Raw genomic sequence first — 81,646 nt, 5'->3', positions numbered from 1 at the left:
ATGGCTCCACGTCCATCTCCAGCACCGTCCGCTATGTGTGCAAAGTCCGTGTCGCGCCGCTACGTGCGATCGAACTTGGTGAGATCACCTCACTGGACCTGAGGGGTCGAGCAGTTCAAGCATCTGTGACCGATGATGCGAAAGCCGAGAAATGAAGTTCTTCCGTCGCCTCCCGGTAAGTCCCGATGCCTCCACGAGCAAGTCCCGTAGCAGGGTCTTCGGGTCCGCAAGCCTTTCTGCCTGCTTCCATGTCGGGATGTCCAGAGGCATCTTCCCGTTGGGATTTCCGGCCGCGGATCGAATGAGAGTCTCGTCCAGCACCAGCCATGCTTCTGTCATTCGAACCGGAATTGCTCCCGCCCATGACGTTCCGGGCATGACTTGGTCGATCGCGTCGGAAATCTCATTGAATCTCGGTCCCCTGCCTGCCCCGTCGGCATCCCTGTGCACGACAACGAGATCGTAGGGCGCGCCGAGCTTCTTGATGGACATGAGCTTGCCGGCAACAGTACGGTCAGGCGACGGAAGCGTTTCCATCACCGGAGCGGTAATGAGAACCGAGTGTCCGCACTGCTCTGCGATCCGCGAAATGTGGGGAAGTATGCCTCTGTCACTCGGTCCTGCGCACAGGAACAGCACTCGAAACATTATGCGGCGTCCACGTCAAGTGTCAGCTGTGCGCCGGGGGGTGCCGTCAGGTACGGAAGGATATCGGCCATGGTGACGGCCTCGCGGGAAATCTTGTTTCCCGTACGCCAGGTGTTTACCAGGGGTCGCAGCATCATGGATCTCGACATCGTGCCATCCGGCGACGGCTTCCGTACCGAACTGGCGAACAACAGATCATTTGGGTTGACCAGCTGCACCACTGCTGGTGAATGAGTATTGATGATGACCTGACGGAATGGATTATCGGTGCCGGGGGTGTCGAACACGTCCACTGCCAGATCTTGAACCAGGCTTACCATCGACGGCAGATTTGCTGGGTGGATGCCGTTCTCGGGCTCCTCCGTACAGAAAAGTCCAGTCATGGCCGAGTCTTCCAGCAGAACGCAAAGTGCCAAGAAGCGGAGACTGCCTTCAGACAAACTGCGAGCGGGTAGCCGCAGCCCAGAGGCTTCCGTAAGATAGACAGTCAGCAGTTCTCGAACATCGTCCGAGACTACTTCAATCCTGCCGACCGAAACTCCTGTCAGCTCGGCCAGCCGATTGGAGACGCGAGAGTACACCCGAATCGGGTCGCCGTGACCTTCCACGGCGGCGATACGGTAGAGCGTTCCAGCCAGGTGCCGCCCGTCAGTGTCCATCAGTCGCGGATCGACGTATCGATCGGACGTCCGCAATGCCGACGGCTCAAGAGCAAGTCTGCGCCAGCTCTGCATCTCCCTCTTGGCGGCCAAGATGGTCTGGTCGTCGGTGCCGGTAACAGTGCTGACGACCGTTGCCGGAGCGCGAGATGCCGCAGCTGGTCGGGGCATGCCGCGGCTTCCACCGTCCTGATGGATGCTGATGACCGGTTCGCCGCTATCCGTGGAGGTGGAGATGAATGCCACTCCGCTGCGCCGGCCGCGCACCACTTGCGATCGAAAGTTCTTGACATGATGCGGGAAGCGCATATGATTTGCGGCTTCACCTTGATTGATGTGTGTCAGCGACTCTCGCAACAGCCGAAGGCGGCCGATCTTTTCGACACCCGATGGTGGGGAATAGCCGATCTCCACCACATACCGCAGGAAGGTGATTGTTGGATTAGCAACTCGTCCGAAGTCATCCTCGATATCCCAGGGAACGATCATTTCCGCAGCAAACGACATGCGCCGCTCAGTCGCTTCGTAGCCGTTCCAGAACAGGTCGCGGGGATCGCCGATACGCTCGCCATGAACGCCGCGAACATGCTGCGCCGCATCCATCATTGGCATCCCAGCGAGGAGGCTGAGAAACTGGACGGCGTCGAACACGTTGGACTTTCCTGCACCGTTTTCACCCGCAATGCAGGTGAAAGCGCCAAATTCGACTTGCAGGTCCAACAGGTTCTTGAAGCCATCCACCTCCAGACGGGTGAGCATGCCGCCTCCAAACGCTTCGTTGTCACACCGACTGGATGACCTTAGTGGAGCCGCTGACGCGGCAGTGCAGACGCCACCGAAACGCGCCGACCGTCGTACCCACCGTGATCCACTGGTACGGGGAGGTGCTGCCCGCACCCGGCGCACGGGAGGCAGCACGCCCGCACCGAGCCGTCTCACGCCAGGCACCACTCGCCCGTGCGCCTCGGTGTGCCGTGGGCGGCCTGGCGGAGGTCGACGTCGTGGATGAGATGTGCAGGCGGCGAACCAGTACGGGGATCGTGGTGCCCTGGATGAGCAGGGTGCCGAGGGCGACCAGCAGGGCGATGGTCTGGATCTCGTCGCGGCGCCGGATGGTGGGGATATCGCGCATGCCGGTCCAGCCGACGATCACGACGTCGAATACGGCGGATTCGCCAAGCACGTTGCGATGGCCGAGACCGTGATTTCGCCGAAGATGACCACGAGTAGCCGTACGCCGTCTACGGAGATTGAAGTCTGACACATCACGCTTGACGGAGTGAGTGCTCACTCCGCAAACTCGGAGGATGACCGAACCGAAGAAGCGGGCATCGCCCATGAGTCCCGACGAGCGGCGCGCGATGATCGTCGCGGCCGCGTTGCCGCTGGTCGTCGAGCACGGCACCACCGTCACCACGGCCCAGGTCGCGCGCGCCGCGGGGATCGGCGAGGGCACCGTCTTCCGCGCGTTCGCGGACAAGGACGCGCTGCTCGCCGCGTGCATGGCCGAGGCGCTGCGCCGCGACGACACCCTCGCGCACGTGCGCGCGATCGACCTGGACCAGCCCCTCGCGGACCGGCTCGTCGAGGCGGTCGAGACGCTCCGCGCGTACATGACCCGGATGACCGCCGTGATGGGCGCGGTCCGCACGACCGCGCCGCGCCGTGACGCGCCCGACCCCGACCGGCGCCGGGACTCGATGACCGAGACGGTCGACGCGCTCGCCGGGCTGTTCGAGCCCGAGCAGGACCGGCTGCGCCGCGACCCCGAATACCTCGCCAGGGTCTTCCACCACCTCGTCATGGCCGGTGGGGAACCCGCCGACCTCGTCGACGTGTTCCTCAACGGCGCGGTAACCGGTGGACAAGCCGCACCTTCCGCGGCAAAGGTGCAGTATGGACATCCTTCGCCAGCATGAGATCGCCGAGGCCGGTCTCCGGATCCTCAACCCGTTCGACGACGACAAGCTGATGCTGCTCGGCGAGGTGTGCCGGCTCGGCCCGGGGCAGCGGCACCTCGACCTGGCGTGCGGCAAGGGCGAGATGCTGACCAGGTGGTCCGACATGTACGGCACCGTCGGCGAGGGCGTCGACATCAGCGAGGTGTTCCTCGCCGCCGCGCATGAACGGGCCCGCGCGCTCGGCGTCAGCGACCGGGTCACGTTCCGGCACGGCGACGCCGCCAAGGACGTCCCCGACGACGCGTCCTACGACATCGTGTCCTGCATCGGCGCGACCTGGATCGGCGGCGGGCTCGCCGGCACCGTCGAGCTGATGCGGCACGCCCTGCGCCCCGGCGGCCTGATTCTCATCGGCGAGCCGTACTGGACCGCGACCCCGCCGGACGGGATCCCGGCGAGGTTCGCCGAGTTCACGTCGCTCGTCGGCACCCTCGACCGGCTGGAGGCCGCCGGGCTGAGCCTCGTCGAGATGGTCCTCGCCGACCGCGGCTCCTGGGACCGGTACGCGGCGGCGCAATGGTGGACGGTCGACGAATGGCTGCGCGAGCACCCCGCACACCCCGACGCCGGCGGGATGCGCCGCTACCTCGACGAGTCGCGGCGGTCGCATCTGACGTACCAGCGAGAATTTCTCGGCTGGGGCGTCTTCGTGTGTCGAGACGGGCGACCCGGCTCCGAGGTATCAGGCGACAACACCTGACACCTGCAAGGGAGCACACGATGTCCGACTCATCGAACGACGAACTGCGGCGCCTCGGCCGGCTGGCCGGCACCTGGAAGGTCACCGGCGGCGCGACCGGCACCACCACCTACGAATGGCTCGACGGCGGATACTTCCTCATCCAGCGCGGCGTCCTGGACCACGACGGGCACCGCGTCTCGATGACCGAGATCATCGGCCGCGAGCACCTGTTCGGTGAGGAGCCCGGCGTCGAGATCAAGGCCCGCGCGTACGACGCGGACGGCAACACCCTCGACTACGTGTACGAGCTCGACGGCGACACGCTCACCATCTGGGGCGGGTTCAAGGGCTCACCCGGCTACTTCCGCGGCGAGTTCGACGGCCCCGCCGATCAGGTCGGCGACCGGCTCGTCGGAGACTGGGTGTACCCCGGTGGCGGCTACCACGCAGAGATGGAGCGGATCGCGTGAAATACCTGCTGCTCGCCTACACGAGCCTCACCGAATGGGACACCGTCGACGTCACGTCGGAGGAGTTCCAGGCGTCGTGCAGGTTCTACGAGGACCTGACGAAGGAGCTGACCGGCTCCGGTGAGCTGCTGAGCACGGAAGGCCTCGGCCACCCGGCCCTGTCCCACACCGTGCGCCGCGGCTCGCTGGTCACCCCGGAGGCGACCGTCGCGCAGCGGATCAGCCGCGCGAAGGCGAAGATCCGGGAATCGGGTGCGACGTTCCGCCTTCCCGACCACTTCGACGCCCGGCTGGATGTCGTCCTGGCGGTGCTGTACCTCACTTCACCGAGGGCTACGTCGGCACGTCCGGTGACACGCTCGACCGGGCGGAACTCGCCGCCGAGGCGATCCGCCTGACCCGGATGCTGCACGCCCGCCTGCCGTCGCGCGGTGACGCCGCCGGGCTGCTCGCCCTGATGCTGCTCACGCATGCCCGCCGCGCCGCCCGCACCGACGGCGGCGACCTCGTGCCGCTCGAGTCGCAGGATCGTTCGTTGTGGGACCGGCCCCTGGTCGAGGAGGGTAGCGAACTCGCCGCGGCGGCGTTGCGGGCCGGACCGCCGGGCTCGTATCAGCTGCAGGCGGCGATCGCCGCGGTCCACGCGACGGCGCCGACGGACCGGCGGCAGATTCTCGGCCTGTACCGGCTGCTGTCGCTCGTCGACGACAGCCCGGTCGTGACGCTGAACCGGGCGGTGGCCGAGGCGATGGTCCACGGGCCGGCGGCCGGGCTCGCCGTCCTGGACACCGTCGCGGATGACCCGCGGCTGGCGCGCAGCCACCGCCCGGCGGCCGTCCGCGCGCACCTACTGGCGATGTCCGGCTCCCCGTCGGCCGCCGGCTGGTACCGGACCGCCGCGCGGCTCACCACGAACCGGGTCGAGCAGCGGTACCTGCTGGCGCGTGCTTCCCGCCCGCTCCACCAGCAGGAACAGCGCGACGACGCTGATCAGCGCCCCGGCGACGCAGGTGAGGAAGGTGGCGGTCGCGTACCCGGCGAACGTCTGCCCCTGCGCCGTCCACCGCTCCCCGGCCAGGATCGTCGGCATGCTCAGGACCCCACCGGCGACCATCCCACCGGCCCCGAGCCAGGTCGCGACGAGCGGCACCGCGAACCGCCGGCGCGGCCCCCACCGGTGCACCATGACGAGCAGCCCGATCGCCGCGCACAGGAACTGCGCGGCCGTCACGGTGTCCTGCAGCCGCAGCCACGCGTCGCGTCCGCTGCCGCGTTGGAGCCCGGCGGTCCCGCCGACGACCCACGACAACCGCAGCAGCGCCAGGCCCGCCGCGATGACCGCCGCCACCCACGCGAGGGGCACCTGCCCCACGATCCCGCCGACCCCGGGCCTGCACCTGTCCCGCGCGTGCAGCACCAGCGCGGCGCCGAGGACGACGAAACTGCCGTACACGACGACGAACGTCCACGGCGCGAGCGCCGGATCGCCTTGCGGGGGCGGCGTCGGGTCCCACCACCCGGCGGCCTGCAGCGCCGCACCCGCCGGCATCAGCACCACGAACGGCGCGAGCAGCCCGGCCCCGACCCACATCGGCACCGCCACCAGCCACACCGGGACCCGCATCCCCCACGGCCGGATCGCGGCCAGCGCGATGCCGATCCCGACGACCGCGAGCCCACCCGTCACAAGATTGTCGAACGCCCACGCACCGCGGGTGACGTCCCCGAGGTCGTCGACGCCGAACGTGCCCCCGGCGACCCAGCTGCCTTTGAGCGCGACGTACACCGCCGCCGCCCCCACCGCCGTCCACCCCGCTACCGAGCGTCCCCGTCCCATACCGACAGCTCACCATCGGCCACTGTGACTTCCCTGAGCCGACCTGAGCCCCCTCTCAGCCGCACCGCATCGGGCGGTCGGCGTGTCGTGACGCCGCGCGGACGGGGCAAGATACGAGCCATGAGTGGACCTTTGCGGGGCGTGCGGGTGGTGGAGCTGGCCGGGATCGGGCCGGGGCCGTTCGCGGGGATGATGCTGGCGGACCTCGGCGCCGACGTGGTGCGGGTGGACCGGGTCGGGCCGGGGTCGCCGATCGCGCCGCCGGCCGCCACCGACCTGCTCAACCGGGGCAAGCGGTCCGTCGCCGTCGACCTGAAGGACCCGGCCGGCGTCACCACGGTCCTGAGGCTCGCGGAACGCGCGCACGTGCTGGTCGAAGGCTGGCGGCCCGGGGTCGCGGAGCGGCTCGGCGTCGGGCCCGAGCAGGTGCACGCCGTCAACCCGGCGCTCGTGTACGGCCGGATGACCGGCTGGGGCCAGGACGGGCCGAGGGCGAGCACCGCCGGGCACGACATCACGTATCTCGCACTGTCGGGGGCGCTGCACGCGGTCGGCCGGGCCGGCGGGCCGCCGCAGGTGCCGGTGAACCTGCTCGGCGACTTCGGCGCGGGCGCCATGTATCTCGTCGTCGGCGTCCTCGCCGCGCTGCGCGAGGCGGAGCGGACCGGGCAGGGTCAGGTCGTCGACGCGGCCATCGTCGACGGCGCCGCCCACATCACCACGATGCTGCACAGCATGCTCGCCGTCGGCCTGTGGCAGGACGAGCGCGGCGTCAACATGATCGACACCGGGGCGCCGTTCTACGACGTGTACGAGACCGCCGACGGCCGGCATGTCGCGGTCGGCGCGTTCGAGCCGCAGTTCTACGCGACCTTCGTCAGGACCCTGGGCCTGACCGACCTGCCGGACCAGCTCGACGTGAGCCGGTGGCCGGTCCTGCGGGAACGCTTCGCCGCGGCGTTCCTGACGAAGACCCGCGACGAGTGGTCCGCGCTGTTCCACGACGGCGACGGCTGCGTCACCCCCGTGCTGTCGCTGCACGAGGCACCGCAGGACCCGCACCTGCGGGCACGGGGCACGTTCGCCGACCACCTGGGCGTCGTGCAGCCGGTGCCGGCCCCGAGGTTCTCCACGACGCCGGCGACCCTGACCGGCCCGCCGCCCCTGCCGGGCCGGCACACCGCCGAGGTCCTCGCCGAGTGGGGCGTTCAGCCGGAGTAGAGGGAGGCGACGCCGGCGCCCCGGAGCAGGATGACAGCGGTCCGGCGGGACATGTGGACATTCTCGCAGGGCGATGCGAGGCGGCGGGGTACCGCGGCCGCCAGCAGCAAGTTACTCTCGGGTAGGTGAGCACTGAGGCTTTCGTTTACGACGCCGTCCGCACCCCGCGCGGCCGCGGCAAGCAGAACGGCTCCCTGCACGGGGTGAAGCCCGTGACGCTGGTCGTCGGGCTGATCGACGAGCTGCGCCGCCGCTATCCCGGGCTCGACCCGGCCGACATCGACGACGTGGTCCTGGGCGTCGTCTCCCCGATCGGCGACCAGGGCTCCGACATCGCCAAGACCGCCGCGATCGCCGCCGGGCTGCCGGACACGGTCGCCGGTGTGCAGCTCAACCGGTTCTGCGCGTCGGGGCTCGAAGCGGTCAACGTCGCCGCGCAGAAGGTCCGCGCCGGGTGGGAGGACCTCGTCCTCGCCGGGGGCGTCGAGTCGATGTCGCGGGTGCCGATGGGGTCCGACGGCGGCGCCTGGGCCATGGACCCGGAGACGAACTACGAGACGCGGTTCGTGCCGCAGGGCATCGGCGCCGACCTGATCGCGACGATCGAGGGCTTCAGCCGCGAAGACGTCGACACGTACGCGCTGGAGTCACAGACCCGGGCGGCGAAAGCGTGGGCGGGCGGCTACTTCAACCGGTCCGTCGTGCCGGTGCGGGACCGCAACGGCCTGGTCGTCCTCGACCGGGACGAGCACCTGCGGGCCTCCACCCTCGAAGGGCTCGGGACGCTGCCGGCGTCGTTCGCGACGATCGGTGAGATGGGCGGCTTCGACGCCGTCGCGCTGCAGCGGTACCACTGGGTCGAGCGGATCGAGCACGTGCACACCGCCGGCAACTCCTCCGGCATCGTCGACGGCGCGTCGCTCGTCATGGTCGGCAGCGAGGCGGCCGGCGTCAGAGCCGGGCTCACGCCGCGGGCCAGGATCGTCGCCGCCGCCGTGAGCGGCGCCGACCCGACGATCATGCTGACCGGGCCGGCGCCCGCGACCCGCAAGGCCCTCGCCAAGGCGGGCCTGACCGCGGGCGACATCGACCTGGTGGAGATGAACGAGGCGTTCGCCGCCGTCGTGCTCCGCTTCGCCAAGGACCTCGACTTCGACCTGGAGCAGGTCAACGTCAACGGTGGCGCCATCGCGATGGGTCACCCGCTCGGCGCGACCGGCGGCATGCTGCTGGGCACCCTCGTCGACGAGCTCGAACGCCGCGGCCTGCGGTACGGCCTGGCCACGCTGTGCATCGGCGGCGGTATGGGCATCGCCACCATCGTCGAGCGAATCTGAAGGGCGTGCAGACAATGACCGACACGATCCGCTGGGACCGTGGCGACGACGGCGTCGTGGTCCTCACCCTCGACGACCCGGCGCACTCCGCCAACACGATGAGCGAGGCCTTCACCGCCGACCTCACCACCACCGTGGACCGGCTCACCGCCGAGCGGGACGGGATCACCGGCGTCATCGTCACCTCGGCGAAGAAGACGTTCTTCGCCGGCGGCGACCTGCAACGGCTCGGCAGCCTCGGCCCCGAGCACGCCGCCGAGATCTACGCGTCCTCGATGCACCTCAAGGGGCTGCTGCGCCGCCTCGAAACGCTCGGCCGGCCGGTCGTCGCCGCGATCAACGGCTCCGCGCTCGGCGGCGGCCTGGAGATCGCGCTCGCCTGCCACCACCGCATCGTCGCCGACGACGCCCGCATCGAGATCGGCTTCCCCGAGGTGACGCTCGGGCTGCTGCCCGGCGCCGGCGGCGTCGTGCGGACCGTGCGGCTGCTCGGCATCGCGCAGGCGCTGCTCACCGTCCTGCTCCGCGGCCAGCGGCACCGCCCCGCGAAGGCCCTCGAAGCCGGCCTCGTCCACGAGGTCGCGCCCCGCGAGGAGCTCCTCGACCGGGCGAAGGCGTGGATCGCGGCCAACCCGGACGCCGTGCAGCCCTACGACGTGAAGGGCTACCGCATCCCCGGCGGCACCCCCGCGCAGGCGTCGTTCGCGGCGAACCTGCCCGCGTTCCCGGCCACGCTGCGCAAGGAGCTCAAGGGCGCCCCCTACCCGGCGCCGCGCAACATCCTCGCCGCCGCCGTCGAAGGCGCCCAGGTCGACCTCGCCACCGCGTTCACGATCGAGGCCCGGTACTTCACCGAACTCGCCACCGGGCAGATCGCCAAGAACATGATCAAGGCGTTCTTCTTCGACCTGCAGCGGGCGAACTCCCGCGGCACGTCAGCGAAGAAGTTCGAGAAGGTCGCCGTCCTCGGCGCCGGCATGATGGGCGCGGCCATCGCGTACGTGTGCGCGAAGGCCGGCATGCGGGTCCTGCTGAAGGACGTCACCGTCGAGGCCGCCGAACGCGGCAAGCAGTACTCGGCGAAGATCCTCGCGAAGAAGACGTTCCTGCCCGGCGAGGAGATCCTCGCCAGGATCACGCCGACCGCGGACCCCGCCGACCTGGCCGGCTGCGACCTCGTCATCGAGGCCGTGTTCGAGGACCCGGGCCTCAAGCACAAGGTGTTCGCCGAGGTCCAGGACGTCGTCGCGCCGGACGCGCTGCTGTGCTCCAACACCTCGACGCTGCCGATCTCGGCCCTCGCCGAGGGCGTCACCCGCCGGCAGGACTTCGTCGGCCTGCACTTCTTCTCACCCGTGGACAAGATGCCGCTCGTCGAGGTCATCAAGGGTGCCGAGACGTCCGACGCCGCCCTGGACCGCGCCCTGGGCGTCGTGCGGCAGCTGAAGAAGACGCCGATCGTCGTCAACGACAGCCGCGGGTTCTTCACCAGCCGGGTCATCGGCACGTTCACCGGCGAGGGGCTGCTCATGCTCGCCGAGGGCGTCGCCGCGCCGTCGATCGAGCAGGCGAGCCTGCAGGCCGGCTACCCGGCGGCGGTCCTCGCGCTGATGGACGAGCTCACGCTGACGCTGCCACGGAAGATCCGGCTCGCGTACGGCGACGCGTGGACCCCGACCCCGGCCGACGCGCTCATCGACCGGATGATCGACGAGTTCGGCCGGCCGGGGCGCTCCGGCGGCGCCGGCTTCTACGAGTACGCCGACGGCAAGCGGTCCCGGTTGTGGCCGGGCCTCAAGGAGCACTTCGCCAAGGCGGACGCGGACGTGCCGTTCGTGGACATGCAGGAGCGGATGCTCTTCGCCGAGGCCCTCGAGTCGGTGAAGTGCCTCGACGAGGGCGTCCTCACCAGCGTGGCGGACGCCAACGTCGGCTCGATCCTCGGCATCGGGTTCCCCGGCTGGACCGGCGGCGTCCTGCAGTACATCAACCAGTACGACGGCGGCCTGAACGGCTTCATCGCCCGCAGTCGCGAGCTCGCCGCCCGCTACGGCTCCCGTTTCGACCCGCCGGCGCTGCTGCTGCGCAAGGCCGAACAGGGAGAACAGTTCGTCTGAGGCGACTAGCCTTTGATGATGGGGACCGGGCACATCGACGTCGCCGGCGGGCAGCTCTACTACGAGGCCGCCGGCGACGGGCCCGCCGTGGTGCTGCTGCACGGCGGGCTGCTCGACTGCCGGATGTGGGACGACCAGTTCGAGGTCCTCGCCGCGCGGCACCGGGTGATCCGGGTCGATGCCCGCTCCCACGGCCGGTCCAGCACCGCCACCGGCGACTTCCGCCACGACGACGACCTCGAAGCCGTCCTCGGCACGCTCGGGATCGAGCGGGCCGCGCTCGTCGGGCTGTCACTGGGTGCCAGGGTCGCGTTCGACTTCGCCGTGTCCCGGCCGGAGCGGGTGTGGGCGCTGTGCGCGCTGTCGCCGGGGATCAGCGGGATGACGTTCACCGACCCGTACATCGCGGCCCGCAACGAGGAACAGGCGAACGCCGAGGACGACGCCACGTTCGTGGAGGCGTTCCTGCGGGCGTGGGTCGACGGGCCTCGGCGCGCCCCGCGGGACGTGCCGGCGTCGGTGCGGGTGCGGTGCGCGGACATGGCCGCCGGCAACCTGCGCCTGCACGCCGCCGGGCAGGGCCGGATGCTGGAACGCGACGCGATCGGGCGGCTCGCCGGGATCACCGCGCCGGCGCTGGTGATGGTGGGCGGGCACGACTCCGCCGACATCAAGGACGCCGCCGCGCGGGTGACGCGAGCGGCCCTGGTCGACGTCCCCGCCGCCGGGCACATGCTGAACCTGGAGCAGCCCGACGCCGTCCACCGCGCCCTGCTGCCGTTCCTTCAGGAGCAGTCCCCCTGATTTCAGGTAGCCGCATAGTCACTCCACGTTACGGTCTCCGATTGCGACCGGAGACGGACGGGGGAGACCGCGATGGCGGCGTTCGGCAGGCTGATCAGACGAAGACCGGTGCGGACGCTTGTGTTCCGTTTCCTGTACCGCCCCCGGCACGCCTGCTGACCAGCCCGCACCGGCGGGCGGTGGCGTCGCGGACGGTTTGCTGACAGATCATCCGCTGCCCGCCGCATTGGATACGCTCGTACGCATGACCGCTCCGACGCGGGTCGAGCCCGACCTCTCGTTTCTGCTCGACCACACCAGTCATGTCCTGCGGACGCAGATGGCCGCCGCGCTCGCCGAGATCGGGCTGACGCCGCGGATGCACTGCGTGCTCGTGCATGCCCTCGGCACGGAACGCACCCAGATCCAGCTCGCCGAGATCGGCGGCATGGACAAGACGACGATGGTGGTGACCGTCGACGCCCTGGAGAAGGCCGGCTACGCGGAGCGCCGCCCGTCGAGCACGGACCGGCGGGCCCGGATCATCGCGGTGACCCCTGCGGGTGCGCAGGTCGCGGCCCGCTCCCAGCAGATCGCCGACGCCGTGCACGCCGCGGCGCTGGACTCGTTGCCGGTCGACGAGCGGGACGTCCTCGTCAGGGCGCTGGGCCGGCTGACGGGCGGGCATCTCGCGACGCCGTCGGAGGCGTCCGGCGTCCGCCGCGCCCGCCAGTAGCCCGCCGGTTAGGTCACTTGCATATGGTCCCGTAGCAGACGATCTGTTACGGTCGGGTCATGACCTCGAACCGTGGGGCGGCGCTCGCCGTCCTCGCCACCGGCATGCTCATGACCGTCCTCGACGGCAGCATCGTCACCGTCGCGATGCCCGTCATGCAGGCCGACCTCGGCTTCACCCCGTCCGGGCTGACCTGGGTCGTCAACGCATACCTCATCGCGTTCGGCAGCCTCCTGCTGCTGTCCGGCCGGCTCGGCGACCTGCTCGGCCGGCGCCGCGTCCTCATCGCCGGCACCGTCGTCTTCGTCGCCGCGTCCGTCCTCGCCGGGCTCGCCGCCGGCCCGCAGATGCTCGTCGCGGCCCGCTTCCTGCAGGGTGCCGGCAGCGCCATGGCCGGCGCGGTCAGCCTCGGGATCGTCGTCACGCTGTACCCGGAGCCCGCCGGGCGCGCGAAGGCGTTCGGGGTGTTCGCGTTCACCGGCGCGGCGGGCGCCTCCATCGGCCAGGTCCTCGGTGGCGTCCTCACCGACCTGCTCAGCTGGCACTGGATCTTCCTGATCAACGTGCCGATCGGCGTCGCCGCGCTGGCCGGTATGCGGTTCGTCCCGGCGGACCGTGGCCTCGGGGCGCGGGCCGGCGCGGACGTGCTCGGCGCGTTCCTCGTCACCGCCGGGCTGATGGCGGGCATCGCCGCGGTGGTGCAGCCCGCCTGGCGCCCGGCCACCGCGGCCGCCGCCGTGCTGCTGCTCGCTGGGTTCGCCGCCCGGCAGGCCACCGCGCGGACCCCGCTGATGCCGCTGCGCATCCTGCGGTCCCGGCAGGTCGCCGGCGCCAACATCCTGCAGGTCCTGATGATCGGCGCGATGTTCTCCTTCCAGATCCTGGTCGCCCTGTACATGCAGCGGGTCCTGCACTACACGGCGCTGCAGACCGGCCTGGCGATGCTGCCGGCGGCGCTGTCGATCGCGGTCGTGTCACTGGTCGTGTCGGCGCGGGTCATCGCCCGGGTCGGTGAGCGGGTCACCCTCATCATCGGGTTGGCGCTGCTGGTCCTGGCGCTGGGCTGGCTGACCCGGCTGCCGGTCGACGCGCGGTTCGTGCCGGACCTGCTGCCGGTGATGCTGCTCATCGCGGGTGGTGGCCTGGCGCTGCCGGCGATCACGGGCCTGGGCATGTCCGGCGCCCGTCCCGACGACGCGGGCCTGGCCTCGGGGCTGTTCAACACGACGCAGCAGGTCGGGATGGCGCTCGGCGTCGCGGCGCTGTCCACCGTGGCGGCGTCCAGGACGGCGGCGCGGCTCGCGTCGGGCGCGTCGGAGGCCGCGGCGCTGACGGCCGGATACCGGCTGGCGTTCACGGTCGGCGCGGCGCTGCTGCTGCTGTCGATCGCGGTCGCGGCTCTGGTGCTGCGCTCACCCGCACCCCGGCCCGCTCCCGCGAGCGCCGGTGCGCCGCCCGCGGGGGGTCAGGTGCGGATCTCGACGTTGGCGAACGACACGGAGTACGGCGGCGGCTCCGTCGTCTGACTCTCCTGGAGGATGCCGAGCACGACCCGGCCGCGCAGGAACCGCGCCTCGGTCCAGGTCCCGGCGGCCCGGCCGTCGCGGGTGAACGTCAGGCTCTTGCCCTTGGCGGTGATGCCGATCCTGGTCACGGTGTCCAGCGGGAGCGCGGTGGGCGGGAACGTGGTCACCGGCGTGACCGTCGCCGACCCTTCGACGCCGTGGGTCGCCAGGGAGTGCCCGCCGGCGCAGATCCGCAGGACGTAGCCGGTGCTGACGAACCGGAACCAGATCCCGGCGCAGCTGCCCGCCGTCCGCAGCCGCACGTCGACGGTCATGGCGAAGTCGGTCACCTCGTCCTGGACGCCCGGGCAGCGGTACGAGCCGCCGCTCTGCCGGGTGACGACGAGCGCGTTGTCGAACAGGCAGGTGGCCCTGTTCTCCTTGTCGTCGCGGACCTGCCATACGCCCGGGGCGGCGAGCGCGTCGGCGACGAGCACCCTGCCGCTCGGGTCCGGGCCGGCGGGGGCGGTCGGGCCGGCGGCACCGGTGGACGCCGTGGAGGGCTCGGAGGGCTCGGCGCGGGTCGGCAGCGGGATGACGCCGGACACGAGGCCGGCGACGGTGAGCGACGTGACGATCGCGGCGATCGCCACGAGGACGACCGCGACCCTACCGCCCCGGCCGCGCCCCGATCCGGCCGCAGGCGGGGAGACGGCAGCACCGGGGGGAACGACGGCTGCCTCGGGCCGGGCGTTCTCCGCGAACCTGGTCGTGGCGTCCGCGTCGCCCGAGAACGCATGCCGTTGCGTCGCGTCCCCGGCGCCGGGTGCTGCGGCGCCGGGTGCTGCGGCGCCGTGCCGGTCCGTTGCCTGGACGGCCTCCTCGGCGGCGACCTGCAGGGCCGGCTGCCGGGCGAACGCGGCCGCCACGGCGGAGGGCTGCGAGGGTCCGGCGACCAGCAGCCGGTCGAGCAGGGCGCGTGCGGTCGGCCGGTCGGCGGGGTCCTTGGCGAGGGCCTCCTCGACCAGGTCGCGCAGGAGCCCGGACAGCCCGGTCAGGTCCGGCGGCTGGGTGAGGATCCGGGTGGCGATGACCGGCGCCGCGTCGGACCCGAACGGGTTGCGGCCGGTGGCGGCGTATGCGATGACGGCACCCCACGAGAAGATGTCGACCGCCGGGGTGACGGGTGGCCCGTCGATCGGGCCGAACCGTTCCGGCGCCATGTACGCGACGGTGCCGACCATCTGGTCGGTGCGGGTGTGCCCGGTCGTCGCCGTCGGGGAGTGCGCGATCCCGAAGTCGATGACCTTCGGGCTGCCTGCGGCGAGCAGGACATTGTTGGGTTTCAGGTCGCGGTGGACGACGCCTGCGCCGTGGATGGCGGTGAGGGCGGTCGCGACCCCGATGGCGAGTCCGTGCAGGTTCGACTGCGTCAGCGGGCCTCGCTGCCGGACCACGTCCGACAGGCTCGGCCCGTCGACGAACTCGACGACGAGGTGCGGCATCTCGTGGTCGGGGTCGGCGTCGAGGACCTCGGCGGTGCAGAACGGCGGGACCTGCCGGGCGCGGTTGACCTCGCTGCGGAACCGCCGCCGGAACTGGTCGTCGTGGGCGAGGTCGCCGCGGATCACCTTGACCGCGACGGGCACGCCGTCCGGGGTCTGTGCCAGGTAGACGGTGCCCATGCCGCCCTCGCCGAGGCGGCTGATCATCGTGTACCGGCCGAGCCGCCGCGGGTCCCCGGCGCGCAGCGGCGATCCGTGTGGCGGCTCGTTGCCCATCATCGATTCGTCTCCTGCGCGTGCGTCCGTCGGCCGGAAGGATTGTCCATCATGCCGGGGCCATCGCGGGTACCGCCGCCGCCCGCACGACGAGATGCGCGTCGGGCGCCTCGGCGGTGCCGACGACCAGAGCCGCCGACGACACGGCGCCGGAACCGGCGAGGACGGCGCCGCCCAGCGAACGGATGGCGGCGAGGTCCTGCCGGGTCGGGAGGCTCCCGGTGTCGACGACCAGCGAAGCGCCGCGCGTGGCGGCGATGCCGGCGCCGATCCGCAGTGCCGCGTCGCCGTCGTCGCCGAGCGCCCGGACCAGGACCGTGTCCCAGTCGGCCGGCGGCGCCGCGGCCACGGTCGCCAGGTCTGCCCCCGGGTCCGCGCGCAGCGCCGCGAGGCCGTCCTGGTCGGCGGCGACGACGATGACGTCGGAGCAGGTCGTGGCCGCCTGGGCGAGGATGTCGGCGGCGGGGTCGGTGCTGAACCGGGCGAACACCGCCACCGACAGCCCCTGCCGGCGGACGGGCTCGGCGAGGTCCGCGAGGTCCTGCATGGCCGCGGTCATGGCGAGGAGGTCGCCGGAGAGCCCGGCGCCGATCTCGACGCGGGCGGCCGGGTACGGCACGATCCGGCTCAGCACCACCTCGGCCGGGTCGTGCCGTACCGCGACGGCGGTCGCCAGGTCCACCATCGGCCGCGCCGCGGCCCCGGCGGGGACGACGACGAGGACCCGGTAGGCGTCCGGTGCGCCGAGCGCGGCCCGTTCCAGCTCGGCGACGTCGCGTTCGACGAGGGACCTCGGATAGATGACGGACAGCAGCGGGCCGGCCATGACGGTGGTGACGAGCGCCATCACGACCATCATCGAGAACAGGGTGTCGTCGAGGATGCCGAGCTGGACGCCGACGGTGAGGATGACGATCTCGGTGAGGCCCCGGGTGTTCATCAGCGAAGCCAGGGCACCCGCCCGGCGTGGCGGGATCCGGTTGAGCCGGGCCGCGAGGTACGCGCCGGCGAACTTCCCGGTGATCGCGACGACCAGGATCAGGGCGAGGTCGAGCAGCCCGCGGCGGTCCAGTGTGGACAGGTCGACGCGGAGGCCGGCGATGACGAAGAAGACCGGGAGCAGGAGCAGGACGCTGACCTGTTCGAGGCGTTCCATGGTCTCGTGCCGCAGCTGTTCGCCGCCGACGCGGGGCATGACGGCTCCGAACACGAACGCGCCGAAGATGGCGTGCACGCCGATCGCCTCGGTGCACCAGCACGACAGCAGCAGCCCGACGAGCATGACGGCGAGGATGCCGGGGGTGAGTCGTCCCGCCCGGGTCCGGGCCTGCACGAGCCGGCGCAGCTGTGGCCGTACGACGAGGAACATGACGAGCGCGTAGGGCACGGCGAGCAGTGTCTGCCATGGCACGTCGCCGCCGCCGGCGCCGAGCGCGACGACCCCGGCGAGCAGTGTCCAGGCGACGACGTCGTCGACGGCGCCGCTGGCGAGGGCGAGCCCGCCGACCTCGGTGCGCAGCATGCCCCGGTCGGTGAGGATGCGGGCCAGCACGGGGAACGCGGTGACGGACATCGCCGCGCCGATGAACAACGCGAACGGCGCGACGTCCTGCACCGGGTGGTGGCGGGCGAGCCAGAGTGCGAGGAGGACGCCGAGGCCGAGGGGCAGCAGCACCGACCCGACGGAGATCGAGACCGCTGCCTTCCTGCGGCCTTTGACCGCGTCGAAGTCCAGTTCGTAGCCGACGATGAACATGAACAGGACGAGGCCGACGTTGGCGAGCCCGGCGAGGGCGGTGCGGATGTCGACGGGGAACAGGTGGTCGCTGAGCGCCGTGCCGAACAGGGTCGGCCCGACCAGGACCCCGGCGAGGATCTCGCCGATGACGGGCGGCTGGCCGAGTCTGCGGGCCGCCGCGCCGAGCAGCCGGGCGAGCGTGATCACACAGGCGAGCGCGAGCAGGAGCTGACCGAGCTGATGTGCCGTCATGTCGATCCCCGTCTGTCTGATGCGCTCATGTCGCGTTCATGTCAGGACGTCGGCGCGGGCCGCGAAGGTTGCCGCCGTGGGGCGGCCGCCGGCTGGGCCGAGGCAGTCCCGGATCAGGTCCGCGACGGGGTCCGGCAGCGACGGGTCGAGCCGCGGCGCCGAGGACAGCACCCGCCGCAGCGCGAGGAGCCCGTCGCCGGCGGGTAGGTCGCCGTGGACGCCGGCGCCGGTCACGACCCGGTGCAGGGTGACGCCGAGGGACCACACGTCGGCGGCCGGGACGAACCGGCCGCCGGTCAGCACCGCGGGGTCGACGTATTCGACGGAGTCCAGCGGCCCCATCCCGGTGATCGTGACGCCCTCGGTGAACACCTGCGCGAGCCCGAGATCCGACAGTCTGCCGCCGGCCGGGTGGAGCAGGACGTTGCCGGGTTTGATGTCGCGGTGCACGAGGCCGGCCTCGTGCAGGACGGCCGCGGCGCGGGCCGCGTCGGCGACCGCGCGGACAGCGTCGGCGGGTGCCGGTGGGGTCGCCGGGTTCGCCAGGGACCCGGCCGGGTGGTACTCCATCGAGTAGTAGAACCGGCCGTCCTGCTGCCCGGCGTCGTAGGGGGAGACGAGGTACGGCGACCGGACGGCGCTGAACGCGGTCAGCTCCCGCACGGCGCGGCGGAACGCGTCGTCGGTCGACTCGGCGGACAGCACCTTGACGGCCACGTGCTCGACGTCGACCGGCAGCCGGGGCGGGCGGCGGGCGAGGAAGTACTGCCCGTGGTTGCCCGATCCGAGCGGCCTGACGAACGTGTAGTCGGCGATCCCCTGCACGTGGCTCCTTTACGGGTTGCGGTGCGACTCGTACCGCAGCCAGCGGCGGCCGAAGATGACTTTGGATCCGGGCCGGACCGTGACCGGCTGCCCCGCCGGGACCGGTGGTGCTTCCTGCGCGCCGGGCTCCTGGACGAAGGTGCCGTTGGCGGAGCCGAGGTCGAGCACCTGCACGGTCCAGCCGGACAGCCGGATCCGCAGGTGCCGCCGGGAGATGCCGCCGTGCGAGTCGGCGATCCGCAGCGGTCTGGCCCGCCCGGCGGCGACGTCGGGGTCACGGTCCGGTTCGCGGCCGACGACGTAGTCGGCGTCGGCGCGCAGGGTCATGCCGTTGTCGAGGAGCAGGACGCCGAGCGGTGGCCGCGGCCCGAGCCGGGTCACGTGCGTGACCTGCAGCATCGCGATGCCGCACTGCTGGCAGTACCGGACCGCCGGGTCGTTGAAGTGCCCGTTCTTGCAGTCCACGCCTTCGACGAGGGGCTGGGTGGCGGCGGCCGGCTCGGCGGGCGGCGGCTGCGGGGCCGGGGCGTGCCCGGGCAGCAGCAGCACCGACTGGAACGGCTCGTGCGATGCCGGTGCCGGTGCTTGCGGGGTTTCGGGGTAGTGGACGGTCAGTCCGGCGGCGGCGACGACACCGGCGTCGAGACGAGCCAGGGGGTGCGGTGTCCCTGCCCCCGGCAGCGCCAGCCGCATCGTGCCGACCCGGCCGGCGACGACGCGCCGCATCGGCTCCGGGCCGGTCAGCCGGACCCAGTCGTCCACCTCGGCGACGCCGAGCCCGCAGACGAACACCGCGACACCGCCCCCCGCCACCGGCCCGCCCACCGCACAGCTGAGCTCACCGCCGGGCAGCAGCCCGGCCGCGTGCCGGGTCAGGTCCTCGCCGTCGCCGCCGTCCGCGGCGACCCGCGCGACGAGCGCCAGCAGCTCGCCGGACCCGGCCGCCTCGCACGCCGCGAACAACCGGCCGGCCCGCACGACGAGCCCCGCGCCGGGCAGCGGCTGGACGACGGGTCCGTTCATGTCAGCCTCCCGCCGCGGAACCGCCAGCGCAGGAACGGCACCCGCATCGGCCCGTTCGCCGCCAGCCACACGGCCACCCAGACGGCCGTGAACTGCAGCGCGAACGCCGCCACCGGCGGGGCCGCCGCAATGCCCGGGACGGCGCCGGCGCGCAGCAGCAGCCAGAGCGCGACGGCCTCCGGTACACCGGTGAGCAGACCGAACAGCGACGGCCAGTCCTTCTCCCAGCGGAACTGCATCAGCAGGTGATAGAGCAGCTCCCAGGCGACGCCGAGAACGGCGACGGCGGCCAGGACGATGAACGCGGTGCGGTACCGGTCGGCGAGCGGGGCGCCGCCGGCCGGGAGCACGGGAGTGATCAGGGCGGTGACCGCCGACCCGACCACGGCGAGCAGGAAGATCCGGGTCTGGATGCGACCCAGCAGCACGGGCACCATCGGTGGCTCCTGGCTCTCTAGACGGGGCGGCCGAGGGCCCAGCGGACCCATTGCGTCGTGGACCGGATCGGGCCGATCTTGCGGCACCAGCCGCGTCTGGCGAGGTCGTCGGCGATCTCCTGGGCGGCGATCTGCAGGCCGAGGAACGTGTCGACGCCGGGGAAGTAGCCGCCGAGGGTGGTCGCGCCGGACGCGTAGAGGGCGCCGTCGCCGCTGGCGGTGCCCTTGACCTCGAAGTGCCGTTCGACCTCGAGCCGGCCGAGCGGGTTGCGGCCGGCTCCGCCGTGCTGCAGCAGGTCGGCGAGGACGCGGTGCTCGGCGATGTCGGCCTCCAGCCCGGTGCAGTCGATGATGTAGTCGGCGCGGACCTCGACGGTGCCGGTGTCGCCGTTGATGAGGCTGACCAGCGTGCCGTCGGTGTCGGGCCAGACCTTCTCGGCGACGCCCTGCACGGCGCGGTACCAGCCGCCGTGCCGGCCCTGGCGCAGCTGCCGTTGCCAGCGCCGCCGCTTCGGGGTGTTGGTGCCGCCCATCTCGGCGTACTGCTTGGCGCGGTCCTGTCCGTCCAGGCGGCGCATCCTGGCCTTGAGCTGCCCGCCCCAGACCGACTTCGGGTAGTTGAAGCCCTGGTACGCGAAGCCGTCGCCGCCCTTGCGCCGGGCCCACCAGTGCGGGCCGTGCGCGCCGGTGACGAAGGTGCGGAACACGTGCACGATCTGGGTCTGCAGCCCGAGGCGTTCCCGGTCGTCGATCAGGCGTTGCAGGACGCGGGACGAGACGATCCCGCCGCCGCGGACGAGCACCGTGCCGGGTCTGGTCTTGAGGAACTCGTAGACGTGTTCGTGCGGCTCGTACGCGTTGACCACGTGTTCGTAGTCGCCGTGCCGCTCCCGGAACGCCTGCAGGTCGGGCAGGAACCGCAGCCCTGGGTAGCCGACGGCGAGGTGGACGAAGCGGGACCGGTACACCACCCGCTTCGTGGCGGACGTGCCGGCCGGTGGGGTCAGGACGGTGAAGTAGCCGCCCGCGGCCCGTCGGCGCACCATGCGCACGACGCCGTTGACGAGCATCGCGTCGTAGCCGATGCGGGCCGACTCGCGGCGCAGGCTCGCGAAGACCGTGCCGGCCTGCGGGGTCCAGTAGTCGGCGAAGATCGGCTCGCCGAGGACGTGGACGAGGGGTCGCAGGGTCCGGTCCCGCCACGCCTCGCTCAGCGCGTAGGACGGGAAGCCCCAGATGTTGTCCGGCCGGGACGACGAGTCCGACCGGATCCGCTCCGGTTCCGGGATCTGCGAGACGCGGGTCAGGTACTGGTACGTCTGCCAGGGATGCCCGATGTTGGACAGCACCCGGATGTCGGATGCCGGCACCCCGGCGATCCGCAGGTAGTCGGCGGTGACGAACGATCCGATCCCGCCGCCGACGGTCACGAACGGCACGTCGTGCACGGGGATCCCGGCGTCGGTCAGCATCGTGTCGGTCCAGACGGCCGTGTCCAGCAACGCGGGCGTGAGGTCACCGCTATTCATCCGCATCCCCCGATTCGTGTGCCATACGGGTAGCACACCGGCGCAACACCTGGCGACCCGTGCGTGCCTGATCAGGGGGTTCGCCACTCGGACCGAAACTCTCTACACTGTATAACGTGATTGTTGCGCGGGACATCCGCAAGCAGTACGGCGGGAAGGCGGCCCTCGCCGGCCTCGACCTGACCGTCGAGGCCGGCACCGTCCACGGGCTCCTCGGCCCCAACGGCGCCGGCAAGACCACCCTCGTCCGCATCCTCGCCACCCTGGCCCGCCTCGACAGCGGCACCGCGACCGTCGCCGGGCACGACGTCACCCGGCACCCGCACCGGGTCCGGGCCGCGATCGGGCTCGTCGGCCAGCACGCCGCCGTCGACGAGCTGCTCAGCGCCCGGCAGAACCTGGAGATGTTCGGCCGGCTCAGCCACCTCGGCCGACCCGCTTCGCGACGCCGCGCGGACGAGCTCCTCGAACAGTTCGGGCTCACCGACACGGGGGAGAAGCCCGCGAAGCAGTTCTCCGGCGGGATGCGCCGCCGCCTGGACCTCGCCGCCGGGATGATCCTCACCCCGAAGGTGCTGTTCCTCGACGAGCCGACCACCGGCCTCGACCCGCACGGCCGCGCCGAGGTGTGGGCCGCCGTCCGCCGGCTCGTCGCGGCCGGCACCACGGTCCTGCTCACCACCCAGTACCTCGACGAGGCCGACCAGCTCGCCGACCGGATCACCGTCGTCGAGCACGGCCGGGTCATCGCCGACGGCACCCCCGCCTCGCTCAAGGGCGCCGACCGTCTCGAGGTGCTGACCACCGGCGACCCGGGTGATGTCGCGACCCGCCTCGCCGCGCTCGGCCCGGTCCTCGTCGACGGCAACCGGGTCAGCGTGCCCGTCGGCGACCGTCTCGCCGCGCTCACCCTCGCCGCTTCGCTGCGCGGCGTCGAGGACATCACGATGCGCCGCCCCACCCTCGACGAGGCCTTCCTGAAACTGGTGACCGCATGAACCGGGCCGTGAAATGGGCACTGCACGACGGATGGGTGATGACGCAGCGGGAGCTCGCACATCTGGCCCGCCAGCCCTGGCAGATCGTCGTCACGCTGCTGTTCCCGGTGCTGCTGGTCCTGATGTTCGGCTTCGTCCTCGGCGGCGGGATGAGCGTCGCAGGCGGCGGCGACTACCGCGAATACCTGCTGCCGGGCATGTTCGCGATGACGATGCTCTTCGGGGTCGAGTCGACGTTCGCCGCGATCGCCACCGACACCGGCCGCGGCGTCACCGACCGCTTCCGGTCCCTGCCGATGGCACCGTCGGCGCAGGTCACCGGCCGCGCCGTCGCCGACCTGCTCACCTCCGCGCTCGGGCTGCTGGTCATGCTCGGCTGCGGCCTCGCCGTCGGGTGGCGCTTCCACGACGGGTTCGCCGCGGCGCTCACCGCCGTCGGGCTGCTGCTGTGGCTACGGTTCGCGGTCCTGTGGCTCGGCATCTACCTCGGGCTGCTCAGCGGCAACCCGCAGCTGCTCGTCGCCGTGCAGATCCTCGTCTGGCCGGTCGCGTTCCTCTCCAGCGCGCTCGCCTCACCCCAGGACATGCCCGGCTGGCTCGGCGCACTGTCACACTGGAACCCGTTGTCCGCGACCGCGGACGCGACCCGCGCCCTCTTCGGCAACCCCGGCGGCGGCGACCTGTGGCCGGCGCTGCTGTGGCCGGCGGCGCTCACGGCCGTGTTCGTGCCACTGTCGATCCGGCAGTACCGCCGGCTGTCCCGATAGGCGGTACAGTAGAGCGTTCGGGCATCAAAAAAGGCGCCCTCAGGCGCCTGACTGATCCAAATGTTAGCCGACTGGAGACGGGTTGTCAAACGCATCCGACGCATCCGACGCATCCGAGCTCGCAACTGAGCAAGCGCATCTCACGATGCTGTACGGGCACCTCGACACGCTGCGGGAGGACGCCTCCGGGCAACTGCGACGAGCGCTGCTGCAGACGGGCGGGACCCCGGCGGACCGGTCCCACCGCGACTCCGCGACCGCGCTGTACACCGAACGGCTCGGCCAGTACAGCGCCGTGGAGAACGGCCTGTGCTTCGGCCGGCTCGACTTCGAAGACGGCGACGAGACCCGGTACATCGGCCGGATCGGGATCTTCGACGAGGACAACGACTACGAGCCGCTGCTCATCGACTGGCGGGCACCGGCATCGCGACCCTTCTACCTGGCCACCGCCGCCGCACCCGAGGGGGTGCGGCGCCGCCGCCACATCCGCACCGAACGACGCACCGTCACCGGCGTCGACGACGAGGTCCTCAACCTCGACGAGGCCCACCACACCGGCCGCGGCGCCCACGACGGCGTCGCCGGGGAAGCGGCCCTGCTCTCGGCGCTGAACGCGTCACGTACCGGCCGGATGAAAGACATCGTCGAGACCATCCAGGCCGAGCAGGACCACGTGATCCGCGCCGACCTCGGCGGGGTCCTCGTCGTGCAGGGCGGCCCCGGCACCGGCAAGACCGCCGTCGCCCTGCACCGCGCCGCCTACCTGCTGTACACGCACCGGCAGATGCTGTCGTCGCGGGTCGTGCTCATCGTCGGCCCGAACCCGACGTTCCTGCGCTACATCGGGCAGGTCCTGCCGTCCCTCGCCGAGACCGGCGTCCTGCTCGGCACCCTCGGCGACCTGTTCCCCGGCGTCGTCGCGCACGCCGACGAGCCCGCCACCATCGCCGAGATCAAGGGCCGCGCGGCGATGGCCGACGTCCTCGCCACCGCCGTCCAGGACCGCCAACGGGTCCCCGACGAGGCGGTCGCGATCCGCCTCGACATCCTCGACGGCGCCGCCGTCATGCTCGACCCGGAGGTGATCGCCGACGCCCGCGACCAGGCCCGGCGGTCCGGGAAGCTGCACAACCTCGCCCGGCCCGTCTTCGACACCGAGATCATCCACGCGTTGTCGCTGCTGGTCGCGGACACGATCGGCATCGACCCGTACGCCGACGACCCCCTCGGCGGCGACGACGCCCCCGGCGACCCGCAGATCCTCGACGAGGCCGACCTCGCCGAGATCCGCCGGGAGCTGCGCGGCGAGGCCGAGGTCCTCGGCGCCCTGGACTGGCTGTGGCCGATCCTCACCCCGCAGCAGCTGGTGGCCGGCCTGTTCGCCTCCGCACCACGACTCGCCGCGGCCGGCGCACCACCGGAGCTGAAACGGTCCGCCAGGCAAGGGTGGACACCCGCCGACGTGCCGCTGCTGGACGAGGCCGCGGAGCTGCTCGGCGAGGACGACACGATCCGCGAGATCATCGCCGAACGGCAACGCAAACGGCAGATCGCCTACGCCGAGGGCGCCCTGGAGATCGCGTTCGGGTCCCGGTCCATCGACGTCGAGGACGAGGACGACCCGGAGCTGCTGTCCGTCACCGACCTCCTCGAAGCGGACCGGCTCGCCGAACGGCAGGACGAGAGCTCCGCGCTCACCCCGGCCGAACGCGCCGCCGCCGACCGTAAATGGGCGTTCGGCCACGTCATCGTCGACGAGGCGCAGGAGCTGTCACCGATGGCGTGGCGGCTGCTGATGCGCCGCTGCCCGGCCCGCTCCATGACCGTCGTCGGGGACGTCGCGCAGACCGGTGACCTGGGCGGCGCCGCGTCGTGGGCGTCAGCGCTCGACCCGTACGTGCCGGGCCGCTGGCGGCTGCGGGAGCTGACCGTCAACTACCGCACCCCGACGGAGATCATGGCGGTCGCCGCCGGGGTCCTCGCCGGCATCGACCCCGACCTGGAGCCACCCCGCTCCGTCCGCGCCGCCGGCGTCGACCCGTGGTTCCGCGGCGTCGCGTCCTCCCGGATGCCCGAGGCGCTCGCCGAGGCCGCGACCGCGGAGGCCCTGGAGGCCGGGGACGGACGCCTCGGCATCATCCTGCCCGCGGGTTCGTTCGCGGACCTGGTGCCGGCGGTCCTCAAGGTCCTCCCCGACGCGGCGGTCGGCGACGAGCCGGAGCTGGCCGCGAAGGTCGTCGTCCTCACCGTGAAACAGTGCAAGGGCCTCGAGTTCGACGGTGTCATCGTCGTGGACCCGGACCGGATCGTCGAGGAGTCCCCGCGCGGCGCCAACGACCTCTACGTCGCGCTGACCCGCGCCACGCAGCGGCTCGGCGTCCTGCACCCGGGAGTGTTGCCGGACTCGCTGCACGCGGTCCTCGGCATGTGAAAAGTTGCGGTGGGAGCGTGTTGGGTCGGACTCCAGCACGCTCACCGAACCGGTGCCGGCCCAGGATGCCTAGTCCCGTGCCGACCTGTCCGTGAGCGTAGCAACCCCCTTGATGAACCCTTCGCCGGTGGGGTCCACCTGTGCGGTCCACCCCAGTTTCGCCAGCTCCGCGGCGAGCCCGGCGGCGTCGTGGAAGAGTTTCACGACCTCGTGCTCGCTGCCGTCACGCAGCCTGCGCAGGACCGTGTCCCGCCCGCCCGGCGCCGCCCGCTCACTCGCCCGCTCCCCGGCGTCGGTGTCGACGAACACGACCCGCCCGCCGCCGGCCACCGCGTCGGCGAGCATGGCCCAGAACGCCGCGAACCTCGCCGGGGGCACATGCGACAGCCAGAACGCGAAGAACACGGTGTCGTACCGTCTGCTCGGCCGCCACGTGAAGAGGTCGGCCTCCTCAAAGGTGGCCGTGAGCCCCTCGGCTTCGAGACGCCCACGGGCGATGCCGAGCATCTCCGGCGCGCCGTCGACCGCGGTCAGACTCCGCGAGCGTCCCGCCCTCGCCAGGCGGACCGTCCACTGGCCGGTGCCGCAGGCGAGCTCGAGGACGTCACCACCGACCGGCAGGTCGTCGACCAGACCGGTCAGGGACCGGAACGACCGCTCCGCGTACACCTCGTCGTACTCCGGTGCCCGCGCCCGGTAGTACCTGAGCTGCCCGTCCAGCAACGGCTGAAGATCATCCATCCGGTCACCCGGCCCGCAGGTACGACAGCACGGCACGCACCCGTCGATTGTCATGCGGGGAGCCGGAGATCGCGAGCCGGCCGAAGATCCGCTGAATGTGCGCGCCGACCGGCTACACCGACAACGTCAACCGCTCCGCGATCCCACGGTCGGTGAGCCATCGCCGAAGCCCTGCAGAACATCACCCGCCACGCCACCATCACGCTCCGCGCGGCCGAGGGACGCCTGACGGGTCGCGGTCACCGACGACGGCACCGGCGGGGGAGCGGCATCACCCCGACCGGGTCGCAGCCGCCGGCGGGCACCTCACCAGCACCCCGCTGCAGCGGGACGTCCACCGGTAGACCTGCTCGATCTCTACCCCTCCAGCTGTCGCAGGTACGCGTGCAGCGCCGCCGCACCGGCGAGCATCGCCCGGCTCCGGCCCTCCAGCCTGGCCCGCCAGTCACCCAGCATCGCCTCCAGCGGCGCGACCCCACCCGCAGACCGGACCTGCGCGATGACCGGCGCGATCTGCTCCAGCAGATACCCGCCCCGCCGCAACTGGTGCGCCAGCGACGCGTCCCGGACGTCGGCGGCGCTGTACACGCGATACCCCGTCCGCGGGTCCCGGCCCGGCCGCACCACCCCGGCCCGCTCCCACTTCCGCAACGTCGCCGGCCGCACTCCGAGCCGCCGCGACAACGGCCCGACGAACGTGTCCCCACGCCCCTGCACCACCGGCCGCAACCCGCTCGTCGCCACCTCGACCGCCAGCAACGTCCGCCGGTCGTCGAGCAGCTGCACATGCCCCTCGCCGACGAGCCGCAACGCGTCCCCGACATCGCCCCGGTTCACCGCCTGCATGATCGCCGTCGCCGCCTGATGCCCGTGCCCCGGCACCAGCGCCAGGAACGCGTCGAGCGCCGCCGCGTGGACCGGCGTGTACGCCCGATACCCGCTCTGCGTCCGCTCCGCCCCGGGCAGGATGCCGGCCGCCTCATAGTTGCGGACCGCCTGCGCCGACAACCCGTGCGCCCGCGCCAGGTCGACAGGTCTCCTCGTGTTTCCCGTGTTTGAAGCTTTTGCCACCCCGCACCCGCCACTACCGCGCCGGACCTTCAACCGAAGGTTCAACGATACCGTTGATGCAATGACCGACTCCGTCGACGCCGCCGCCGTCCACCGTCTCCTGCCCGCCCAGCCGCTCGTCCTGGCCCTCGGCGAACCCACCCACGGCGAGGACGTCCTCCTCGAGGTCCGCAACGACCTCTTCCGCCAGCTCGTCGAAGCCTCCCCGTACCCGGCACCGTTCCGCACCATCGCCGTGGAGAGCGACTGCCTGAAGGCCCTCGTCGTCGACGACTACGTCACCGGCGGCCCCGGCACCCTCGACGACGTGATGACGGCCGGCTTCAGCCACGGCTGGGGGACCGCCGCACCCAACCGCGACCTGGTCGCCTGGATACGCGCCCACAACACCGGCAGGCCGCTTCCGGACCGGATCCGCTTCGCCGGCCTGGACGGCCCGCTGGAACTGACCACCGGCCCCGCCGCCCCCCGCGAGGCCGTCACCACCCTGCACACCCTGCTCGCCGCGGCCGTCCCCACCGACCTGCTGCCCTGCACCGCCACCGAACTCGACGAACTCCTCGGCGACGACACCCGCTGGACGGACCAGGCCGCCATCATGGACCCGACCCGGTCCATCGGCCGCACCCCCGACGCCGCCCGGCTGCGCCTGCTCTGCGACGACCTGGTCGCCCTCCTCGACGCCCACGCCCCGGCGCTCGTCGCCACCGCGACCCGCGACGGGTGGGACCGGGCCCGCCTCTACGCCCGCACCGCCACCGGCCTGCTCCGCTACCACCACTGGATGGCCGACACGACACCCGCCCGCCTCACCCACCTCGTCGCTCTGCGCGGCGCGATCCTCGCCGGGAACCTCCTCGCCCTCACCGAACGCGGCCCCGCCCTCGTCCATGCCCACAACGCCCACCTGCAACGCGACCAGTCCAGCATGCAGCTCGGCGGCCACCACCTGACCTGGTGGAGCACCGGTGCCATCATCGAAGCCCACCTCGGCGCCACCAGCAACCGGATCAGGCCCAGCGCCCATCACGACGCGGACGGCGAGCGGCCCGGGCGGCCCTCCTTGCCCGGCACCGCGGACGACGCCGCCAACCTCGGCACCACCCGCGACCTGGTCGAGCAGCCGTCCTCAATCGCCGCGCCCAGCGACCCACCCGCGCCCGGCGCAGCCACCAACCCGCCCAGCAATCCGTCCGGCAACCCGCCCGCGCCGGGCGCAGCCAGGAACCTGCCCAGCAACATGATCGCGCCGGGCGCAGCCGGCAACCCGGCCCAGCTCGGCGTAGCCGGCGGCCGGGCCGCGTCTGCCGACCACCTCGGCCGGACCCGGGCCGAAGCCGCCGACGACCGGGTCACGCAGCCCGGCCCGAGCGGCTACGCGTTCCTGTTCACCGCCCTCGGCACCATCCACCACCACGGCGTCGGCACCCCACCCGCCGACACCGTCGAAGGCCACCTCTACGCCCAGCCCGGCGACCGCTGCGTCACCGCCCCCCGAACCCTCCTCGACGCGTTCGGCGGCACGCCACCTGCCGCCCGCGTGTCCGCCTGGTTCGGCTACGCCCCGCTCGACCCCGCGCACCTGCCCAACTACGACGGCGTCGTCTTCATCAAGGACAGCCCACCCGCCGCACCAGGGGAGTAGGCCCTACCGGCATCGCCCGGCACAGCGCCACACCAGCGCTGCGCCACAGCTGTGCGCAGCGCCCGACACCACAGCGCGGCCGCACACCTCGCCGGCCCGCTCTCGGGAGGCCAAGCGCCGGTGCCTGCGCAGCGCCCAGGACGCGGGCCGGCGCCAGTCGTGGAACCACCGTCAGTCGTGGAACCAGAAACCGAACGGGAACCGGAACGGCGGGAGGAGTGCCGGTGCCCGTCGCCGACCGGCGCAACGCGCCCACCCGCGGCCGCCCCTGACCCGCCCGAATTATCCGTCTGAAGTCCCCCCATGGCCTCCGGGTCAGGGGAGCCGGAGGCGCCGAACCCGGCCGCCCGCCACCGGTTACCGGATCAGCGCATCCGGCACCCGCAGCCGCTCGTCCGCATACAGGTCGGTGACCGCCGCGGTGTCGTCGCCGGCGGTCACCGCGGCGATGCGGTCCATCAGGTCGTCGTAGTCGGCGCCGGTCTCGCCCTGATACGCGGCGTCCATCCGGCCCCACTCGTCCCACGGCAGCATCTCGACCTTGTTGAGCGCGGCCAGGTCGCGCACCGCGTTGCCCTGGATCTCGGCGGGACCGAAGTTCTCGGTGCCGGCCACCCCGAACCGTTTCGCGTCGGCGTGGCCCTCCCGCCACGCCGCCCACGCCTCGCCGCCGGTCAGGAACAGGCCGTCGGTGAGGTCCTCGGGGCGTGGCAGGACGGTGCCACCGATGACCTGCGGGTCGGTGCGGACCCAGCGGCCGCCGCCGCGGTGCTCCGCGACCCAGTGGTCCAGGCCGAGACCGGCCACGAAATACGAGGCGAACCCGGCCCTGGCCCGCGCCGGGATCCCGCGCAGCCGCAGCAGCGCCACCGTCAGCACCACGAAGTCCCGGCACGTCCCGACGACCCGCCGCGCGGCCGGACGGGGCACGTGCAACGGCGCGTCGTCCAGGCGCAGGATCGCCGCGACGATGCCGGCGGCGGGCCGCACCTGGACGTCGTCGAACCGCTCGGGCGGCAACTCGAGGCCGGCGGTCTCGTCCCGGTGCACGACGAGCGTGTGCGCGAGCCCGCAGATGCCCGCCGTGTCGGACGGCACGCCGGCCAGGGCGGAGGCGGGCACGGTGGTGAGGTCGGTGAGTGGTCCAGGAACGCTGTAGTCGATCCCCGTCATGCCCGAGACGCTACCGCCCGGGTACGACACTTCCCGGCCCGACAGATTGACATAATGTAAATTATCGAACATCGACAGGCAGCGTCCGGCGGTACCGCCGCCGCATCCTGAAACATCTCCCGGTGCGGACACGCGTCACGGAAGGTGACCAATCACCGGACGGGCGTGCCACATCGGCGCAGCTGAGCAGGAATGTCCCTCGTGCGGGTGACGCGACGCTAGGTGATCGGCGTATGCGGCCGCTACCGTGTACGTATGCGTGAAGTGCGCAAGGAGCGGGTCACGGTGACCATGCCCGCCGATGAGGCCGCCGCGGTGCGGCGGTTCGTGGACGCCGGCGGCGCGGAGTCGGTGTCGGCGTATGTCGCCGAGGCGGTCCGCGGGCGGCTGGCCCGGGACCGTGCGCTGATGGCGCTCAACGAACTGTTCGCGCGGCGCGGGGTGCGCATGGACCCGGAGCACCACGCGTGGGCGCGTGAGGTGCTGGGGGTGGCACCAGCCGGGCCGGTGTCGTGACCGCGGTCGGCGGCCGCATCCTGGACAGTTCGGCGATTCTGGGGTTCGTGGCCGGGACGCCGTACAGCTCGGCGATCGTGTGGCACGCGGTGGACCAGGGTGTGGTCCTCGCGGTGCCGGCGGCGGCGCTCGCCGAGGCGTGGGCGCAGACGTCCCCGAAGGACTATGACGTGCTCAAGGTGCTGCTGAGCCTGCCGGTGGTGGTCGTGGACGACCTGACCGCCGCGGACGCCGTCGACAGCGGTGTGCTGTTCTCCGGTGACGGCGGTCCGGCGTTGATTGCCGCCGCTCATGTGGTACGCCGTGCGCAGGCCCGGCCCGGTTGGGCCATCGTCACCGACCGGCCGGACGTGCTGCGGACCCTCGATCCGTATGCGGAGATCGACGAGCTGCCGTAATCCTTGATCATTGTCGTACGGTGTGTCGCGTTCGAAATGTCAGACCCGACTGGTAGAACGTTCCCGTACACATGTTCGATAAAGGAGGGGTGCGATGGCAGCCGCGCGGACCGCGGCCGGAGGCTTGTCGACGGTGGAACTGGAGCAGATCCGGGACACCCTCGCGGCCGGCCGGAAACCGAAGGTCGTGTTCACGGAGGCTGCCGGCCAGATCGCCGGGCAGCTGGGGCAGGTCGTGCAGTTGACCGACCCCGAATTGTCCGAGGAGTGGGTGGTCGTCCGGTTCGGCCGGGACGAGCTGCCCTTCTCCCCCGCCGACCTGAAGCTCGCTCCGAAGGCGGCGCCGGCGCGTCGCACCCCGATCGTTCCAGCACCTCGTGAGGAGACCCCCGTGGCCGCGTCGTCCACCGTCGAGCAGCCCACCGACGCCGCTCCCGGCGGCACCGAGCCCGCCGCGGGCGCTCCGGCCGGCTCCCCCGCGCCTTCCGACGCGGCCGCTGCGCCGTCCGTGTCGTCCGCGCCGGCGGCCAAGGACGACGTGAAGGAGACCGCCAAGGACAAGGAGCCGGCGCGCGAGCCGGGGGTGCCGGCACCGCGGGCGACCCCGGCGAAGAAGGCGGCGGCGAAGCCGAAGGCCCCGGCCGGGCTGACCGTGACCCTGGCGTATGCCGACGGTGAGTGGACCGTCGCCGCCAACCAGGGGGCGAAGTCCCTGGCGAAGCCGTATGTCATCAAGGCCAGCGAGGCGCTGAAGATGGTCGGGATGCTCGACGTCCCCGGCGTCCACGAGGCGGTCGAGGAGATCGTGTCCGCCGCCCGCGCTGAGGCCGAGTCGCAGGCTGAGCGGCTGCGGGCGGAGCTGGCGGAGATAGAGGCGCGCCTGGCCGAGCTCCGCGAGGCCGAGTAGCTCGAGCGGTCCCTGCCGGGTTCCGGACGCGTGCCGGAGGGCCGTCGATGGAGCCTTGCGGGGACCTGCGGGACCAGTCGTGCGCGGGCCGGGGCGACCAGCCGGACCCGGCAAGCGCAGCGAGGCGAGGTGCGTCTCGCTGCGTGGGAACGTCGGCGTGTCCGACCACGTGCGCGGACCCGGTGGGTCTGCGTGGTGCTCCGGTGGGCGACCACGACGAGGCCCATCATCCGGGAGACGGCGACGTGCGCGGTGCCGGTCATCGTGGCGGATGTCGGTAGGGCGTCGCGCACTACCCGGACCCGGCCGTACTGTCCGGTCCTGGCTGCGCCGCCACTGCAGACCGGAACAAGCACGGACCGGGACAACGATAGAAGCCTGGGCATTTGCGTCTGGGCCGCGTGGCGTTACGGTTCCTGAGTTGATTGGCGGGACCTGACGGCGGCGGGGTATGACGGACGTGGAGCAGCGCGCGGCGGACCCCGCGGCAGAACAGCACACCGCGGGTGCGCAGCCGTGGCGGGCACCCCGCATGTGGCGGTTCCTGCTCGTCGTGGCCCGGGAGGTCGTGCGGCCGGTGGCGCGGCTGCGGGTCACCGGTGATGTGCCGGACGAGCTGCGGCGCGGGGCGGTGATCTTCGCCGCGAACCACATCGGGCCGTTCGACCCGGTGGCGATCAGCGCGGCGTGCCGGGTGGCGCGGCTGGCGCCGCGGCTGATGGCGACCGGTGGCCTGTTCCGGGCGCCGGTGATCGGGTCGGTGATGCGGGCCGCCGGGCACATCAGGATCAACCGGCGGCAGGCGGACGTCGGCGCCGCCGTCGACGTGGTCGCCGACGCGCTCACCGACGGGTCGCACGTCCTGGGCTACCCGGAGGGCAGGATCACGCTCGACCCCGGGATGTGGCCGGAGCGCGGGAAGACGGGCATGGCGCGGATCGCGTTGCGGGCCCGGGTGCCGGTGGTCCCGGTCGCGCAGTGGGGCGCGCACGAGGTCGCGGCGTGGGGCGGGTTCGGGCCGACGGTGCGGACGCTGGGCCGGTCGCTGCTGCGCCGCCCGGTCGTGCGGGTGCACTTCGGCCCGCCGGTGGACCTGTCGGACCTGGACCCGGACTCGCCGGGTGCGGCGCAACGCGCCACGGACCGGATCATCGACGCGATCACCGCCGAACTGGTCGGTCTGCGGACGGCGGAGCCGAGACTGCCCCGGTACGTGGACCCGGTCCGTCCCCTGTCGACGCAGCGCCGCCACCGGCCGGCCCGCTGAGGACCCTCCTGTCGACGTCGGCCGGCCCGGCCGGCGGTGACCGTGCGGCTGTGCCGACGGCGCCCGGACCGCTCCCCCGGTGTCCGGCTGGGGGTGCGGCTGTCGATCGACGACTACGGCACCTGCTGTTCGTCGATGGCGTACCTGCGGCAGCTGGGCCCGTCCATAGTTTCCAGACCAGAAACAACGCTAAGAACTGAGGTTGTCGTCTCGGCAGGCAGCTGATCGACGTCTTCGTGAGCGGCGGCTGCTCTTGTGGGTCGCCGCTCACGTCTGAGGTCCACCGCGCGCCGCGGCCGCCGGGCTCTACGGGAAGAGATACAGCTCGGGGCGAAAGCGTCAACTGACGGCCTGGTTCGCGGAGAACCCCGGCTCAGGTCGCGACGCGACCGGGCCGGTCCGTTCGCCGCCGCGATCGGTGTTCGAAACGCGGCAGTCGTCCCGTGTTGCTGCCGCCGGATCCACAACATGATCGGCAAATTGGACGAGAAACTTCTTTCTGGCGGCAACGTTTCAATGCGGTCACAGCGTAGGTAGCTGCTATGACGATGTTGGCGAGGATGGTGAGGAAGCATGCGCAGCCAGGACGACGAGGGGGTGACAGCCTTCGTCAGGGCTAGCTACGGTCGCTTGCTTCGTGAGGCCTTTCTGCTCTGTGGGGATGCCGGCCGGGCCGAAGACCTGGTGCAGACCACGTTGGCGAAGACAGTTGTGGTGTGGTCGCGTCTGCAGCGGTCCGAGGGGATCGACAACTATGTGCAACGGACCTTGATCAATACCTACCTCAGCGCGCGGCGCCGCCGGGCCTGGTGGGAGCAGCCCTTCAGCAGGCTGGTGGAAAGGCAGGCCCGGGACGAGTACGTGGGGGTCGAGCAGCGGGACTGGCTCCGCCGGGCGCTGGATGCTCTGCCGGCACGACAGCGTGCCGCGGTCGTCCTGCGCTTCTATGCAGACCTGTCCGAGCAGGACGCGGCGCTGGCGTTGGGCTGTTCGGTGGGCACGGTCAAGAGTCTTTCGTCCAGGGGCCTGCGGACGCTGCGCCAGCGTTGGGTCGAGGTCGACGCCACAGCTGAACACGAGGTGCGGTATGCATAGCCAGACAGAGTTGCGTGACCGCCTCGCTGCCCTGGCCGAGCCGGTGAAACCTGTCGAGGGCTACGTTGACAAGGTCATGCGGCGGTCACGTCGGCTTCGTCGGCGGCGGCGTGTGACCGCCGGTGCGGCGGCCGCCGTGTGCGTGGCAGTGCTGGTGAGCATGTTCAGGGTGGTCGGATTCGGCTCGGCGCCACAGCTTGCTGCGCCACCCCCGGACGGCCCGTTCCTGGGCTGGTCTGCTGTCGGTGACGTCGATGCCGGTCTGGTACAGGAGGCCACGGACGTCTGGGATGCTGCCGGGACAGGAGGGCCGCACACCGCTGTCCGGGCTTTCGTCGCAATGCGGAATGACCAGCAATTGCACTCGATCGCAGTCTTGCAGGGTTACGACAAGCAGGGTGCCGCGCGGTTGGCGTTCTTCACCAGTGATGTGAGCGCGGCCAAGGCGTTGCGGCTCCGGGCGGATCGGCCCGCACCCGACCCCGTCACGACGCAGGTGATCAGCCTGGTCAGTCCCCGGTTGACCGGACCGGTCGGAGCAGTCAGCACGGATGATTTTGGTACCTACGCCATCGCTGTCGCCATGCCAGGCGTCACCACAGTGCGAGTCTCAAACACGGTCATCGACGATGAGATGATCGGCGATCCCGACGCGCCGACCAGCCGCCTTGTTGTCCAGGGGTTCCCGCTGATCGCGACAGCGCAATCAACGACCATCTCCGGATTTGTCAAGCCGAATCGACCGCTGGCCAAGATGACGAAGGTGTTCGAGGTGCTAGGCGACGGCGGTGCCGACGGCGACGCGCGAGGGGTGCCGGGCAAGGTGGTGGCTGCAACCGGCAAGCAGATCGTTGTGGCTGTCCAGCAGATCCAGGCGGTGCGGCGAGGCCAGCTCGCTGTTGTGACCGAGGGTCTGGTCGGACGCGTGACCACGGTTGACGTCCCACGTGGCGAAGCGACCATTGACCTGGTGACCAGTACCGGATTCGCCGGCCCGGCGTACACCAACATCAGCGATGTGCCGGGCTCGGTGCGGGGCACCGGCACGAGCCTCGTCATGGAGCGCATGCCGACAGGTGACAAGGTGTATACGGTGCATGTGGGAAATCGTGTTGTGATGCCGGATCCGTGCCAGCCGAATGACCAGGTCGGCGCTGTCACGGTTGGACGAGCTTCCTCGGACAAGGCGTTGGAAGCCAGCAGCGTGGAGCTGACACCGACGGTTGACCTCACTCACGTGCGCGAAGTGTCAATCATGACGTCGTCCACTGGCGGCGATTGCTGACGCCTAAAAGCGCACGCGGGTCTGGTCCGGTAGGTCAGCCGCCTTCGCGTTTGATGCGCAGGTAGGCGAGGACCGCTTCGCGGGTGGTGCGGACGCCGAGGGCTTCGCGGGCCTCGGCGATGCGCCGGTTCGCGGTGCGCAGCGACAGGAACTCCGCGGCCGCGGCGGCGGCGATCGTCTCGCCGCCGGCGAGGCGTTCGAGCAGGGCGCGTTGTTCGGGGGCGAGGGTGGGGCCGCCGCTGTCCGGTTCGGGGGTGGTGCCGAGGTCCGCGTCGGGGTCGGTGGTGACGGGGCCGATCCGGGCGAGGTCGGCGAGCAGCGCCCGGCCGATGTCGCCGCCGGCGTCGCAGATGGCGACGATCCCGGCGCCGCGGGCGGCGGCGAGCAGCGCGAGCTCGGCGGTGTCGGCCTCGGTGACGCGTCCGTACAGGGCGAGGCGCGCGTCGGAGACGTCCCAGGCCTGGTCGGTGAGCGCGAACCCTTCCCGGGTGCTCCAGCCGGCCCGGGCGAGGCGGCGCAGCACGCTGGTGGCGTCGCCGCCGGACGCGACGACGTAGCGGGGTGCGAGTGCGGGGTCGCCCGCCATCAGCGGCCCAGACCGGTTACGCAGCCGGTGGGTCGGGTCGGTGCAGCGGGTGTCATCCGCCAACGATGCGGTGCGCAGGCCCTCACGCACAAGACCACACCGTTACTCATCCAAGCTCCTCGATAGCAAGTGCGGCGGCTTCGGTGCGGGTGCGGGCGCCGAGCTTCCGCATGCCGGAGCGGATGTGCGTTTCGACGGTCTCGCGGGAGATGCCGAGCTGACCGGCGATGCGGCGGGTCGGTTCGCCGTTGGCGACGAGGCGCAGCACGTCGCGTTCCCGGTCGGTGAGGTCGTCGCCGGCGCGGCGGCCGCGGGTGTCGCGGCGGATCGCGTGGCGGCGCAGCGCCCGCCGGGTCCGGCCCAGCAGCACGACGAGGCCGGCTTCCTCGGCGAGGCGTTCGGCTTCCAGCAGCGCGGGGACGGCGCGTTCGGCGTCCTCTTCGAGGATGCCCTGGGCGAGCAGGCAGCGGACCTCTTCGCGGCGGGCGAGGTCCCGCCAGGCGGCGGCCGCGGCCGTGAACTGGTCCGGGGCCTTCCACGCGTCGAGGGTCGCGGCGACTGCGGCGAGGGGCCGGTCGCCGGCGTCGCCGGCGACGAACGCGCTGTCCCCGGCGTCGTACGCGGCCCACCGGGCGGTGATCCGCCGCAGCCCGTCCACCAGCGGCGGGGCGGACAGCTCCCCGATCGCTCCGATGGCATGGTCGGGTTGTCCGTCGAGCCAGGCGGCCTCGCGGGTGACCCAGTCCAGGACCGGGCCGGTCGAGGACGGGCGGCCGGTGAGGGCTTCGAGGCGGGCCCGGGCGGGGGCGAGGAGACCGCCGTCGGCCTCGGCGAGGCTGGCGGCGGCGACCGCGTACCCGCGGGCGACGGCCGGGAGGGTGCGGTCGGTGAGGTCACCGGCGCGGCGGACGACCTCGTCGATCTCCTCGCCGCGCAGCGCGTCGCACCACAGTTGCGCGGCGATGAACCGGGTCTGCCACGAGTACGCGAGGTCCCCCGCGCACGCCGCGGCGGCGGCTGCGGCGGCGTTGGACGCTTCGGTGAGGCGGGCGTCGGCGGTGAGGGTCTCCACGAGCAGCCACGCGGACCAGCGGGCGGCGAGGACGTCACCGGCCTGCCCTGCCGCGGACGCCGCGGACGCGAGCCCGTATTCCCAGCCGGGGCGGCGGGTGCCGGCGCGGACGGCGGCGATCGCGGCGCGTAGCCCCGGGTGGGCGGGTGCCTCGCCGTGCACGCGGAGGAGCTCCTCGGCGCGGGTCAGGGCCGCGTCGGGGTCCCTGGACAGGGTCGCGAGCAGCTGCACCCGGTCGCGGGCGCCGATCACGTCACCGGCGGCGTCGTCACCGACGGTGGACACGGCTTCGCCGGCGGCGGCCGGGTTGCCCTGCTGCAGGAGTGCCTCACCGCGCAGGACCGCGCCGACGGCGCCGATCGCGGGGTCGTCGACGGCGGCGGCGTCCAGGACCCGCAGGCACGAGCCGGGCCGGCCGGCGGCGAGCGCGGCCCGCGCGGCGTCCAGACGCACGTCGGCGGCCGCGGTGACGCCGGGCAGGTCGCAGGCGAGCAGCAGCAGTTCGGCGCGTTCGCCGGTGGACGCGGCGCCGCGGGCGGCGCGGACCGCGACCTGGTACGCGTCGCCCGCGGCGCGGGCGGCGGCGAGGTGCCGGGCCGCCTCACGCGGCGGGACGAGCCCGGCGAGCCGGCGGTGCAACGCGACCCGCTCGGCGGGTTCGAGCAGACCCGCGGCGACCTCGGCGGTGTACGGCGACACCGGCGCGGCGACACCGGCGTCGTCGACCTCGACCAGGCCGGTCGCGGTGAGCTCGGCGATGCCCTCGCCGAGGACGGTGGCGGTGACCGGGCGGCCGAGGAGGCCGAGGGCGGCCATCGCGGTACGCGCGGGACGGTTGAGGTCGGCGAGGGCGCCGGCGACCGTGTACGCGAGGCCCTTGTCGGAGTCGAGGGGGGTGCCGCCCTGCGCGACGTGTTTCGCGATCGCGGACACGGCGAGGGGCACGCCGCCGGCGCGGCGGACGACGTCGGCGACGACGGTCGTGGTGGCGCCGGGCGCGATCTGCCGCACGAGCGCGGCGGCGGCGCCGGCGGGCATCGCCGGCACGTTCAGCCACGCGGTCGCGGCGGCGCGTAGCACCTGTTCGGCGTCGCCGGGCAGCCGGTGCGGTGTGCGCAACGTGACGGCTATCCGACAGTGTTCCGCGATCGCCGGGAGCGCGGCGATCGTCAGCGGATCCGCCCACTGCAGGTCGTCGAGGAGGAGCAGACCGTGACGGACCCGGGACCGGACGGCCTCGGCGAGCAGCGGCGCCTCATGTGACGGCAGCCGCACCCGCACCGCCCGCGACAGCGGCAGGGCGGGCACGCCACGCAGCATCGCCAGGGCACCACCGGCGAACACGGACCCGCGGAACGTCTCACCGAGGCGCTTGAGCACCGTGGAGCGGCCCGTGCCGGGCGCCCCCGCGATGACCACCAGACCGGGGTTACGCAGGGCGTCGACCGCCGCGGCGACCAGGTCGGCGGGCGGCCACGCGGCGGCACCCACCGTCGCCCGGCCGGCCGTCGCGCCGGCCGGCGGCCCAGCGGGTACGGCTCCGGCGACCGGCTCGTCAGTCGGTGCCTCAGGCACTTCTCGCCTCCATTCGTGGCACGAACATGGGATCCTGCGCGCGCAGGATATTCGTAGTGTGTGTGCCGTACGTGCGTGACATGACGGTCTGATTCCACCCGGGAGCGAGTAATGAGCGAGGACCACCCCTTGGAACCCCGAGGGTACGTCGGCATTCTGGCCGAACACATCGGCCTCGCGCAGTCGGTGATCAGTCTCCCGGGGCACGTATCTGACCTTCCGGGCCACACGGGCTCCCGCACCGGGCTCGGCCTGCGCGTGGTCCGGGGCTGACGACGTGGCTCCAGGACCACTCAGTTCCCGGGTCGCGGACCTGTGCGCCGAGGTCGGCAACCGGCTCGGCGGCGGCGCCCAGACGCAGGTCGTCGACGTGCGCCGCAGGCTCGGCGAGCCGCTGCGGGTCGCGATCGCGGGCCGGCTCAAGTCCGGCAAGTCCACGCTCGTCAACGCGCTCATCGGCCGGCGGGTCGCGCCGACGGAGGTCGGTGAGTGCACCCGTATCGTGACCCAGTTCCGGTACGGCACCTCCGACCGGGTCGACGTCGTCAAACGCAACGGTGCCCGGGTCAGTCTCCCCCTCGACGAGGCCGGGATGATCCCGCAGCGGCTCGGCGTCGCCCGTCACGACGTCGCCTACGTCGACGTGACCCTGACCAGCGACCACCTGCGGGACCTGACCGTCGTCGACACGCCCGGCCTGTCCAGCGCGAACACGTCCGTGTCGGACCAGGCGCGCCGGTTCCTGTTCTCCGAGGCGCCGATCGACGACGACCTCGACTCCGACTCCGCCGGTGCCCTGTCCGGCGCCGAGGCGATCATCTACGTGTTCACGCAGTCGGTGCGTGAGGACGACGTGCAGGCCCTGGAGGCGTTCCGGTCGATCTCCGCCCGCCTGTCCAGCAACCCGATCAACTCCCTCGGCCTGTTCAACAAGGTCGACAAGCTCGCCGGCGGCGGTCAGGACCCGTGGCCGATCGTCGCGCCCCTCGCCTCGGACCAGTCGAAGGTCCTGCGCCGGGTGGTCTCCGATGTGGTGCCGGTCGTCGGGCTGCTCGCCGAGACGACGGAGGCGGGCCGGTTGACGGCGGCGGACTGTGAGGCGCTGCGGCAGCTCGCCGCGCTCCCCGCCGGGGAACGCACCGTCCTGCTCGCGTCCGTCGACCTGTTCACGACCCGTGAGTGCGGGATCACCCGCGAGTCGCGGGAGCGGCTGCTGCGCCTGCTCGACCTGTACGGGATCTCGTTCGCGATCGCGCAGCTGGTCAACAAGCCGACCCTCGCCACCGGTGAGCTCGTCCGGATGCTGTTCCAGGCGTCCGGGTTCCCGCGCCTGCGGCAGACCCTCGACCACGCGTTCCGGTGGCGGACCGACGCGATCAAGGCCGGGTGGGCACTGTCGAGCCTGGAGAAGATCGCCAGCCACGCCGAGCGCCCGCACGACCGGGAGCTGCTCCGCGACGCGATCGAACGGGTCCTGCAGCAGCCGGAGTCGCACCGGCTGCGGCTGCTCGAGGTCGCGCAGCTCGTCACGACCGGCGCCGTCGACCTCCCGGACCAGATGGAAGGCGAACTGACCCGCCTCGCCCTGTCCAACGACCCCGGCTGGATCCTGAACCTGCAGGGATCCGACCGTGACCAGATGGTCCGGGCAGCGTTGGACGCCGCGACCCGCTGGCGCGCCTACGCCGTCGCCGGTGCCAGCCCGTCCCAGTCGCGGGTCGCGCTCGTCGCGCACCGCGGTTTCTACCTGCTGTCGCAACGTATCCGTGGCCAAGCCCGTGTCAACTGAAGGCACCTACCCCCGGGAGCCGGGAATGTTCTCGTCCTCCAACGGCCTGCGTCTCGTCGCCGTGGCTGTTGCCCTGATCGTCGCTGTGCTCACCGGCGCCGCGACCGGTCTGATCAGCGGTGCCCCCGACTGCCCGGCGCAGCCGGTGTCGACCACCGCCACGACCGCGCCGGCCACCGCGAACGGCGGCGCCGGCATCGGTGACCCCGTCGGTGGTGGCGGCGCCCCCGAGCAGCCGCCGAAGCAGCAGCCGACCACCGCCGCCGCTGCCGTCGTGCAGGCGGCGACACCGGCGTGCACGGCGCAGGAGCCGTTCGGGGTGACCGCGGCGGCGACCGCGTTCGTCGGTGCGCTCCTCGTCGGCGCGGCCCTGCTGCTGCTCCTGCTGCTGTCCACGCGGGGCGGGCCCCGCCAGGTGCAGGTCCCCGTCGCCGCCCGCGGCAACGGCACCGGCCCCGCCGACCAGGACCGGCGCGCGCTCGTGCAGGCGTGCATCTACGTCCGGGACCGGGTCACGTCCAAGGCGCTCGGTGACCGGCTCGGCGCCGCCCTCGCGGAGGCCGGGGTCACGACCCTGGAGCCGACCGGGGCCCGGTTCGACCCGGCGCACCACGAGGCCGGCGGCGCGGCACCGTCCGCGGACCCGGCGCTGATCGGGTCGATCGCCGCGGTCGAGGTCCCCGGCTACCTCGACCGGGACGGCCGGGTGCTGCGTGCCCCGATCGTCACCGTCTACCAGGCGGCCCGCAACCCGGGCGGCCCGACCGGCGCCCACCCGACGGTCGCCCAGCCCGCCCATCAGCACGCTCAGCAGCCGCCGCAGCACACGTCCAGCCCGCAACCGCGCAGAGAGCAGCCACGATGACCTCGACCGAGAACGCGGCTCCGCCCGCGAACGGCAAACCGAAACCGCCGAGTCCCGAGGCGGCCCTCGGCAAGCTGCTGAAGGCCGGCGTCGACGGTTCCCTGGCGTACCTGCGCAAGATCGACCCGGACGCGGCCGCGGACGTCGACACCGAACGCCGCCGGGACGTGCAACGCCCCCGGATCGTCGTCGTCGGTGAGACGAAACGCGGCAAGAGCAGCCTCACGAACATGCTCATGGGGGTGCCGAACCTGTCGCCGGTCGACGCGGCCGTCGCGACCGCGTCGTACCTGGAGTTCACGCACAACCAGCAGCACGGCGCCCGCGCGTACGTGCCGGGCCGTGAGGACCCGATCCCGATCAACCTCAGCGACCTGCGCGACTGGGGCACCGTCCTGGGCCGGCTCCCCGACGGGATGCGCCCGCCACGCCGGATCGAGGTGCACCATTCGGCGCCGCTGCTGCAGTACCTGACGCTCACCGACACCCCCGGCACCGGCGGCCTGGACTCGATGCACGTCGAGGTCGCCATGGACGCCGTGGAGCGGGCCACGGCGCTGCTGTTCGTCGTCGACTCGTCCTCGCCGTTCTCCAAGCCGGAGATGAACTTCCTCATCGAGGCCAGCAAGAAGGTCAACTTCGTGTTGTTCGCGTTGACGAAGGTCGACGCGTACCCGGGCTGGCGCACGATCCTCGCCGACAACAAGGGGCAGCTGCAGACGCACGCGCCCCGCTTCGGGTCCGCGCCGTGGTTCCCGGTGTCGGCGCGCCTCGCGGAGCTGGCGATGACGCTGCCGAAGGAGGCCGCCGGTGAGCTGATCCGCGAGTCACGGATCGCGGAGCTGCAGCACGCCCTCATCGACCTGGCGAAGAAGGGGCACCTGCTGCAGCAGGCGAACGTGCTGCGGTCGGTACGCTCCGAGTACATCCGCGTCGACCAGGAGCTCGGCGACCGGATGAAGGCGACCGACCCGGACCCGAAGGACGCCGAACGCGCCAAGGAGGAACGCGCCCAGGTCGCCACCCGCAAACGCACCGAGTCCCGGCAGTGGTCCCTGGCGCTGTCCACGGAGACCCAGCGGGCCCGGGTGGAGGCGACGACGCGGCTGCGCTCGTACATGACGCAGCTGCAGGAACAGTTCATGGAGAAGATCGACAAGGGCGGCCGCGGCGACATCAACGACCTGCCCGCCGAGGTCGACAAGGCCCTCTACGCCCTGTCGGTGCGGCTGTCGCACGACCTGGAGTTCCGGTTCCGCAAGGTCGGTGAGCGGGTCCTCGCGCAGGTGTTCCACCCCAACGAGCTGCAGCACGTGCTGCGGCAGCTCAACGCGAAGCTCCGCCACGCGCTGGGCACGAAACCCCGCCGGGACGGCGGCGGCGGCGACGGCGCGATGGTCGTCATGTCCTCGGCGGGTATGGCGATGATGGCCGGCCGCGGCGCGATGGCCGGTGCCGGCGCGATCGGTCTCGCCGGGGTCGCCGGCGCGGGTCTCGTCATCCCCGTCATCGGTATCGGTCTCGGTCTCGCCGCCGGCGCGTACATGATCTTCAAGCGGAAGAGCATGACGGACAAGGTCGCGACCAGGGCGTGGCTGCGGGAGGTCCTCGGCGAGGCCCGCGCCGCGCTCGCCGACGAGATCATGCACCGGTTCACGGACCTGCAGTACGCGCTGACCCTCGCCCTCGACGAGGCGATCGAGCGGCGGCTCAAGCAGCTCGACGCGCACATCGCCAACATCGACAAGTCCCTCGCGGAGGACAAGGCGGAGCGGGCGAAGCGCAAGGCGGCGCTGAACACCGAACGGGAAGGCCTGCGGGCCCGCATCAAACAGGTTGACGAGGTCCTCGTCCGGGTACGAGCACTGGCGCCGAACGCACCTGCGGACGCGGCCGACGCACCGGCCGAAGCGTAAGGGGGTTGGATCATGGACGGGCACTGGGAATGGTCCGAGTCCGGCTCGGACCCGCATGGGGAACCGGACACCGGGGACACCGCCGACCTCGGCGGTCACCACGGCGACCCCGGCTACGGCCAGGGATTCGGTCAGGGGTTCGGTGACGGTCACGCCTACGGCGGTGACAGCGGCTTCGAGACGCACGACGACTTCGGCGGCGACCACGGCGGCGATGCGCACACCGCCGGCGGTGACGACCTGGAGGAGCCGCTCGGCACCGAACACGCCGCGGAGGCCTACGACCAGTCCGTCCACGACACCGACGACACCGACGGCCACGACGGTCTGGACGGCGGCGGGTTCGACACGGCCGGCGGCGACCCGGCGCAGCACGCCGGTTTCGAACCCCTCACCGACCACACCGAAACCGACACGGACACCGGCACCGACACGGACACCGGGGCGGACGTCGGGGCGGACGTCGGGGCGGACGTCGGGGCCGAGCCGTACGGCAGCGACCCGGACCTGCACGGCGACGCCGACGGCTGGCCGGACCCGACGTTCCCGGAGGAGCTGCACCTCGACGGCCCCCCGGAGCCCGTCGACGGGTTCCCGTGGAGCGACGCCGACGTCCTCGGCGGCCCCGACCACACCGATCAGCCGCTGTCCGCCGCGTACGACCCCGCAGTGCACACCGACCCGGCGAACCCCGCGGACCTCGCCGGGTACGACGGTGTCGAGGTGCCGCTCGGCGCGGACCCGTGGAGCACCCTGCTGAGCTCCGACGACCCGGCGACGAGCTCCCTCGCCGGCTACTGGGCCCCGCACACGTAACACCCCGTCCAGCGGCACGCGAAAGGCCCGCCACGATCATCGTGGCGGGCCTTTGCCGTATCCCCCAGGCCTTTGCGGGGCTAGTTGAACGCGGTCATCAGCAGGATCACGAACAGGACCGCGACGAGGACCAGCACGACGACGATGACGGCGACCCAGTTCCGCTCGCCCTCGTCCGCCGCCTGCTGCGGGGCGGGTTGCGGCGCGGGGCGGGTCACCTGCGGCGGGAACGGGCCCGGCCGGGCCGGCTGCTGCACCGGCGCCGGCGACACCGGCGGACGGTACGGCTGCTGCACCGGCTGCTGCTGGACGGGCGGCGGCTGCCGGACGAGCTGCACGGGCGGCTGCTGCTGGACCGGTGGCGGCTGCCGGACCAGCTGCACCGGCGGCGGTGTCTGCTGCATCGGCGGCTGCTGCCGCACCAGCTGCACCGGCGGCCGCTGCTGCTGCATCGGCGGCTGCTGGACCGGCTGCTGCATCGGTGGCCGGTTCATCGCCGGGGACACCGGCACCGCCGACACCGGCCGCTGCTGCGGCTGCTGCATCGGCGGTGGGGTGACGGTCCGCGGCATCCCCGACGCGCGGGCCGGCGCCGACGGCGCGCCGATGCACAGGGCACCCTCCACGACGACGGTCTCCGGCTGCTCCAGGGTCGTCGGTGCCACCCCGAGCTCCGTGTGGATCAGATGCGCGGCGAGCGGGATCCGGGACGACCCACCGACGAGGAAGATCCCGACGAGGTCCTTCGGCTGCAGCCGCGCCGAATCGATCGCCCGGCGCAGACACGACACGGTCCGCTCCAGGTACGGCTTGACGAGCGTCTCCAGCTCTTCCCGCGTCAGGTGCGCGTCGACCTCCAGCGACGGCAGGTGGATGTCGGTCGACGCGGTCCTCGACAGCATCTCCTTCGCGCCGCGGACGTCCTCGTACAGCAGCCGCCGCTGCCGGCGGGCGTTCGCGTCCGGCGGGTTCGCGATCGACGACCACTTCTCCGCGTGGCTCTCCGAATACACCTTGCCGAGGTGCTCGACGATCGCGTGGTCGAAGTCGAGGCCGCCGACGTCGGCGAGGCCGTCCTCGGCGAGGACCTCGAACCCGGACTGGGTGCGCCGCACGACGGTCGCGTCGAACGTGCCGCCGCCGAGGTCGTAGATGGCGAGGCTCCGCCCGACCGGCACCGCGGAGCCGAGGACGGCGGTGAAGTACGACGCGGCACCGACGGGTTCGGCGATCAGCCGTGGCGTGCCGAGCCCGGAGATGCGGGTCGCTTCGATGAGCAGCGACCGGCGCCGCTCACCCCACCGCGCGGGGTGGGTGAGCCGCACCTCGTCGGGGGCCGCGCCGAGCTGCCGCCGCGCCTCGGTGTTCACCAGTGACAGCACGTGCGCGAACAGTCGCGGGACCGGCAGCGGGTGGTCACCGATGAACACCTCCCCGTCGTCGATGCGACGTTTCGGGTTCGGCTCGAAGCGGGCCGGGTCGAGCCGCGCGTTACGCTCGGCGTCCCGGCCGACGAGGACCTTCCCGTCGGTGTTGAAGTACAGGGCTGAGGGCAGCAAAGGAGAACCGTCGAACAGCAGCGGCCGCATCCGTGAATCCGGGGTCCGGATCATCGCGACCGTGTTCGACGTGCCGAAGTCGATGCCGAGCACGCGCATGTGCGTCACCCTACCTTTGCCGATCCACACCTTGCGTCGCCCGGCAAGCCCTGAGACAGCCCGATGTCGGCTTCACGCCAGCCACAGGTAACCCGCCGTTACCCAACCGCAGCAGAAGATCACGACATACTGTCGCCGTGGCCTATCTTGACCTGCCTGGACCGCTCGGTTTCGCGCACCGTGGCGGCGCCGCGGCCGGTGACGAGAACACGACAGCGGCGTTCGCCCGCGCGGTCGACCTCGGCTACCGGTACATCGAGACCGACACGCACGCGACCGCCGACGGTGTCGCGGTCGTGTTCCACGACGACACCCTGCACCGGCTCCTCGGCCGGCCCGGCCGGATGACCGACGTCCGCTGGGCCGACCTGCGGACCCTGCGGGTCGGGGGCGCGGCGGCGGTACCCCGCCTCGACGAGGTCCTCGACGCGTGGCCGCAGGTCCGGTTCAACATCGACTGCAAGACCGACGCGGCGGTCACCCCGACCCTCGACGCCGTGCGCCGCGCCGGCGCGCAGGACCGGGTCCTGCTCGCGTCGTTCTCCTCCGCGCGCCTGCGCCGCATCCGCGCGGAGGCGGGCCCGGCGGTGGCGACGTCGGTCGGGATGCGGGAGGTGACCGCCCTGTACACCGGGTCGCTGACCGGCCGGCCGGTGAAACTCGCCGGGAGTGTCGTCGCCGTGCAGATCCCGCCCAGGTACGGGCGGATCACCCTCGCCGGGCGCCGGTTCATCGACTACGCGCACCGCCTCGGGTTGCAGGTGCACCTGTGGACGATCGACGACGCCACCCAGATCGGGCACTTCCTGGACCTCGGTGTTGATGGCATCATGACCGATCACATCGAGGTGCTCCGCGACGTGTACCAGCGCCGCGGCATCTGGCCCAGCCCCGCCTAGGAGAGGCCGCCGTGTCCGCTGCCGAGACACCTGAGACGCCCGCGACGCCGCTGACCGCCGACCCGTCCGACGGCCCCGGGGGGCCTGGGGGGCCTGGGGGGTCGCAGCTCAGCACGAAACGTGAACGGGTCGGCTGGTACTTCTACGACTGGGCGAACTCGGCGTTCTCCACGACCGTCGTCACCGTCTTCCTCGGCCCGTACCTGACGTCGATCGCGGAGAAGGCCGCCGGCTGCGTCGACAACGCCTGCGACGACGCCGTCATCCACCCCCTCGGCATCGCCATCGCGCCCGGCGCCCTGTTCCCGTACACGGTGAGCCTGTCGGTGTTCCTGACCGTGTTCGTCCTGCCGGTCGTCGGCGCGATCGCGGACCGGTCCCCGCGCAAGAAGCAGCTCCTGGCCCTGTTCGCGTACGTGGGGGCGGCAGCGACGGCGGGGATGCTGTTCCTCACCGGCGACCGGTACCTCCTCGGCGCGGCGCTGTTCCTGATCGCGAACATCGCCTTCGGCGCCTCCGTCGTCGTCTACAACTCGTTCCTGCCGCAGATCTCCTCCGCGGAGGACCGCGACCGGGTGTCGAGCTTCGGGTGGGCGTTCGGCTACCTCGGCGGTGGTCTGCTGCTCCTGCTCAACGTCGCCGCCGTCCTCATGAAGGACTCCCTGGGCATGACCACCGGGGACGTCGCCCGGTACAGCATCGTGTCCGCCGGCCTGTGGTGGGCCGGGTTCACGACGATCCCGCTGATCCGGCTGCGGAACCGGCCGCTGCTGGACCCGCCGCCCGCCGGCGTGAACAGGCTCACCGACGGGTTCAAGCAGCTGTGGCACACCCTGAAGTCGCTCAAGGCGTACCCGCTGACGTTGTTCTTCCTGGTGGCGTACCTCGTCTACAACGACGGCATCCAGACCGTGATCGCCCTGGCCAGCCAGTACGGGACGAAAGAGCTCCTGCTGTCCGACGACGTCCTCGTCCCGACGATCCTCATGGTCCAGTTCCTGGCGTTCGCGGGGGCGCTGCTGCTCGGGTGGCTCGCGAAACGGTACGGCGCGTGGAAGACACTGCTCGGCAGCCTCGTCCTGTGGACGGTGATCATCGTGATCGCGTACTTCCTGCCGGCGAAGGAGCCGCTGCTGTTCGTCGCGCTCGGCGGCGGTATCGGGCTCGTCCTCGGCGGGTCGCAGGCGCTGTCACGCTCGCTGTTCTCGCAGCTGATCCCGAAGGGCCGCGAAGGCGAGTACTTCGGGATCTACGAGATCTCCGACAAGGGCACCAGCTGGCTCGGGCCGCTGCTGTTCGGTCTCGCCTACGACACGACCCGCTCGTACCGGGTCGCGATCATCTCGCTGCTGGTGTTCTTCGTCGTCGGGTTCGTCGCGCTCCTCGCGGTGCCGATGCGCAAGGCGATCGAGCAGGCCGGGAACACGCCACCGGCACGCCTGTAGCGGTAGGTTCGCCTGGTGCGGTACCGGCTGCTGGGTCCCCTCGCGGTCGACGTCGGTGTCGGCGCGGACGGCCGCCCCGTCGAGGTGCCCGCGGCCCGGGACCGGGTCCTCCTCGCGATGCTGCTCCTCGCCCCGAACCGGGTCGTGTCCGTGGCCCGGCTCGTCGACGCCGTCTGGGGTGACGCGGCACCGGCGACGGCGCGGGCGCAGCTGCACACGTGCGTGTCCCGGCTCCGCAGGCTGCTGCCGGACCTGATCCGCACCGACGCCGGCGGGTACCGCGCCGACGTCGCCGACGGTGACCTGGACACGGTCACGTTCACCGTCGGGGTCGCCGCGGCCCGTACCGCCGCCGCGGCCGGTGACCTGAGGCAGGCACAGACCCGGTTCCGCGCCGCCCTGGACCTGTGGCGCGGCCCGGCCCTCGCGGGGGTCGACAGCCCGGCCGTGCAGGCGCACGCGGTCGCGTTCGAGGAGCGCCGCGACACCGCCCTGGAGGACTGCGTCGACGTCGAGCTGCGCCTCGGCCTGCACACGGAACTGATCGGGCAGCTCACCGCCCTCGTGGAGCAGTATCCGCTGCGGGAGCGGCTGACGGGGCAGCTGATGACGGCGCTGACGAGGGCCGGCCGGACCGCTGACGCGCTGGCCGTGTACCGGCGCCTCGCCCGCGCCCTCGACGACGACCTGGGTCTCACGCCCAGCGACCGGCTGCGGCGGCTCCACCACGACCTCCTGCAACCGAACCCGGACGCGTCCACCCCACCGAACGGCCTCCCGGCCGCCGGCATCGCCGCGGCGGCGCGGCCGGCGCGGCCGGCGCGGACGCCGGTGCGGCCGTGGACGCTGCCCCGTGAGGTCGCCGACCACGCCGGCCGCGACGACCTGATCGCCGAACTCGTCGCCACCAGCACCCCCACCCCCACCAGCACCGGCACCAGCACCGGCACCGGCACTGGGATGCCGGTCGTCGTGTGTGTCGACGGGATGGCCGGGGTCGGCAAGACCAGCCTCGCCGTCCACGTCGCGCACCGCGTCGCCGGCAGCTACCCGGACGGCCGGCTGTTCCTCGACCTGCGCGCCCACAGCGACCGGCCGCCGCTGCTCCCCCACGACGCGCTCGGCCTGCTCCTCGGGCACCTCGGCGTCGAACCCGCCCGGATCCCCGCCGACCCCGACGAACGCGTCGCCCGGTGGCGCAGCGAACTCGCCGACCGGCGGGTCCTCGTCGTCCTCGACAACGCCGCCGACACCGCGCAGGTCCAGCCGCTGCTGCCGGGCGCGTCGGCGAGCCTCGTCATCGTCACCAGCCGCCGCCGCATCGCCGGCCTCGACGCCGTCCACCCCGTCTCCCTCGACGTCCTCTCCCCGGCCGAAGCCCGCCGCCTGATCACCGCCGTCGTCGGCGCCCGCGCCGTCGCCGACCCGGCCGCGACCGCGCAGGTCGCCGACCTGTGCGGCTACCTGCCGCTCGCGTTGCGGCTCGCCGCCGCCAGGCTGGCGCACCGCCCGTCGTGGACGGTCGCCGACCTCGCCGACCGGCTCCGCCGCGCCCACCCGGCACCCGTCGACCTCAACGTCGACGGCCGGTCCCCGCACGCCGCGTTCGAACTGTCCTACCGGCAGCTGCCACCGCCGGCGCAGCGACTGTTCCGGCTCCTCGGCGTCCACCCCGCCGGGGAACTGTCCCTGCGGGTCGCCGCCGCCCTCGACGCGTCCGGCGACACCGACGACCTCCTCGCCCAGCTCGTCGACGCGCACCTGCTCAACGAACCCGTCGCCGGCCGGTTCCGGTTCCACGACCTGCTCCGCGAATACGCCGCCCACCTCGCCGGCACCGACCCCGAACGGGACCCGGCGACGGTGCGGATGTTCGACTTCTACCTGCACGCCACCGCCGCGGCGACAAAAGTGTGGGAGAACAACCGGGACCGGGACCCGGTCGACTTCACCGACGTCGGCCCGCACATCCCGGCGTTCACCGGCATGCTCGACTCCCGCCGCTGGCTGCACCTGGAATGGGTCAACGTCGTCGGGGTCGCGCACCTCGCCGACCGGCTCCGCTCCCACCGGTACACGGTCCTGCTCACCCGCGCCCTGTGGGCGTACCTGTTCCGCAACTCGATGAACGACGTGTCCCTCGACCTGCACCGCCGCGCCCTCACCGCCGCGCAGGCCCTCGGCGACGCGGACCTGACCGCGATGAGCCGCAACTACCTCGCGTCCGCGCACGCCCGCGGCGGCGACCTCAACGCCGCCGCCGACCACCTGCGACTCCTCGTCGGGCACCCACGGTGGGGGGTCCGCGCCGAGTCGAACCTCGCGTTCGTGTACCTCAACGTCGGCCGCTTCCACGAGGCGCTCACCCTGACGCAACGGTCCCTGCACGCCGGCGACGACCGGTGGCAGGTCAGCGTCCAGTGGACCGCCCTCGCCGGGCTCCTGCGGGCGCTGGGCCGCTTCGACGAGTCGGTCCTCGTCGCGCAGCGGATCGTCGCGTACGGCCGCGCCAACCGGATCACGTGGTCCAGCGCCGTCGGCGCCGTCGAGCTCGGCGCCGCCCGCGCCCGGCTCGGCCAGCACCGGCACGCGGTCCGGCTCCTGTCGTGGGCGCGCCGGCAGCTCGGCGACGACGCCGGCCCCGGCGCGGAGATCGAGGCCCGCAGCGGCATCGGCGCGTCCCTCGTCGCGCTCGGCGACGTCGAGGAGGGCCTGGAGCTGCTGCGGACCGCGTACGACGACGGGCAGCACCTCGACCCGACCGCCGCGTGCCTGTCCGGCAACACCTACGGCGAGGCCCTGCGCACCCTCGGCCGCATCGAGGAGGGCAAACTCGTCCACGCGCGGGTCCTGGAACGGGCGATGCGCATCCAGCACCGCTACGAGCAGGCCCGCGCCTACCGGGGTCTCGGCCTGTGCAGCACCGACCCGCGGCTCGCCCGGGACCGGCTCACCGCCGCCCTGGACCTGTTCGAGGCGATGGGCACCCCGGAACGGCACGAGGTCCGGGCGGCGCTCGCGGCCCTGCCACCGCCGTAACGTTTTAGTAGGGTGCCTTCCCGTGACGTCCTCCATTCCCGCCCTCGACGACGAATACCCCGCCGCATGCGTCGCCGCCGGTGACAGCAGGCTACGACGCGGTGGCTCCCTGAAGTTCTTCTACGGTCCGATGGACTGCGGCAAGTCGACCCTCGCCCTGCAGATGGACTACAACCACGCCCGGCAGGGCCGCCGCGGCCTGGTCCTGACCACCATCGACCGGGCCGGCCCGGGCCGCCTCTCCACCCGCATCGGACTCGGGAAGGAAGCCGTCGACGTCGGCGCCGACCTCGACATCCGCGCCCTGGTCCGGCAACGCTGGTCGCAGGGCATCCGCGTGGACTACCTGATCTGCGACGAGGCCAGCTTCTACACGGTCGCGCAGATCGAGCAGCTCGCCGACCTCGTCGACACCTCCGACGTCGACGTGTACGCGTTCGGCCTGTCCACCGACTTCCGCACCAGCCTGTTCCCCGCGGCACAGCGACTGTTCGAGCTCGCCGACGAGGTGACCCGCGTGCAGGTCGAGGTGCTGTGCTGGTGCGGGCGGCCCGGCCTGCTCAACGCACGCGTCGTAAACGGCGGCATCGCCCGCGAGGGCGACCAGGTCGTCATCGGCGACACCGCAGCCGACACCGCAGCCGACCCTGCCTCCGACGGGGCCGCTGAGGAGGCCGACGTCCGGTACCAGGTCCTGTGCCGCCGCCACCACCGCGTCGGCAACCTCGGCCCGGCGTCCCGGGCGGAGGGCCAGCTACGACTCGTCTAACCCGATTACCGGACGGTAACCTTCGGGGTATGACGCGATTCGTGCAGGCCGGACCGGCGATACGGGACCCGTACACCAGCGACTGGCAACTCCAGGGCTGGCTGGACCGGCTCCTCGGCCCAGCCGGGCACGCCGCCGCGAAAGACCGCCTCGCCGCCCTCGCCGCCGACGTCCTCGGCCCGCTCCGCGCCGCCCACCACGACGCCGAAACCCACCCACCGACCCTGACCCGGTTCGACCCGTGGGGCGCCCGCATCGAACGCGTCGACACCGCCGCCGGGTGGGAGACGCTGCGGGCGTCGGCGGCCCGGCACGCGGTCGTCGCACTCCCGTACACCAGCGACGCCCACCACACCTGGGGCGCCGGCGCCCGCGTCGTCCAGCACGCCCTGCTGCACGTGTGGGGACCCGAATCCGCGACGTTCACCTGCCCCGTCGCCATGGCCGACGGCGCCGCCGCCCTCCTGACCGCCACCGCACCCGACTCGCCGTGGCTCACCCGCCTCACCTCCACCGACCCGGACACCGCCGTCACCAGCGGCCAGTGGATGACCGAATCGCAGGGCGGCTCCGACATCGCCCGGTCCACCACCACCGCCCGCCGCCGCCCCGACGGCACCTGGACCCTGACCGGCGACAAATGGTTCTGCTCCGCGATCGACTCCGCGATGGCCGTCGCCCTCGCCCGCCCCGACGGCGCCGGCCCCGGCAGCCGCAACCTCGCACCGTTCCTCGTCCCCCGCTACACCGCCGACGGCGTCACCCCCGCCGACGGGCTGCAGATCCTCCGCCTGAAAGACAAACTCGGCACCCGCGCCGTCCCCACCGGCGAGGTCCGCCTCGACGACGTCCCCGCCATCCCCCTCGGCGACCCCACCACACCCGGCCTCGCCAGGATGATGACCCTCGTCGTCGTCACCCGCCTCCACAACGCCGCCGCAGCCGCCGCCGGGATGCGCCGCGGCCTCGAACACGCCCTCAGCCACGCCACGAACCGGCAGATCGCCGGCGGGATCCTCGCCGACAACCCCCTGCACCGCGCGACCCTCGGCGGGCTCGCCGTCGACGCCGCCGGCGCCTACGCCCTCGCCGCACACGCGTTCACCCTCCTCGGCGCCGACCCCACCGGCCCCGAACTGCGCCTCGTCGCACCGCTCGCGAAACTCGTCACCGGCCGCCTCGCCGTCGCGTCGGCCAGCGAATACCTGGAGGCGTTCGGCGGCGCCGGCTACGTCGAGGACACCGGCATCCCCCGCCTCCTCCGCGACGCGCAGGTCCTGCCCATCTGGGAAGGCACCACCAACGTCCTCGCCGTCGACGTCCTCCGCGCCCTCACCACCGGCGACGGCGCCCGCCCACTGCTGCACCGCGCCGAGATCGCCGCCGACGCCGCCGTGTCCCGCCTCCCCGGCGTCGCCGACGCGGTCGTCGCCGCGACCCGCCGCCTCGCCGCCGACGTCGAGACCGCCGCCGCCGACCCCCGCTCCGACCGGGTCGTCGCCGGAGCCCGGGAACTCGCCCTACGACTCGGGAACACCCTCACCGCCGCGCTCCTGCTCGAACACGCGGCCTGGGCCGCCGACCGCGGCGACGACCGGCCCGCGCTCCTCGCCTCCCTGTGGACGCTGCGCCGGCTCGGCGCCGCCGACGTGTCAGCGGACCTGCACACCCACTTCGATCAGCTGATCTGAGCCGTCGCCCACACCATCCGCAGCTTCACCGGCGCACCGCTGAGACGCCCCGGGACACCACCCGCCGCCGCGACAGGCACGGACTCGACCTGGACACCACCACGAGCCCGGTAGAACCGCTGCGCGGCGGTGTTCTGCTCCAGCACCCACAGATACAGCCGCTCCGCCGCCGCCCGCGCCCGCACCGCGTCGGCCGCCGCACGCAGCAGCAGCGTGCCGACACCGCGGTGACGGTGCCCGTCGGCGACGTGCAGGTTGTCGACGAGGCTGCCCCACCGCGGGTCGTCGTCGAACACGACGTGAACGAAACCACGGACACCGCTGACACCGTCGACGCCGTCCTGCTCCGCCACGATCGTCGCCGTCCCCGCCCGGTCCCCGAACCGGGACCGCCACACCGCCCGCCGGTCCGACACCACATCACCGTCGAGGAACGCGTCACTGTACGCACCGCGGTAGTGCCGCCGCCAACTGTCCGCGTGCAACCCTGCGATCACGTCCACATCCGCGTCCGCAGCCTCCCTGACGATCACCCGCCACCGCCCCGCCGGGCCCTCGCCGCCGCGATCGTGTACGCCGGGTCACGGTCCAGATTGTGCCGATCCCGGTCATACCGGCGCGTCGTACGCGGATCGGCGTGCCCCATCGCGTCCTGCACGTCCTCCAACGGGACACCCTCGTCACGGGCCGACGTCGCGAACGCGTGCCGCAGCGAGTGCGGCGACAACCGCGCCCACGCCGGCACCCCCGCCTCCTTCGCCAGCCGCCGCACGAGCCGGAACACAGCATGCCGGTCGACGCGCCCACCCGTCGACGTCGTGAACAACGGCCCCTCGGCCTGGCCGCCACCGGCCAGATACCCGTCCAGATACCCGTCCAAGGCCCCGACCACGTTCGGGGTCAACGCCCGCCGCCTCGGCTTCCCGCCCTTCCCGACGAACCGGACCGTCCGATGGCCGCGCTCCACCCCCAGATCCGCATGATCGAGCGCGACGACCTCCCCGACCCGCAACCCCAGATCCGCGAGCAACGCCAGCATCGCCAGGTCACGCGCCGCGTTCACACCGGTCTGCGCCGCCGCAGCGGCCAGGATCGCGTCGACCTCCCCACCCGTCAGCCCGACCGTCGCCGACGCGTCCCGATCAACCCTCGGCCGGTCCGCGCCACCGACCGGATTCGCGGTGATCGCCTGCAACCGCAGCAGAAACCCGTACCAGCTCGACAACGCCGACAACTTCCGCGCCACACTCGCCGGCGCCAGAACCTTCCCCGTCCGGGCGTCCACCGTCGACTCCAGATCCCGCGCATACGCGTTCACATGCAGAAACGACGCCCTCAACGGATCCACGTCCCGCCCGCCGCACCACGCCAGGAACTGATGCACATCCCGCCGGTACGCAGCCCGGGTGTGCGCCGACAACCGCCGGTTACTCAGCCACGCGTCGGTGAAATCCCCCTCCGCCCGCGCGATCCCCGCCTGGGCCCGCCTTACAGGGTCGGCCGCCACACCGTCGTCCGCTTCATCGGCGTGTCCTCCAACGTCTGCGGCACCGGCACGTCATACACCGCCACCAGCTCCAGATGCTCCTTCGGCAGATACGCCCGCCCCGGATCACCGACCAGACAGGACGCGCCACGCCGACGGACCCGCCCGATGAACTCCAGCACCTGACCGGTCATCTCCCGGCTGTAGAACACATCCCCCGCCAGAACCACATCAGCGTCACCGCCGTCGCCCGGCAGGACATCCTCCAGACGCGCGTCGACACGCACATCATTCACCGCCGCGTTCACCACCATCGCCGTCACCGCAAGCGGATCGATCTCCACCGCCGTGACCCTCGCCGCGCCCGCCTTCATCGCCGCGATCGCCACCAACCCCGACCCCGCCGCCACATCCAGGACAGCCTTCCCACGCACCAGCTCCGGATTGTCCAGCACATACCGGGCCAGCGCCTGACCACCAGCCCACGCGAACGCCCAGAACGGCGGCGGCAACTGCACCCCACCCGCGAACTTCTCCGTATACTGCCACAGCTCGATCGCCTCATCGGCCAACCGCAACCGCACCTCCGGCACGAGCGGCACCGGGGCGAGACTGGTATGCGCCAGGACGAAAGCGGTCGACATCGGCTCGGACCCTATGTCACCCGTGCGTGCGACGCCCCGCCGGGGCCCACATCGGTACCGTCAAATCCATGGGGGCAGCAACCTGGATCATCCTCGGCACGGCCGTCGTCGTGCTGGTCCTCATCACGCTCTACGTCGGCACACTGCGCCGCTGACTATCGTCGACCGGTGACCGTCCACATCTCCGACGCGCAACGCCGGGCCAGACTCGCCTGGCGCCACAACCTCGCACAACCCGCCACCTCCGCCGAAACCGCCGCCGAGAACCTCGTCGCGCTGCACGCCACCGACCCCGCCACCGTCCACCTCGCCGCACACGCCAGAACCACCGCCGGCGTCGAAGACGCCCTGTACACCCGACGGACCCTCCTGCGGATGCTCGGCATGCGCCGCACCATGTTCGTCGTCCCCACCCACACCGCACCCACCATCCACGCGGCCGCCTCCACCACGATCGCCGCCGAACAACGACGACGCCTCGTCAAACACCTCCAGCAATGCGGCGCCGGCGACACCGACTGGCTCACCGACCTCGAAACCGCCACCCACACCGCACTCACCGCCCGCGGCGGATCCGCGACCGCCGCACAACTCGCCGCCGACGTCCCCCGCCTCCGCACCCGCCTCGTCCTCCCACAAGGCGACCAGTACGTCACCAGCCGCGTCCTGCTGCTCCTCGCCGCACAGGGCCGCATCGTCCGCGGCCGCCCGAACGGAACATGGACCAGCAGCCAATACACGTGGCACACCCTCGACGGATGGCTCCCCGGACCACTCCCCGCCCTCGACCCCGCCACCGCCCGCGCATCCCTCGCCCACCACTGGCTGTCCCGGTACGGCCCAGGAACCATCACCGACCTGCAATGGTGGACCGGATGGACCCTGACACACACCCGCACCGCGATCGCCGCCCTCGACACCCAGACCGTCACCCTCGACAGCGGCCAGACCGGCATCGTCCTCACCGAAGACGTCGACGACGTCCCCGAACCACCCCACTGGGTGGCGCTGCTCCCAGCCCTCGACCCGACCATGATGGGCTGGGCCGGCCGCGACTGGTACCTCGGACCACACGCACCAGCCCTCTTCGACCGCACCGGCAACCCCGGCCCCACCATCTGGATCGACGGCCGAGTCGTCGGCGGCTGGGCCCAGACCACCGACGGCACCATCGCCGTCGAACTCCTCGAACCCGCCCCCACCTCCGAAATACGCAACGCCGCCGACCAGCTCGCCGCCTGGATCGGCACAGTCCGGGTCACCCCACGGTTCCGCACCCCACTGGAACGGCGACTCGCGGAAACTGTCACACCACACGGGTAGGTTCGGCGACATGGTGACGGTGGTGGTGTTGTGGGGCGTGACGGCAATCCTGACGGTGTTCACCGCGGTGCGGCTGACCGGCATCGAGCGCGGATCACCGCTCGTGCAGCTCATGGCGTTCACCCCCTACGTCGCACCCGCCGCGCTCGTGTGCGCGGCGGTCGCCGGCATCGCGGGAGCGACCGGACCGTGGGTGATGTGCCTGCTGATATGGGCGGCGCTCACCGCGACGGTCGCACCGCGGCTGTTCGCGGCGAAAGCCGCGTCCGGCGGCGCCCGGCTGCGGGTCCTGACCGCCAACATCCTCTACGACCGGGGCGACATGACCGCCCTGGTCGAACGGGCCAAGATCGACGACGTCGACGTCCTCGCCGTCCAGGAGCTCACCGCACAGGCACTGAAAGCACTGGACGCGGCCGGGATCGAAACACTCCTGCCCTACCGGGTCGCACTGCCCGCCGGCAGAGGAAACGGGTCAGGGCTGTTCAGCCGGCACCCACTGACACCCACGAACCCGTCCACCGCCGACGCCTCCGCCGCCGGGCCGGCACGACGACACGCATGCGGGATGCTGCAGGCAGGAGCGACCGTACACGTCCCGGGCGCCGGACCGGTCCTCATCGAATCCGCACACCCATGCGCCCCACGCCCACGCCAAGTGACCTGCTGGGCACAGAACCTCGCCGACCAACCCCACGCCGGCGGAACGATCCCACAGATCCTCCTCGGCGACTTCAACGCCACCCTCGACCACGCGCCCCTGCGCCGACTCCTACGCACCGGCTACCGCGACGCCGCCGCCGTCCGCGGCCTCGGCCTCGCACCCACCTGGCCGTTCCGGCGATGGCGCAGACAGCGGATCGTCCCCTGGGTCACCCTCGACCACGTCCTCGCCGACCGGCGGATCGGCATCGGAGAAGTCGGCACCCGCACCATCCCCGGCAGCGACCACCGCGGCGTCCTCGCCGAACTCCACATCCCGACCCCCCGCTGAGGAGCACCACCGTGTTCGACCTCGCACCCGAGACCAGACCCGACCGGATCACCGTCACCGGGGCCAGGCAGAACAACCTCAAGAACATCACCGTCCACATCCCGAAACACGCCATCACCGTCTTCACCGGCGTCTCCGGATCCGGCAAGACATCCCTCGTGTTCGACACCATCGCCGCCGAAGCACAACGACAACTCAACGAGACATTCACCGCGTTCGCCCGCACCCGCCTCCCCGACTACGGACAACCCGACCTCGACAGCATCGACAACCTGTCCGCCGCCGTCATCGTCGACCAGAAACGACTCACCGGCGGCCCCCGATCAACCGTCGGCACCGCCACCGACATCAACGCAACACTCCGGCTGCTGTACTCCCACGCCGGACACCCGCACACCGGCCCGGCCAACACCCTGTCGTTCAACGACCCCCACGGCATGTGCCCCGACTGCCAAGGCACCGGCCACACCCCCGCACCCACGGCAACCCCATCGACCCGGACCGCTCGCACCCGCCCCCACAACACCACCTGCACCACCTGCCACGGCACCCGCCTCAACGAAGCAGCCCGCAACTGCCGCATCGACGGCTACTCCATCACCGACCTCACCGCCATGGAAGCCACCGAACTCATCGCCGTCCTACGACTCTTCACCGACCACACCGCCGCACCGATCGTCGCCGCCCTCCTCACCCGCGTCCGGCACCTCACCGACATCGGCCTCGGCTACCTCACCCTCGACCGCGACACCAACACCCTCTCCGGCGGAGAATCCCAACGCGTCAAAACCGTCAGACACCTCAGCAGCCCACTCGTCGAAATGCTCTACATCTTCGACGAACCCAGCATCGGCCTGCACCCACACGACATCACCCGCCTCAACACCCACCTCCGCCACCTCCGCGACAAAGGCAACACCGTCCTCGTCGTCGAACACGACCGCGACGTCATCAACATCGCCGACCACATCATCGACCTCGGCCCAGGCGCCGGCACCCACGGCGGCGACATCGTCTACGAAGGCAGCCTCGAAGCACTCCCCTACGCCCGCACCCCCACCGGCCAGCACATGCGCCACCGGCCACCACTCAACACCACCGTCCGCACCCCCACCGGCCACCTCACCATCACCGACGCCACCACCAACAACCTCAAAAAAGTGACCGTCGACATTCCCACCGGCATCCTCACCGCAGTCACCGGCGTCGCCGGCTCAGGCAAAAGCTCACTCATCAACCACGCCTTCCTCACCCAGCACCCGACCGCCATCACCATCGACCAGACCCCACTCGCCACCAGCAACCGATCCAACGCCGCCACCCACACCCGCATCATGGACCCCATCCGCGCACTGTTCGCCAAAACCAACAACGCCGACCCCGGACTCTTCAGCGCCAACTCCAAAGGCGCCTGCCCCACCTGCCACGGCCTCGGCACCATCCACACCGACCTCGCATTCATGGCATCACTCAAAACCACCTGCCAGGACTGCGGCGGACGACGCTACCGACCCGAAGTCCTCCACCACCAGCTCCGCGGCCACACCATCGCCGACATCCTCGACATGACCACCGAAGAAGCCGCCACCATCCTCACCGAACCCAACATCCAACCCGCCCTGCACGCCCTCACCGACGCCGGCCTCGGCTACCTCACCCTCGGCCAACCACTCAGCACCCTCTCCGGCGGCGAATGCCAGCGCGTCAAACTCGCCACCCACCTCCACCGCACCGGCACCGTCTACGTCATGGACGAGCCCACCACCGGCCTCCACCTGGCCGACATCACCCACCTGCTCGGCATCATCGACCGGCTCGTCACCCACGGCAACACCGTCATCGTCATCGAACACCACCTCGACGTCATCAAACACGCCGACTGGATCATCGACCTCGGCCCCGAAGCCGGCACCGCCGGCGGCACCATCACCTTCGAAGGCACCCCCGAACAACTCACCCGCGCCAGCGGCTCCCACACCGCCACCGCCCTGCGCCGCGACCTCGACATCCACGAGCGGCCCACGACATTCTCGAGCACCTGAGCCCGCACAACGACCCCCGGACCCGGGCCGCGCACGAACAGCACGGCACACCGTCGCCGGGCGGCTGGACCGCGCCCACCGGCACCGTGCCCGGCTCGAACTGGACACCACCCGGCGGGCTACGACCCCCGCTCGAGTGAATCCCACACCGGGTCCGCAGCCGGCACCGGACACCATTCATCGACCGATACGCACACATCTGGATATGGCGGCACGGCGGCCGGGACGTCGACACCCCACCGACCACCCCAGACGCCGACGGCGGGCGGGAACCACTGCGGCCACCACCGACCGCCATCCACTGCCACTCACCGCCACCGTCAGGAGCCGCGGAACGCATCCCCGGCCCCTGACGCCAGAAACACCTAACGCCTAGACCGCCGGACGGTAGAAGAACGTCCGCCGGCGGGCCACACGACCGTCACGGACCTCGAACCAGTCCGCGAACAGCTCATTCAACGGCACACCCGCATGCGTCACACCCTCGAACCGGCCCCAGCAGAACACCTGACCGTCGTCCTCCACCCAGCGCTCCACCGAGTGCCGGCCCGACGCCACGATGCACCGCCGCCGATAGAACTCCACGAACGCCGCCGCACCCTCGATCGGCGGACAACCCGGACGGTGATACACCACATCATCGGTGACCAGACCCGCCAGGTCACCCCAGTCACGACGGTCGACCGCCGTCAACATCGACAGGACAAGCTTCGACCGCTCCACCACCACGCTGTGGTTCCTCATCCACCCATCGAAATGCGCCCAACAACCCCGGTCAACACATCGGCGCGAAATCTTACACTCCGAAACCGGACCGTAACCCGCTAACCCATCCGCGCCGCGGTGGACGTACCGAACCGAGCGGCAACCAACCGCTTCAACCCATGCGGAAACGCGGACCTCGCCGCCACATGCGGCGCCACCAGCCGCAACTGCGCCGCCGCGTCACCCTCCCACGCCGCCACACAGTCCTCCGCCGCCACATTCGCCACCGCCAGGATCGCCCCCGCCGCACCCAGCATCCCCGCCGCCGACACCAACGCCGACGAACCCACATACACCGCGCCGTCCCACTCCACCAGCAGCCGCAACAACCGCTCCGGATCACCCGTCGAATCCTTCAACCCCGCCACCGGCAACGACGGCAACACCTCCAGCGGCACCGCACCACCCGCCACCCCCGGAAAGTGATACGCCAGCACCGGCCGGCCGTCCGCCGCCGACACCACCCTCTCGTAGAACACCCGCAGGTCACCCGACCGGCGCGGCGGCGCCACCAGCACCGCATCCGCACCCACCGCCACCGTCGCCGCCGTCAGCTCCGCCGCCGGACCCGCCCACGCCCCACCCGCACCAGCGATCACCGGCACCCCCGGACACGCCCGCCGCACCGCCGCCACCAGCGCCACCCGCTCACCGTCGCTCAGCGCGTCCGCCTCACCCGTCGACCCGGCGACCAGCACAGCCCGCACACCAGACGCCACCAACCGCTCGGCATGCTCCGCGGTGGCCGCCACATCCACCGAACCGTCCTCCGCGAACAGGGTCACCAACGCGACCGCGACACCCCGCCACAACGTCACCGGCTCCTGAGTCATACCAGAACCCTAAGCTGGAGCCGGGTGCGCAGGCCGTCGGCGTGCCGGCGCACCCACCGCACGCAAGAGGCGCCGCCGACCAGCACTGGTCGGCGGGGCCCGGGACAAGTGGGGGGGGCGCCCCCGGCGGGGTGGGGTAAGGGCCGGGCAAACACACCCGCGCCCAACCCCCCCCCCGGCCAAGTCGTCTCCAACCGTCGCCACCAGGTCACCTACACCCGGAAACACGGCGCGCCCGACGCCCCGGCACGCACACCCGCAGCTACACCGTCACGTCGACGTGCTCGGCGGCGGCCACGCTCTTCGAAGCCTCAGCTTCCTCGGCCGGCTGCGCGGCGGTGCGCGACGCGGCGAACGCCATGATGAACGACCAGGGCGGCATCCCGCCGACGTTCGTCACCGCCCCCGTCGGGGACAGGTGATACCCGGTGAGCCCCGAGATCGCCGCGCGATCCCCAGGCGTCAGCTGACTCAGCACCTGCTGCGACCCTGGCAGCCCACCTTTCGGGGGCGGTGCGACCGGCTCGACGGCCGGCGCGCTCGTCGTCTTGTTCTGCACTGCGGCGTGCGTGGCCGACGACAACTGTCGAATCTCCATGTGGTGCCTCCCGAAGCGTCCGTGCTCCACGCTGATCCTCCCGTACATCACAGCATTTCCGCAGGTGAACGGGCAGCCCGTAGACGCAGCGAGAACTCCGGCTGATCGGAGGACGCGGGTCCCACGCGTCCTCTTCGCCCCACCCTCCCCTGTCGGAGACAGGGGTTTTCAAGTGTGCCGTCAGGCACATCGTCCAGGGCGTCCTAGGATGCTAGGATTTGATGGTGGAACCGCTGGTGGCACCAGACGAGACGACGACCCTGCACGCACTCCGGCAACACCGCCCCGACCTGGCCGGCGCTTATGTCGAGGCGCTTCCCGCGGCCCGCGCCGGCGTCATGCGCCGGCTGTGGGGGGCCTTGTGGCGGGAAGGCCTGGTCGCCTCGGAGCGTCTCGGTTCGCCGCCGCCGCTGCTGCACGATCCTGTGCCCGCCGAAGTGGTCGCCGACGGCGTGGGGTTCACGCATCCCGCCCGGCTCATCGGGTCACTGCGCCCCGCGGGGCACGCTGACCGGCTGGTCCGGGAGCTGGACAACAGCGTGGCCAACCTCGCCCTGGGCCTGGCCGCCGGCGCCGGCGCCGGCGTGCGCGACGATGATCTTGCCGCGGTCGAGCAGTCCATTGTGGATGGGCATCCGCTGCATCCGTGCTGCCGCACCAGAATCGGGATGAGCACCACCGACGTCCTGGCGTATGCGCCGGAGCACCGTGCGACGGTCCGGCTCCGCCTCGTCGAGGTCGCCCCGGACAGGTGGCGCACCGGCGGCGTCCGGCGGCCGCCGCTGCTGCCCGTGCACCCGTGGCAGCTCGAGCGGGCCCTGGCCACCGGGCTCGTCCGCGACACCGGACAGGACCTGCCCGCCCGGCCGCTCATGTCGCTGCGGACCCTGGCCCCGCTCGACACCCCCGGCGAGCACCTCAAGACCGCCGTCGAGGTGCAGATGACCAGCGCCGTGCGGACCCTCTCAGCGGCCGCCGTGCACAACGGCCCGCTGGCCTCCGACCTCGTCGCCGCCCTCGCCGCCCGCACCACCGGCCTGCGCGTCCTGCGCGAGACCACCGCCGCGACCGTCCTCGACGACCACGGCGACCCGCAACGCGCCCTCGGCGCCGTCTGGCGGCAGGCACCCCCACCCGGCGCGGTCGTGATGCCGCTCGCCGTCCTGCCGCACCGCCCCGACCTGCTCACCCCCGCCTTCTTCACCCACCTCGTCCGGCTGCTGCTGCCGCCACTGTTCGACCTGCTCCGCGACGGTGTCGCCCTCGAGGCCCACGGGCAGAACACGCTCGTCGAGCTCCGCGACGGGCGGCCGGCCACGATCTGGTATCGCGACCTCGGCGGGCTCCACGTCCACCCCCGCCGCCTCGTCCGCGCCGGCGTCGAACCACCACCGCTGATCGGCGCCCTGCCCACCGACGACGAGGACGAGCTCCGCACGAAACTCTTCGCCGCCGCCCTGTCCACCGTCCTCACCGAACTCGTCCACTCCCTCGCCGTCCACCACGGGGACCGGCACGCAGGTGCGGCGTGGGACGTCGTCGCCCGGACCATCCGCGACACCGTCATCGACACCGACGACCGCAAGGCCTGCCTCGCCGACACCTGGCCCCTGAAAGCCACCACCGCCATGCGCCTCGCCGACGACCCCCTCCAGGACCTGTGGTGCCACATCCCCAACCCCCTGCGCTGACCGCCGGGCTGGGTGACCTGCCTCGGACGACGGATCCGGCCGACGTCCACCCCGGTGCGCACCGTCCGCGTCAACGACATCGACGAGCTGCCGGCCCCCGATCGAGACGCTGTGACGCACAGATGACGCACTGGGACGCCACCATCAAGCCGATGTAATCCGCACATACCGGGCATACCGGTACGCGGAGGAGAACCTCGGACCCAGGGCCGGCTATCTCCGCGACACGGTCGCCGTGGCCCGCACCCAGGACCCGGGCACCAGCGGCAGCCAGTTCTTCATCGACTACGCCGACAACCCGCTCATCCCCGCCGACTCCACCCTGATCGGGATCGTCCTCAACGGCATGGACATCGTCGACAAGGTCGCCGCCGGGGGCGTCACCCCCGGCCACGGCGCGAACGACGGCACGCCGGAGATCGGCGTCGTCCTGCGACACGTCACGGTCGTCTACAGCTGACCCTCGCCGCCGGCGACACCCGTGGATCCTCAGCGCCAGTCGGGGGTCTGGCCGGTGTCGACGAGTTTCCAGTCGCCGTTGTCGTACAGGACGTTGTCGTAGTAGAAGACGGTCTCCGGCAGGAGGTCCTGGGCGGTGAACGCCGCCCTGGCCGCGGCGTGCAGCCTCGCGGGACGCACACCGAACCGCTCGGATGCGAGCGCCGCGACGTAGGACAGGGCGTGGTGGCCCATGAAGCTGTCGTACGTCAGGCTGAACACCTCGTCGGCGGCCATCGGCACGTCGCGGGGGATGACGTTCGTCGGGGGCAGCGCACCGGTGAGGCCGACGCGGGCGCGCAGGGCGGCGTCGACGTAGATGGCGCAGTCACGGTAGAGGATGCGGGTCTCGCGGCGGGCGACGTCGAACGCGAACAGCGTGTTCTGCCCGTGGGTCTCCAGGGGGCAGCCGGTGCCGCGGGCCACGGACGCCCACAGGCGGACCATCGGCACGATGATCCGGTCCGCGACGAATGCCGCCGGGTCCTCGTCGAAGGCGGCGACGAGCTGCTCCAGGAGCGTCGGGTCCGACGGGTGGTGCAGGTCGCGGCCATACAGGGCGAACAGCGGCACCGTCCACGACAGGGCCGGGGCGAGGGGCCGGGCGGCGCGCAGCAGGAAGCCCCACGAGTCCTCGACGAGGTCGCCGAACCAGCCGCCGCCGACCTCCGGCAGGACCGGGGCGCCGATGCGGACGAGCTCGTCGGACACCCACAGCTGCAGCTCGATGACGGGCCGGCGCAGCCGGCGGGTGAAGCGGGACAGGCGCCGCGGGTAGTGCAGCTTCACGAAGTGCGGCTCGACCGGGGCACCGTCGATCGCGGTGACGAAGACCGTGCGGGCGTTCGCGGACGGGACCGCCGTGAGCACGGGACCGGGCGCTGAGGACGACAGGACCGAGCGGCCGATGAGGTCCGGGGCGTCCAGCGCGTTCGGGTGGACGGGCAGCAGCCCCTCGTACAGTGGCGGCAACGGCGAATCGACGGCCGATGCGGTGACGTGGACCGCGCCTGGGACCTGGAACGTCGGCAGCTGGAACGACGGCGCGCCGAGCTGCGGATGGTAGACGTCGTCGATGTCGAGGTCGCCGGCGTAGGGGCTGTAGGTGCGGGTCCCGACACCGAGATACCGTTCCGCGTACTGCCACAGGGCGATCGGGTCAGAGGAGTCGAGCTGCATCGCCAGCAAGCCTACCGGTGCATGGGAGCGGAGTCGGATGGTGGTTCCCCCGGACGTGGCGGCCGCCATAATCGCCGCTGACCGTCCCGTCTGCGTGTACGTGTACGACCGCGCGACGCTGCGGGCGAACGTCGATGCGTTGCGGGCGGCGCTGCCGCCGGGCACGAAAGTCGCGTACGCGATGAAGGCCAACGGCGACGACCGGGTGATCGACGCGCTGCGCGGCCATGTGGACGGCTTCGAGGTGGCGTCGGGTGGCGAGCTCGCAGCCGTGGCCGGTGAGCCGTTCGTCCTGTTCAGCGGTCCGGCGAAGACCGACGCTGACCTGCGCGCCGCCGTCGCCGCGGGGGCCGTCGTGAATGTCGAGAGTCTGCACGAGTTGCGGCGGCTCCTGGTGTACGGGCAGCCGAAGGTCTGCCTGCGGGTCAACCGGACCCATCCGGCGCTGCCGGGGACGCACGCGATGGCGGGTGTCCCGACCGCGTTCGGCCTCGACGAGTCCGCCCTGCCGGCGGCGTTCGGCATCGCCGGCGACGTCGTGGGGTTCCATCTGCACGCGGTGTCCAACAATCTCGACGCGGCCGCGCACGCCGCGTTCATCCGTGACGCCGTCGCGTGGGCCCTGGACGCCGCCGCCAGGTGGGACGTGCCGGCGCCGATCATCAACGTCGGCGGCGGGTTCGGGGTCGACATCGCCGGCGACGGCCGCTTCGACCTGGACGTGTTCGCCGCCGGCCTGCGGGATCTCGACCTCGCCGGAGCGACGCTCGTCGTGGAGCCGGGCCGGTTCGTGGCGGCGACCGCGGGCTGGTACGCCACCGAGGTCATCGACGTGAAGCGGACCCACGGCCGCTGGTTCGTCGTCGTCCGCGGCGGCACCCACCACTTCCGGCTGCCCGCGTCGTGGGGCTACAGCCACCCGTTCACGGTCCTGCCCGTCGACGCGTGGCCCTACCCGTTCGACCGGCCGGGGGTCACCGGCGCGACGGTCGACGTCGCCGGGGAGCAGTGCAACCCGCGGGACGTCCTCGCCCGGGACGCGGCGGTCGCGTCGGTGCGGGCCGGCGACGTGCTGGTCTTCGCGAACACCGGAGCCTACGGGTGGGAGGTGGCGCACCACGACTTCCTGCGGCACACCCACCCCCAGTTCATGATCGTGTGAACTGCGACCTGACCGCGCGCAGCGCCTGGCGGCGGGTGTCGCCCTTGAGCGTGTCGACGTAGAGGGTGCCGTCGAGGTGGTGCGTCTCGTGCTGCAACGCCCGGGCGAGCAGCCCGCTGCCGGACACCGTGACCGGCTCGCCGTGCTCGTCGACGCCCTCCGCGGTCGCGTGCATCGCCCGCGGCGTCGGGAACCACAGGCCCGGGATGGACAGGCAGCCCTCCTCGCCGTCCTGCAGCCCGTCCACGGCCGTGATCGTCGGGTTGATCAGGTAACCGACCTGCTTGCCCGCCGCGTACGAGAACACCCGCAGCCCGACCCCGATCTGCGGCGCGGCGACGCCGGCGCGGCCCGGCTCGCCGGTCACGGTGTCCAGCAGGTCGCGGACCAGCGCCCGCAGCTCGGCATCGAACGTGGTCACGGTCTCACAAGGGGTCCGCAGGACCGGGTCGCCGAGCACGCGGATGGGTCGGATCGTCACACGTCACAGGCTACTTCGGGCCGGAGTTAACGACCGTTGACGAGGGCCTAAACTGTGCCGACTTCCCACCCCCGGAGGCACACCCATGGCCTACCAGGCCGACAGGGCGGACGTGCGGTCACACCGCAAGAGCCCAGCTCAGCGCAGATCACGGCGCCTATCGATGATCATCGGCGCGGTCGTCGTCGTGCTCGTCGGCGGCGGCGCCGCCTACGGCGTCACCCAGCTCGCCGCAGCGTCCTGTAACGGCACGATCACCGCGAAGGTCGTCGCGTCGCCGAGCACCGCACCGCTGCTGCAGTCCCTCGCCAAATCGTGGACCGACAGCAACCCGACCGTCGCGGGGCGTTGCGCCCGCGTCGACGTCACCGGGCAGCAGACCGCGTCGATGGCGCAGGCGCTCGGCACCGACTGGGACACGAAGGCCGGCTCGCCGCCCGACGTGTGGGTGCCGGACTCCACCGCCTGGGTGCGCCGGGCGTCGACCGCGGCGATCGCCGAGCGGATGATGCCCGACCTGCAGCCGATGCTGGCCCGCACCCCGTCGGTCCTCGCGATGCCGAAACCGATGGCGGAGGCGCTCGGCTGGCCCGGCGGCGAGCTGTCCTGGCAGGACGTCATCAACAAGGTCGCCGCCGACCCGCAGGGCTGGGCGAAGTACGGCAAGGCCGACTGGGGCAAGTTCAAGTTCGGGATGAGCGACCCGCTGCAGTCGACCGCCGGTCTGCTCGCCCTCATGGCGATCCTCGACGGCAACGACGACGGCGAGGTCACCGCCGAGGAGCAGGCCACCCTCGCCAAGCTCAAGCAGGAGCGCGCCGTCTACACCGACACCACCGCGCAGCTGCTCACCGACCTCGGCAAGGCCGACAAGCAGGACGAGGCCGCGGCGCTGCGGTACATCTCGGCGTTCCCCGCCCTCGAGCAGGACGTCCTCGCGTACAACAAGACGAACCCGAAGGTGCCGCTGGTCGCGGTGTACCCGTCCAACGGCAGCGCCGACGCCGACAACCCGTACCTCATCCTCGACGCACCCTGGGCCGAGAAGGACAAACAGGACGTCGCGCGGAGCTTCCTGGCGTACCTGCGCGGCGCCGAGGGCCGCAAGGTGTTCCTCGACGCCGGGTTCCGCGACCCGAACCGCGACGCGGGCGCCGCCCTCACCGGCAACACCGCGTTCAGCGCGAAGATCAAAACCGTGCCGCGGGCGGTGCTGCTGCCCGAGTCGGTGAAACAGTCGATGGACTCGTGGACGGCCCTGACCCGCCCCACCAACCTCCTGCTCGTCCTGGACATCTCCGGCTCCATGGCCGAGCCGGTCCCCGGCACCGGCCGCAACCGCATGCAGCTGGCCAAGGACGCCGCCCGCGAGGCCGTCCAGCTCTTCGACGGCGACGTCGACGCCGGCCTGTGGGTGTTCTCCACCCGGCAGAACGGCCAGCAGGACTACAAGCAGCTCATCCCGATCGGCCGGGTCGCCGACCAGCTCAACGGCAAACCCCGCCGCGACCAGCTGGTCGCGGCCATCGACAAGCTCGCTCCCGTCGGCGACACCGGCCTGTACGACACTGCGGCCGCCGCCCAGCAGGCCGTCGTCGACGCGTACAAACCCGGCGCCACGAACCTCGTCGTCCTCATGACCGACGGCAAGAACGACGACCCGACCGGCGGCCTCACCCTGGACCAGCTGCGGCCCAAGCTGGAGGCGAACGCCACCAGCGACAAACGGGTCCCGATCGTGACCGTCGGCTACGGCAACGACGCCGACTTCGCGTCGCTGCAGGAGATCTCCCGCGTCAGCGGCGGCGCCCTGTACACGTCGAAGACCGCGTTCGACATCAACGAGGTCCTGCTCACCGCCATCTTCGGCAAGATCTGACCACGGTCGTCCCCCGCCCCCGGCGCGTCACGGCCCGGGGGCGAGGACGCAGAACGCGTTGCCCTCAGGGTCCGCCAGGACGGTCCACGAGACGTCGGGGCCCTGACCGACGTCGACGAGCGTCGCACCTCGCTCCCGCAGCCTCGCGACCTGTGCCGCCTGGTCGCCGCCATGGGACGGGACCACGTCGAGATGCGCCCGGTGCCGGGTCGTGCGCAGGTGCGGGGTGCGGACGAACTCCAGACCCGGCCCTCCTGCGGCGCGCAGCACAGTGTGGCCGCCGGACGCCTCGTGCACGGTCCAGTCCAGTGCCTCGCCCCAGAACCGGGCCATGGCTTGCGGATCGGCGCAGTCGACGACCACGGCGGCGATCGGCCCGCCGTCCCACTCCTGGGGCTCCCGGACACAGAACACGTTGCCCTCCGGGTCCGCAAGGACCGTGCCCTGCCCCTCCGCGGGCGTCGCGCCGAGCTCCCGCAGACTCGTGACCAGCTCCGCGTGATGCGCCCTCGACGTCGTGGCGAGCTCGAGGTGCGCGCGGGCCTCGACGGTTGCCGGGTCCGGGACGGCGATCACATCCACCACGACGGGCGCACCGGGCTCCGTCCAGACGAACCCCGCGGGTGCGGCGCTGGTCGCGCCGTGTCCCCCGCTCCTGGCGACCCACCCGAGCGCCGCCGCCCAGAACCGGCCCAGCGCCACGTCGTCCCGGGCCTTCAGATTCACCTGCACCACCCGCAGCCCCACACCGCCCACCCTACGGCGACCCACGCCGCTCAGGCGGTCAGGGCGGCCTTGATGGGCGCGGTCTTCGCGGCGGCCTCGGCGACCTCGGCGGCGGGGTCGCTGTCCCAGACGATGCCACCGCCGGCCCACACGTGGGCGAGGCCGTCGGCCACCGCGACGGTGCGGATCGTCAGGCCGAGGTCGACGTGCAGGCGACCGTCCGGCGTGTGGCCGATCCAGCCGGCGGCGCCCATGCTCGGGCCGCGGCCGACCGGCTCCAGGGCGCTGACGACGTCGACGGCGGCGAGTTTCGGGGCGCCCGTCACCGAGCCGCCCGGCCACACCGCGGCGAGGAGCTCCCGCAGGCCGACGCCGGGGGCGAGGTGGGCGCTGACCGTCGACTCGGCCTGCCACAGGCGGGACCAGCGGCGGATGGCGAAGAGGTCGTCGACGCGGACGGTGCCGGTGCGGGCGACGCGGCCGAGGTCGTTGCGTTCCAGGTCGACGATCATGATGTGTTCGGCGCGTTCCTTCGCCGATGCGAGGAGCTCGGCGCGGCCCTGGCCGGTGGCGGGGCGGGTACCCTTGATCGGGCGGGTCACGGCGCGGCCGTCGGACACCTCGACGAGGGTCTCCGGGGAGGCGCACGCCACCCACCACGCGCTGTCGGCGCCTTCCAGCACTCCCCCGTAGCGGGCGCCCGGCAGGGCGGCCACCCTGGCCAGAGCGGTGCGGGGGTCGCCGGTGAGCGGGGCGCTGGCGTGGCCGACGACATTGGCCTGGTAGACGTCGCCGCGGGCGATCGCCGCGCGGACCGCCTCGACCGCCGCGGCGTGTTCGGCGGTGGTCCAGCTCGGGGTCCACAGCCCCACCCGCGAGGGAGCCGGGTCTGCCGGTGAGGCGGGAAAGTCCTGCCCTGGGGCGGGCCGCCCCGGTCGTGCGGCGGGGTGGTCGCCAGGCCGTACACCGGGAGACGGCGAATGGGCGAAGACGACGGCGACGAGGTCGGGCACGGACGGGGCCGGGGACGCGACCGCCGACGGCGGCGCGAGCAGGATCGCGGCGCCACACACCGAGTCTGTCACCGTGCGTGATCGGGACAGATCGGAGACAGGAAGTCCCGCATCGATCAGGAACGCTGAGAGGATGGCCAGGGGGTCGCCCCCGTCGCGGGAATGCCACTCGATCCGGGAACGCTCCCATAGGTGCGGTCGACACGCCGGGGCCGACCCGGGAGGGTGGAGTTCCACCGACCCGGGCCGGCACCCGACGACCGGTCCTAATGTGCTCATACGAATGGCGGATTATCCCCAAGTTGTGCCGTGACGTGTTCGGAATCGTGTCGTTGGCCGTAGTAGCGTGCATCTCTGGTCATGTGAACAACCACACAGGCCTCAACTGAACCTCTCAATCGGAGACCCCCGATGCTCTGCCAGCACCAACCATCCTGTCCCGCAGCCGCCGATCTGGACCACGAAGCCGCCCGGATCCTGGCCGCACACCCCGAGCAGGGGTGGAGCCTCCTGTGCAACGGAGTGATCGTCTTCGAGGACACCGGCGAGCTTCTCCCGGACTGCAGCGTGATCGAACCGCACCGCGGACCGGCCATGCACGTCCTCGTCAAAGCCGCCTGATCGGTCACACTCCGTAACCAGTCACTCCTCAAAGGCGGAGGCCGGCGGGCACGAGCAGACCAGGTTCCGGTCGCCGTAGCTGTCGTCGATCCGCCGCACCGGTGGCCAGTATTTCGCCACCGTCACGCCGGCCGGGTAGGCCGCCACCGACCGAGGGTAGGCGTGCGACCACTCGTCGGCGGTGACCACCGCGGCGGTGTGCGGCGCGTTGCCGAGCGGGTTGTCCCCGGCCGGCCACACACCGGACGCCACCCGGTCGATCTCCTCACGGATCGCGATCATCGCGTCACAGAATCGGTCGAGCTCGGCCAGGTCCTCGCTCTCCGTCGGCTCGACCATCAGCGTCCCCGACACCGGGAACGACATGGTCGGCGCGTGGAAGCCGTAGTCGATGAGCCGCTTCGCGACGTCCGCGACGCTGACCCCGGTCGCCTTCGTGATCGTCCGCAGATCGAGGATGCACTCGTGCGCGACGAGGCCCTCGCTGCCGCTGTACAGCACGGGGTAGTGCCCCCGCAGCCGCGCCGCCACGTAGTTCGCCGCCAGGACCGCCGTCGCGGTCGCCTTCGCCAGGCCGTCGGGGCCCATCAGCCGCAGGTACGCCCACGGGATCGGCAGGATCCCCGCCGAACCCCACGGCGCCGCCGACACCGGCCCGACCGGGGCGCTGTCCGCCAGGATCGGGTGTGACGGCAGGAACGCCGCCAGGTGAGCGCGGACCGCGACCGGCCCGACGCCGGGGCCGCCGCCGCCGTGCGGGATGCAGAAGGTCTTGTGCAGGTTCAGGTGCGACACGTCCGCCCCGAACCGGCCCGGCTTCGCGTAGCCGAGCAGGGCGTTGAGGTTCGCGCCGTCGACATACACCTGGCCGCCGGCCTCGTGGACCTTGGCGCACAGGTCGGCGATGCCGGTCTCGTACACGCCGTGCGTGGACGGATACGTCACCATGATCGCGGCGAGGCGGTCCCGGTGCAGCTCGATCTTCGCCTCGAGGTCGCCGAGGTCGACGTTGCCCAGCTCGTCGCAGGCCACGACCGCGACCCGCAGGCCCGCCATGACGGCACTGGCGGCATTCGTCCCGTGGGCGCTGGACGGAATCAGGCACATGTCGCGTCCCGTGTCGCCCCGCGAGTGGTGATACGCCCGGATGGCCAGGAGACCCGCCAGCTCGCCCTGCGACCCCGCGTTCGGCTGCAGCGACACGGCGTCGTAGCCGGTCACCTCCGCCAGCCACCGCTCCAGGTCGTCGATCAGCTTCCGGTACCCCTGGGTCTGCGCCGCCGGCGCGAACGGGTGGACGTTGGCGAACTCGGGCCAGGTGATCGGCTCCATCTCGGCGGTCGCGTTGAGCTTCATCGTGCATGAGCCGAGCGGGATCATGCCCCGGTCCAGCGCGTAGTCCATGTCGGAGAGACGCTTGAGGTACCGCAGCATCGCCGTCTCCGACCGGTGCGTGCTGAACACCGGGTGGCTCAGGTAGTCACTCGCGCGCCGCAGCCGCCCGGGGACGGCGTCGGCGGTGTCCAGCGCCGTGACGTCGACGTGCGCCAGGCCGAACGCGGCGAGGACGTCACGCAGGTGCCCGAACGTGGTCGTCTCGTCGCACGCCATCCCGACCCGGTCGTCGTCCACCTGCCGTAGGTTGATCCCCCGCTCCGCGGCCTTCTCCGTGATCGCCCGCGCTCCGCCCGGCACCACGGCCGTCACCGTGTCGAAGAACGCCTCGTGCTCGACGGTGACACCGCCGGCGCGCAGGCCCGCGGCGAGCCGGACCGCCATGTCGTGGGTCCGCGACGCGATCTCCCGCAGCCCGTCGGGCCCGTGGTACACCGCGTACATGCTGGCCGTCACGGCGAGGAGGACCTGCGCGGTGCAGATGTTGCTGGTCGCCTTCTCCCGGCGGATGTGCTGCTCACGGGTCTGCAGGGCCAGCCGGTACGCCGGGGCGCCGTCCGCGTCCTTCGACACGCCGACGAGCCGGCCGGGCATGGTGCGCTCCAGGCCCTTGCGGACGGACATGTAGCCGGCGTGCGGCCCGCCGAAGCCCATCGGCACCCCGAACCGCTGCGCGCTGCCGACGGCGACGTCCGCCCCGAACGCTCCGGGCTCACGCAGCAGGCACAGGGCGAGCAGGTCGGCGGCGAAGGTGACGATCGCGCCCTTCTCGTGGGCCGCCGCCGTCAGCGCTTCGAGGTCCCGCACGGCGCCGGATGCTCCCGGGTACTGCAGGTGCAGGCCGAAGAACTCGTCCGGCAGCGGGTCCCCGTCGACGTCGACGGTCCGCACGGTGATGTTCAACGGCTCGGCGCGGGTCCGGATGACGGCGAGGGTCTGCGGGAGGACGTCCTTGTCGACGACGTACACGTCGGTCTTGACCTTCGACGAGCGCCTGGCCAGGGTCATCGCCTCGGCGGCCGCGGTCGCCTCGTCGAGCAGCGACGCGCCCGCGACCGGCAGGCCCGTCAGGTCGGTGATCACCGTCTGGAAGTTCAGCAGTGCCTCGAGGCGCCCCTGGCTGATCTCCGGCTGGTACGGCGTGTACGCCGTGTACCACGACGGGTCCTCGAGCACGTTGCGCACGATGACCGGCGGCGTGTGCGTGCCGTAGTAGCCCAGGCCGATCATGCTGACCAGGGTCCGGTTCGCCGCAGCGAGGGCGCGCAGCTCCCCCAGCACCTCGGCCTCGGACGCCGCCATCGGAAGGCCGAGCGGCTGGTGCCAGCGGATCGAGCCGGGGATCGCGGCGGTCATCAGCGCCTCGACGGACTCATACCCGACGGTCTTGAGCATCTCGGACTGATCGTCCGGCGACGGTCCGATGTGCCGGCTGGCGAAACTGGTCATTGGCCACACTCTTTCGATCCGGGGTCGGGGAAACGCGTCCCTCCCCCTCTGTCGTGTGGCCTCCAGAGGTGCCAACCCGTCGCGGTCCTTCTGCCTGAGAGGTTCCGGGGAGGATTTGCCCCTTCGGCGTCGCCCTGAATTCAGACGATCTCTCCCGCGCGGGTATTGCCGGCGTCACCTAATCTACCGGTTCTTCGACCATGGTCACGCACCCGTGGTCGACGCCACAGCCGCTAGGGCATCCTAGGAAGCTAGGTGTATGGTTCAGGGGCGGCAGCGGGCGGAGTTGGCGTCGACCATCAGCAGGGAGCTGTCGACGGCCTCGAAGTCCTTGCCGGTCAGGGACTTGAGGGCGTTGAGCTGATCGTTGCTCCACTTGTCGTCCTGGGTCCCTGAGAAGAACCAGGGCGAGCCGTTGTCCGCAAGGATCGCGCCGTGCTGCTTGAGCGCCTGCGCGATCGCGCGGGCCTGGGGAGGAAACTTGGAGATGTCGACGGAGGCCTTCAGGCGGAAGCGGGCACCCATCGGGGGCAGCGCGGCGTCGGTCGACGACGACGCGGCGTGCCGGGCGGGCCAGATGTAGGCCTTCTTCGTGCGCGGCGCGGTGAAGCGGATCGCGTGGCCGACCTTGCCGGCGGCAGCCTCATCGGCGCGGGCCAGACCGGCGAGGATGGACAGACCCGCGGCGTCGGCGGAGGTCCAGCCGGCCTTGCGCAGGTCGTTGCGGCGCAGGTCGTAGACGGCGCCGGAGCCCGCCTTCCACGAGCCGTCCTGGTTCGGGTGCGCGTCGTAGAGCTCGTAGGCCTTGCAGGCCGCCGTGTCGTGGACGATGACATGCCGGTCCCCGTCGGCGTTCGCGCCGCCCTCGACGCGGGCGTTGCGCGGGATCGGGTAGGGGCCCTTGTCGCTCTCGTCGGCGTAGTCGAAGGTGACCTTGACGCCCGCCTGGCCGGCGCCGACGGTCGTGATCGGGATGCCGAAGGGCGCGCCGTCGATCAGGCCCGCGCCGAAGTCGGGGTGCGCGTGCGCGGACGCGCCGATGCTGGCCACCCACGCCGCCGAGTCACGGTGCACGGGCAGCTTCGACACATCAGCACGCCAGACGTTGTCGGCGGGGAAGACCGTGCAGGCGCCGCTCTGCGCCGACGCGGACTGGCTCGCGGACCCCAGGACGCCGGCCGCCTCCTGCGACCCGGCCGGCCCGACCGCCGAGGACGACGCCCCCGTCGCCGGGGCCGCCCTGCCGTCCTTCGACGAGCTGCAACCGGACACGCCCGCACTCACGGCGAACACGACAACGACGGCCAGCGCGGCATTGCGCCTCATGATCCTCCTCGGGTCGGCCCCCGATCCTCACGGACAAGCGCGCACGATACCCGGACCGGCTGTCCGCCGTGCCGCTCACCACCAACTCGCTCCGCCCTGTGCCACGCCGATGGACCGGACGCAGCAGGATGGCGTCCGATCGTCGGATGCGCCCCTCACCGGACATCCACCCTTCGCGTGTCCCCGTCCGGCCCGCCCCGCTCGCGAACCGGACGGCGCGGTTCCGGCGCCCACATCCACCGCTGCGGCGGACCTCACCTGCGGACGACGGCCAGGTCGTACGAGGAGGGGGTGACGTCCGGGAAGATGTTGGTCAGGGAGCCGACGCCGCAGCGGCGTTGCAGGAGCTCGCCGATGACGGAGCGGTAGTCGGTGGTCGAGGCGAGGTCCCCGGCCGTCAGCTTCGCCGGGGCGAGGCCGGGCCAGGTGCCGTGGACGCGGCCGCCGCGGACGTTGCCGCCGAGCAGGAGCATGGCGTTGCCGTTGCCGTGGTCGACGCCGCGGGAGCCGTTCTCCGCGACGCGGCGGCCGAACTCGCTGAGCGTGACCAGGGTGACGCGCTTGAAGGCGTCGCCCAGGTCGGCGGCGAACGCTTCCAGGGCGAGGGCGAGCTCGGTCAGGTGGTCGTGCATCCGCTGGCCCTTGGCGGGGCCGCCGAGCCCCTCGTGCATGTCCCAGTCGCCGAAGTCGACGGTCGCCGCCATCAGGCCGACGTTCGACTTCACCAGGCGGGCCACGTCGCACAGGGCCCGGCCGAGGGCGGTCGCCGGGTAGGTGGCGGCCGGCGTGTACCTGCCCAGTGCGGCGACCGTGCCGAGGGTGGCGTTGACGGCGCGGGCCGGGTCGGCCATGACCGCCGGGGCGCCGTCGAAGAGCTTGGCGATCGTCGCGGCCATCGGGGTCTTCACGTCGTTGCCGGACAGGGCGAACCCGTCGACGGACGACATCGACACGTCCGGGGACGGGCCGGCGAACGCCCGCGCCGGTGAGGTGGCGCCCATGGCGACGCCGGCGGTCGGCGAAACCGCGCCGGCGACGCCGAGCATCCGGTCGAGCCAGCCGGTGCGCACGGACGTGCCGGCGGCGGCGCGCTCCATCTCCTCCATCGCCTGGAAGTGGGAGCGGGACGGGTTGGGCTGGCCGACGGCGTGCACGGCGCCGAACGTGCCGGCGTTCCAGCGGGCCAGCAGCGGCGCGAACGCCGGGTGCAGGCCGAACATCCCGTCCCCGGCGATCACCGACGCCTTCGGCACCGCGATGGTCGGCCGGGCGGCGTAGTAGTCGGGGTCGCCGATCGGGACGACGGCGGACAGCCCGTCGAACCCTCCACGCAGCGACAGCACGACGATGGTGTCGCCGGTGTACGGGGTGCTGGCGAACGCCAGCCGGGTGGCGAGGCCCTCCCCCACCAGGCCGGTGAGCGCGGCGCCCGCACCGATGACGGCGGCGCGCCCCAGCAGGCCCCGGCGCGAGAGACCAGCGGTCGTAGCGTCCGTCGTGCAGCAAGCGTTCAACACGGTCACCTGGCCAGGAAGTAGGGCGAGTCGAGGATGAGGGCGATGAGGTGCGGCAGCCTGCCGGTGACGGCGGGGTCCTTCGCCTTCAGGGGACTTGTCGGCGTCTTGCCGAGGAAACTGAGCAGCGCGTCGCGGTGCGCCGGTTGCAGAGTGGTGCCGACGAGCCGGGTCGCCAGGGCGTCGACGAAGGCACCGTGCGTCGGCGGCAGCGCCGGCACCAGCGACGCGAGCATCGACGCGGGCCGGACCAGCTGCTTCGGGTACCACCCGGCGGCCAGGTTCAGGTGCGCGTTCCAGCGGATGAGCAGCCCGGAAGGCGCGGTCCAGGCGGCGGCGACGTCCGGGTACCCGTTCGGCGGCGCCCACCGCATCGGCGCGTGACCGGCGGCGACGAGATAGTTGTACAGGGCGCGGACGCCCTCGGTGCCGGTCGCCTCCGGCTGCAGGCCCAGGACGCGGACGGTGCCGATGAGGTCCTCGAACGGGGTGCGGACCTTCGCGCCCACGGACGCGGCGAACTCCGCCGACGTGAACAGCGCCCGCAGGACCGGGGCGATCGCCGACTTCTGCTGCACGTACACCTGCCGCAGCCGCTGGACGAGCGCGGCCGGTGGATCGTCGGAGACGAACCGGACGCAGAGTTTGCGGGCGACGCGCTCGGCGGTCGCGGGGTGCTGGGCGAGCATCTCGACGAACTGCAGCGCGGCCGTCTCGCCGCCGCCGGCGGTGGCGTTGTCGTGCCGCCAGCCGAGGATGGTGACAGCGCCGGTCGCGTGCTGCGTGGCGTCGAACTTGTACAGGCCCGTGGCCTTGTCGACGGTGAGGCCGGTGAGCAGGCGCGCGGCGTCCTTCACGTCCACCTCGGTGTAGATGAGGCCGACGGTGTGCAGCTCCATGAGCTCGCGGGCGTAGTTCTCGTTCGGCTTCGCCTTCGTGGAGCTGCGGTTGTCCAGGTAGGACAGCATCGCCGGGGAGGTGGCGCTCGCCTTGAGCAGGTCGGCGAACCGGCCGAGGGCGTGCGTGCGGATCAGCGCGTCGTAGGAGCCGCGACTGTCCCACACGTCGCTGGACGGGCAGGTGACGTTGAGGTGGTTCGACCACACGTCGACCATGACCTCGAGCAGCTGCCGCTTGCTCCACGCGGCGCGGGCGACGGCGGCGGAGCCGAGCTCCTGCATCGCGTCCCAGCCGCCGTTCTTCATCGTGCCGGCCTTCACCCTGGCCCGGAGGGCGCTGATGTCGAGGCCGATCAGCGGGAACCGGGCGAGCAGCTTCGTGCACGCGGCGTCGTCGATGCCCGCCGGGGCGAGCTGCCGGTCCAGCCAGGCGGCGGCGCCGAGCGAGCGCAGCTCGGCCTCGCCGTCGGGGGTCGGCCCGTAGGTGGCGCGGCGCAGCAGGTGCAGGACCGGGTCCTGAGGGGTGAAGACGGTCACGCCGTCCTACGTCGACACGCCTGCGGCCGGCCTGACGGAGGTGCCCGCCGCGCTCCTGCCCGGCAACCGCTCCGCACCGCGTCATTCATTCGGCCGTTCATCCCGGTGGGTCATTCGGTTCCGTTCATTCGGCGGCGGTACGGACGGCGGCGACGAACGCGGCGATCGACGGGTGCGCGCCGGTGCCGGCCCGGTAGGCGAACCTGGTCCGCCGTTTGGTGCCGAGGGGCGTCAGCACGACGCCGTCGACGACGGGGTGCCCTCCGCCCAGCAGCGGGCGCAGCGCGAGGGAGGGCACGACGGCGACGCCCTGACCGGCGGCGACGAGGGTCAGGACGGTGACGAAGTCGTCGGCGTGGTGCCGGGCGCGGGGCAGGAACCCGGCGGCCTCGCACGCGCGGATCGTCATCGTGTGGCACAGCGTGCCGGGCCCGGCGAGGATCCACGGCTCGTCGCGGCACTCCCGCAGCTCGAGGGGACGGGTCGCGGCGAGGTACATCGTCTCCTCGAGCAGCGGCGCGGTGTCCAGGGCCGGGTCGGGGACGATCGGGACGAGGTCGTAGTCGTGGACGAGCGCGACGTCGAGGGTGCCGTCGCGGAGGCGGGCCGGGACGAGCGCCGGGTCGAGCTCGTCGACGGTGAGGTCGAGCGCGGGGTGCTCGCCGGCGAGGGCGACGAGCGCGCCGGGCAGCAGGGTCCGCATCGCGGTCGGGAACGCACCGATGCGCAGCGGCCCGGACAGGCCGGTGCGGGTGGCGGCGAGCGCGGCGGTCGCGCGTTCGAGGGCGGCGAGGACGTCCTCCGCGTGCGCGGCGAGGACGGTGCCGGCGGCGGTGAGGGTGACGCCGCGGCCGGTGCGGGCGAGCAGCGCGGCGCCCGCCTCCCGCTCCAGGGCGGCGAGCTGCTGCGACACCGCGGACGGGGTGTAGTTGTGGGCGGCCGCGACGGCGGCGATGGTGCCCCGGTCGGCGAGGTCGCGCAGGAGGCGGAGCTTGCGGGCATCGAGCATCAGTGCATCTTATGCTCGCGTGTACGAACGTGAACTGGACCTTCCGCTCGGCGACCGCGACAGTGGACGCATGGAGCTTTCGGGGATCTTCGTGCCGCTCGTGACGCCCTTCGCCCGCGACGGGTCGGTGGCGTCGGACGCGCTGTCCGCGCTCGCCCGGCAGGTCCTCGACGAGGGCGCGGCGGGGCTGGTCGCCCTCGGCACGACCGGGGAGCCGGCGACGCTGACCGCGGCGGAGCAGGCCTCGGTGGTGTCGACGTGCCGGGAGGTCTGCGGGGCGTATGGGGCGCCGCTGCTGGTCGGGACGGGTGGCAGCTCCACGGCCGCGACGGTCGAGGCGGTGCGGCACGTCCGCGGGGATGCCGCGATGGTGGTCGTGCCGCCCTACACGCGGCCGGGCGCGGCGGGGGTCGTCGCGCACCTGGAGGCGGTCGCGGCCGCTTCGCTGGTGCCGGTGGTGGTGTATCACGTGCCGTACCGGACCGGGCAGGCCCTGGACGTCGGGTCGCTGCTGCGGATCGCCGCCATTGCGAACATCGTGGGGATGAAGCTGTCCGACGGGGCGGTCAGCGGTGACACGGTGGCGCTGCTCGGGGCGCTGCCGGCCAGGTTTGCGGTGCTCGGCGGGGACGACACGGTCATCGGGCCGCTGCTCGCCATCGGCGGGGCCGGCGGGATCCTCGCGTCGGCGCACGTGGCGACGGGCCGGTTCGTGGCCCTCGCCGAGGCGTGGCGGGACGGCGACGTCGCGCGGGCCAGGAAGCTCGGCGCGGGGCTCGCGGCGGTGTCGGCGGCGCTGTTCGCCGAGCCGAACCCGGCAGTCATCAAAGCCGTCCTGCACGCGACCGGACGGATCCCGACCCCGGACGTGCGGCTGCCGCTGCTGCCGGCGTCGGCTGCCGCGCTCGACGCGGCCCTGACCGCGATCGACGCCCTCCACGACCGTGCCTGGGCTGGCGGCTCGGCCGGGTGACGGGACCGGCGGGCGTCGATGCGCCGTAGCGGGGGCGATCACCCACCGATGTGGATGGCACGCATGCCCCACGTCAGCACATACCGGGCGGTTCGACCAGCTCGTCACGGTGGCACGTTCGGGGGATTCCGCTGCGCTGAGCAGGCCGTACCGTCGATGATGTCACCAAGCGTTAGCAACTGAGGGGGAACTCCCATGAGCGACTTCGACACCGGCGCCGACTACGGCCACGTCGAGGCTGGCCAGGAGCACGAGTCGCTGGACCAGCTCCACCAGGTCGAGGGTAGCGAGAACAGCTACGACTCGAACTTCGGCGTCTACGAGCAGGACCACGCCTCGGCCGAGCAGACGAGCTTCGACCAGGGCCACCACGTCGAGTACAGCAACCCGGACGGGACGCACTACGAGGAGTCGGACTTCACCTCGTACGACCACAGCGCCGCGGAATCCGACCACGTCTTCGCCGCCGAGGGCTCCGAGTCCTCGCACGCGTCGGAGTTCAGCCAGCTCGACGCCCTCCGGCACCAGCTGGACACGTCGTTCGCCTCCGCCACGGAGCTGCACACCGACGGTGGCGGCCAGCTCGGCGTCGCCTCCAACTAGGTCCTCCTCCGCACGTCCCGCCGGGGGGGGGGGGCCCCCCCCGAGTAC

At 72.1% G+C, this 81,646-nt stretch carries 71 protein-coding genes, 1 pseudogene and 1 riboswitch; of the genes and pseudogenes, 41 read left to right on the top strand and 31 right to left on the bottom strand.

The window, feature by feature from the left end; all coding sequences use genetic code 11:
• Nucleotides 1-84: 84 nt before the first annotated feature.
• Nucleotides 85-537, bottom strand: coding sequence for a hypothetical protein (locus ABZS58_RS38720; RefSeq protein WP_354788505.1), 453 nt, complete (start codon nt 535-537; stop codon nt 85-87).
• Between the two features lie 110 nt (nt 538-647).
• On the bottom strand, nt 648-2,066 hold the full coding sequence (locus ABZS58_RS38715; protein WP_354788503.1) for an AAA family ATPase: 1,419 nt from the start codon (nt 2,064-2,066) through the stop codon (nt 648-650).
• Nucleotides 2,067-2,319: 253 nt separating this feature from the next.
• Between ABZS58_RS38715 and ABZS58_RS38710 the strand changes: the two genes are divergently transcribed.
• The 5 genes and pseudogenes from ABZS58_RS38710 to ABZS58_RS38690 all read left to right on the top strand — a co-directional run.
• Nucleotides 2,320-2,568: a hypothetical protein gene (locus ABZS58_RS38710; RefSeq protein ID WP_354788502.1), complete on the top strand. Its 249-nt coding sequence runs from the start codon at nt 2,320-2,322 to the stop codon at nt 2,566-2,568.
• A 46-nt stretch (nt 2,569-2,614) separates the two neighbouring features.
• Nucleotides 2,615-3,226 carry a TetR/AcrR family transcriptional regulator gene (locus ABZS58_RS38705; protein WP_354788501.1) on the top strand — a complete coding sequence of 204 codons (612 nt, stop codon included), beginning with the start codon at nt 2,615-2,617 and terminating at the stop codon, nt 3,224-3,226.
• Entirely contained in the window at nt 3,204-3,968 is a 765-nt protein-coding gene (locus tag ABZS58_RS38700) for a class I SAM-dependent methyltransferase (RefSeq protein WP_354788499.1), read from the top strand. Before ABZS58_RS38705 ends, ABZS58_RS38700 begins: the two co-directional genes overlap by 23 nt.
• A 20-nt stretch (nt 3,969-3,988) precedes the next feature.
• Nucleotides 3,989-4,420, top strand: a complete 432-nt coding sequence (locus ABZS58_RS38695) for a hypothetical protein (RefSeq protein ID WP_354788497.1) — start codon at nt 3,989-3,991, stop codon at nt 4,418-4,420.
• Nucleotides 4,421-4,667: 247 nt separating this feature from the next.
• Nucleotides 4,668-4,946 (top strand): annotated as a pseudogene (locus ABZS58_RS38690) (DUF6596 domain-containing protein); the annotation flags it as partial.
• Between the two features lie 86 nt (nt 4,947-5,032).
• Here the strand turns inward: ABZS58_RS38690 and ABZS58_RS38685 are convergent.
• Both ABZS58_RS38685 and ABZS58_RS38680 read right to left on the bottom strand, forming a co-directional pair.
• Entirely contained in the window at nt 5,033-5,209 is a 177-nt protein-coding gene (locus ABZS58_RS38685; protein ID WP_354788496.1) for a hypothetical protein, read from the bottom strand.
• Between the two features lie 58 nt (nt 5,210-5,267).
• On the bottom strand, nt 5,268-6,257 hold the full coding sequence (locus ABZS58_RS38680; RefSeq protein WP_354788494.1) for a hypothetical protein: 990 nt from the start codon (nt 6,255-6,257) through the stop codon (nt 5,268-5,270).
• Between the two features lie 120 nt (nt 6,258-6,377).
• Here ABZS58_RS38680 and ABZS58_RS38675 point away from each other — a divergent pair, with 120 nt between their 5' ends.
• The 6 genes from ABZS58_RS38675 (at nt 6,378) to ABZS58_RS38650 (ending at nt 13,977) form a co-directional block, all read left to right on the top strand.
• Entirely contained in the window at nt 6,378-7,478 is a 1,101-nt protein-coding gene (locus ABZS58_RS38675; RefSeq protein ID WP_354788492.1) for a CaiB/BaiF CoA-transferase family protein, read from the top strand.
• Between the two features lie 125 nt (nt 7,479-7,603).
• Nucleotides 7,604-8,815: an acetyl-CoA C-acetyltransferase gene (locus ABZS58_RS38670; protein WP_354788491.1), complete on the top strand. Its 1,212-nt coding sequence runs from the start codon at nt 7,604-7,606 to the stop codon at nt 8,813-8,815.
• A gap of 14 nt (nt 8,816-8,829) precedes the next feature.
• Nucleotides 8,830-10,932, top strand: a complete 2,103-nt coding sequence (locus ABZS58_RS38665; protein WP_354788490.1) for a 3-hydroxyacyl-CoA dehydrogenase NAD-binding domain-containing protein — start codon at nt 8,830-8,832, stop codon at nt 10,930-10,932.
• Between the two features lie 18 nt (nt 10,933-10,950).
• Nucleotides 10,951-11,736, top strand: a complete 786-nt coding sequence (locus ABZS58_RS38660; protein ID WP_354788488.1) for an alpha/beta fold hydrolase — start codon at nt 10,951-10,953, stop codon at nt 11,734-11,736.
• Nucleotides 11,737-11,980: 244 nt separating this feature from the next.
• The gene (locus tag ABZS58_RS38655) at nt 11,981-12,451 is read left to right on the top strand and encodes a MarR family transcriptional regulator (RefSeq protein ID WP_354788486.1); all 471 of its coding nucleotides are present in this window, start codon (nt 11,981-11,983) and stop codon (nt 12,449-12,451) included.
• A 59-nt stretch (nt 12,452-12,510) separates the two neighbouring features.
• The gene (locus tag ABZS58_RS38650; protein WP_354788484.1) at nt 12,511-13,977 is read left to right on the top strand and encodes an MFS transporter; all 1,467 of its coding nucleotides are present in this window, start codon (nt 12,511-12,513) and stop codon (nt 13,975-13,977) included.
• On the opposite strand, the gene ABZS58_RS38645 is transcribed toward ABZS58_RS38650, so the two are convergent.
• From ABZS58_RS38645 to ABZS58_RS38620, 6 genes are read right to left on the bottom strand one after another with little or no spacing between them, the layout of a single operon-like run.
• The gene (locus ABZS58_RS38645; protein WP_354788483.1) at nt 13,917-15,740 is read right to left on the bottom strand and encodes a serine/threonine-protein kinase; all 1,824 of its coding nucleotides are present in this window, start codon (nt 15,738-15,740) and stop codon (nt 13,917-13,919) included. The two genes, ABZS58_RS38650 and ABZS58_RS38645, sit on opposite strands and share 61 nt — an antisense overlap.
• A gap of 46 nt (nt 15,741-15,786) precedes the next feature.
• Nucleotides 15,787-17,727, bottom strand: coding sequence for a cation:proton antiporter (locus tag ABZS58_RS38640; RefSeq protein WP_354788482.1), 1,941 nt, complete (start codon nt 17,725-17,727; stop codon nt 15,787-15,789).
• Between the two features lie 36 nt (nt 17,728-17,763).
• Nucleotides 17,764-18,552, bottom strand: a complete 789-nt coding sequence (locus tag ABZS58_RS38635) for a protein kinase (RefSeq protein ID WP_354788481.1) — start codon at nt 18,550-18,552, stop codon at nt 17,764-17,766.
• Nucleotides 18,553-18,561: 9 nt separating this feature from the next.
• On the bottom strand, nt 18,562-19,575 hold the full coding sequence (locus tag ABZS58_RS38630) for an FHA domain-containing protein (RefSeq protein ID WP_354788479.1): 1,014 nt from the start codon (nt 19,573-19,575) through the stop codon (nt 18,562-18,564).
• Nucleotides 19,572-20,012 carry a hypothetical protein gene (locus ABZS58_RS38625; protein ID WP_354788477.1) on the bottom strand — a complete coding sequence of 147 codons (441 nt, stop codon included), beginning with the start codon at nt 20,010-20,012 and terminating at the stop codon, nt 19,572-19,574. Before ABZS58_RS38625 ends, ABZS58_RS38630 begins: the two co-directional genes overlap by 4 nt.
• Nucleotides 20,013-20,029: 17 nt before the next feature.
• Nucleotides 20,030-21,541 (bottom strand): hypothetical protein, encoded by a 1,512-nt coding sequence (locus ABZS58_RS38620; protein WP_354788476.1) that lies wholly within the window; start codon nt 21,539-21,541, stop codon nt 20,030-20,032.
• Nucleotides 21,542-21,648: 107 nt separating this feature from the next.
• Between ABZS58_RS38620 and ABZS58_RS38615 the strand changes: the two genes are divergently transcribed.
• The 3 genes from ABZS58_RS38615 (at nt 21,649) to ABZS58_RS38605 (ending at nt 25,740) form a co-directional block, all read left to right on the top strand.
• Entirely contained in the window at nt 21,649-22,539 is an 891-nt protein-coding gene (locus tag ABZS58_RS38615) for an ATP-binding cassette domain-containing protein (protein WP_354788513.1), read from the top strand.
• Complete coding sequence (locus ABZS58_RS38610; RefSeq protein ID WP_354788474.1) at nt 22,536-23,306, top strand: ABC transporter permease; 771 nt, start codon at nt 22,536-22,538, stop codon at nt 23,304-23,306. The genes ABZS58_RS38615 and ABZS58_RS38610 overlap by 4 nt, the downstream gene beginning before the upstream one ends.
• 145 nt (nt 23,307-23,451) lie before the next feature.
• Nucleotides 23,452-25,740 carry an ATP-binding domain-containing protein gene (locus ABZS58_RS38605; protein ID WP_354788473.1) on the top strand — a complete coding sequence of 763 codons (2,289 nt, stop codon included), beginning with the start codon at nt 23,452-23,454 and terminating at the stop codon, nt 25,738-25,740.
• A 69-nt stretch (nt 25,741-25,809) separates the two neighbouring features.
• Here ABZS58_RS38605 and ABZS58_RS38600 read toward each other — a convergent pair whose 3' ends face one another.
• Nucleotides 25,810-26,481, bottom strand: coding sequence for a class I SAM-dependent methyltransferase (locus tag ABZS58_RS38600; protein ID WP_354788471.1), 672 nt, complete (start codon nt 26,479-26,481; stop codon nt 25,810-25,812).
• 357 nt (nt 26,482-26,838) lie between these two features.
• Complete coding sequence (locus tag ABZS58_RS38595) at nt 26,839-27,552, bottom strand: TioE family transcriptional regulator (protein ID WP_354788469.1); 714 nt, start codon at nt 27,550-27,552, stop codon at nt 26,839-26,841.
• Nucleotides 27,553-27,613: 61 nt separating this feature from the next.
• Between ABZS58_RS38595 and ABZS58_RS38590 the strand changes: the two genes are divergently transcribed.
• On the top strand, nt 27,614-29,197 hold the full coding sequence (locus tag ABZS58_RS38590) for an erythromycin esterase family protein (RefSeq protein WP_354788468.1): 1,584 nt from the start codon (nt 27,614-27,616) through the stop codon (nt 29,195-29,197).
• Between the two features lie 357 nt (nt 29,198-29,554).
• Here ABZS58_RS38590 and ABZS58_RS38585 read toward each other — a convergent pair whose 3' ends face one another.
• Nucleotides 29,555-30,370: a transglutaminase-like domain-containing protein gene (locus ABZS58_RS38585; protein ID WP_354788466.1), complete on the bottom strand. Its 816-nt coding sequence runs from the start codon at nt 30,368-30,370 to the stop codon at nt 29,555-29,557.
• 255 nt (nt 30,371-30,625) lie between these two features.
• Between ABZS58_RS38585 and ABZS58_RS38580 the strand changes: the two genes are divergently transcribed.
• The 6 genes from ABZS58_RS38580 (at nt 30,626) to ABZS58_RS38555 (ending at nt 35,838) form a co-directional block, all read left to right on the top strand.
• Complete coding sequence (locus ABZS58_RS38580) at nt 30,626-30,886, top strand: hypothetical protein (protein WP_354788464.1); 261 nt, start codon at nt 30,626-30,628, stop codon at nt 30,884-30,886.
• Nucleotides 30,883-31,284 (top strand): hypothetical protein, encoded by a 402-nt coding sequence (locus ABZS58_RS38575; RefSeq protein WP_354788462.1) that lies wholly within the window; start codon nt 30,883-30,885, stop codon nt 31,282-31,284. Before ABZS58_RS38580 ends, ABZS58_RS38575 begins: the two co-directional genes overlap by 4 nt.
• Before the next feature lie 94 nt (nt 31,285-31,378).
• Nucleotides 31,379-32,191, top strand: coding sequence for a hypothetical protein (locus ABZS58_RS38570; protein ID WP_354788460.1), 813 nt, complete (start codon nt 31,379-31,381; stop codon nt 32,189-32,191).
• 532 nt (nt 32,192-32,723) lie between these two features.
• On the top strand, nt 32,724-33,458 hold the full coding sequence (locus tag ABZS58_RS38565) for a lysophospholipid acyltransferase family protein (protein ID WP_354788511.1): 735 nt from the start codon (nt 32,724-32,726) through the stop codon (nt 33,456-33,458).
• Nucleotides 33,459-34,031: 573 nt separating this feature from the next.
• Nucleotides 34,032-34,553, top strand: coding sequence for a SigE family RNA polymerase sigma factor (locus tag ABZS58_RS38560; protein ID WP_354788458.1), 522 nt, complete (start codon nt 34,032-34,034; stop codon nt 34,551-34,553).
• Complete coding sequence (locus tag ABZS58_RS38555) at nt 34,546-35,838, top strand: rod shape-determining protein MreC (RefSeq protein WP_354788457.1); 1,293 nt, start codon at nt 34,546-34,548, stop codon at nt 35,836-35,838. The genes ABZS58_RS38560 and ABZS58_RS38555 overlap by 8 nt, the downstream gene beginning before the upstream one ends.
• 34 nt (nt 35,839-35,872) lie before the next feature.
• On the opposite strand, the gene ABZS58_RS38550 is transcribed toward ABZS58_RS38555, so the two are convergent.
• Nucleotides 35,873-36,514 (bottom strand): LuxR family transcriptional regulator, encoded by a 642-nt coding sequence (locus tag ABZS58_RS38550; RefSeq protein ID WP_354788456.1) that lies wholly within the window; start codon nt 36,512-36,514, stop codon nt 35,873-35,875.
• Nucleotides 36,515-36,530: 16 nt separating this feature from the next.
• Nucleotides 36,531-39,071, bottom strand: coding sequence for a LuxR C-terminal-related transcriptional regulator (locus ABZS58_RS38545; RefSeq protein ID WP_354788455.1), 2,541 nt, complete (start codon nt 39,069-39,071; stop codon nt 36,531-36,533).
• A gap of 277 nt (nt 39,072-39,348) precedes the next feature.
• On the opposite strand from ABZS58_RS38545, the gene ABZS58_RS38540 reads away from it, so the two are divergent.
• Genes ABZS58_RS38540 through ABZS58_RS38525 form a run of 4 tightly spaced genes read left to right on the top strand, consistent with a single transcriptional unit; the run spans nt 39,349 to nt 44,457 of the window.
• Nucleotides 39,349-40,860, top strand: a complete 1,512-nt coding sequence (locus tag ABZS58_RS38540) for a dynamin family protein (RefSeq protein WP_354788453.1) — start codon at nt 39,349-39,351, stop codon at nt 40,858-40,860.
• A 25-nt stretch (nt 40,861-40,885) separates the two neighbouring features.
• Nucleotides 40,886-41,725 (top strand): nucleotide exchange factor GrpE, encoded by an 840-nt coding sequence (gene grpE / locus ABZS58_RS38535; RefSeq protein WP_354788451.1) that lies wholly within the window; start codon nt 40,886-40,888, stop codon nt 41,723-41,725.
• On the top strand, nt 41,722-43,641 hold the full coding sequence (locus tag ABZS58_RS38530) for a dynamin family protein (protein ID WP_354788450.1): 1,920 nt from the start codon (nt 41,722-41,724) through the stop codon (nt 43,639-43,641). The genes grpE and ABZS58_RS38530 overlap by 4 nt, the downstream gene beginning before the upstream one ends.
• Nucleotides 43,642-43,653: 12 nt before the next feature.
• The gene (locus ABZS58_RS38525; RefSeq protein ID WP_354788449.1) at nt 43,654-44,457 is read left to right on the top strand and encodes a hypothetical protein; all 804 of its coding nucleotides are present in this window, start codon (nt 43,654-43,656) and stop codon (nt 44,455-44,457) included.
• A gap of 80 nt (nt 44,458-44,537) precedes the next feature.
• On the opposite strand, the gene ABZS58_RS38520 is transcribed toward ABZS58_RS38525, so the two are convergent.
• Nucleotides 44,538-46,115 (bottom strand): Hsp70 family protein, encoded by a 1,578-nt coding sequence (locus ABZS58_RS38520; RefSeq protein WP_354788448.1) that lies wholly within the window; start codon nt 46,113-46,115, stop codon nt 44,538-44,540.
• Between the two features lie 137 nt (nt 46,116-46,252).
• Between ABZS58_RS38520 and ABZS58_RS38515 the strand changes: the two genes are divergently transcribed.
• The 5 genes from ABZS58_RS38515 to ABZS58_RS38495 all read left to right on the top strand — a co-directional run bounded on the left by ABZS58_RS38515 (nt 46,253) and on the right by ABZS58_RS38495 (nt 53,958).
• A complete protein-coding gene (locus tag ABZS58_RS38515; protein WP_354788447.1) occupies nt 46,253-47,014 on the top strand; it encodes a glycerophosphodiester phosphodiesterase family protein in 762 nt (253 codons plus the stop codon).
• Between the two features lie 50 nt (nt 47,015-47,064).
• Nucleotides 47,065-48,459 (top strand): MFS transporter, encoded by a 1,395-nt coding sequence (locus tag ABZS58_RS38510; RefSeq protein ID WP_354788509.1) that lies wholly within the window; start codon nt 47,065-47,067, stop codon nt 48,457-48,459.
• Between the two features lie 15 nt (nt 48,460-48,474).
• Nucleotides 48,475-51,498 carry a BTAD domain-containing putative transcriptional regulator gene (locus ABZS58_RS38505; RefSeq protein ID WP_354788446.1) on the top strand — a complete coding sequence of 1,008 codons (3,024 nt, stop codon included), beginning with the start codon at nt 48,475-48,477 and terminating at the stop codon, nt 51,496-51,498.
• Nucleotides 51,499-51,607: 109 nt separating this feature from the next.
• Nucleotides 51,608-52,267 (top strand): thymidine kinase, encoded by a 660-nt coding sequence (locus ABZS58_RS38500; protein ID WP_354788508.1) that lies wholly within the window; start codon nt 51,608-51,610, stop codon nt 52,265-52,267.
• Nucleotides 52,268-52,296: 29 nt separating this feature from the next.
• Nucleotides 52,297-53,958: an acyl-CoA dehydrogenase family protein gene (locus ABZS58_RS38495; protein WP_354788444.1), complete on the top strand. Its 1,662-nt coding sequence runs from the start codon at nt 52,297-52,299 to the stop codon at nt 53,956-53,958.
• On the opposite strand, the gene ABZS58_RS38490 is transcribed toward ABZS58_RS38495, so the two are convergent.
• Genes ABZS58_RS38490 through ABZS58_RS38480 form a run of 3 tightly spaced genes read right to left on the bottom strand, consistent with a single transcriptional unit; the run spans nt 53,946 to nt 56,088 of the window.
• Nucleotides 53,946-54,455, bottom strand: coding sequence for a GNAT family N-acetyltransferase (locus ABZS58_RS38490; protein WP_354788443.1), 510 nt, complete (start codon nt 54,453-54,455; stop codon nt 53,946-53,948). The two genes, ABZS58_RS38495 and ABZS58_RS38490, sit on opposite strands and share 13 nt — an antisense overlap.
• Nucleotides 54,456-54,487: 32 nt before the next feature.
• Nucleotides 54,488-55,465 carry a tyrosine-type recombinase/integrase gene (locus tag ABZS58_RS38485; RefSeq protein WP_354788441.1) on the bottom strand — a complete coding sequence of 326 codons (978 nt, stop codon included), beginning with the start codon at nt 55,463-55,465 and terminating at the stop codon, nt 54,488-54,490.
• A complete protein-coding gene (locus ABZS58_RS38480; RefSeq protein WP_354788439.1) occupies nt 55,447-56,088 on the bottom strand; it encodes a 50S ribosomal protein L11 methyltransferase in 642 nt (213 codons plus the stop codon). The genes ABZS58_RS38485 and ABZS58_RS38480 overlap by 19 nt, the downstream gene beginning before the upstream one ends.
• Before the next feature lie 26 nt (nt 56,089-56,114).
• On the opposite strand from ABZS58_RS38480, the gene ABZS58_RS38475 reads away from it, so the two are divergent.
• The 4 genes from ABZS58_RS38475 to ABZS58_RS38460 are packed head-to-tail and all read left to right on the top strand — an operon-like array spanning nt 56,115 to nt 60,447.
• Nucleotides 56,115-56,243 (top strand): hypothetical protein, encoded by a 129-nt coding sequence (locus ABZS58_RS38475; RefSeq protein WP_354788437.1) that lies wholly within the window; start codon nt 56,115-56,117, stop codon nt 56,241-56,243.
• Nucleotides 56,244-56,256: 13 nt separating this feature from the next.
• Nucleotides 56,257-57,411 carry a winged helix DNA-binding domain-containing protein gene (locus ABZS58_RS38470; protein ID WP_354788436.1) on the top strand — a complete coding sequence of 385 codons (1,155 nt, stop codon included), beginning with the start codon at nt 56,257-56,259 and terminating at the stop codon, nt 57,409-57,411.
• Nucleotides 57,412-57,421: 10 nt separating this feature from the next.
• A complete protein-coding gene (locus ABZS58_RS38465) occupies nt 57,422-58,405 on the top strand; it encodes an endonuclease/exonuclease/phosphatase family protein (protein WP_354788434.1) in 984 nt (327 codons plus the stop codon).
• A gap of 11 nt (nt 58,406-58,416) precedes the next feature.
• A complete protein-coding gene (locus ABZS58_RS38460; protein WP_354788432.1) occupies nt 58,417-60,447 on the top strand; it encodes an excinuclease ABC subunit UvrA in 2,031 nt (676 codons plus the stop codon).
• A 372-nt stretch (nt 60,448-60,819) separates the two neighbouring features.
• Here ABZS58_RS38460 and ABZS58_RS38455 read toward each other — a convergent pair whose 3' ends face one another.
• The 3 genes from ABZS58_RS38455 to ABZS58_RS38445 all read right to left on the bottom strand — a co-directional run bounded on the left by ABZS58_RS38455 (nt 60,820) and on the right by ABZS58_RS38445 (nt 62,643).
• Entirely contained in the window at nt 60,820-61,191 is a 372-nt protein-coding gene (locus tag ABZS58_RS38455) for a nuclear transport factor 2 family protein (protein WP_354788431.1), read from the bottom strand.
• Nucleotides 61,192-61,271: 80 nt separating this feature from the next.
• Nucleotides 61,272-62,045, bottom strand: a complete 774-nt coding sequence (locus ABZS58_RS38450; RefSeq protein WP_354788429.1) for a dihydrodipicolinate synthase family protein — start codon at nt 62,043-62,045, stop codon at nt 61,272-61,274.
• A gap of 262 nt (nt 62,046-62,307) precedes the next feature.
• A complete protein-coding gene (locus ABZS58_RS38445) occupies nt 62,308-62,643 on the bottom strand; it encodes a hypothetical protein (RefSeq protein WP_354788428.1) in 336 nt (111 codons plus the stop codon).
• Between the two features lie 221 nt (nt 62,644-62,864).
• Between ABZS58_RS38445 and ABZS58_RS38440 the strand changes: the two genes are divergently transcribed.
• Nucleotides 62,865-64,334, top strand: coding sequence for an IucA/IucC family protein (locus tag ABZS58_RS38440; RefSeq protein ID WP_354788427.1), 1,470 nt, complete (start codon nt 62,865-62,867; stop codon nt 64,332-64,334).
• Between the two features lie 130 nt (nt 64,335-64,464).
• A complete protein-coding gene (locus tag ABZS58_RS38435) occupies nt 64,465-64,794 on the top strand; it encodes a peptidylprolyl isomerase (RefSeq protein WP_354788506.1) in 330 nt (109 codons plus the stop codon).
• 29 nt (nt 64,795-64,823) lie between these two features.
• Here the strand turns inward: ABZS58_RS38435 and ABZS58_RS38430 are convergent, their stop codons facing one another.
• Nucleotides 64,824-66,011 carry a hypothetical protein gene (locus ABZS58_RS38430; RefSeq protein WP_354788425.1) on the bottom strand — a complete coding sequence of 396 codons (1,188 nt, stop codon included), beginning with the start codon at nt 66,009-66,011 and terminating at the stop codon, nt 64,824-64,826.
• 37 nt (nt 66,012-66,048) lie between these two features.
• Here ABZS58_RS38430 and ABZS58_RS38425 point away from each other — a divergent pair, with 37 nt between their 5' ends.
• Nucleotides 66,049-67,173, top strand: a complete 1,125-nt coding sequence (locus ABZS58_RS38425) for an alanine racemase (RefSeq protein ID WP_354788423.1) — start codon at nt 66,049-66,051, stop codon at nt 67,171-67,173.
• Here the strand turns inward: ABZS58_RS38425 and ABZS58_RS38420 are convergent.
• The gene (locus ABZS58_RS38420) at nt 67,160-67,654 is read right to left on the bottom strand and encodes a peptide deformylase (RefSeq protein ID WP_354788422.1); all 495 of its coding nucleotides are present in this window, start codon (nt 67,652-67,654) and stop codon (nt 67,160-67,162) included. The genes ABZS58_RS38425 and ABZS58_RS38420 overlap by 14 nt on opposite strands.
• A 163-nt stretch (nt 67,655-67,817) precedes the next feature.
• Between ABZS58_RS38420 and ABZS58_RS38415 the strand changes: the two genes are divergently transcribed.
• The gene (locus ABZS58_RS38415; protein WP_354788420.1) at nt 67,818-69,533 is read left to right on the top strand and encodes a substrate-binding and VWA domain-containing protein; all 1,716 of its coding nucleotides are present in this window, start codon (nt 67,818-67,820) and stop codon (nt 69,531-69,533) included.
• Nucleotides 69,534-69,560: 27 nt separating this feature from the next.
• Here the strand turns inward: ABZS58_RS38415 and ABZS58_RS38410 are convergent, their stop codons facing one another.
• On the bottom strand, nt 69,561-70,280 hold the full coding sequence (locus tag ABZS58_RS38410; RefSeq protein ID WP_354788419.1) for a VOC family protein: 720 nt from the start codon (nt 70,278-70,280) through the stop codon (nt 69,561-69,563).
• Between the two features lie 29 nt (nt 70,281-70,309).
• A complete protein-coding gene (locus ABZS58_RS38405; RefSeq protein WP_354788418.1) occupies nt 70,310-71,551 on the bottom strand; it encodes a chorismate-binding protein in 1,242 nt (413 codons plus the stop codon).
• A gap of 132 nt (nt 71,552-71,683) precedes the next feature.
• On the opposite strand from ABZS58_RS38405, the gene ABZS58_RS38400 reads away from it, so the two are divergent.
• On the top strand, nt 71,684-71,893 hold the full coding sequence (locus tag ABZS58_RS38400; protein ID WP_354788417.1) for a DUF5999 family protein: 210 nt from the start codon (nt 71,684-71,686) through the stop codon (nt 71,891-71,893).
• A gap of 21 nt (nt 71,894-71,914) precedes the next feature.
• Here ABZS58_RS38400 and gcvP read toward each other — a convergent pair whose 3' ends face one another.
• The 5 genes from gcvP to ABZS58_RS38375 form a co-directional block, all read right to left on the bottom strand.
• Nucleotides 71,915-74,737 carry an aminomethyl-transferring glycine dehydrogenase gene (gene gcvP / locus ABZS58_RS38395; protein ID WP_354788416.1) on the bottom strand — a complete coding sequence of 941 codons (2,823 nt, stop codon included), beginning with the start codon at nt 74,735-74,737 and terminating at the stop codon, nt 71,915-71,917.
• Between the two features lie 72 nt (nt 74,738-74,809).
• Nucleotides 74,810-74,904: riboswitch (glycine riboswitch) on the bottom strand.
• A gap of 97 nt (nt 74,905-75,001) precedes the next feature.
• Nucleotides 75,002-76,063, bottom strand: coding sequence for a hypothetical protein (locus ABZS58_RS38390; RefSeq protein ID WP_354788415.1), 1,062 nt, complete (start codon nt 76,061-76,063; stop codon nt 75,002-75,004).
• Between the two features lie 254 nt (nt 76,064-76,317).
• Nucleotides 76,318-77,586, bottom strand: a complete 1,269-nt coding sequence (locus ABZS58_RS38385) for a DUF1501 domain-containing protein (protein WP_354788414.1) — start codon at nt 77,584-77,586, stop codon at nt 76,318-76,320.
• Nucleotides 77,583-79,013: a DUF1800 domain-containing protein gene (locus ABZS58_RS38380; protein ID WP_354788413.1), complete on the bottom strand. Its 1,431-nt coding sequence runs from the start codon at nt 79,011-79,013 to the stop codon at nt 77,583-77,585. The genes ABZS58_RS38385 and ABZS58_RS38380 overlap by 4 nt, the downstream gene beginning before the upstream one ends.
• Nucleotides 79,014-79,137: 124 nt before the next feature.
• Nucleotides 79,138-80,022, bottom strand: coding sequence for a LysR family transcriptional regulator (locus ABZS58_RS38375; protein ID WP_354788412.1), 885 nt, complete (start codon nt 80,020-80,022; stop codon nt 79,138-79,140).
• 19 nt (nt 80,023-80,041) lie between these two features.
• On the opposite strand from ABZS58_RS38375, the gene ABZS58_RS38370 reads away from it, so the two are divergent.
• Nucleotides 80,042-80,995, top strand: coding sequence for a dihydrodipicolinate synthase family protein (locus ABZS58_RS38370; protein ID WP_354788411.1), 954 nt, complete (start codon nt 80,042-80,044; stop codon nt 80,993-80,995).
• 195 nt (nt 80,996-81,190) lie between these two features.
• Complete coding sequence (locus tag ABZS58_RS38365; protein ID WP_354788409.1) at nt 81,191-81,598, top strand: hypothetical protein; 408 nt, start codon at nt 81,191-81,193, stop codon at nt 81,596-81,598.
• The last annotated feature ends 48 nt before the right edge of the window (nt 81,599-81,646 follow it).

The organism is Dactylosporangium sp. NPDC005555, assembly GCF_040605635.1.
Classification (GTDB): domain Bacteria; phylum Actinomycetota; class Actinomycetes; order Mycobacteriales; family Micromonosporaceae; genus Dactylosporangium.
The sequence above is the reverse complement of the archived record's forward strand: the minus strand, read 5'-3'. Positions and strand labels throughout refer to the sequence as shown.

Coding starts and splice junctions, on each gene's coding strand:
- gcvP (WP_354788416.1), bottom strand. CDS start 74,737: ATGACCAGTTTCGCCAGCCGGCACATCGGACCGTCGCCGGACGATCAG.
- ABZS58_RS38455 (WP_354788431.1), bottom strand. CDS start 61,191: ATGAGGAACCACAGCGTGGTGGTGGAGCGGTCGAAGCTTGTCCTGTCG.
- ABZS58_RS38640 (WP_354788482.1), bottom strand. CDS start 17,727: ATGACGGCACATCAGCTCGGTCAGCTCCTGCTCGCGCTCGCCTGTGTG.
- ABZS58_RS38375 (WP_354788412.1), bottom strand. CDS start 80,022: ATGCTCGATGCCCGCAAGCTCCGCCTCCTGCGCGACCTCGCCGACCGG.
- ABZS58_RS38425 (WP_354788423.1), top strand. CDS start 66,049: ATGGTGGTTCCCCCGGACGTGGCGGCCGCCATAATCGCCGCTGACCGT.
- ABZS58_RS38555 (WP_354788457.1), top strand. CDS start 34,546: ATGCATAGCCAGACAGAGTTGCGTGACCGCCTCGCTGCCCTGGCCGAG.
- ABZS58_RS38705 (WP_354788501.1), top strand. CDS start 2,615: ATGACCGAACCGAAGAAGCGGGCATCGCCCATGAGTCCCGACGAGCGG.
- ABZS58_RS38655 (WP_354788486.1), top strand. CDS start 11,981: ATGACCGCTCCGACGCGGGTCGAGCCCGACCTCTCGTTTCTGCTCGAC.
- ABZS58_RS38600 (WP_354788471.1), bottom strand. CDS start 26,481: ATGGATGATCTTCAGCCGTTGCTGGACGGGCAGCTCAGGTACTACCGG.
- ABZS58_RS38445 (WP_354788428.1), bottom strand. CDS start 62,643: ATGGAGATTCGACAGTTGTCGTCGGCCACGCACGCCGCAGTGCAGAAC.
- ABZS58_RS38650 (WP_354788484.1), top strand. CDS start 12,511: ATGACCTCGAACCGTGGGGCGGCGCTCGCCGTCCTCGCCACCGGCATG.
- ABZS58_RS38700 (WP_354788499.1), top strand. CDS start 3,204: ATGGACATCCTTCGCCAGCATGAGATCGCCGAGGCCGGTCTCCGGATC.
- ABZS58_RS38625 (WP_354788477.1), bottom strand. CDS start 20,012: ATGGTGCCCGTGCTGCTGGGTCGCATCCAGACCCGGATCTTCCTGCTC.
- ABZS58_RS38365 (WP_354788409.1), top strand. CDS start 81,191: ATGAGCGACTTCGACACCGGCGCCGACTACGGCCACGTCGAGGCTGGC.
- ABZS58_RS38665 (WP_354788490.1), top strand. CDS start 8,830: ATGACCGACACGATCCGCTGGGACCGTGGCGACGACGGCGTCGTGGTC.
- ABZS58_RS38480 (WP_354788439.1), bottom strand. CDS start 56,088: ATGTCGACCGCTTTCGTCCTGGCGCATACCAGTCTCGCCCCGGTGCCG.
- ABZS58_RS38570 (WP_354788460.1), top strand. CDS start 31,379: ATGGCAGCCGCGCGGACCGCGGCCGGAGGCTTGTCGACGGTGGAACTG.
- ABZS58_RS38525 (WP_354788449.1), top strand. CDS start 43,654: ATGGACGGGCACTGGGAATGGTCCGAGTCCGGCTCGGACCCGCATGGG.
- ABZS58_RS38405 (WP_354788418.1), bottom strand. CDS start 71,551: ATGAGCACATTAGGACCGGTCGTCGGGTGCCGGCCCGGGTCGGTGGAA.
- ABZS58_RS38680 (WP_354788494.1), bottom strand. CDS start 6,257: ATGGGACGGGGACGCTCGGTAGCGGGGTGGACGGCGGTGGGGGCGGCG.
- ABZS58_RS38560 (WP_354788458.1), top strand. CDS start 34,032: ATGCGCAGCCAGGACGACGAGGGGGTGACAGCCTTCGTCAGGGCTAGC.
- ABZS58_RS38720 (WP_354788505.1), bottom strand. CDS start 537: ATGGAAACGCTTCCGTCGCCTGACCGTACTGTTGCCGGCAAGCTCATG.
- ABZS58_RS38400 (WP_354788417.1), top strand. CDS start 71,684: ATGCTCTGCCAGCACCAACCATCCTGTCCCGCAGCCGCCGATCTGGAC.
- grpE (WP_354788451.1), top strand. CDS start 40,886: ATGTTCTCGTCCTCCAACGGCCTGCGTCTCGTCGCCGTGGCTGTTGCC.
- ABZS58_RS38715 (WP_354788503.1), bottom strand. CDS start 2,066: ATGCTCACCCGTCTGGAGGTGGATGGCTTCAAGAACCTGTTGGACCTG.
- ABZS58_RS38520 (WP_354788448.1), bottom strand. CDS start 46,115: ATGCGCGTGCTCGGCATCGACTTCGGCACGTCGAACACGGTCGCGATG.
- ABZS58_RS38530 (WP_354788450.1), top strand. CDS start 41,722: ATGACCTCGACCGAGAACGCGGCTCCGCCCGCGAACGGCAAACCGAAA.
- ABZS58_RS38430 (WP_354788425.1), bottom strand. CDS start 66,011: ATGCAGCTCGACTCCTCTGACCCGATCGCCCTGTGGCAGTACGCGGAA.
- ABZS58_RS38630 (WP_354788479.1), bottom strand. CDS start 19,575: ATGAACGGACCCGTCGTCCAGCCGCTGCCCGGCGCGGGGCTCGTCGTG.
- ABZS58_RS38465 (WP_354788434.1), top strand. CDS start 57,422: ATGGTGACGGTGGTGGTGTTGTGGGGCGTGACGGCAATCCTGACGGTG.
- ABZS58_RS38590 (WP_354788468.1), top strand. CDS start 27,614: ATGACCGACTCCGTCGACGCCGCCGCCGTCCACCGTCTCCTGCCCGCC.
- ABZS58_RS38415 (WP_354788420.1), top strand. CDS start 67,818: ATGATCATCGGCGCGGTCGTCGTCGTGCTCGTCGGCGGCGGCGCCGCC.
- ABZS58_RS38565 (WP_354788511.1), top strand. CDS start 32,724: ATGTGGCGGTTCCTGCTCGTCGTGGCCCGGGAGGTCGTGCGGCCGGTG.
- ABZS58_RS38675 (WP_354788492.1), top strand. CDS start 6,378: ATGAGTGGACCTTTGCGGGGCGTGCGGGTGGTGGAGCTGGCCGGGATC.
- ABZS58_RS38605 (WP_354788473.1), top strand. CDS start 23,452: ATGCTGTACGGGCACCTCGACACGCTGCGGGAGGACGCCTCCGGGCAA.
- ABZS58_RS38610 (WP_354788474.1), top strand. CDS start 22,536: ATGAACCGGGCCGTGAAATGGGCACTGCACGACGGATGGGTGATGACG.
- ABZS58_RS38580 (WP_354788464.1), top strand. CDS start 30,626: ATGCGTGAAGTGCGCAAGGAGCGGGTCACGGTGACCATGCCCGCCGAT.
- ABZS58_RS38660 (WP_354788488.1), top strand. CDS start 10,951: ATGGGGACCGGGCACATCGACGTCGCCGGCGGGCAGCTCTACTACGAG.
- ABZS58_RS38695 (WP_354788497.1), top strand. CDS start 3,989: ATGTCCGACTCATCGAACGACGAACTGCGGCGCCTCGGCCGGCTGGCC.
- ABZS58_RS38450 (WP_354788429.1), bottom strand. CDS start 62,045: ATGACTCAGGAGCCGGTGACGTTGTGGCGGGGTGTCGCGGTCGCGTTG.
- ABZS58_RS38645 (WP_354788483.1), bottom strand. CDS start 15,740: ATGATGGGCAACGAGCCGCCACACGGATCGCCGCTGCGCGCCGGGGAC.
- ABZS58_RS38390 (WP_354788415.1), bottom strand. CDS start 76,063: ATGAGGCGCAATGCCGCGCTGGCCGTCGTTGTCGTGTTCGCCGTGAGT.
- ABZS58_RS38585 (WP_354788466.1), bottom strand. CDS start 30,370: ATGACGGGGATCGACTACAGCGTTCCTGGACCACTCACCGACCTCACC.
- ABZS58_RS38440 (WP_354788427.1), top strand. CDS start 62,865: ATGGTGGAACCGCTGGTGGCACCAGACGAGACGACGACCCTGCACGCA.
- ABZS58_RS38620 (WP_354788476.1), bottom strand. CDS start 21,541: ATGAATAGCGGTGACCTCACGCCCGCGTTGCTGGACACGGCCGTCTGG.
- ABZS58_RS38495 (WP_354788444.1), top strand. CDS start 52,297: ATGACGCGATTCGTGCAGGCCGGACCGGCGATACGGGACCCGTACACC.